The sequence below is a fragment of the Nostoc sp. genome (assembly GCF_036919495.1).
Lineage (GTDB): Bacteria > Cyanobacteriota > Cyanobacteriia > Cyanobacteriales > Nostocaceae > Nostoc.
The window spans coordinates 1-115,343 of record NZ_JBALBZ010000128.1; the positions used below are offsets into that span (position 1 = coordinate 1).

Below are 115,343 nucleotides of genomic sequence, written 5' to 3' on the forward strand. Positions count from 1 at the left end.
GTTGCCCGTTGAGCGTCCACAACCGCGCTGTGTTGTCATCTGATGCCGTGGCGATGGTTTTGCCGTCCGGGCTGAAACTCACACTATTGACACTGTCTTGATGCCCTTTGAATTCTTGGAGCAGTTGCCCGTTGAGCGTCCACAACCGTGCTGTCTTGTCAAATGATACCGTGGCGATGGTTTTGCCGTCCGGGCTGAAACTCACACTTAAGACACTGCCTTGATGCCCTTTGAATTCTTGGAGCAGTTGCCCGTTGAGCCTCCACAACCGCGCTGTCTTGTCCCAAGATGCCGTGGCGATGGTTTTGCCGTCCGGGCTGAAACTCACACTTAAGACACTGCCTTGATGCCCTTTGAATTCTTGTAGCAGTTGCCCGTTGAGCGTCCACAACCGCGTTGTCTTGTCATCTGATGCCGTGGCGATGGTTTTGCCGTCCGGGCTGAAACTCACACTTCTGACCCAATCTTGATGCCCTTTGAATTCTTGTAGCAGTTGCCCGTTGAGCGTCCACAACCGCGCTGTGTTGTCATCTGATGCCGTGGCGATGGTTTTGCCGTCCGGGCTGAAACTCACACTATTGACACTGTCTTGATGCCCTTTGAATTTTTGGAGCAGTTGCCCGTTGAGCCTCCACAACCGTGCTGTCTTGTCCCAAGATGCCGTGGCGATGGTTTTGCCGTCCGGGCTGAAACTCACACTCTTGACACTGCCTTGATGCCCTTTAAATTCTTGAAGCAGTTGCCCGTTGAGCCTCCACAACCGCGCTGTCTTGTCCCAAGATGCCGTGGCAATGGTTTTGCCGTCCGGGCTGAAACTCACACTATTGACACTGCCTTGATGCCCTTTGAATTCTTGGAGCAGTTGCCCGTTGAGCCTCCACAACCGCGCTGTCTTGTCATCTGATGCCGTGGCGATGGTTTTGCCGTCCGGGCTGAAACTCACACTCTTGACACTGCCTTGATGCCCTTTGAATTCTTGGAGCAGTTGCCCGTTGAGCCTCCACAAGCGCGCTGTCTTGTCCCAAGATGCCGTGGCAATGGTTTTGCCGTCCGGGCTGAAACTCACACTATTGACACTGCCTTGATGCCCTTTAAATTCTTGGAGCAGTTGCCCGTTGAGCCTCCACAACCGCGCTGTCTTGTCATCTGATGCCGTGACGATGGTTTTGCCGTCCGGGCTGAAACTCACACTCTTGACACTGCCTTGATGCCCTTTGAATTCTTGGAGCAGTTGCCCGTTGAGCCTCCACAACCGCGCTGTCTTGTCATCTGATGCCGTGACGATGGTTTTGCCGTCCGGGCTGAAACTCACACTCTTGACACTGCCTTGATGCCCTTTGAATTCTTGGAGCAGTTGCCCGTTGAGCCTCCACAACCGCGCTGTCTTGTCATCTGATGCCGTGACGATGGTTTTGCCGTCCGGGCTGAAACTCACACTATTGACACTGTCTTGATGCCCTTTGAATTCTTGTAGCAATTGCCCGTTGAGCGTCCATAACTGCGCTGTGTTGTCTAATGATGCCGTGGCGATGGTTTTGCCGTCCGGGCTGAAACTCACACTATTGACCCAGCCTTGATGCCCTTGCAACTGGTTGCGTTCTTTAATTTTATTGAGAATACTATCCAAAGCAAAAATAGGGCTAATAGCTGGATATTTTTCTAGAGGGCGACCATCTTTTACCAAAGATTTTAACTCTTTCCCACTCTGCACTGCTGACACCAGCGATTCTAACTCAGCATACTCAAACTGTCTTAAAGCATTAACACCTGCCCCTTCTAATTCCGTTCCCTTTTGTGCTTCTTTTTGTGCTGTCTCTGCTGCGCGTGTATCTTTATATGCTTTTGTCAGCGCTGCTTGTGCTTGATTCAAAATAGTTTGAGCCTCTTTAGTTTTAGATTTTGCTTCCTCTTGTTGTCTATTTGCCTGTTGTGCTTTCTCTTCAGCAGTTTTGACTTGTTCGTTAGCTGTTTTAATTTTTTCCTCTGCGTGAGAATTTTTATCTTGTAATTCTGCTGCTTGCTGCTTTACATTCCCTAAATCTGCTTGTGCTGCCTTAAATTTCGCATCTGCGGCTTGCTGATTTTTCTGCGCTGCTTGAAACTTCTGCTCTGCATCTTTCTTTTTAGTTTCTAATTCTTGCGCTTTATTCTGTATTTCTCTCTCTTGCTTTTGTGTAGCTTGCAAGCGTTGAGTTACTAACTTGTAGTTGGCTTCAGCCGTTTTAACTTTATTTTCTGCCCGTTGCTTTTTGTTACCAGCATCTTTAGCCACGTTAATTTGACTCAATGCATATAAAGATGATATACCTGCCAATAATAATAGACATACCGCTAAACCAGAACTCAGCGTCAACCGCATCCGCGCTTGGCGAATTTGTTGGTCAGCTTCTTGTTGAGCATTAACTAATATCTGCTTTGCATCTTGTTCAAGCTTCAGCTTCTCTTCTGCTTGCAAGCGTTGTTCTCGCTCTCTCGCTAGTTCTGCTAATATTTCATTACCCTGTTGTTGGCGAATAAACGACACAAGGTAATCATGCACCAATTGATAACGGTCAGCCGGAGATTCTGGTAATAGTAATACTAACCTTGATGCCACAAAAATCTCTAACACCAAATCTAGTTTATCGGCTTCTGCTGCCAAATCTGCGACTAATTCAGCACGAGTCTTGAGGGGACGAGTCCCATTTTCATCTGTGAGTAAATATAAAACCAGTCGTGCAACCTGTTCATTCTCTGCGCCACAATCATGGATGACTTCTTCTAAAAATCGCTCAACCAGTTTTTCTTTCGTACCAAATTGAAGATACTTATCTAAAGTTGTAATTTTCTCAGTTTGCAATTGCGTCCCCACAATTTGTAACTCAATTGGGCGAACCTCCCCCAATTCTCCTGCTAATTCCCGCACTAATTCATCAATCAATGCAGGTTCTAAGTAAAACTGAGAGCGTTCTGTTAAACTCTGCACAACTGCCTTCGCATGGGCTGGCGAAAAGTTACCCAAATAATAGCGAATATTTTTATCGAGAATATTATTATTAATTACACTTAAATCAAACAGACGGTCTAACTCTAATAAATAATGTAAATAATCTTCCCGCAAAGACAGAATTACCTTGACAAAAGGAATATTTAGACAAACTCGCAAAAAATCATAAAATGCTCGTCGTTGACCTTGGTCTGGATAAACAAAGAAAAACTCCTCAAACTGGTCAAACATTAAAACCGTCAACAAATTCCGGTCAGCATTTCTCCGTAATTGTTCTAAAATAGCGGCTGAAGAATCAAGATTAGCAAATAATTGATTCCATCTGACTTCATTAAAAGCCTTAGCCAAACTCTGCCCCAACATTCCTACCCAATCAGTATAAACTCGCAACAAAATAGGTAAAGCATCTCGCTCACCAATTGCTTCCTGTTGCAACGCCGGGATTAATCCACCCTGTAAAATTGAACTTTTACCCACTCCTGACTGACCATGAATTACAGTCAATTTATGCTCAGTCCCGCCAATTCTTTCTCGCAAACGTTTAACATCTTGTCCCCGACCAGAAGCAGCAATTTCTTGAGCAATAGTTTCAAAATTTTCTACTTGCAACTGTGCAGAATTAATTGCCTGTCGCTGTGGATTAAGATAAGATGCACCAACAAAGGCGCGAAAACCATACTGTTGTTCAATTTGTAATTGTTCTTGCTTAATATTAAAAGCTTTAAGATAATCACTTTGTTCAAAGTAAAGTGAGCGTAACCTTTCTAATATAGATATATATAATTGCGGGTTATATTGATGATTACTTTCAGACTTAGCCGCTTTTAAACTATTAATTGCTGCTTCAAATTGACCTAAACCCTGTTGAGATTTAGCTAAAATAAACCGATACAAACTAAATTCATTTGATTGTAAATTAGGTATCGCAGCTAATATTTGCAATGCTTGCCCTGCGTGTTTATGAGCTTCATCCCACTGTGACTGCTGTAAGGCTACCTCTGCTAAAAATCCATAATCTTGAGCCAACTGCAACGACGTGCCATAATTTTGATGTAGCGGCAGAGATTTTTCCACAAGACTTTGCAACTCTGGCCATGCTTCTAAACGTCGCAGCACTTCACCCAGTTTAGTAATATGTTTTGCAACTAAATCTGAACGTTGTATTTGTTCAAAAATCTCAACAGCTTGCTGAAAGCAAATTTTAGACTCTTGCCAATAGCGTTGATTTTCTGTCTGATTTTTTTCAGATTGGCGATTATAAGCTGAAGCAATATTAACGAGTAAGATACCTTGTCGTTCTAAATGATTACTTTGTCGCCAAAACCCCAAGCTTTGTTGATAATGTCCTAAAGCAGAATCTATCTCGTCATGTAGATAATCATTTAAACCAAGCAAAAACTCTAAACTTGCTTGAAGTGCTGCTTCTAATACTTCTCCTCGATTTTGCAAATCTTGACGGGCGGTTTCTAGTTCCCGGCAGATTTGGGAATTAGGCGTGACATCACCAGCAAAGATTTCATCACTTTTTTGCTGAAGGAAATTGACTAACTCATCGGTAGGGTTTTCAAACTCAATAATAGTTGCCCAATTCTCTAAATCAGTTGCTAATCGAATAAATTTTTGCAGAACTGAATCATTAACCCACAACAATATCGGAAACGGGAAATTCTTTCTAAACTCCTCCCGTACTTGGTTAGCTGAAGTCAGAACTGTATCAATATCTTTAACCGACTCCAAACCAAAAATCATCAATGTAAGTGGCTGTTCATCTCCCAGTTGTTCGCCTATATTTGTGTAAAGCGTTTTGACTGATGTAGGTAAAGTAATTTCGCCAATGTGTACAGGAGATAATTGGTGCAAGCGTTCTACCATGCGCTGACGTAAATCAGCATAGTTACAGCGCAGTAAAATCAGCGAAAATGTTTCCTGAGAAAGGGTAATTGTTCGCACCAGAGTTTTCAATGAACGCTCATTGTCAAAGGCTAAATTTTCTGGCTCTCGCTGATTACTCATAACATATAGAAAAATCGTATTTGATTTTTGAAATTATCTATGTGGGTGGGGAGTGGGGAGTAGAGAGTGGGGAATAAGGAATTAGGCTTTTCGGCCTGTACCGAGCTTTTGCAGAAATCAAATATTAGTCCTATAGCAGTTTTCTTTTGCATAAAGTACAAAGCTATGGGTTTTGAGGCAGGAGGCAGAAAGGACGATGGACAATTTATTTCTGCTAGTTGTAAAAAGCTGTAGTTGTGAAGATGACGACTGACACGGCTCCCGGACTTGCTGATATAGCTCCCGCACTTGTTGATGTAGCTCCCGCACTTGTTGATATAGCTCCCGGACTTGCTGATATAGCTCCCGGACTTGTTGATATAGCTCCCGCACTTGTTGATGTAGCTCCCGCACTTGCTGATGTAGCTCCCGGACTTGCTGATGTAGCTCCCGGACTTGCTGATGTAGCTCCCGGACTTGCTGATGTAGCTCCTGCACTTGCTGACACCGTTAATGTTGTGCTATTTTACAAAATACATAGATAGGTAAGGGTTTACAACTTTATGCCCCTACAGCCGATTTATAACCTAAATTCCTTCGCTTCTGCCAAAATCGGATTAATATCAAACCACGAACCATCCTCATTCCGGTATTCAAATACAAACATACTGCGAAGCAAAAGTTCGTACCTTTCATGACCTCTCAAGCTTTTCTCTTGCGCTACCTCACGCAGTAATTCCCATTCATCGGGCGTAATTGCCAAAGTTAGCTCATTGCGGCGTTGTTTAATCACTCTATTTACGCACTCTTGCGACAAAGGTGGGTCTTCTTGCTGAAGACAGCGAAACAATAACATCAACAAGTTACGCAAATGACCGCCGCTAACCTGGCAAAGTCGCTCTAAAGTATCAGGACTATCAAAAACCTCAGTAATTAAATGCTGGCTTTGTTCCCAACTGACACCAGGAAAAGCCCTCGCCATAACCATTTGTTGCAACAGCGTGATTCCTTGTGAGAATTGCGAACCATCTTGTAATTCCACAGGAACCATCGGCAAAACCTTGGGGTCTGCGCCAAAGCGATTTGTTAACCTTCCTAAAGCGTTAGAAAAAATCAACACTAGGGGAATAGTATAAACAACATGACAATTTAGCTGGTTTAACTGTTCACCGCGTTCAACAAAGAGATATTCTGGCTGGTAATAACCCGAAGGCTTCAAAGAATTATCCACTCGGTCGAGATTATCTATAATTACCACCAGTCCTTTTTTACCTTGCTGCTTCAGTTTTTCTCTAGCAGGCTTGAGCAATTCTTTGTTGATTGATTCTAAAATGCCATTGGTACGCGGTTCTAAATATTGGCGTAACTGAGAGCGAAGTTTAGGACTGTCTTTAGTTTTGGCGGTAATTTTGGCAATACCTACAGATAACTCTCCCCCAAGTTCTATCGGCGTTTGCAAAAATTCAGCAAGTTCAGTAAATAGAGTTTGAAAGTATCCTGGTTTCAGATTAATTTTTATTGCTTCCAGACTTTGACTCACCTCACGAGCTACTGCCAGTAAAATATCTGTAACATCAATATCAGCCATATCCAGGCTTTGGCTAGACTCAAAATAAACCACATGAAATTCCTGCTTCTCTAACTCTGCCTTTAGCCGCAGTAATTCAGTAGACTTGCCACAGCCGATATGTCCGGTAAATAATTGACAAGTAGGTTCTTCAGGTGAAAGGCGGGTGATAGTTCGCCCAAGTTCCTCAATAATCTTGGCACCACGCACTTTAGAGAAATCAATATAATATTGTCTATCCTCCGGTTTGCTCACAACCAGAGTCTTACTGGGGTTGCAAGCTTGAAAAAACCTGACTAAATCTAGTTTCATCACAAATCACCCGAAATTAGGCTGACACTCTTGCCCATTTCAGTGATTATACAGACGATAAAGCCGCTATTTCGGAAAGACCTTCTGCAAATTGACTGATTATATCTGCTCAATTAACCAGAATTAAGAGCAACCCCACCCCGCAAGCGAGGGTACAATGTACACACAAGTTGAAAAATTCTCTACCCCCATTTTTGTCAGAGTGAAACTGTCACGCAGACAGGCAATCCCGCCCAGAACTGAAGTTCAGGGCTGATAGCTAAAGTCTACTTGAGTGGACTTTAGCTATGAGACTCGGAATTCATTCCGAGTCGGGATAGAAACGCAGTGCCAAATTTATTAATAAACATATGGCTGCGGCAAAACTTGTGTGTACACCGTAGGCAAGCGAGGAGGGGAGCAAAAACGTAGCTTTGGCTCTTTGCTTTAAAATAAATGAAAAAATGTCCACCCCACAATAAATTCCTACAATTTCAACTTTTCACCCCGAATCGAATAATCTAACAACTCCATCGGGTGAATAACTGAAATCTTTTTACCTTGCAACTGCAAATGCTTTGTAATTTGCAAAGTACACCCCGGATTAGCAGAAGCAATTAACTCAGCACCAGTATTCAATAAATTCTGCACTTTTTGCCGACCCAATTCTTCAGAAACTTCTGGTTGCAGCATATTATAAACCCCGGCACTGCCACAACACAAAGCTGCATCTATTGGTTCTCTCAACTTCACCCCTGGAATTTGCCGCAATATCTGACGCGGTTGCACGCTAATCTTTTGACCATGCAATAAATGACAAGCATCTTGATAAACTAAACTCAAGGGTTTATCAGTCAGTGGCGATAACTTTGCTGTTAACCCAACAGTTGCCAAAAACTCTTGAGCATCTTTCACCTTAGCTGCAAAATCCTTTGCCTTTTCTCGATATTCTGGGTCACTTTCTAAAATGTGACCGTATTCTTTCAAAGTATGACCACAACCAGCAGCGTTGATAATTACGAAATCGACATCAGTGTTAGCAAAACTATCAATCATCTGCCTTGCTAAAGCTTTCGCCTGTTCTGTTTGTCCTTGGTGTTCGGGAAGCGCTGCACAACAACCTTGAGATTTCGGAATCACAACTTCACAACCATTAGCTGTTAAAACTCGCACGGTTGCTTCATTCACAGGAGAGAAAAACAGCCGTTGCACGCAACCCAAAATTACCCCAACTCGGTAGCGCTTCTCACCTTGGGCGCGAATAACAGTAGGCAAATTATCCTGAAAAGATTTGAGAGTAATTTCTGGCAGAATAGATTCCATCGCTGCCAAACGAGGCGATATTTTATTCAGTAAACCTGTAGCGCGAAAGAATCTAGCAAACCCCAACTTTTGATAAACCAACAACGGAACTAATAAAATCCGTAAAAGGTTGGGATAAGGAAACAAAGAAAATATCAATTGACGAAAAAATTTATCTGGCAAACTGCGAGGATAATTTCGTTCAACTTGATGACGAGTTGCAGAAATTAACTTGTCATACTGCACACCAGAAGGACAAGTACTCACACAAGCAAGACATCCCAAACAAGAATCAAAATGTTCTACCGTTGCCGTATTCAGGGCAATCTCACCCTCATTAATTGCATCCATTAAATAGATGCGTCCTCTAGGAGAATCCATCTCCTTACCAAGCACCCGATAACTCGGACAAGTTGAGAGACAAAATCCACAATGTACGCAACTATCAATCAACTTTGGGTCAGGCGGATGACTCTCATCAAACCCCTTCAAATTCTTTAAACTAGCCGTATTATTAACAGAATTTTCGGAAACTTGCATAATTAATTCTTTTCCCCTCTTCCTTTGCGTCCTTTGCGTCCTTGGCGGTTCGTTAAAATTAAATCCCACCCACAAACCGCCCAGGACTTAAAATATTCTTACTATCAAACTGTTCCTTAATACGGCGCATCAAAGGCAAAGCATTCCCCGTATAACCCCAAACATCTATTTGTTCTTTAACCGCCACTGGTGCTTCCAGAATTGTTAAAAAACCACTACTTGTTTGAGTGCCATCGCTTCTAGCGGAGCGTAGCTCATCGCGCACTTTCAAAACTTGATTTTTATCCTCTAATTGTAACAAACCCAAACCACTACTTATATGAATTAAACCCAACTCCACCTGAGTCAAAATCTCCACAGCAGCAGTAGGTAATACTCCTATTTTGCAAGTAATTACAGATTCTGTGGCAGTAGTATGGATTCGTTCTTGCAATCTCTGCCATAGATTAGCCTCATCACCCTCGGCAAAAATTGCCCCATCTAAACCTAACTTTTGCCCTACTTCCAAAACTCGGTTTGACTGTTCTTTAACACTCTCACTAATACTTTGAAAGCGGGCAATTAATCCCAGTCCTTGGCCCAAACCTAAGCTGGACACCAGTTTCGTTGATAGCAAATCAGCCTGAACTGGTGTTAACGCCGAACCTCGAAGGATATCAGCCGCTTGAGATACAGCCTCTGCACTACCTGTTAGTACCACCGTCCCCGATGCCTCTGGTAGAGGATACACGCGAAAAGTTAGTTGACTAATAAAAGCTAATGTGCCATAAGACCCAGTAAGCAACTTCATCAAGTCATATCCGGCAACATTTTTAACTACTCTTCCCCCAGCTTTAGCAATTTGGCCATCAGCACGCACAAAGGTAATACCTAGTAACTGGTCGCGCACACTACCATAACGTTGTCGCAGAGAACCTGTATCACCCGTGGCAACAATACCGCCAATGGTTGCTGACTCTGGTGCTGTGGGGTCAACTGCAAGAAATTGCCGCGATTTTGCTAAAAGTGCTTGTAAATCAGAGAACTTCATCCCAGGTTCTACTGTGACAGTCAAATCCCCAACAGCGTGTTCAATGAGTTTATTAATGCGTTCTGTACTAACTACAATATCAATGCCCTTAGCTAAACCGCCCCAGCTAAGTTTGCTGCAACTACCACAGGGGAGGATACGCCAGTTGTTAGTGTAAGCTGTAGCTATAACTGCGGCTAACTGTTGTTGGGTGCGGGGATAGACGATACAACTGGGAGAATTTCCAGAAGCGTAGACGCCTTGCAGGTTCTCGTTAGAGATGGCCTGTTGAATACGTTTTTGCTGACTTAGTTCTATATTTTCCCAAAGACAAACAGCATTTTCTTCGCCAACGATAGATGCAAAATCAGAAGCGCACACGCCTTGCGGCTTGTCGTTAGACATCGCTTTCATTTAGTTTATTTTTTTACGCCCTATATCTAAAATACTTGCTAACTTGACCAAAAAAGCGCATTGCCGTTAATGTACGGTGGCTTTATTTGGTTATTTCTTAGCTAATTTTAATCAGTTTATCAGGGATAATTCAGGGCGATCGCTGATTATAGTCATTAATGTAGGGAATTCCGTACTGGAGTTGATTGCCCAGTTAACCTCAAAATAGAAAATAATAGATATATGGACAAACGGTATTTTTTACAGGCTAGTGCAGTAATAGTCGGCACAGCATTGTTATCAAGGTATATCAATTGGGGGTCAGAAGCGATGACAACTTCTAATAGTGGATTTGAAATTACTAAACCTGAAGAAGAGTGGCGCACCATTTTAACGCCAGAACAGTTTAGTGTATTGCGTAAACATGGGACTGAACGTCCTCACACCAGTCCATTGGATAAGGAATACGACAGTGGTACTTATTATTGTGCTGCGTGTGAACTGCCACTTTTTACCTCTGATACCAAATTTAACAGTGGTACTGGCTGGCCTAGCTTCTTTAAACCGATTGAAGGTGCGATCGCTACTACTGTAGATCGGTCGTTGTTTATGACCAGAACTGAAGTGCATTGTAGTCGCTGTGGTAGCCATCTGGGTCATGTTTTTGATGACGGCCCTGCACCCACAGGCAAGCGCTATTGCATGAATGGGGTTTCCTTGAAGTTTACTCCTGCCTAATTTAGTTCCAATCGCACGCACTAACCTAAATTATGAAATTTTGAGGCTTGACCAAGGGTGAATAAATTGTTGACAATAACTTCTCCTACCCAATCCTACTGGACGAAGTATTGTCAATTTAAATAAATACAACTCTTGGTCTTCGCTAAAGCTATTTACCTAAATCTTTCTATTTATTTGAGTCGTTTTTCTCCTTTTTGTCTTTGGGATCTTTTTTAGGTTTTTTAACCTCTTTATTACTTTTTCTTTCCTTCGACATTAGCGTTCTCCAATTAGATTACTTAGTAAAAGCTTCCACATTCTGCCGTAAGTAAATCAGGAAATGACTTACCTGATATTTTTTAAGGCAAAAAAGAAAGTATCAAACATAAATGCTACTAACTACCATAATACGGTGTTGTTTGATTATCGGGGTTAATCTAAAATCCAAAATCTAAAACTCTTTGACTATTGTTCCAACAATTTTATCCGTTGCCACCAAAGATTTAGCGGATAATAAACCACAGGTGCCCACAGACTACTAAGAATGGCAGAAGCTAGGGCGACACGCTGGTAATATGTCCAAATATCTGTGACCTTGCGCTCATTCCCCATCAAAGTTAATTGCAAGCCAAAAATAGTTTCTGCCAAAACTGCCATAACAAAGACAATTACAGCAATCGAAATAAAATCTTCTTCGATAAAACGCTGCTTCTGGAGCAGAGCAGTTAAAATTCCCACTATACCTAAACTGAGGGCATGAGTAGGGTTAAGTGATGTCATTGAATCTTGAAGTAGTCCCAGAACTATACCTGCCAATGCTCCGGCAAACACCGTGCGCTTCACACTCCAAGCTACCACCCAAATTAACAGCCAGTTTGGGGCAATTCCCAATAATTCCATACCCGGTAAGCGGGTTGGCAATAATAGTAAACATAACAGTACAGAACTAGCCGTCACTATCCAACCCAACAACTGACGTACACCGGGATGCCAACGAGAAAGTGGCTGGATTCGGAATTTCGATTTTCGCTCTGACGATTTTCGCTTTTTCTGCCTGCTACCACCAAATGCAGGAATCTTCATTTTTCTATGGATTTTTTTGAAGAATTTACTTAGACTTTTGCGGCACTTGATTTACCGACTTTTGGGTTTCCGACTCTTGGTTTTCTGGCTTTGGATAAACAGCTACCCAATCGAGAGAGCGGATTGGTGGAAAAAGCTCAATTTTCGCTACTGATGCCGGAAGTTTCTTTAAATCCAGCGACTTGATTCGTCCTACTGCCAAACCAGAAGGAAATTTCTGACTATAAGTAGATGTGGAAACTAAATCTCCTACCTTGACATTTGGGACTTTTTCATAAAACTCCAGCACAGCTTCTGCGGAAGAATCTCCTCGCAAAACGCCTTTAGCTGCTGTGCGGCTAACTGATACACCCACTTGACTTTTAAGATCGCTGATTAACAATACGCGGCTAGTATTGGGAGTTACACTTTGCACCAAACCCACTAATCCGCCTTCTGCCTTGACTATAAAGCCTTCTTGAATCCCTGCATTCGCACCGCGATTCAGGGTAACTTGTTGCCACCATTGGTCAGCACTACGTCCTACTACCCGCGCTGGAATTGGCCGTGATGCCAATGGCTCTTTTTCCACATAGCCTAATAAATCTTGTAGCTTGGTCTTTTGACTTTCCAAATCTACTATACGGGTTTGCAATTCTAATATCCGCGCATCTCTAAGACGTTCTTCTGGAGTTGGCCCTGACTGCAACATCTCTAACGGACGGGTAATTGCCTGGTATGTTTCAAGCACCAGTTCACCTTGAGTTTGTCGCAATATCCAAGCACTACCAACTACTAAAGCTAACAACCCGATTTGTAACCCTTTATGATCCCACCAACGTCGTATTGTAACCATATATACCTCGTATACTTAAACAATTAAGTTCTACTTGGATTCTATTTATATAAAACCCAAATAGAACTCAAATAGAACTTAAGTCTGATATTTTTTTGCTACATATTGCGAGAGCTTTCAGTGACAACTCGTTCTAACTGTTTAAAGTTTTCTAACACACGACCTGTTCCCAGCACAACACAGCAAAGAGGGTCGGCGGCAATGTGAGTCACAATCCCCGTTTCATGGCTAATTAAGGTATCTATGCCTTTGAGCAAAGCACCACCACCAGCTAACATAATACCTCTGTCAATAATGTCTGCTGCCAGTTCTGGAGGTGTACGTTCCAGTGTCCGCTTCACAGCTTCTATAATTACTGATAGCGGTTCCAACATACTTTCACGGATTTCTGGGGCTTTGATTGTTACAGTACGCGGCAGACCAGAAAGTAGGTGTAAGCCTCGGATTTCCATCATGGCGTCATTGTCATCATTAGTAGGATAGGCAGAACCGAGCCGAATCTTAATATCCTCGGCAGTGCGTTCACCAATGACTAAGTTATGAACTTTCTTAATATACTGAAGGATGGCTTCAGTCAGTTCATCCCCAGCAATGCGTACTGATTCGCTAATCACTGTACCCTGAAGACTCAGCACTGCAACTTCTGTTGTCCCACCACCAATATCGATGATCATGTTGCCAGTGGGTTCAGCAACAGGTAGTCCTGCACCAATGGCCGCAGCTACAGGTTCATCGATTAAATAAACTTTTCTTGCTCCTGCTTGGTGAGCCGCATCCATCACAGCTCGCCTTTCTACTCCTGTGACACCACTGGGAATACCAATGACAATTCGGGGTAAAATTAGAGACCTGCCTTCATTTACACGCTGAATAAAGCTTTTGAGCATCAGCTCGGCTATATCGAAATCAGCGATTACACCATCGCGCAAAGGGCGGAGGGCAATCACATTTCCCGGTGTACGACCGAGCATTTTTTTGGCTTCTTCTCCTACTGCCAGTGCTACCTTTTCGTTGACATCGATAGCAACTACAGAAGGCTCTTGCAGTACAATACCTTTACCAGATACATAAACGAGGGTGTTAGCAGTACCGAGGTCGATACCCATATCCCATGATGTACGAAAGTTCCTAAAAATACCCACGCGTCTATAAGCCCCTTATGTGCGATACTTCTTGACTACAACGGTAGAGTTGATTTGATTATGTTTATATCCTGAGTTCAGTAAACTAGACTATATTTTTATATGATTCCCAGGAATATTTACGATGTCTCAGCTATGTATGTTTTGATATTCTCTGGTTAACTTAGTATACCCGTATAATTTTATGTGTTTCTCCAAGTAGTATGTATAATTTTTCAAGTCAACTATATTGTTAACTGTTTAACACATTATTTTCAAGTGTTTCACAATTCGCTATGATAAAAGTCTGAATTACTAAGTACACTTGTACTAAAAGGTAACGCACATGAGTATTAATATTGTCACCCTTGTTGGTCGTGTAGGTAGCGACCCTGATATAAAATATTTTGAATCTGGTAGTGTTAAGTGTAGATTGACGCTAGCTGTAAAAAGACGATCGCGCAACAGCGATGAACCTGACTGGTTCACTCTGGAATTATGGGATAAGACGGCTGAGGTAGCAGGTAATTATGTACGCAAGGGAAGCTTAATTGGGATAAAGGGTTCTTTGAAGTTTGACACATGGAGCGATCGCCAAACAGGAGCAAACCGTTCAACACCAATTATTAGAGTAGACCAACTAGATTTATTAGGCTCTAAGCGCGATGGAGAGGGTGGTTCAGGAGATATGTCTTCAGAACATTTTTAATTAGGCATTAGATATTGGGCATTGATAGTCCTTTGCCCTCACAAATGACAAAGCGCAAAGTCTGAGCGCCGGCTTCCGGCGATCAGAACTTTGTAAGAGGGACTAACGACAAATAACTAATAACTAATTTGCAGCGTCACCGATGCTTCTACTTGCTGTTCACCACCAACAACAGGGGTGGAAGCATCAGCTACTTTGGCAGCTTCAGCCCTTAAAAACATCGGTGGTGGTGGAGGCGCACTGGCATTATTAACTTGAATGCTCACCACTTCTTTGGATTTGAAACCCAAGGCACTAAAAACAGCATCAGCTTGCTGTTGGGCATCTTGGGTAGCTTCTTTTAATGCTTGCTTTTGAGCAGATGCGATCGCTTCATCATTAGCAACAAAACTAATACCGTTAATTTGTGTCGCACCCGCTTTCACTGCATTATCCAATAATGTCCCAGCTTTCTCAGTAGGAATGCGAAAACTTACTGTGTTATTGGCAGCATAGCCTGTAATCCTCTGCACATTATTGGTGTAACTGTAAACTGGATTAAGCTGGATACCAGTAGTTTGTAATTTTTCAACATTTTGGCTCTTGAGGAACGCAACTACAGCCGATGACCTCCGGGCGGCTTCTTGCTGTACCTCTTGGGCTGTTTTCCCCTGAATCTCCACTCCTAAATTGACTTGCGCCAAGGTTGTAGGAATTGTTTCTACTCCGCGACCACTCACACTAAGGGTTCGCCACAATTTCTCTTTTTCTTGTGCCAATGTAGGCAGTGTAAAAGTTACACATAAAAGCATTGCTAAAGGCAGTATTTTCCACAGCTTTCCATTGGTAAACTGAGAACCGGATAAAGCGGCTCTAGTCATAAGATTTGCACTCCTCAAAGTATCCACAGATGTTTTTAATAAACTATATAGCAATCTTCTGATGGCTGTTGAGAGTCAACAGTCACCACAAGTTTTTCACAACTCAAGTGCGATCGCTAGATACGATTTGTATGTTCTTACTTTGACACTGCCATAGTCAAAAGCTGGAATGGTTACATTTTTGGAAACTAAAAAAAATTACACCAGTACTTTCTTAATCTAGTAATGAAAAGTTTGTAGTAAGCACTTTAGTGCTTAGAAATAAAGACTTCAGTCCTTACTACGAACTGAGGACAAATTAATTTATTTAATCTGTCAATCACATTTCCATAGGATGTTTTTCAGAAACGCGTCAAAATCAAAGAGAAGGATTTTCAGAGAACCCATGCATTTGTTAGATCCAATCAACTTCTCTTTTCCTCTGCTGGCTACCGCAACACAAGCCGCAGACAGTTCAATGGTAGTAGCAGCAGTGTTACTAAGCTTAGTAATCGTTTATCTCGCCAGCAAAGTTGGTGGAGAGTTATCAAACCAAGTGGGTTTACCGCCTGTCTTAGGCGAACTGGTCGGTGGCGTGGTAGTTGGTATCTCTGTTTTCCACCTTTTAGTGTTTTCAGAAGGCGGCACAGACAGTTCTAACTCTTTGATCATGTCCTTCCTTCAAATCACTGCTGGTTTAACGCCTGAAGCCACTCCAGCCGTGTTTGCAGCGCAGTCTGAGGTCATTTCCGTTTTGGCAGAATTGGGTGTGATCATCCTACTGTTTGAAATCGGCTTAGAATCGAACTTAAAAGATTTAATGGCAGTTGGTATCCAAGCCACCGTCGTTGCAGTAGTGGGGGTAGTAGTACCCTTTGCTGCTGGTACTGTAGGACTGATGACTTTGTTTGGAATTGCTGCTGTACCCGCAATTTTTGCCGGGGCGGCTTTGACTGCCACTAGTATTGGTATGACTTCCAAGGTGCTGTCAGAGTTGGGGCGACTCAATTCTAAAGAAGGGCAGATTATTTTGGGTGCTGCCGTAATTGACGACGTTTTGGGAATCATCGTTTTAGCAGTAGTTGCCAGTTTAGCTAAAGATGGTGTGGTGGATGTCAGCAAAGTTATTTATTTGATTATCAGCGCCACTGGTTTTATTTTGGGAGCAATTCTACTAGGGAATGTTTTCAATAAGTCCTTTGTGGCGATCGCTGATAAACTCAAAACACGCGGCGGACTAGTAATACCAGCATTCATCTTCGCTTTTGCTATGGCATACCTTGCTGCCGTCATCCACTTAGAAGCAATTTTAGGAGCTTTTGCGGCGGGTTTAGTTCTAGAAGAGACAGATAAGCGCAAAGAACTGCAAACACAAGTCTGTCCTATTGCCGATATGTTAGTGCCAATTTTCTTTGTAACTGTTGGCGCAAAAACCGATTTGGGAGTTTTAAACCCAGCAATTCCCGATAATCGAGAAGGTTTAATTATGGCAACTTTCCTGATCGTAGTAGCCATTCTCGGTAAAGTAATCACAGGCTTAAGCGTGTTTGGTCAACCGGAAATCAACCGTTTAGCGATCGGTGTGGGGATGATTCCTAGAGGGGAAGTTGGATTAGTATTTGCTGGTGTCGGTGCAGCCAGTGGCGCTCTCTCGAAACCATTAGGGGCAGCAATTATTATGATGGTTATCTTGACAACCTTTTTAGCTCCTCCTTTGTTACGATTTGTATTTCCAGATCCAAAAACTGTGGATTCAGTCTCAGACCAACTGATTTTAGATGGTTCCTCTGGAACCTCGTTGGTAATTGAACCGCCTCAGTCAAGAGTACCAGCATCAAATGACAGTGGCAATTTAGAAGTAACCCCAGAATCTAGCGATCGCTAATCTTTGGGAATGGGGAATGGGGAATAGGGAAGAAACTTGTTCAATAACTCTCCCTCATCCCCTTGATCCCCCTCATCCCCAAATTATGCAGTGGAAACTTCTCTTCCTAAATTTCCGTCCCGTCTGATTGTAAAATAATCGTCTGTTTATAATTTCTACCACCATTCAGAATGTTATTTATTTCCAGTTTCCCTTGGCTTATAAGCCTTTATTTGAAAATCTTCCAGGTAATTGGGGAGTAACACCCATAAATTTTGCTAGATCCTCTCAAAGGAATGGGAATTATCTATTTAGTACATTGATGGCGAAAAACAAAAAACAGTTATCAGTGAACAGTTATCAGTTATTAGTTTTCTAGCTTCCTTGGGAGTCAGAATTCCTACCTCTAAAGGTGGAAAATTTCACATGGGGATTTACACCCAATATGAAACCTGGTAACTGATTTAAGCGCGTCTTTATACCATCTGAAAAAATCAGAAAAGGCATCAGAGGTCAAGTTTAGGTGGTGACAGTGTGATGATTTACCAATGAGTTGAGATATTGACGGCTCCCATGAACGTGAATTAGGAGAAAGGACTGTGAAATTACATTGGTTACTACCCAGCACTATTGGAACTATCTTCATGCTATCGTCGCCGGTAATGGCTGCGAGACTTGAATCTTGGCGCTTTGATGCCAATCAAAACAGGCTGGAAATTAATACTGTAGGAGCAGTTCAACCCCAGGCACAACTAATTTTCAATCCAACTCGGCTGGTAATTGATTTGCCAGGAACCACATTTGGGCGTCCGCAGCTAACCCAACAGGTGGGCGGTGGAATTCGCTCGATCCGGGTTGGGCAGTTTGATGGAGAAACAACCCGTATAGTTATCGAACTGACTCCTGGCTATACTTTAGACCCCAAACGAGTGCAATTTGTAGGTACAACTGGCGATCGCTGGAGGGTGCAATTACCGAGACCAGAAGTCGATCGAGTAGCCGCTTCTCCAAGAACTGCTTACACTGTTGTTACCCCAGACTCTGAGCCACAACCTGGTATTTCAAGGGTTGCGACTACTAGAAAAGGGACGACTCAAATTGAGAACTTACAAGTAACAGGTGATGGGTTGTTCATTCGCACCAGTGGTGGTAATCCTCCGATTCGGGTAATTCGCAGCCGCGATCGCGCTAGCATCTTCATGGATATCTCTGACGCATCTTTATCACCACGTCTGATGCAACAGAATAAGATCCCTGTTAATAGACATGGTGTTAGCCGCGTCGAATTCACCCAACTACAAGGACAACCTCCTGGTGTTCGCCTGACTTTGCGGGTAGATAAAAATAGCCCCAACTGGCAAGCAACTAATAGTAACAGTGGTGGATTAGTAGTTCTACCTAGTCGTGTTGTCAGATTGCCTGGAAATAATTATGACAATCAGGCACAACCACCCTCCTTTCCCATTAGACCATCTGCCGACAACTCGCCAGCTACAATTGAGTCTGTACAACTGGCTGATAATGGCAGACAACTGCTAATTAGAGGCGACCAAACTTTATCTGCCACTGGAACCTGGGATAGCTCCTTAGGTGTATTCCGCGTCACAATTACCAATGCCAAGTTGGCTAAGAGAGTTGCAGGCCCGACTTTTGCTCCCAATAGCCCCATTGTTCGAGTCCGTCTGCAACCCCAACAACCGAACACAGTTGTTGTTTTAGTTCAACCAGCAGCCGGAGTGCAACTTGGGCAACCCCAGCAAATTGGCGACCAGCTTTTGGTTCCAATACAAGTACAAGGTTCTCGGCGAGTTGTCGCCCTCCCCGGAAGACCCCGCTTTGCTTTACCTGGGCTACCACCACCAAACCGGGGGCCATTCCCAGACCCAAACAATCCCAATCCCCAGCCACTAACACAACCACTGCGCCGAGTTACCAATGGGCGAGTGGTAGTGATTATTGACCCCGGACATGGTGGCAAAGACTCTGGAGCGCTTGGCATTGGGGGGGCACGCGAAAAGGATGTTATCTTGCCTATTGGTAAGAGACTTGCTGAGATTTTGCAGCAACATGGCGTACAAGTTATTATGACCAGGGATTCTGACTATTTTGTTACCCTTCCAGGACGGGTGCAATTAGCAGAACGAGCTAATGCTGATGTGTTTGTTAGCATCCACGCTAATTCCGCAGGTGCGAGTCGTCCCGATGTTAATGGCTTGGAAGTATATTATTACGATAGCGGTCTGGATCTAGCTCGCATTGTCCGCAGTAGCATTCTTCAAAACATTAGTACTATCAAAGACAGGGGAGTGCGGCGAGCCAGATTTTATGTCCTCAGAAAAAGTTCTATGCCCTCCATTCTCGTGGAAACGGGTTACATGACTGGTCGAGAGGATATGGCTAGGCTCAGAACCTCAGCTTACCAAAATAAAATGGCAGAAGCGATCGCTCGTGGCGTTCTTCAGTATTTAAAGAGAAGATAAGTGATTTAGTCGAAATTATTGAGCAAATACATCTAATCTTTACCAATATTATCCAATTTAGTACTAAACAATTTAAGTATTTTTGCGGCGGGATAGGAGTAGCTTCTTTGTTATTGCCATCTGATGATTTGCAAGCCAAGCAATTTTGGATTTTGGACTTCGACTTCTCTGCGAGACGCACTCGCGTTCGCTCAGTCAAACGATTTTGGATTTTGGATTAACCCCAGCAATAAAGGGATGGGCTTGAGAATTTTAAATTTTCGATAATGGAATTATTTCACACCACAAGGAGTGTTAGTGTATCAAAGCGTTAGTCCGCCATGAACCAAAAATCAAAAAATCTAAAATTAGGAATCTAAAATCTAAAATTGACAGTCAAATTTATATAGGCTCATGGCATGGCAAAATCAGAGGAGCGTGCTATATTTTACGCCATTAGCTGTGTCTTAATAACAGCGCAAAACTCAAGTGTGCGCGGTGACGGTGTGAGGATTTGCCAATATGTTGAGATGTTGACGGCTTCCATGAATGTGAATTAGGAGAAAGGACTGTGAAATTACACTGGTTACTATCCAGTACTATTGGAACTATCTTCATGCTGTCGTCGCCGGCAATGGCCGCGAGACTCCAATCTTGGCGTTTTGATACCAACCAAAATCGTCTGGAAATTAATACTTCGGGGGATGTTCAACCCCAAGCACAATTAATTTTTAACCCGACTCGTTTGGTAATTGATTTGCCAGGAACCACATTTGGGCGTCCGCAGCTAACCCAACCGGTGGGCGGTACAATTCGCGCTATCCGGGTTGGGCAGTTTGACGAACAAACAACGCGCATAGTCGTTGAACTGACTCCTGGTTATACTCTTGACCCCAAGGGAGTACAATTTGTTGGCACAACTGGCGATCGCTGGATGGTACAATTACCTACACCAGTGGCTGAGAATGTCCCCTCAAATACTGGAGGGCAACAAGAACAAGCTATAGCAACAGAGACTTCACCGAGAACATTTCCACCAGTGTTCTCCCAAAGAAATATCTACAACGTGGTGACAGCAAACCCTGTCAATCCGCCTAAAAACAGAATGCTTGCCGCCAGGGTTACTCAAATTGAGAACTTACAAGTCACTGGGGATGGTTTTTTCATCCGTACCAATGGTGGTAATCCTCAGATTCAGGTAAATCGTAGCAACGATCAAAGGGCAGTTAACATCGATATTACTGGCGCTACTTTATCACCAAATCTAGGGCAGCGCGATTTGCCGATTAATCGCTATGGTGTCAATCGCATTCAGTTCAGCCAACTACAAACAAGCCCATCTGTTGTTCGGATAACTTTACAGGTGGACGAAAATAGTCAAAATTGGCGAGCAACCACTAGCAGTATTGGTGGTTTTGTAGTTCTACCCAGTCGTGGCGTTGCCCAGTTGTCTGAAGGTAATAGTCCACGCCCAATACCATCTAGTAACACCTCAACTGCTACCATTCAGTCTGTGCAATTGGCTGGTAATGGCACACAACTGCTGATTAGAGGCGACCAAGCTTTATCTGCTACAGGAGGCTGGGATAGAACTTCTGGTCTGTTCCGCATCACCATCAACAATGCTCGGTTAGCTCCCAGAGTTACAGGCCCGAATTTTAATGCTAATAGCCCTATCCTGCGGGTTCGTCTGCAACCACAAGAATCCAATACTGTCGTCGTCTTGGTTCAACCAGCAGCCGGAGTACAAATTGGGGAACTCAATCAGGTTGGCGACCAGCTTTTGGCTTTAGAATTACAACGCTCTGCTAGCGTCACACCTCCTATTGCTTTACCTCCTCTGCCATCTCCAAATCTAAGTCAATTCCCAAACCCCACAGATAATCCTCGTCCTATCTCCCGGCCACAGCCGCATCCCTCCGTTCCTAGAGGGAAATTACTAGTTGTGATTGACCCAGGACATGGTGGAAAAGACTCAGGTGCCCCAGGTCTAGGCGGACTTTTAGAAAAGGACGTAATTCTACCTATTGGTAAAAGGGTAGCAGCCATTTTAGAGCAAAATGGTGTACAGGCGGTACTCACACGGGATGCTGACTTTTTCGTAGAACTTCAGGGACGGGTAGAAATTGCCCAGCGAGTTAATGCAACTGCCTTTGTCAGCATTCACGCTAATTCGGTTGATAATCGTCCTGATGTTAATGGGTTAGAAGTATATTATTTCGATAGCGGTTATGCTCTGGCTGAAGTAGTTCGCAAAACCATCCTCCAGAACATCAGTACAATCAAAGACCGGGGAACCCGCAAAGCCAGATTCTACGTTCTCAGAAAAAACTCCATGCCCTCGATTTTAGTAGAAACAGGTTATATGACTGGTCGAGAAGACAATCCCAGATTAGGAACATCAGAGTATCAAAATCAGATGGCTGAAGCGATCGCTCGTGGCATCTTAAAATACTTACAGCGATAATATAGTACAAATTACTATTAAAAGGTGGTATTTAGACTTTTTTGGCATCCAGAATTTAGTAGTCAATTTGTAGATTGTCTGCTAAATTCTGTATTTTAAATCCCAAAACCTAAATTTATATTTGCCCGTGTATTCATCTTCGATCTTTGAAGCGAATCTTGACAATTTTTCTGATCAAGAACCCCAACGTGCCCCAATTGGCATCTTTGACAGTGGTGTGGGTGGGTTGACAGTACTGCGACAACTATATCGGCAACTCCCCAATGAATCAATTATTTACTTTGGGGATACAGCTCGACTCCCTTACGGAATTCGTTCCCAAGCAGAAATTTTACAATTCACGCGTGAAATTATTACCTGGCTACAACAGCAGCAGGTAAAAATGGTAATTATGGCTTGTAACACCAGTTCTGCCCTAGCCTTAGAAACCGTGCGTCAGGAATTCAACATCCCCATTTTAGGAGTAATCCTACCGGGTGCAAAAGCTGCGGTGCAACAAGGAAAGCGGATTGGTGTAATTGCCACTCCCGCTACAGCTAAAAGTAATGCTTATAAGCACGCAATAATCGAAATTGCTCCTGAAGTTCAAGTTTGGCAAGTTGGATGTCCAGAGTTTGTGCCACTCATCGAGCAAAACCGGATTCATGACCCCTACACTGCAGAAGTAGCACGAGCCTACCTAGAGCCTTTACTAAAGCAGGAAATTGACACCTTAGTTCACGGTTGTACTCATTATCCCCACCTTACACCAGTATTGCGATCGCTCCTCCCCTCCCATGTCCAACTGATTGACCCAGCTGTTCATGTCGTAGCAGCTTGTGCCCAAGAGTTAGACTTACTAGGCTTAAAAAATACCCACCTCCCAGTGCCAACTCGCTTCGCAGTTAGTGGTTGTCCGAAACAGTTTTCCCAGTCAGGAGTGCAGTGGTTAGGCTATACCCCAATGGTTGAAGAGGTTTGCTTCACTGATACCGCTATTTCCCAACTCCATTGAAGGGGGCAGGGAGCAAGGGGAATTTTTCCCCTCAGCAAGAATCAGCACCCCGCCCCTGGAGCCTTTTTTCAATGCCCCATGCCCAATCCCTACTGACTATTAACTGCTTCAGTCACCTTTGTCCTTACTGATATCTCCTGCTTGTGTTTTCCTTCGGTAGATGAAGGAAAACTTGTCGGAACAGTCTTTGTACCCGTTCGCTTTGCCAGTGCTAACAACAGGTAGACTGTGAACAAATATCCAGACGCTAAAATAAAAATCATCATAGGTATACTTCCGTGAATCATTGTTCTACTAGCACCTTTCTAAATAAATATAAAATTCCATAAAATTAGTAGAACCTCAGCCAAGCAAGTGCATCTTGATGGCTGTAGCTTCATAATGGTAAAATTACCTATAGAGATAAAATTCTCTACAGAGAAATAATTTATTCGCTAATACGACTTCTTGCAGACCATAGATCCCACAGCAGTTAGATTGCTTTTTAGCAATCTAAAACTATGATTCTTTGCGGTCTACTTGATCTGCTTTATTTTTGATCACATTGCTGTGAAAGGAGCAATGCTTGCGCTCAACGTGCGCTGAAGACGTGTAGCGGCTTCCCATAGGGATATCGCATAGCTCCAAACCAGGAGTTTCGCGGATCGTAGAAAAAATGAAAGGAATTATTTCCTTAATTTTAAACTACGACTAATTATTTTAGACCTACATCACCGAGTCAGTAAAATCAACTACTAGGTGATTTACTTTCGGGTGTGAATATCTGAAAAATTTAAAATTCCTATACTTTAGCGTAACACAACGACCTTAAATTTTGAGCCGATCCGACTGCTAAATTTGAAATTTTTTGAGTAGCTACACTTCAGTCCTGAATAAATTTAGTCTGACTCGTTGGTGACTTATTTAAATTGAATCCATTTTGTCAATAGGCAATATTGCTTAATTTATGTTTTGAACTGGGGCGGGAAAGGTGTACCGAGAAACTACTTGATATAATTTAAGCTGATATTTATTCCCATCTACTTATAACTCGTGTTTGAAGTTATTTTTAAACCTGAGTTATCAAAAATCAGGCATAATTGCTTATTGACAAATACACTATTAACCTTAAGTATCACCTATAGACTCATGAAAATGGGATTACCTTATGAAAACTTTGCGCTGGCACAGGGTTATCTTAAAATGAGTGTAGGATATGTAAACTTTCGTAACCTAAGTCAGAGTTCGCCCATCCATGACCCCAGCCACCTCCCTGTTTACCCCTGTGGAAGCAGACCTGCGACTACTAGCAGATAACCTAAAACAGCTAGTTGGAAATCGCCACCCCATTCTGTTTGCAGCAGCCGAACATTTATTCGGTGCTGGGGGAAAGCGTATCAGACCAGCAATTGTCCTGCTAATATCGCGGGCAACAATGTTAGAACAAGACATCACACCACGTCATCGCCGCCTAGCTGAGATTACAGAAATGATTCACACAGCTAGCTTAGTACATGACGATGTGGTAGATGAATCAGACGTGAGGCGAGGCGTTCCTACCGTTCATAGTTTGTTCGGTAATCGCATTGCCATATTAGCAGGGGATTTTCTTTTTGCCCAATCGTCCTGGTATTTAGCAAACTTGGACAATTTGGAGGTAGTAAAACTCCTCTCAGAAGTCATTATGGATCTGGCTACTGGGGAGATTCAGCAGGGACTAAATCGTTTTGATACTAGCATCTCTATTGAAACTTACCTCCAGAAGAGTTATTACAAAACAGCTTCGTTAATCGCCAACAGTTCTAAAGCTGCTGGGTTACTCAGTGAAGTTTCGCGAGAAACTGTTGAGCATCTATATAGCTACGGGCGTCATTTTGGTATAGCATTTCAAATTGTTGACGACATTCTAGATTTCACCAGTACAACAGATACCTTGGGTAAACCAGTGGGGTCGGATCTTAAAAGTGGTAATCTGACTGCACCCGTTTTATTTGCTTTAGCCCAAAAACCATCTTTGGAAGTGCTAATTGAGCGAGAGTTTGCTCAAGAGGGGGATTTAGAGCAAGCACTAGCACTAATTCAAGATAGTCAAGGCATACAGCAGGCGCGAGAGTTAGCTGCTCACCATGCGAAGCTAGCAATTGAACATCTTGCAGTTCTCCCACCTTCAGAATCCCACCAGGCATTGATTAACATAGCTGAGTACACACTGAGCCGCCTTTATTAAATCATTTACCAGTTAACAGGTATTTTAGGGGACTTGAGACCCTAAGCGAAACCTTTCACCTGTTCTTAGGTGGAGAAATTTTGCTTAATGGTCAGCTAAATTTAGAAAAATGTTCACTGATAACTGTTTGTTAAGCAATTTTAGATTAGACGAAAAATTAAACCGATCGCTTGCTTCTTTAAAGAACTAGAAGTTTAGTAAGTGGCATTAATTTATTTTTCATCAAAAACTTTTTCAAACAAATTTGAGATTTAAAATTTTGGATGTGGGATTGTATCTAAAAAATCCCACATCCAAGTTTTTTCTATGCAATATCAGGGGGTATCTGTTTAGGTGATCGCTGCTGTCGTAAGTGTTTCTGCATGAGTTTTTCTAGTTCAGTTCGTCGAATTTCAACGGTATGGGTGGTCTTACCCGGCGTCTCCAAAAAAACGATACTATCTACGGGTTCCAATGCCACCAATTGGAACAAAATATGGGTGACAGGGATAATTTTAGCTAGCATTTGAGGGTCAAGCCCAGCAGGGGAAATTAGAGAGACATCCTGTATGGTAGGAAAAGCGTAAACAACGCGCTTTTCCAGTCCTGGATTAGTAAGATTGCTCAATGTAGTTAAAACCCAGCTTTCCTCCGAATTTTGGAGAATATAGTACTGGGAGTGACGTAATTTTTGAGCGATCGTTCTAAGGGCAGGAGCAATTGCTGCAATCAAATTTGGTGTCATACCATCGCGGGGTGCATTGTCAATCAGCAATTGAATTTGTGCTTCTAAATCCATAATGACTTGTATACGGCTTCTGGGTAATGGTAATAACATCTATCAAAATGTGAACAATCCCATCGAAGTTGGGAATAATAAAATCAGCCATATTCTCAATATAGGATTGGTCTGCGTTTAGCTTATACGTAAAACCGAAAAAGCCAATACCCACAGTCGTACAGGTTGTATTTAAATACTTAGGGTCTTTTGAAAACCGAGACTATGAATTCAGCCGCAACCGCAACTATTCCATCTGCAAATATTCTGGGAGAAAATTCTAAAGGCGTGGAGGTGATCTTTCAACTCCTGTCCAGGGAGTTTCAACAATCAACCAAAGCTTCGGAACAGAATTGCCACGATGTAGCAAGACGTATTACCACCGAAGTCTATCGGATTTGCCAGGAAAGCAAACGTATCCAAGCTTCTGGATCTGTAGAAAGCTCGGCGATGACCCTAGCTCGGCATCGGCTACAACAGTGTCTTAGGTACTATCAGTTGGGTTCAAATCGGGGCAGGGTAGAATTACACAGTACATTGAGTGCAATTATTTATCGATACATTAACCCGCCTCAGAAGCAATTGAGTTATCAAGGGCGACTGACTATAATTGAAGATTTCTTACAGAGTTTTTATCTGGAGGCATTGAACGCTTTCCGGCGAGAAAATCAACTTGGTGCTACTTATCGCCCTCAGACGCTTCTAGAATTGTCCGAATACATGGCATTTACCGAGCGCTACGGCAAGCGACGCATTCCCTTACCAGGCCGTCAGCAACAGCTAATTATCTTACGGGCGCAAACTTTTTCTCAACAGCAGCCCCCAGAAACCAGTGTAGATATAGAACAAGCCGCAGAAGGCAGCAATAATGAAGGCGATGGTTGTTGGGAAGAACCAGCAGTGCATCAATTACGCTCGACAATGGCAACGCAAGCCGAACCCGAACCTGAAGAAGATACCTTGCGTTCGGTTGTAGTTACAGAATTAATGAATTATCTCGAAGAACGGCAACAATCTGACTGTGCTGATTACTTTTCTCTCCGCCTCCAGGATTTATCAGCACAGGAAATTGAGTCAATTTTAGGTTTAACCCCTCGTCAGAGAGATTACTTACAACAGCGCTTCAAGTACCATTTGATTCGGTTTGCCTTGTTACATCGTTGGGAATTAGTTCACGAGTGGCTAGAAGCTTCTTTACACACCAATTTGGGCTTAACTCCCCAACAATGGCAAGTATACACAGCACAACTGGACAATAAGCAACGATCTTTACTAGAGTTGAAGCAACAAGGACAAGCCGATGAAAAAATCGCAAAAACTTTAGGGCTGTCAATGGCACAACTTCAAAAACGATGGTTTAAGATTCTTGAGCAAGCTTGGGAAATTCGTAACTCATTAGTGTCCGGATCAGGTGCATCTACTCATGAATAGTGACTCAGAATCCTTACAATCTCAGTGTCTCGGTTGGTTATTGACAGATGATGTCAAAAATAACAACCAATCTGTGGAATGTCAGGAAAATGACGGGGTAAAAAACCTCCACAATGAAGCCACTGCTTCAAAAAGCAGTGAGCCAAAATTGGGAGGAACGCCCCAGACCTTTCAATTGGGAGAAATTCCTACTGTGCAAGATCGTTTCCAAGCTGTCCTTAAGCATCGCTTACAAATCCAAGCCCAAGACCACCCACCTTTATTTCCTTGGGAAACACAATTAATCGACTATCCCGATTGTGTTGATGAGCCGTCAATGACGCTCGTTCCTACCTGGGGATGGATGGTACAACAATCGAAGCTAAACCTACCGCGTCCTTTACCGGAGAGAGTTTTTCAGCAATTGCTGGAAAAATGTCAATCAATGGTGACATCTTCGGTGCCTCTGGGAGCAAAATTAGTTCAAGTGGTGGAGAACTTTTTTCCCAACGAGTCTCAAGCACTAAATGATATCGCGGGATTGGTGCTAAGAAGCACTTATAGGTCTGTAAGTACTTTGGATATGCCCAATATTCAGAGCGATTATTCAGATTTACAACCGCGTCAACAAATGGCTTTGTCGTTGCTGGCAGCTAAACAACTGCTGGAAAATCTGACTCTACCACTTTCAGCAGCTAGTCCAGTGGTGGAAAGACAATGGCTAACCACTGTCGGTAATTTGAATATCAAAGTAGAGTATCAGTCTGTAGGTAAACTTACGAAGTTACTTGTTGAGGCTGAGTTACCTGTTAAAGGAACTTTGACACTTCGCACAAGTGGAACTTTAGCAATGGCAACATCTTCAACTCCGGGATACTTAAGTGTAGAGTTAGGCTGCGAGCAACTTAACCCAACTTATACACTGGAAGTTGAGTTTCCAGAAGTAGACGAACAGTCGCTTTTGTTTGTGATTAATCCCACTGTGTAACCTTAATTGCCACCGCTAGTACGTAATGCTGAATATCTTAAGGTAACTATTGCCTAGCTGTTGCCTTGGGGCTTTTTCTGTCTCTAGATACTACTAGCAACAGGGTGCTTACTTATACTTAAAGCGTGGTTATAACTAACCAGGGGGAGTAGACTTACCTTCTACCCCATAAGTGATTTTTTGTGGGTACTCGTCAGTCCACTCTGTTATTAGCAAAGCCTGGGGAATGAGTTAGTTTCTTGTGTTGTGCTGATTTCAACTCGCCTGTATTTTGCCAAGCCACCAATTTTTCACAACGAATTTATTCGGTTGGGTTGTTTTTTTATACAAAATTATGTTCAGGCTTGGCGTTACAGTTCGCGGTAGCGTTAGATAGTAATGCGCTTGGGTTAAGTCTATTTTTTTGACGTAGACGCGGAGCGGCTTGCCGCAAGCTGCCGCAGAGGCGCAGAGAACGCAGAGAGAAGAAAGAAATACTTTAGGACTTACGCACTGTACAAATTAAGTAGAGACGCGAAATATTGCTTCTCTATCAAGCATTTTGGGCTAGTAGTCTGTCAAATTCATTTTGACGGTTAAAGAGACGCGATAAATCGCTGTCTCTACAGGAAATTTATCCATCAATTATTTATTGACAGACTACTAGTGCTTTAAATCTTTCTTTGTGAGAAATCCAAGATAGATGCTTAATGGGCTTCCAAATAAAAAATACTCAACTACTTCTTGTGGGGTGGGCGTCTCCTGCCCATAGGCAAACACATCACAAGATTAATTTATTTCTTGGAAGTCCCTATAGACAGGATAAGAAAGCTTCCTGTAACGGGAATACTTAAAGTAGGGCGAACAGTTTCGTCCTCAGCATTGTTTCCGTGGCATTTATACTTAGACTCGAAATGCTCAACTTATCCAGGATGAATCGGTTTTGGCGTGTCCCTGTAGGTAATTTCTGGGGGCAAAATCCGCAGCGATCGCCTTTAATAGAAGTAGAAGATTCAATTTCCTTGCGGGTGCTGGTGCTAGCGTTGGTTGTTTTGGGAATTGTGGCAACGGATATCGCCGCCGAAACTTCATTCAGTTTTTGGGCGTTACCCTTGAGTTTATTGGGTGCGATTTGGAGTTACTATCGTCGCCGCGATCGCAATATTGCAGTTAAGTTTTGTATCGCCATCGGAATGTTAGTGGCACTGGGTGCTTTCTTTGGGCGATTAGTGGGAGAGTTGAATGATACACGGTTGGGTTTGGCAGAGTTATTAATTCAACTCCAGGTGTTACATAGCTTTGATACACCCCGTCGGAAAAATTTGGGCTATTCGATTGTTATAGGACTGATTTTATTAGGTGTGGCGGCAACGTTAAGCCAGACTTTAGCATTTGCACCTGTGCTGCTGTTATTTTTAGCGATCGCTCTCCCAACTTTAGTATTAGATTATCGCTCCCGCTTGGGTTTACAGCCATTAAAAACTCAAAATGAAAAATTCAATCAGAAGAATTCCTCAACTCTTAATTTTAAATTTTTAATTCTAAATTTCTTCCTAATTGTCGGTCTGGGACTGGCAATTTTTGCTGTTTTACCCAGATTTCCTGGCTATCAGTTACGGAACTTTCCTGTAAGTTCTGCGATTCCAATAAAAGGTAATTTCACCGGACGTAGTATCATTAATCCCGGTTATGTCCGCCAAGGTAAAGGTGATAATCAAGGCAGTGGTACGGGACAAAATCAAAATGGTCAACCAGGCAAAGTAGATAATAACTTTTATTACGGTTTTAATAGCCAAATTAACCAAAATCTGCGGGGCGAGATGAAACCTCAAATTGTGATGCGGGTGCGATCGCAAGCTGAGGGTTTTTGGCGAGTTCTAGGATTTGACCGTTACACGGGTAAGGGATGGGAAGTTTCTCGTAATGAAGATGTTACAACCATCAAGCGATCGCCTTGGTCTTACCAAATTTTTCTGAATCGACCTCTAATTACTGGTAAAACCCAAGAGATAGTACAAACTTATACAGTGGTAGCGGATTTGCCTAACCTAATTCCGGCGATGGCTTATCCTAAAGAGATTTACTTTCCCACACCAATGATCGCTGTTGATAAGGAAGACGGATTGCGATCGCCTGTGGAATTATCAGAAGGACTCACCTACACAGTAGTGTCTGAAGTACCATACCGCGATCGCACTAAATTAGGTGAAGCTTCTACTAAATATCCACAAGATATTAAAAAGCATTATCTGCAAATTCCTCCCGAAATTGCCGAAAAAGTCCGGCAACGTACCGAAGAAATTCTCGCTAACTACAATCAAGAAGGGGTAACAAAGTCTTCTAAAAGCCTAAATTCAGCGTATGAAAAGGCTCTCTACTTAGCTCAATATTTAAAGCAACGTTACTCTCTTCCCCAAAATCCCTTAGATTTGCCTTATTTGGGAGAAAAAGATGACTTAGTAGAAGCTTTTTTATTCAAATATAAAGGCGGTTATCCAGACCACTTCTCAACAGTTCTGACGGTAATGTTGCGTTCCATTGGCATCCCAGCACGGTTGGTAGCAGGGTTTAGTGCAGGAGAATTTAATCCATTTACAGGGCTATATGTTGTCCGTAATACTGATGCTTATGCGATGACGGAAGTATATTTTCCTAAATATGGGTGGTTTGCCTTTGACCCGATTCCCAATCATCCCCTCATACCTCCATCAGTGGAAGATACTCAAACTTTTAGTGTGTTGCGTCAGTTGTGGCATTGGGTTGCTGGATGGTTGCCTTCTCCAGTGACAGGTTTGTTGAATAATGTATTTGAGACAATATTTAAGTGGGTGATTAGAGCGATCGCTTGGTTTTTAGCTTTATTCTCTCAAGGTTGGTTTGGCGTATTGACTGGCTTAATCTTGGCAACTACAGCAGCTTTCTTCGGTTGGCTGGGTTGGAGTCAGTGGCGAAAGTGGCGTAACCGTCGATGGTTAAACAAATTGCCAGCAATGGAGAGCCTTTATCAACAAATGCTGCAATGGACAACTCAAAAAGGTTTAGGCAAACATCCAGCCCAAACACCTTTAGAGTATGCCAAAGGATCATATCAGCATCATGCCCCAGCAACTGCTGAGGTAATAGATGAGATTAGCCAAGCCTATGTTAGTTGGCGTTATGGTGGTCATACTCCTAACTTGAAGCGACTGCGAGAAAGATGGCAAAAATTGAAAAAGACTGCTAAGGACTTGTAAAATCTTTCTTTCTCTCTTTGGTTCCTCTGCGTTTGGAGTGGTTAATAAGTAATTTATTGAACCGCAGAGGCACAGAGAACACAGAGATCAGATATTGGAGAGGAATTGGTTTTCGAGAGGTTAATCATTATTTTGGATTTCATCTAACTTGGCACGCACTGCCTGGATATCCTGCCACATCAACCATTTCGGCGCACCTCTTTCTTTAGAAGGATTACGCAGCAAGTAGGAAGGATGAAAAATTGGCATACATAAACGTCCTTCCCACTCTAGCCACTGTCCGCGAATTTTCGTAATTCCCCGCTTATCGCCTGTGATGCCTTTGACAGCAGTTGCACCTGTTAACAGGATTATTTTGGGGTCAACTAGGCGAATTTGTTCTAGTAAATAGGGTAGACAAGCCGCCACTTCTGTTGGAGTAGGAACTCTATTATCTGGTGGGCGACATTTATTGATATTGGCAATGTATACATCATCCTCAGTAGTCAGATTCACGGATGCGAGAATTTTCTCTAGCAACTGCCCTGATCTGCCTACAAATGGTAAACCGGTTTCGTCCTCATTTTGACCAGGCGCTTCCCCTATAACCATAATTGGGGCTTTGAGATTACCGCGTCCGACAACAGCATGAGTCCGAGTGTCTCCCAATGCACAACGGTGGCAGCTATTGCAATGCTGTGCCAACTCAGTTATGTCAGAATAAGTTCCCGGAGCGATCGCAATTTTAGCGTCTGTGGGAATCAGTTCTCGTTGGTTAAGGGTTGAGTCGTCGAAGAGGCTGAGTTGGGTTTCGCTGCTCATGAAAATTAGAATTTTGGCATCAGCACCATCTGTCTTATCTGAGTTAAATACTGCTCTGGTTTGAGATTTATCAGAATCAATAGACTTTTGCTGAATACTTAATTATTTATACAAATCTTATTGTATCAGTTAATTTGAGACAAAATTCAGTCATGATAAAAGCAGTACCGTCCTAAGATGTTGGGGGAAACCATGTCACATACCCCGCTTTTCGCCGATCGCACCGATGCAGGTGAGGAATTGGCGCGAGTGATTCATCATGTTTTGACTCAGCAAACTATTGATTCTGGGGTAAAGCCTGTACCAATTGTTTATGCTTTGCCAAGAGGGGGTGTACCAGTAGCGGCACCAATAGCACGTCTTTTGGATTGTCCGTTGACAATTGTTGTGGCGAAAAAGATTAGTCATCCAGAAAACCCAGAGTTAGCAATTGGTGCAGTGACTACTTTTGGAAATGTTCTTTGGACTGATAAAAAGCTATTTCACCTTAAACATGATGCGCGGTGGCGAGAAGTAGCTTTAAATAAAGCGATAAACCTTGCTAAGTCTCTTGAGGCTTTATTAATTCCTGCTTGTCCGCAGGTGAATGTAGAGAATGCTACGCTCATCTTAGTTGATGATGGCATTGCTACAGGTATGACAATAGCGGTAGCGGCAACTGCTCTCAAAACGCTTTCTCCAGCAGCAGTTTGGCTATGTACGCCAGTAGCGCCACAAACATTACTACCCTGGTTAGAACAGTGGGGCGATCGCACCATTATCTTGCAAACACCGGAACCCTTTTTGAGTGTAAGTAATTTTTACACCGAATTTCCCCAAGTAGATATATTAGAAGTTCTCGCGGATCTCCAGCAACAAAAGACAATGGGATAAATTGACCTATGCGAGTAATTTTATATTATTAACTCTTGATTATTTCTTTCCCTCTCCTGTTTTTTAACGATTTTTGGGCGTTTTTGTCAAGAGAGCTAGGCATTAACAGGTTTTATGGCTTTTTCTAAATCCCCATTACGAATTACGTAGCTTGCTCACCAAAGGCGAGTATTACAAATTATTTGAAGATGTTCCTTGCTGGTATTGCATAGCTTTGGCATAATCACCCAAGGCGTAGCAAGCAGCTTTCAGACGATCAAGAGCTTCTTCTTCACTGCGCCGATCTTTGATACTTCTAGCTAACAGCAAACGTTCTTCATAATACTTAATGGCTTTGTTATAGTCACCCAAAGCTTCACAAGCAACTCCTAAGTTACCTAAAGACTGTTCCTCGCTACGCTTGTCTTGAATTTCTCTAGCTAATTGCAACCGTTCTTCATAATACTTGATGGCTTTAGCATAATCACCTAAGGCATAACAAGCATTCCCTAAATTCTTTAGCACCTGAGAAGCACTGCGAACATGTTTTAAGGAGCGTGCTAGTATTACACACTGCTCATAATAGGCGATCGCTTTTGGGTAATTGTCCAAAGCATACCAAGCATTACCCAAATTCTTGAGTACCTGTTCTTCGCCCCAGTTATCTTTGAGTTCCCGGACAATTTCTAGGCTTTGCTGCTGATACTCAATTGCCTGCATAAAGTTACCGGAAGCTTTATATACCAATCCTAAATTATTCAGTGCTGCTACTTGACTACGTTTGTCTTGCAGGTGTTGCGTTATTTTTAAACACTTTTCCAAAAATTCAATAGCCTTGTTATAGTCATTTAGATGACGGTATGCATTCCCTAAATGGGAAAGTGCTTGCATTTGCACTACAAAATCTGAGGAGTTCTTGGCCAAAGATAAACACTGTTCGGAGTAAGAGATAGCACCTTTGTAGTCTCCAGCTGTGTAAGTTACCAATCCTAAAAAAGAAAGTGCCTGTGCCTGTTTTTGCAAATCCCCAACGGACTGAAACAGCGCCAAGGATTGTTGTAAGGACTTCAAAGCCCCTATTAATTCACCAGCTTGCTGTTGTTGAATTCCTTGCCTTAGTAGCTTGGATGCTTTCGATATGTCGTCACTTTCCTCTATAGGTAGTATTTCTGCTTGTGAACCAGAGTCAAATTCATGGGTAATTGTATTACGCTTCACTGATTTTAAGTATGTTATAGGTAATTGCAGGGGAACTGTATTTTTATAATTTGTTATTCCATTCGCCTTTAGACATCAGGCCTTTCCTGTTAACTCTGATGCTAAATTTAGTGTTCCCAAAACCACAAGGTATCTTTCATCAGGATGCATTTGTGGAGTATGTAAATTAATATAAAGTATAAATCAATACTTTTTATTATGATTAAGACTGCGATCGCTTATTAATAATAAATCCCCCCTTTCCTCATGAAAATGCGGGGCTATGTCCGCTCTTTCTAAGAGTACTTGGGAGGATATTCAAGAAATAAATGTCACTAATCTACAAGTATTAACTATCGACTCAATTTAAACACACCTGGTAAAAGTTAGGTATTGATTCAACCAACAGCTACAGGCATATTTGCCACAGAGCCATTATTTAGGATAGGCTGGCGGGTTTTCAAGTCAAATTTGAAGCCATGTGGCAAAATATGAAGCTTTGCCCCGCAAATCGCCAAAGACTCATCTTTCAAAATTTCGCTCATATTGTTGTATGTAGCCTCTGATTCATCAACGATCGTAACCGCACCTTGACCAATAATTTCAATTTGGTTATCTGTCACGACCATAGCGGTATTCTCGTCAATACCAAATCCCAAAACAGCAGGCTGTAGTATCAAAGCTGAAATTAAGCGTCCCAAGCGTCCACGCTGGGAAAAATGTTGGTCAATTACGACTCCTGGGAGAAAACCAAGACCGGGGCCCATTTCAACAGTTTCAATCCGAGGATGTGTTTCTGAGTCGCCTTCCACAATCATTACGTCTGGCATCACGGCAGCTCCGGCGCTTGTGCCTCCAACAACAACACCTTCAGAGAACCGTTGATGAATCGCCGTATCTATTTCGGTGTCCTTGAGGATACTGGTGATGCGAGCTTGATCTCCCCCAGTAAAAAATATCCCAGTTGCTTTATTAATTGCTTCCAATGCAGTAGATGAGGATGCATCTTCACGGCTTTCTGTATCAATAATGCGAGCATTTTCGGCTCCCAGTCGCTCAAATACTCTAATATAATTTTCTCCTACTTCTCTAGGTAATTCTGTCGCCGCCGTCATAATTACAATATACGCCTTTGTACCCCCAGCGCGTCGCACAAAGTCCCGGAGAATTTGGCAATCCCCTTCCTTGTCTTCGGCTCCCCCAATAATTACCAGTTGCCCTTTAAAATTAGTTTGTACCATGATGTCCCCTGATTTGAGTTAATAAATTTTACTAAACCATGACAATTCCAACTATCAAATCATCCCTTTGGTAGATCACCTGATAGAAGGTAGTATGGATATTCGCGTAGCGTCTCGTCGTAGAGAAGCCGCTTGTCCTTAGACATCGCAGCAAACCAAAAGCTTCTTGCCAAAAATTACATAAGAAAATAGCTATCCTGATTAACGTTCGTTGACTTAATAAAACCCACAGCAACAACTGCCTCTAGAGTGATTTTCTAGAGGCGTTGCTAATTGCCGATTGGAAATTTATCGTGCAATTTTAAAAAATTGGTATTAACTCTCGCTGGATGCAATTAGATATCTAAATGGTAAGTCTTAATGAATGCGACTTCTGTAAAGCAAGTTAGTTAAGAAAAAACGTGCTTGTTCTAATGGCAGATGCCTGGGTTTGCCTTGGTAGACAATTTGATACTCATTCATATCCGGGCCATCACCATGCCCAGAGATCAGCTTTTGGTGAAAAGCTTCCTCAGCAAGTTCTCGAATCTCGTCTCTTAGAGCAGCTTGTGTGCTATTCATACTTTGCTGTCTTTTGAATACCGCATATTTATTTATACAATTATTGGCTGGGTGTTGCACCTTTCAAAGGTTATATATTTGACTATTCATAAGGATGAATTGACTGTAATTTTTTCTTTGCTGAGGTAGGGGGATTTAATTATGCCTTGAGATAGTTGAAAATGCTTACTAATAGGTTTAGTGTAGGTTCTGATTAGATCAATGGCTATTGCCATCACTCTCAAAAATTAATGTGAATCAATTTACAATCAATTAAGTCTGAGTAACCAGAACTCAGCATTTAAATTTCAGGGTGTTTTAGCCAAAGGTTCGTAATCAATGGTTCTACAAAAAAGCAGTGATTTAGTCCGCATTAATGCTAGAAGAACGGATGTATTCGATATTTTCAACTTCAAGCATTATCTTGGGCCGAACCCCTATTTAGATATAGGGGCGTTAGTATTTGACTTCGCTCTAGTTGACTCTAGAGAGCCTTTGCCCATTGAAGATTATATTGCAAAGATTAGCGATCGCTATCCCCATCTGGGCAGCCAAAGCTACGAATCTTATGCTCATCTATTTGGCCAAGTTGTGTCCGAAGTCGGAAAATTGGATATGGATTTGCACCTTAACCGTTGGAGTGTCAAACCATATCCAGATTTTGTGCGGATTAGCGTTCAATCACTACATGAACGCACAACTAGAGAGGTAGCTTATTTTGTTTGGGATTGGTTTGAAGCTATTACCCAAGATGAAGACTTTACCTTTGATGAACAGTTGGTAAGGCTGCAAAATAAATTCCGCGCCTCTGTCTATGGTGGCCCCACAGTTTACGCCCTATTGCGAACAGCCTACGAAAAAGGTATTCCCGCCTTTTATTTGTGGGAAGAAGGATTAATGCAATACGGCTTAGGAAAAAAACATGTCCGGGGGGTAGCAACTACATTTAATTGTGATAGTCATCTAGATTCGGAGTTTACCACCCGCAAAGACGACTGTAAAGCATTTTTAAAAACATTGGGTTTCCCAGTGCCTGAAGGCGATATCGTCTTTTCTGAAAAGGAAGCCTTAGCGGCGGCAAGACAAATTGGCTACCCAGTCGCAGTTAAGCCAGTGGTAGGCCACAAAGGAATTGGCGTTACGGCTGACGTGCAGGACTCAAAAGAGTTGGAAGCTGCTTATAATAGGGCACTGGCAGCGATTCCCGAAGATCAGCTAACTCGGATAATTGTTGAGAAAAGTATTTCCGGATCAGATTTTCGCTTGTTGTGTGTCAATGGCAGGTTTGTCGCCGCCACAGAACGCCGTCCAGCATCGGTTGTTGGTGATGGCTATTTAACGCTTGCAGAATTAATCCGCCTAGAGAACCGGAAACCTGCACGTTTAGACACGCCTACCTCGCCGATGAGTAAAATTCAGATAGATGACGCGATGGAACTCTACCTAGAGGAACAGCGTTTATCATTGGACAGCGTAATTGAGAAGGGGCGTACTGTTTACCTACGTAAAGTTGCTAATCTTTCAGCCGGCGGTATGAGCATTGATGCAACCAAGACAGTTCATGATGACAATATTATCTTGGCGCAAGATATTGCCCAACACTTCCAGTTGACTTGCCTTGGTATTGATGTCATTACGAAAAGTCTCTCAGAATCTTGGAAATCGAGTAACTTTGCTATCTTGGAAATCAACGCTGCACCAGGTGTTTTGATGCATCTTAAACCTTCTGAAGGTGAAAGCGTTGATGTGCCTTCTCATATCTTAGAAACCTTTTTTGAGTCGGGTACAGATGCCAGGATACCAATTATTACCTTTAATAAAATCTCAGTTGAAGAACTGCAAGCAACAATTGACCATATCCTTTTGCAAAACCCCAACTGGACAATAGGTGCTGTTTGTCGTGATGCAGTTTTTGTAAATCGCTCGAAAAAAGTATTAAGCAAAAATTACAACAGCAACGTCCAAACTTTGCTGCGTCATCCAAAAGTTGATTTGCTCATTGCCGAATATGCGGAAGATATTCTAGATGAAGAGGGTATGTTTTACCGCAGTAGTAATATGGTAGTTTTGGATAATCCCACCGAAACTGAAATGATGTTGGTACGGGATGTGTTTGATGGTTCGACTGTAGTAATTAGAAAAGGCAACGACATTTCTATCCGTCGCAAAGGATTGATTGAAGATTATACTTTGGGTGAAGATGAACCATTTACGCGGGTTTATTTGAAAGAGACTGGAGCAATTTTTTAGTGTAATTTATTACTAGCCTTGGCGATTATCAATCGCCGCTACACATTAAACCCAAATAACCCCACCCCGCCAAAGCTACGCTTTGTCTCCCCTCCCCGCAATCGGGGAGGGAATTAAGGGTTGGGGTGCAATCACTATGGGAATCATAATTAATTATGCGGACATGATAATACTAAAATTTGCTACTTATCCAAAATTATCGATTTTCTAGAAGTTTAAAATATCTAATGATTCTTCTATTTCTAAATCTAATATTATTTCTCGTGTATCTTTGAGCGATTCTAGCTTACCTTCTTGACGATACATGTCTGCCGCTTTTTGAAAATCTTCAATTGCTCCCTGTTTATCTTCTATTTTTAAGCGGATATTGCCACGGTTGTAATAAGCATCTGCATAATTGGAATGAATCTGGATTGCTTGAGTATAATCTTCAATTGCTCTTTCAAAATCTCCTAAATCTGAACGAGCATTACCACGGTTGTAATAAGCATCTGCATAATTAGGATTAATCTGTATTGCCTGAGTATAATCTTCAATTGCTCCTTCAAAATCTCCTAAATCTGAACGAGCATTACCACGTTTTTTATAAGCTATAGCATCTTTAGGATTAATTTTAATTGCTTGGGGAAATCCTGGTTGAGAGCCTAATAAATAACGAGCAATCCCACGGTTTTTATAAGCATCAGCATAATTGGGGTTAATTTTAATAGCCTGAGTATAATCTTCAATTGCTCCTTGATTATCTCCAACATGAGAACGAGCTTCAGCCCGGTTTTTATAAGCTACGGCAACATTAGGATTAATTCTGATAGCCTGAGTATAATCATTAATTGCTTCTTCTAACCGCCCCAGTTGAGACAGAGCTAAACCTCGCTTATTGTAAGATTTAGCATCATGAAGATTTATCTGAATCGCTTGAGAATAATCTGCGATCGCAGCTTCATAATCTCCTATTTGATAGTGAGCTAAACCTCGTTTATAATATAAATCAACATCACTAGATTTAACTTGTAAGGCTTGATTATAGTTAGCGATCGCATTTGAATATTCTCCTTTCTCAAAAGATTCATCACCTAATCTTACATAAAGTATATTTAAATTTTCATCACTATATTCTGGTTTAAAATAAGATTTACTTAACTGATTAATAGTTGGCTTAGATACAATTTCTTGCTTTGGCAGATATTTGTAAATTGGTAGTTGTTGCCTAGAATAATTATTTATAGAAGATTGTAACTGTTCTAGATAACACCATAAACCACCACCATACAGTAATTGTTCAATCCCAAATGATATTTTACCAGTCTTCAACTTGATCATCCGGGTTGGGAGAAAGCCAGCCAAAAAAAGGTGATATTCAGATTGTGCTTCACTTACATCTTCTTGAATCAAAATGCAAACTACAACTGCATTTTTTTCAACCTCTTCAGAACTAATTGACCATCTAACTCTATCAATACTACCGTGACGAGATTTCACTTCGATACCAATAGATGGGTCAGAAGTCAAGGTAAAATCTATATTGCCATCGCCGCCGAATCGCTTTTCATAATCGACTTCGGTAATAAAATCAGCTAAACGTTCTTTGACAACTTCCTCACCCAACTTCCCTTTAAGATAGCTAAGAAAAACATCACGGACTGGCGAAACACGCTTATATTTCTCAGCCATCAGCCAGCAAAATTCCCGTAGTGCCTTTAATCTCTCTCCAGAGATTATAGTTAATTCACTATATTGACCTTCTGTTTCACAATGAAGCAGAGAACCAGATGTTAACCTTTTAATAAAATCAGACTGTAGCGATCGCAGTAGTGTAATCCAGTCCATTTATGTTTCTGCGAATCTTTTGATGAGATTATTCTATTAAAATATCCAGTTGGCGTAAACCTTTAAATTAGCTTTTTAGGCGCAGCCATGTCTGATTATGCCAGAGTTTTGAAGAGTTGGGAGAGTGCGATCGCTCTTAATAATACATGAAATATTAATTAGCTAACCACCAAAATCGCAAATGACCGAAAATCACAACCCCAATCCAAAGTCTCTCACCGACTCCAATCCACCCTCATCGCTTGCGGGGAGGGGGTTAGGGGGTGGGGTTCCGGGATACCCTTGGCAAACCCCCACACGAACTTTGGAAAAAACTTAAGCCATTAGTGCGACAGATGCGTTGTGAACCAACTCTAGCAGAAAAGCTACTTTGGCAGAAGTTGAGACACAAGCAACTTTTGGGTTTCAAGTTCCGCCGTCAGCAAACAATTGACCGTTTCATAGTCGATTTTTACTGTAATGAAGCGCGGTTAGTGGTGGAAGTGGATGGCGAAATTCACGACTAAGCTAAAAATCTTTTAATTTGCATCCTCAAAAAAATGAATCTCTTGTGGGGTGGGCATCTTGCCCGCCCTAGTTGTGCAAATTAAATGCGCGACAGCTTACACGCAAAAAGAAGATGCGATACGTCAAGAATTTTTAGAAAGTTTGGGGTTGCAAGTTGTGCGATTTAGAAATGAGGATGTTCTGGAGAGGATGGAGGGGGTGTTGCAGGATATTAGTGCTTGGTTGCAGAGATAGAATCCCACCCCCAACCCCCTCCCCGCAAACGAGGAGGGGGCTAACTATGTGGTTTTTGATGAGGAGGTGCGATTGCAGTAGTGTAATCCAGTCCATTTATATTTCTGCAAATCTTTTGATGAGATTATTCCATTAAAATATCTATTCAGCGTAAACCTTTTAATTAGCTTGGGCGATATTCCCAAAAGTTGCGTTACATTTTGTAATTAATCTAAAACTTAACTTAATATTTCATTAATTTTTTTAATCTGATTATGCTCTTTATTATTTGGTACTTGTCTTCATCACCTTTTTGCTTACAAAGTTCTCTAGCTTTACCTGAACCCTTTCTCTCACAACAGTGAATCCACGCAAGCTGCATCAGCTTCTGACAATGCTGGTACTACCTTTTTGCTATAATCTACCACCAAATCATAGCCGTAAATCTCATATACCTTATTTAACAATGTCTGCAAATCTATAACTGGTTCCATATCTCCAAAACACAAAGGTATGGGAAAAAGTGGAATTACATCTGGTAAATTAAAAGCATATAAGTCAGCATAAGGACGGCGATCGCTACAACAAACTAAAATTCGATTTGACTGATAAAAATCAGTTAAGCTGATAGCCAGCATAGATTTTTACCAGTTTTTATCTAATACATTACCTCATATCGTAGCCAAATAAATTTGGGTCTACTTCTCCTAACTGCAACTCTGCCAAACCATACTCTGCCCATCGCCTCTCTACCATCGCCGCCACATCTGGATCCGATTCCAAAGGCGAACCCCATTCATGGTCTGTTTCCGGGGGAATCTTTGTAGTCGCATCAATTCCCATGCGTCCACCTAAGCCAATCTTTTCACTGGCAAAATCCAACGTATCAAAAGGTGTATTCGGCAGAATAAACACATCCCGCACTGGGTCAACTTTAGAACTAATCGCCCACACAACTTGACGCGGATCGCGAATATTTATGTCTTTATCTACAACAATTACAAATTTTGTATATGTAAATTGTGGTAAAGCACTCCAAAACGCTAAAGCTGCCCGTCGTGCTTGTCCCGGATATGCTTTATCTATGGAAATAATCGCCGCTTTGTAACTCAAAGCTTCCATTGGGAGGAAGAAATCAACAATTTCTGATACTTGTTGCCGCAGAATGGGAGTATAAATGCGATTAAGTGCGATCGCCATCATCGCTTCTTCTTTAGGTGGACGACCGCTAAATGTTGTTAAGTAAATCGGATTTTTCCGGTGCGTCATACACTCAAAGCGGATTAACGGCGAATCTTCTACACCGCCGTAATAACCCATGTGGTCGCCAAAAGGCCCATCTGGTAAAACTTCTCCTGGTGTAATTGTCCCTTCCAAAACAAATTCTGAATCTGCGGGAACTTCTAAATCTACAGTTTTACACTTCGCCAACTGCACGCCAGAACCGCCGTACAGTCCAGCAAACAGCCATTCTGATAAATCTACAGGGATGGGTGTAGCTGCTGCCATGATAATTAGAGGATCTACACCAAGTGCGATCGCAACTTCTAATTTTTTCCCACGTTCGGCCGCTTTTCGCAAATGCCTCGCCCCACCCCGCACCGATAACCAGTGAACCGTCATCGTATTCTGAGATTGCAGTTGCAAACGATACACACCTACATTTGGTGTACCCGTCTCACAATCTTTGGTAATTACCAGCCCTAGCGTGATAATCTTGCCAGCATCACCATTATAAGGACGTATCAAAGGTAACTTATTTAAATTTAAATCATTACCTTGAAGCACAACTTGCTGACAAGCAGGAAAAAAATCACGTCCTGGTTTCGCCTTCACCACATCAAACAGCACTTTGCCAAAATCTATCGCTTGGGAAATCTTCTTCGGCGGTTTTGGCTGTTGCAGCATACTTAGTTTTTTCCCCAGAGTTTCCAACTCCTCTGGATGCTGCATATTCATCGCCCAGCAAATCCTTTCTACAGTTCCCATCAAATTCACCGCCACAGGGAAGGAAGCGCCTTTGACGTTTTCAAACAACAACCCTGGCCCACCTTTTTGCAGCATCCGGTTGGAAATCTCAGCAATTTCTAAATCTGGGTCAACTAAAGCTGAAATTCGCCGTAATTGCCCCTTATCTTCTAAAATTTTAATGAATCCCCGCAAGTCTCTCGCCATTGTTCTAATAAAGCTGATTATTTAAGAAGTGTGAAGCGCTTTCTTATATTATGGGGCATTGGGCATTGGAAAGAGGCAAAGGGGCAGGGAGGAGGGAGCAGAGGTAGAAACGAGGTAATTTTTTATTCTCCTCCTTGTTGCTTTCTGCCCCCTGCTCACTCATCTTCCCATTTGGGAAATTGTTGGTTTTAAGCTGTTACGTATATAACTTGCATTATCAGGGCGGGCAGGATGCCCACCCCACAATCATCTTGAAAAAATATTAGTGCAAATTAAAGGCGCAACAGCTTAATTAGAAATTAACCTAATTAGTAACTTTTCTTAACTGTGTTTTCCAAAGTATTTAGTTATTGTATCTAGGGATATGCAATTATTTTTTATAAATAAGCGCTAACCTAATCAAACATGGCCAGAATATACTATACCTTCCTGGCGGGCGGCCTTGTTATATGGCCCCTGCCGGATTTATTTGTTACAAGCTGCGATTGTGCCTTGCTTTTAGATTTTTCTAAATTTTTATGAGTTTGCGTTAGCGTAGACCAACTCAGGCATCGCCGCCCCTATTAAGTAACAGGTATTTCGTTAAATAGTATAAGAAATATTTTTTTAAGTTGAGCAATGAATTTGATTAAATTTTAAGACTATCAATAGGTAATAATATTTTGCAACATAATTAACATAAGAATACTATGCCTAAAAAGTATGAGATTTTCAAGTAATAATGTTGACTTTACCAGTGTCAATATCGTAACAAGCGCCAACAATTTTTAGTTTCCCTTCACCGATCAATTTAGCTAAGATTGTTGAGCTTTCCTGCAATTTTTCAGCCTGATATTGAATATTAGCTATAACTGCATTCTGCATACTATCACCCGTTCTTAACTTTACCCTTTCTACAGATGGTTTGATACCTTCAATAATCAAACCAATTCTGCCAGGAAGTGGTTCGTTTTTGATTGCTTCTGCTACTGCACCGCATCTTTTATGACCCAAGATTACAATCAGCTGCGAACCTAAAATTGTTGTAGAATATTCCAGACTACCTATAACCGTGTCACTGACGACATTACCAGCAACTCGCACGACAAATAAATCTCCAAGTCCTTGATCGAAGACGATTTCCGCAGGGACTCTAGAATCTGCACAACCTAATATAGCAGCAAAGGGATACTGAGCTTTAGCAACTAATTGCAGATGTTTTAGCGATTGATCGGGATATTTACGTTTTTGTTGGATAAATCGTTGATTACCATCCAGTAAACGTCTGATAGCTTCATTAGGACTAACTGGATTAAGGTTGTCTGGATGAATATCAGCAATAGCTGTTTGCTCTGTATTCCAAAAACTATCACCAAAAGCAGTAGCTGCAATACCTACTAAACTGGCAAATTTTAAGAAATCACGTCGCCCTACAAATCCATTAATTCGACTCATCAATCTACCAGAAAACAAAGCTGTTCTCAGAAAGATATCAGACTTAAGCAAGATGCAATAGTACCTTTTTACACGATTTAAGAGTCATTTAATCTTCAGATAGCATCGTAATTTAGCACTTAAGTATATAGGCATAACCAAACATATAAGAAAATCCTAGTTCGTAGTGAGCAATTCATCGCTCATAGCAAGTTTTATTAGGGCTAAAGTATTTACTACAAAACTTTAATTCTTCACCCCTATGTATATATTTTCTGTGTCCTTTGGGAATACTTAACACAGTATTGGCTATATTTATGGCTTTTTTAAACAAAATCAACTGGAATTTTCTACGTAAAAATTCTCAAAATAGTTCTGGGATAGATCCATCTGCCCCTATCCAACAATCTACAACGCCATTAACCCCCAAAAACCTAGCTAAATTAGAGCATGAAATGGAGCTAGAGAGGCAGGCTCTGAAAAAATCCTCTCAGCAAGTGCATAACAAAGCCAAGCGGGGTATAGGTAGTAGACTTATTTGGATAACAATACTTATCGGTATTCCCGTTGGTGTGATTTGGGTGGCAAACCAGCCTTACCAGGTGATTCGCCGTCCGGTAATGGTTCATGCACCTTTTTTGTTGCTACCCAGCTACATAAGTATGGATAATCACTATCGACAGGCGTTGGTATCAGTTGAGCAAGCTGAACAATTGATTGAAAAAGCTACCAGTCCAGCAGATTTGGCTTTGGGAGAAGAGAAACTACACGAAGCACAAAAACATTTAGATCGGTTACCAACTTCCTTTGCCAACGATTGGTCTGAATACAGATATTGGTGGTACGATTCGCGCTTTAGCATCTACGGTTTTAATGCATTTCGGAGTCAAGTTGGACAACTAGAAGCTAAAGTTTTTCAAGAAAAGAATGCTCAGTCCTTGCTTACCAATAATATGCAGACTTTATTAAATGCCAAACAGCAATATGAACACGCGGCAACAGCAACTGATAAACAGACTGCAACAACTGCTTGGCAGACGGCGCTTAATCAATTAGAGCAGATTCCTGGTCAAACTCTGGCAGGAAAAACTGTACAAAATCAACTAGATAATTATAAGCGGGAGTTTCAGGAAGCTGTTGGATTGGCCACTGGAAACGATCGCATCAGTGCCTTAATTACCGCAGCACGGCAATTTTCCTGGCAAGCTGCCAAAGCTGGTCAAAATCCACCGCATAGCGTAACTGAATGGCGACAGATAGAAAATTTGTGGATAGAAGCAATTGAGCGGCTTAAAGAGATTCCTTCAAAAGACGTGGCTGGTTATACCGAGGCACAGAAATTATTAGCAATTTATGAGGCTAATTTAGGTCAAGTTCAGGTAAGGCGGCAAGCTGAGTCAGATGCTGTGGAGGCTTTAAAAGCAGCACAACGAGAAATTGAAAGCTTATTAGCTTCAATTCCTGCTGATGCTCATGATGTGCAGCATAATCGGGTATTGAGCCAATTGCAAAGTATTATTAATCAGTTAGAAAAAGTGCAAAATGGTACTACAGCCTATCTTAAAGCTCAAGCGTTACTACTGTCGGCAAATAATAAACTCAGGCAGCTACAGATTAAATAAATGGATAAATGGTAGCGATCGCTTTAGTATGTTAATAGCTCCGCCAAAAATTTTTGCAATATTATAATGAATTAGCTGTAGGAGCGTACAGCTATACACTCCTACCTATATATCAGATATTTCGTGAAATGATATTAGTCCATTTGTACTATGTGTTTTCTGTTTGATTTCTAGCCAGTTGTAGTGAAGCGGTGACGCTCGCTCTGCTTGTTTACTGCATCTAACCCTAAAAGGGTAGTTCACAGAGCGATTGTCAACAACTGGCCATTGGGTGGGATTTTTGAGACGGGAATCGATCCCTTGTAGAATTTTCTCAATGTCCCAGTAACCCTGTTGATATTTCAATTAAAACTGCAATAGAAAAATTTTGGATGCCAAATTGCCAAAAGCACTCAATCAATTTTGATTGGGTAAACATAGGCGTTTTTATACCATTAGAAAACGCCCCAGGTTCACTCTGGAGCGGCTTTACAGGATTTATTGCGACTCAGCAGTATATTAAAAACTGATGCAGAACTTTATATATAGGAAGTTCAGTAAGCCTTCCTGTTGAATTGGGGTTCTGCCCAATCCAGTTAATTTGCATTTTGGTCATTTTTTCCTGAATGAATGTCCTGTTTTACCTTTTTACTCCCTGTAGATGTGATTAGAAACGCAAGGATTATTGGGGAGAATTCTTTGAGCATCGAAAACGACGGTCGCGGCAGTGGCAGGAATTGTTATAGCTTTTGTATTAGTTTATAGATAGCGTAGGCGCACCCCGCCTTAGACATCGCTATCGCCTGGTGAAGTTTCCTTATTAAAGTGGTTTTATGTTGAATGGGGGCAAGAGTGAAAAATCCGGATTAATGTCTTTTACCTGCTCCCAGATATAGCTCACCCACTTTAGGATCATTCAACAGTTCTTGACCTAGCCCTGAGATAGCATCGCGTCCTGACTCAAGTACATAGCCGCGATTAGCCATCTCTAAAGCCTTACGGGCATTTTGTTCCACTAATACGATCGCAGTACCCGCCTGATTAATTTGTTTAATCTGCTCAAACACTTGTGTCACCAAAATCGGGGACAAAGCAGCAGATGGTTCATCCAAAATCAGCAAACTAGGTTCCAACATCAAAGCTTTGCCCATCGCTAGCATCTGGCGTTCTCCCCCAGAGAGAGTACCAGCGCGTTGACGACGGCGATCGCTTAGTCTGGGGAACATAGCAAATATTTTATCTTTAATTGGTTTCAGAGGAACGTTAAGCACAAAAGCACCCATCTCCAAGTTCTCTTCAACACTAAGGGAGGGGAAAACATTGGCGATTTGCGGTACGTAGCACATTCCTCGCTGAACTATTTCATTGGACTTTAGCCTCACGAGATTTTCACCTTTGAAGGTAATTGTCCCTGTGTGGGGGATCAAAAGTCCAAAAATTGCTTTTGCTAAAGTAGATTTACCAGCGCCGTTGGGGCCAATCACAGTTACCAATTCACCTGGTGCAACGCAGAAATTTACACCTTGCAGGATATCTACATCTTTGATGTATCCAGCGTGGACATTTTGAACATCTAGTAAATAGTCATTTGTCATTTGTCATTTGTCGTTTGTCATTGGTCAACAGTCAAGTTAAAAATAGCTATTGACTGTTGACTATGGACTATTAAGGAGTTTTTTGCAACTCTGGTCGTTCTTCTGCAAGAATTGCCCCTTCTACTGGGCAAACTTGGAGACATATACCACAATCGATGCAAGTGGCAAAGTCAATCCAGTACCAATCAGTTCCCTTGGCATTTTTGCCTGGGCCATCATGAATACAAGCTACTGGACAGGCATCTACGCAGTCAGCGACGCCTTCACAGACTTCTGTAACAATTGTGTGCGGCATGTTCTCGATTCCCTCTTTTCTGTATCGGCTATTTCTAGCCTAGCAGGGGAGTGGGAGTGGAGAGTTGGGGAGGCAGGGGAGCAGGGGAAGAATAACTATTGATTTTTTTTACCGAAGAAGCGGAGGGGCAGGGCGCTCAAAGCTTGGGGAGCAAGCCCTGACCTGGAGGCGTGGAGCGGAGTGGAACATGGGTATGAAGCCCCGCCATAAAGGGCGCTCTTCCTGGGGCGGAGTACAAGCTCGTCTGGTGTTTTCCCCCTTGCTCCCTGTCCCCTGCTCCCCTGCCTCTTTTGACCCATGCCCATGTGCAATGCCCCATGCCCAATTCCCAATTCCCAATTCCCACTAACGCAATGGTTCAATTTTTGAGGAGCCATCAGCTTTCATCCAAACAATTTGGGCAATGCCGCGATCGCTTGCATATTGACGAATAGCGTCTGCATCCCTTCCCCCTAAATCAATTTCTACGCGCACCAAATCAGTAGAATCTCTGAGTTTTTGCGCGTAGGCAAAGGCAAAGGCGTTAGCGTTAGCCGTCTCTGGTACTACCAACCAGTCACTCGTTGGAGTTGCCTGTGGTAATTGCTGAGTAGACAACAGAACTTGGTATAAATCTTCGATACTTAGTCCAAAACCAATACCGGGAATGTTTTCTCCTTGGGGATGATATAGCCCCAAAAGCTGGTCGTAGCGACCACCTCGCCCTAAAACTCTAGCTTGATCGGTATCGTTGACAACTTCAAAGACGATACCAGTGTAGTAATCTATGGTCTGGATGAGGCTGAGGTCGAGGATTAAAGGAAATTTTTTCTCTGATTCCAGTAATTCTACTAGGGATTTGAGGTTATTTACTGCCTCTCGCTGTTCTTCGTCTAGCTCCAAACTACTAACTTTTTGCAACACGTCTGCACTGGGGCCACGCAAATCTAGCATGGTTCGGGCGCGATCGCGTAGTTTGTCACTTAGGGGTAAAGTATCTATAGTAATGCGGTCAAGATGAGCGATCGCACTGCGAACTTTATCCTGTAAATTAGCAGGAAACGCACTCAGGAGCGATCGGGTAATTCCCGCTTCACCTAAAATTAAATGCCATTCCCGCAACCCTAGTGCTGCTAAACAATCTGCTACTAACAGTATTACTTCCGCATTCGCCAATAATCCGCCAGCACCTAATAATTCCACTCCAGCTTGATAAAACTCTTGCTGGCGATTATGTCTACTTTCCCAAGTGCGGCGAAACACATTAGCGTTGTAGTACAACCGTTGCGGATAAGTTGCATTTGCCATGCGAGTGACAACTGTGCGAGCAATAGATGCTGTTAATTCTGGACGTAGCCCTAATTCATCATCTTCGCCATTTTGTAGTTGAATCACCATCTGGCGCTGGATTGCTTCCCCCGCCATCAGAGTATCCATGCGTTCTAAAGTCGAGGTGATAATCCTGTGATATCCCCAACGGTGAAACACCTGCTGTAATCTATCTTCAATCCAGCGTTTTTTCTCCACATCCAAGGGCAATAAATCCCTGGCTCCTGCTGCTGGTTGATACACCATTATTTTTTCTTCCCACCAAACAAACCACCGAACAAACCACCACTACCAGATTTATCTGGTTGCTTATCTCCATTATTGGCGGATGAAGTCACCTTATGATCACTAGGTTGTTGTCCTATAGCTTTATCTATTTTAGGTTTCCATTGCAGAGCCGCTTCGTCATTGGGGTCTAATTTAAGAGCATTGTCGAAGTGGATTTTTGCCATTTTTAGCTGATTTTGCTTCAAATACACTATTGCAATTAAGCTATGGCAATGACTATTTTTAGGTTCTAGCTTCAGGGCATCCTGCAACTCTACTTTGGCTTGGGCAAATTGGTTTTTATCAATCAAAGATTGAGCGCGACGAATATACTGTTCTACAATCGAGTCTTCTTTTGGTGGTGCTGGTGGTGTATTTGACTGAGGCGTAACTGATTCGACTTTGGGTTGAGCAGGTGGCCGCGGCGCTGCGGATGATTTGCTTGCACTCCGCATTAAATACACTAAATTCAACTCACTAACTTGGGTAATCACTTGCAGTACTTGCTCTAAAGAATCATATTGGGTTTCGCCGATTTTAGCGATCGCACTTTTATAGAAATGCTCGAGATTAGGTGTCTGGGCTAACTGTTTAGCCAACTCGGTGTTGAGAGTCACTGAAGTAGATTCTTGTAGCAGGCGTTTGCCAATTTGCGACAAAATTAAAATATATTCCGTGCGAGTGCGATCGCCACACAGTTTTTCGTAAGCTGGATTAACCAGCTTTGATAAAAATTCGTTACCTAACTCTTTTTGTTCATCAGTTTTAGTAAAACTACTATCCGGGTGCAAACGGCGGGCAATTTTGAGATAGCGTTTGCGAATCTCTTTGACATCTGCATCCACTGGAACGCATAAAACTGCGTGATGATCTATGAAATCATATTTAAATAGTCCACGATCTATTTTGAAAGACATATAGAGGTTTTGCACCAAAGCAGCAATTAGATTCTTTTTAGTTTACCCAAACTCAGGGGGAAAGCTCCCACCGGCTAAACCCATGCTGACAGTGGTGGAACTTGTAATAGTTCGTTACTGAGAGAATTATGAATATAACTATTTGTAGCAAGAATTCTACCTGACTCAATTTTGACAGGTGTCCCATCGTAGGCGGTAACTTTGCCCCCAGCCTCTTGTAACAAAATTATCCCGGCGGCAATATCCCAAGGAGAAAGCCCTCGTTCCCAGTAACCATCGACACGTCCACAGGCAACATACGCTAAATCTAGCGATGCGGAACCGCTTCGTCTGACTCCTTGAGTAAGATGAGTCAGGTGACTAAATTCTGCGTAATTGTTATCAGAGGTTTCGCGGCGATCGTAAGCAAATCCTGTCACTAGTAAGCTTTTATTAAGTTCCGATGTTACCGAAACCTTAATGGGGCGACGATTACGCGTTGCTCCTAAGCCAGCAGCAGCACGGAATAGCTCATTATGGAAAGGGTCATAAATTACACCAAGTTGCGGAACGCCATTAATTAACAGTCCAATAGAAACAGCAAAAAATGGGTATTGATGAGCGTAGTTGGTTGTCCCATCTAGGGGATCTATTGCCCAAAGGTATTCATTTTCTTGATTACCTAATTTTCCTGATTCTTCAGCAAGGATAGAGTGATCGGGAAAGTGGCGGCGTAAAAGTTCTAAAATCACCTCTTCTGAGGCTTTATCAGCAGCAGTTACTAAATCACCAGGGCGACCTTTTTCAATAATTGCGTCTTCTAATTTACCTAAATAACCTTGCAAAACGACACCAGCAGCTAAGGCAGCTTCAGTAGCAATATCTAGAAAAATTTGTAGATTTGTCATTAGTTATTAGTTATTAGTCATTTGTCATTTGTCGTTCTTCTCCCCCTGCTCCCTGCCCTCTGCCTCCCCACTCCCCACTCTTCAAAGATTTTGACGGCGAAACTCAGCAGGAGTGAGGTGCATAGGTTTTTCTGGGTTCCAGATTCCTTGGCCCATGAGTCTAGCCCATTGTTGGGCACGTTCTAAACGCTGATCATATTTGTGGTTAGGCGATCGCTCAACAAACATTGCATTCCCTTGTTTCACTAATTCCTCATTCAACAACACCTTATTTTTCCACACATAAGCTAGAGTTCGTCCGATTTTGTCTTTTGTTTCTAAATCAAACTCCAGGGTTACCGATTGTTCTGCACCTCCAATTAGATTTTCTAACTGTTCTTTTGCTGCGTCCCCCCAAGGTCGCTGTCGCAAATCTGGTGCATCAATGCCAACTAACCGCACTTGGGAAATTAAATTTGGTTGTTCAGCCATGCCTAACACTTCCAAACTTTGCCCACTAACTATCCGCGCTACTTTTACCTGAGCCTCATTGTTTGGCAGTTGGTTTTTACCTTGGCAACTTACCAAGAGCAACAAGCAAGCCAAAATCGCTATTTTTCGCACCCAATCACCAAGACGCATAGGCATTAAAATTTCGCCTATGGTCGCCATTGCACGATGGGTGATTTTCAACAGAAGAGGCAGGAGGAATAATGTCTTTTGCCTCGTACTGCGCTCAGAAGTAACTTGGGTTTGAATCCCCAACTTCTTCAAGTGACTTTCGCTCAGGTGTGGTTGATGAGCAAAACCTCCTGCCTGATTCAATTGTTTATTCCTCATCTAACGGTAAACCCGCTTTTACTTTCCCCCTAGCAAAATACCGGCCAAACTGGAGTTCGTAAACTTCATCTTCGTCTTGTGTCTCCACTTCTAAGTCAGAACGGGGGTAACTCACACATAACAAGGCGTAACCTTGCCGACGTAAATCTGGCGACAATCCGATCGCCTCCGGTTGGTAAATTTCTCCCGATAAAACTCTCACCGCACAAGTGGTACAAGCCCCGTTACGGCAAGAAAACGGCAGTTCTACCCCTTGTTTTTCGCCAGAGTGCAAAATGTAGCGGTCTTCTGGGACTTCTAGGGTGTGGGTTTGACCAGTGGCGCGATCGCGAACTCTAATTGTGTATGTACGGGACATCTGGATTTGCGTTTTGGAATTGGGACTTTCAGATTCAATCTAAAATATCTTTCTTTATCTTTGCATTCTCTGGGATTCTATAGTATGATCGTAACTTGTGGCACCTGGAGAGGTGGCCGAGTGGTTTAAGGCGCAGACCTGGAAAGTCTGTTTAGGGAAACTTAACGGGGGTTCGAATCCCCCCCTCTCCGTTCTCAAAGCTAGTTTAAATATATAGTTTGAACCAGATTTCTACAAATAGTCAGGTTAAATAAACATCAGGATATTGCCAAATATATTCTTAAAATTGCTTTGAAGTGGGTTAGCGTTCCGCAGGAAAGGTATCGTAAAAACCAATATGGTTTAGATTGAGGCTAAAAACTGAAAGTGGCGTTGGTTGGAGAGCCACTATGTCCATGCGGTTTTCCCAACTTGTTCGCGGCTAGTTCCAAGGAAGAAGTAAGTGACGTTTGAAGAAAAAAATTAACATTTTATACTGATAAGCTTTATACCCGCAACTAAAGTTTTCATTAATACTTCTTTTCTCCTGCCCTCGGACTGCTTTTGTAACATTTGTTTATTTTTTACTCATAATTGAGCCATTTTGTAAAGTGGCCAAACTCCTACTTCACTATGGCGACAGCCTGATGAACGGATCAGGTAAATTAAGATAAGTAAAGAAAACGCTTTGAACTAAATGGCAGCTCTAAGCTTACAAGAAATTTCTACTCAGTTAGAAAGTCCGAATTTACGCGATCGCATGGTAGCCCTAGCCAATCTGCGTCATGCGTCCCCTGAGGATGCAGTTCCTTTGATTAAAAAGGTACTAGACGACGAATCTTTGCAACTGCGATCGATGGCAATTTTTGCCCTTGGAATCAAGCCGACACCAGAGTGTTATTCAATTTTGGTCAGAATTCTCGAAAATGACCCCGATTATGGAATACGCGCTGATGCTGCTGGTGCTTTAGGATATTTAGGTGATGCCAGAGCCTTTGAGGTACTTTCACGGGCATTTTATGAAGATACTGATTGGCTAGTACGCTTTAGTGCAGCCGTTTCTCTTGGTAACATTAAAGATCCTCGTGCCCATCAAATACTTATTCAGGCATTGGATAGCAAAGAAGTAGTGTTGCAACAAGCTGCAATCTCTGCACTGGGAGAAATTCAAGACATTGAGTCAGTCGATCAAATCCTGCGCTTCGCTCAATCAGATGATTGGTTAGTAAGGCAGCGTTTGGCAGAAGCTTTGGGTAATCTTCCTACTCCCAAGAGTGTTTCAGCTTTAAAATACCTAGAAAAAGATAATCATTTCAACGTTGCTGAGGCAGCCAGAATTGGACTCAAGAAACTTGAGGAAATGGGCAGTCAAGCTTAATATTAAAGTTTCCTGCTAGCTTTTAATAATAATTAAGTGGGAAATTTAGCATTTTGATGCAGGGTAATTTTATTCATGAATATTGAAGAGTTTTTTCAGTTAAGTACTGGTAAATGGTTTTCTCATCGTACTAGTCAACATTTGGCTTTTAAGCAATTTGAAGAGAGTAAGTCAGACATCATTATAGAGACGCTGGCACTAGATAATCCACAAGTGATCAAACTGTGTCAACAGTACGAAATTAATTCTAGTTCTGCCTCTTGTGCTGCCAAAATTAGCTGGAACGGCACAATGGAAAAAGATCAAGTAAAACACAGTGGTTCAACTGTCTTAGTTTCTGTAACTGATGCAGATAATCCAGTTGAAGGCAAGTTACTGCGGGAAATAGTTGATACCGATAAAACTCCAGTTGCCGGACACTATAAATTTGACAGTGATGGTGCTTTAATCTTAACTATAGAGGATGAAACCATGTCGTTAGAGGAGCGTCTGTGGTTTGCTAGCCCCAATTTACGAATGCGGGTAAATGTCCTCAAGAGTTTTGATGGATTTAGTATCGCTTCCTTTACTTCTGAGATTCGCATGGGTGGTTTTCCACCAGCTGCGAAGGCTTCCGAGGCGGCTAATTCAGTATCGAGTTAGTTTTTGTAAGGTGTGTTATGCCGCTCTCTTACGCACCATCCTAAATTTTTAATGCGTTTTTCAGTGCGTTAGGACTAATGTCTATAACGCACATTTTTATATTAGAAGAAATCCAAATAACAAAATGCCAAGCTGTGGTTGATTCCACAGTTGGGAGAAAGTTTAGATATATTTCTCTTGGCGTTGAAACTTTTTAAATTTGCAAAAAGTTAGCGATCGCCTGCGGTAGTGGCAAAATAATTACAATCAACAACGCCATTGCCAGTAATCCCCAAACGTCACGTTGGTTATCCAATTCAGTGACATCATTCAGTGCAGGCTCATCAATCAATGGCATAAATAATAAGATAATTGCCCACACCAAAAATTCTTCTCTTACTAAAGCCAGTAATAGCAATAACACGCGAGCAATTTGACCAATTACCATCGCAGTTCGTTGTCCAAACATCGCATGGACAATGTGACCTCCATCTAACTGTCCCACAGGCATTAAATTTAAGGCTGTGACAATTAGTCCCAAAAAACCAGCTACTGCAACTGGATGTAAATCAAGGGCTGATTTTGCCGTTAACTGACTACCCAAGGCTAACTTCGAGAGTAGTGCTAGTAAAATGGAATACTTGGGATTAAGGGCATCAGGATTTAAAAGTCGGGTTTTTTCAGTGATGGAAACCACATCAGAATGAGCCAAGCCCCATATTAGTAATGGCACAGTCACCACAAAGCCTGCAATTGGCCCAGCGATACTAATGTCAAATAAAGCTTTGCGGTTAGGAATGGGACTACGCATCTGAATAAATGCACCAAAAGTTCCCAAGAAGAAGGGTATGGGAATAAAGTAAGGCAACGTCGAGCGAATCTTGTAGAATTTAGCTGTTAAATAATGCCCAAGTTCGTGAATGCCCAAAATAGTCATTAACCCTAAAGCATAGGGCAATCCCTTGAATAGAACATCTGGGTTAGATAGAACTTTGAACAAAGAGCCAATTTGCCATATAGGCGGAAGAGAAACACCAGCAATTTCCACTCCCACCAAGGTAGTAGTTACCAAAGTAGCTGCTAGCAGTAGAAGTGCTAATCCTGGACGAGTTAAGCGTTCCTGTTCGCGTCGTGGTGTTGTATTATTTCTCTCTTTAGCAGCTTGAGTGTTAGGAACCAATACAAAGAAAGGTTTATCATTTAAACCTTCTTGAAAGATCAGCAAGAAGCGATCGCCAAATTGTGCTTCAATATTAGTCTTAATCTGCTGGTAGGCGTTGCTAGCTTTAGTTCGCAACTGACCACGGCAAATCACGGCTTGTGGTCGATATTCAATATTTTGAACGTAGTATACAGACCAAGGAAAACAATTTCGTAGTTGAGTTTCTTCCGTTGGCTCAATGGGACGCACTATTGGTTCTGCGATAGGTTGGATAGTCGGCTGTGATTCTGAGGCTTGGGGTTGGGTTTGGGACTGTGTATCTCTTGGCGATCGACGTCCCCATTGAAACAACGTCCAGTACAACACTGTGGAGACAAATATCGACCAAAGAATCAGCGCTGGCGGCGGAGGCTGTTTCGGCCCATACACCAGCGTCCATCCACTTAAGAGTAATGCTGGTGCCATTAAAACCAGCCACAACAACCATACTGGCGTCCGGGTGATCTGAGCGACGCTGTGCTGCACCATTAGATAAGTAGCTAGCCCCAGTAGGAGGATAAATAGAAACCAAAATGCCATGTTATCTTCAGTAATTTTGACAAAACGCCCCACCAGTAGCTTCAGCACCATAGCATTAACTACAAGGCAGACCTCAAATCCCAGTTTTTTTCACAACGGTTAACAGTGCTGGTTAACGCCCAAGTTTCAATTCTTTAGAATTTCCACACTGTAACCAGATTGTCTACAACTCCTCAGTTTCGGTTCTTTGATTATGTGCCCTCTACCTCAAGTGCCAAGTCATACAACTAAGCCACCACGGGCTGTTTTCCTTAACGAAGTTCCTAGCGCAGGTTCTCTGCAATCGAACTTCACACAAGAGAGCATTTTTGCTTTTCCACCCAATCGGGACACATTAGGGGGAACCTCTTATCTTATTGTAAGAAATGAAGGCAATATCCTCATAGACTGCCCTGCCCTAGACCAAATAAATCAAGATTTTTTGCGATCGCATGGAGGCGTGCGTTGGTTATTTATCACCCATCGAGGCGCGATTGGCAAGACTGCTGAATTTCAGCAAATCTTTAGCTGCGAGGTGTTGATTCAAGAGCAAGAGGCTTATTTGTTACCAGGCTTAACCTTAACTACCTTTAGGCAAGAATTTACACTTGATAGCGCAGCCCAAGCGATTTGGACACCAGGTCATTCTCCTGGTTCATCTTGCTTTTACTACAGTGAACTTGGAGGTATATTGTTTTCTGGTCGTCATTTACTCCCTAACCAGCACGGTGAAGCAGTACCATTACGGACAGCTAAAACCTTTCACTGGCCCAGGCAAATCCAGAGCCTTCGATTCTTGTTAGAAAATTTTACACCAGAAACTCTTAAATACATTTGTCCTGGTGCTAATACAGGCTTTCTCAGAGGTAAGCGTTTTATCGATCAAGCTTATCAACACCTCGCCTCTCTGGATTTATCAGCTTTGCTGCGGATACAGCCTTTTTGAGATATGGGGCATGGATAGTTAAAACTTAAATGTTGATCTTCTGAAGCTCAATGTCTAAGTTTTAACTCCCTCTCTCCTGCCCAATGACAAATGACAAATGCAAGTTTTGTAACGTTTGTTAACCAAGATATTCTCCTGGGAATTCTAACTTTAGTACACAGGAATTCCCGTAAAAATTTATGAGCGCAAAAGCTGATGGAACTTTAAGGATCGCTGGATACCAAATCATAGAGCAACTTTATTCAGGTTCTCGTACCCAAGTGTATCGGGCAGTACAAGAATGCGATACCTTCGGTGGGCTTCGCCAACGCCTACCAGTTGTCATCAAGCTCTTAAAACGAGAATACCCAACTTTTAGCGAATTAGTACAGTTTCGCAACCAATATGCGATCGCCAAAAACTTAGATATTTCTGGCATTATAAAACCCTACAGCCTGGAAGCCTATCACAATGGCTATGCCCTGGTAATGGAGGACTTTGGTGGTATTTCCTTGCGGCAATTTACTCAAGGAAAAACACTGACTTTAGAGCAATTCTTACCCATTGTTCTGCAACTGCTAGACACGCTACACCAGTTACATCAACAACGCATCATTCACAAAGACATTAAGCCAGCTAACATCTTAATTCACCCTGGCACCAAACAAATTAAGCTGATTGATTTCAGTATTGCGTCGCTTCTACCACGAGAAACCCAGGAGATCCAAAGTCCTAACGGGCTGGAGGGAACGCTAGCTTATCTGTCGCCAGAGCAAACTGGGCGGATGAACAGGGGTATTGACTACCGCAGCGATTTTTATTCATTAGGTGTGACTTTCTTTGAACTACTAAGTGGACAACTGCCCTTTGAATCCCAGGAGCCAATGGAGTTGGTGCATTGCCACATTGCCAAACTTCCACCCTTAGCCTGCGATTTCAATCCCGATTTGCCCTTGATGCTGGGTGAAATTATCCGCAAACTGATGGCGAAGAACGCGGAAGACCGTTATCAGAGTGTGCTGGGGCTTAAACATGATCTCGTTACTTGCCTAGAACAATGGCGAGAAACAGGCAAACATACCTGGTTTGAGTTGGGACAGCAAGATATTAGCGATCGCTTTCTCATCAGAGAAAAACTCTACGGACGCGAATCGGATGTACAAACGTTACTGAAAGCATTTGGTCATGTTGCCAATGGTGGCTCTCAACTGATGCTGGTGGCAGGTTTTTCTGGTATTGGTAAAACCGCAGTTGTCAATGAAGTGCATAAGCCGATTGTGCGGTGGAACGGCTACTTCATCAAGGGCAAATATGACCAGTTCAACCGCAACATTCCTCTGTCTGCTTTTGTGCAAGCCTTTCGTGATTTGATGGGACAGTTGCTTAGTGAAAGCGATACCCAACTCAAGCAATGGCAGAGTAAGATTTTAGCGGCAGTTGGAGAGAACGGGCAAGTCCTGATCGAAGTGATTCCTGAACTGGAGCAGATGATCGGCAAACAGCCTGCATCCCCTGAATTATCGGGCAGTGCAGCACAGAACCGTTTCAATCTGCTGTTCCAAAAGTTTATTAAAGTCTTCACCACACCAGAGCATCCATTGGTGATGTTTCTCGATGATTTGCAGTGGGCAGATTCGGCATCGCTCAATTTACTGAAGCTGTTGATGTCCCAGAGCGATCGCGGTTATCTATTCATTATTGGCGCATACCGCGATAACGAGGTGTTTGCAGCTCATCCCCTCATGTTGACACTAGATGAAATCAAAAAGGAATCTTCTGGCGTCAACACTCTAACTCTATTTCCCTTGAGTCAAGCAGATGTGAACCATTTAATCGCCGATTCCCTCAGTTGTGCAACGGGCCAAGTATTACCATTGACAGAGTTGGTTTATCAAAAAGCCAAAGGCAACCCTTTTTTTACAACTCAGTTTTTAAAAGCGCTGCATGAGGATGGGCTGATTAGATTTGACCCGCTTCAGTCTCCCCTTGCTAAGGGGGGAAGTCAAGGGGGGTGGCAGTATGATGTAACACAAGTGCGTAGACGCGTAGCGGCTTGTCGTCAGACATCGCTTGCTCTCACCGATGATGTGGTGGAATTTATGGCACAACAGCTTCAGAAATTACCCGACATCACTCAAAATGTTTTGAAACTGGCAGCCTGTATCGGCAATCAGTTTGATTTGGCGACTTTGGCGATCGTTTCGGAAAAATCGCAAACAGAAATCGCCGTGGACTTGTGGAAAGCATTACAAGAAGGATTGGTGATTCCAACCAACGAGGTTTACAAGTTTTACCAAGATTCCTCATTGGTAATTAGTCATTTGCAAATGACAAATGACAAAGGACAAATAACAGTTTACAAATTCTTGCACGATCGCGTTCAGCAAGCCGCCTATTCTTTGATTCCTGACGAGCAAAAACAGGCAACTCATTTGAAAATTGGACAACTGTTGTTGCAGAAAACTTCGCTCAATGATCAAGGCGAAAAATTATTTGATATCGTCAATCATCTCAATGTCGGACAATCTCTGATTACTCAACCATCTCAACGCCATGAACTCGCCCAGTTAAATCTTGTTGCCGGACGCAAAGCCAGAGCAGCAACGGCTTACAGTGCTGCTCTGGCTTATTTGATTACGGGCATTGACCTGCTTCCTGGCGATCGCTGGCAATATCAGTATGAATTGACTCTGAATCTATATGTTACGGCTGCCGAAGTTGCTTATTTGAATGGTGACTTTAAGGGCATGGAACAGCAAGCCGCATTGATATTACAACAGGCACAGACAATTTTCGACAAAGTTAAAATCTACAAAATTCAAATCGCTGCCCAAACAGCTCGCAGCCAAATGTTAGAGGCGATCGCGGTAGGAAGAGAGGCTCTGAGTCAATTAGGGGTGGATCTTGCTGCAACTGATGAAGCGCAAATCAGCAAAGCGCTACAAGACATTGCAAGCCTTTTCCAGAGCAGGGATATTGCCGAGCTGATTGACCTGCCTGTAATGAGCGATCGCACTGCAATTGCTGCGATGCAATTGTTAGGAGTGTTGTTTCCACCAGTGATCCAGGGAATGCCAGGGTTACTCCCCCTGTTGAGCGCGACAATGGTGCAGTTGTCCCTCCAATTTGGCAATGCCCCTGCCTCGACGGTAGGATATGCAATTCATGGCATGGTGCTGTGTGCCTTTTTGGGTGAAGTCGAAACAGGCTATGGGTTTGGTAGAATAGCGCTCTCATTGCTGGAACGTTTGAATGCTCAGGAAACAAAGTCCATCACTCTAAACCTGTTTGGTGCTTTCATCCAACATCACCAAGAAGCGCTCTTGGCAACTATATCGACGCTGAAAGATAGCTACACGACTGGCATGGAAACTGGCGATTTTCTCAACGCTGGCTACAGCATAATATCTTACATGAATGTTGCGCTTTTAGCAGGTGTAGATATGAATACTTTAGAACCCGAATTCGCCGCTTATAGTGCTGCCCTGGCTAAGGTGAAACAAGATTCGGCGCATATTCATTCAGACATCACGCGGCAAACGGTGCAGCATTTGCGAGAAACGGTGAACCAACCCGATCGTTTAATCGGCACTCTCTACAATGAAACGGTGATGCTGCCGAAGCAAGAGCAGGATAATGATTTCACTACGATCGCCGTTGTCTACATCTACAAACTGCTGCTTGCCTACTGCTTTGGCAATTGTCAGGCTGCCTTTAACTACATCACCACAGTCAAGCCCTATTTGATGGCAGTATCGGGATTGGTTTTTATTCCTGTTTTCCATTTTTATGCCGCACTAACGCACCTGGCACTGTTCCCCTCCCAGTCAGAAGCAGAGCAAGCCGAAATGCTTGCTGTTGCTGTCACCCATCAAACTATTTTGCACCAGTGGGCGCACAATGCCCCAATGAATTATTTGCATAAATGGTATTTAGTAGAGGCTGAACGTTATCGGGTTTTGGGTGAAAAAATCGCAGCTATTGAGTGTTATGACCAAGCAATTACTCTTGCTAAAGAACATCAGTTCATTAACGAACAAGCTCTCGCCAATGAACTAGCTGCAAAATTTTACCTCAACTGGGGCAAAGAACGGATTGCCCAGGAATACATGATCGAAGCCTACTATGACTATGCTCATTGGGGCGCTAAAGCCAAAGTCGCCGACTTGGAACGACGCTATCCCCAACTCCTCGCTCCCATCCTTGAGCAAACCCGTTCTTCCCTCTCCACTCACGAAACTATCTTCACATTGAGGAGTGTCACATCCACTAGTTTTGCCACTTCCAGCAGTAGCAGCGTCTCTGTTGCTTTAGATTTAGCTGCCATTCTCAAAGCTTATCAAACTATCTCAGGGGAAATCGAACTCGAAAAATTGCTAAAAGCATTACTGCATATCATCATTGAAAATGCGGGAGCCGATAAGTGTGTGTTCATGCTTTTAGAGTCAGATCGTTTGCTAATTCAGGCGTTAGCACAGCTTTCCTTGAGTGGTGGACAGAAACAGGCTGCAAAAGTCGATTTTTACTCAATGTTGCTCAACCCACAGTCTGTTGAAGACTCTGTTGATGTGTCAGTTGGTTTAATTAATACCGTCAAACGCAGCTTACAACCAGCAGTGATTATTGATGCTAGGGTGCATCCGCAATTAATTAATGATCCGTATATTCAACGACAGCAGCCTAAAAGTATCTTGTGCTGCCCGATTTTGCATCAGGGTAAGTTGTTGGGCATATTGTATCTAGAAAACAATTTAGCAACCGGAGCCTTTACAAGCGATCGCGTCGAACTACTGAACTTACTTTGCGCTCAAGCTGCAATTTCTTTGGAAAATGCCCGACTTTATCGAAATTCCCAAAACTATGCTCAACAGCTAACACAATCTCTAGCAAAATTGCAGGCTAGTGAAACCCGCTTCCAAAATTTGGCAAATAATATTCCTGGTATGGTGTACCAATTCCGTTTGGAGGCTGACGGTTCAACTTCAACACCCTATGTTAGCTCTGGCTGTTTCGACTTATATGGGTTAGAGCCAGAGTTGGTGATGGCAGGGACGCATAGCCTTTACACTATGAATCATCCTGACGATCAACTAGCTATTGCAGAAGCGATCGCCTACTCTGCCCAAAATCTCACACCCTTTGAGCAAGAATGGCGGATTATCCTGCTTTCAGGAACCGTGAAATGGATTCAATCTGTTGCTCGGCCAGAGCAACAAGCCGATGGCTCAATCATCTGGGATGGAGTGGTGATTGATATTAGCAATGGCAAACAGGCCGAAGCATCTCTAGCCAAAGAACGAGAGTTCTTGAATGCCATTATTCACAATATTACCGATGGGATTGTTGTTTGCGATGCTACTGGTAAATTGACTCTATTTAACAAAGCAACTAGTGAGTTTCATGGCTTACCAGTAGAATCATTACCAGCAGAAGAATGGACAGAACACTTCAATCTCTATCAACCTGATGGGCAGACACCCCTATCAACCACGGAAATCCCTCTGTTTCGCGCCTTGCAAGGAGAAATCGTCGAAAATGCCGAAATGGTCATTGCACCAAAGCATGGTTCTAAAAGAATTTTATTAGCAAGCGGACAAGCAATTGTTGATTCTTCGGGTAACAAACTCGGTGCAGTAGTTGTGATGCGAGATGTTAGCGATGTCCACGACGAGCTTCGCTTACGCAAACAATCAGAACTTGCCTTGCAGCAAAAATCGCTTGATTTGCAACAAGCACTAATCGATCTACAAAATGCCCAATTACAAATAGTCCAAAGTGAAAAAATGTCAGCACTGGGTAATTTAGTTGCTGGCGTAGCTCACGAAATGAATAATCCTCTGGGTTTCATTGCCGCCAGCCTCAAACAAGCTAAACCGACTATTACTGATATTTTTGAACATCTCAGACTTTATCAAGAAACTTTACCCAGCAAAAGTGAAAAAATTCTTGAACATGCCGAAGAAATTGACTTGAATTACAGCCTAGAAGACTTGCCCAAGATGATTGATTCTATGTCTATGGCATGTGAAAGATTAAAAAATATTAGCACTAGTCTCCGCACTTTCTCCCGTGCTGATAGAGATTATAAAGTACCATTTTATATCCACCAAGGCATTGATAGCACGATTTTAATTTTGAAACATCGTCTGAAGGCGAACGAACAGCATCCCGCAATTGAGGTAGTCACAAACTATGGAAATCTACCTCAAATTGAATGTTTTCCTGGTCAATTAAATCAGGTATTTATGAATATTTTAGCTAATGCTATTGATGCTTTGGAAGAATCGAATAATGGACACAGTTTTGAGGATATTCAGCTTAAGGGTAATCGAATTATAATTACAACTTCCGTAGAAGAAGACTGGATAAAAATTATCATTGCTGATAATGGTAAGGGAATGACCGAAGAAGTAAAACAAAAGATTTTTGACCATTTATTTACGACTAAAGCTGTCGGTAAAGGGACAGGATTAGGACTTGCGATCGCTCATCAAATTGTCGAAGAAACCCACAGTGGCAAACTTATCTGCACCTCTGTACTGGGGCAAGTAACAGAATTTATCATTAAATTACCAGTTAAAACAGTGGCAGGACTTTTGGATTCTTGAAGAATTCAGTGCGTTGCATAAATGCTGATGAATAGGCGGTTGAAACCATTGAAAACTCGTTCCAAAGTGAGCGAAATCATCCCATGATTCAGCAACAGCAAAAAAGCTTAATCCAAGCGTAATAAAAAATTAAGATATCTGGGAATAATAAATCTGTAAATTTTCAAGATTTGGCGGAATTATAAAATGTCTTATTGGCAAAACTTTCGCTCTCAATGGCAGCGAGTTCGATATTGTCTAATTTTTTTTGCCGCCCTCTGGTTGAGTTTAGGGATTCCAGGTTGCAGTTTCTCTCCACCCAACTCTCAAATCTCTGTAGCACCCCAGCCCACCCAGATCAAGGAAACTGCACAACGCTTTGACGGTGTAACAATTAACATAATCACTCAGGATGAAACCGTTCGTACAGGTACTAAAAGACGGATTGCTGGGTTTGAAGCTTTGACTGGAGCGAAGGTCAATCTGACGGGCGTTCCTTTTCAAAAATTATACAACACACTGCAAAAGGACTGGTCTAGCAGTGCTTCAAAGTACGATATGGCAATTATTTTGCCTTCATGGCAGATTGACTTTATCGATGCTGGCTTTGTGGAAGATTTAACGGCGCGAGTCAAGTCTGATGCAGCCATCCAGTGGGAAGATATTGCACCTATCTTTCGGAATTTTAGTGCGACTTATAAAGGACGCATCTACAGTATTCCGTTGGATGGGGACTTTCACATGGTTTATTACCGCACTGATTTGTTAAAGCAAGCGGGGTTAACGCCTCCGACAAAGTGGGATGAGTATCTAGCCATCGCCAAAGGGTTTCACGGTAAAGACTTGAATGGTGACGGTACACCAGACTATGGCTCTTGTATGTCCAAGGGTGCTGCTGATAATAACACAAGCCTGTTGATATCCATTGCCACTCCTTTTTTGCAATCTCAGGGAACCGCACAAGGGACATTTTTTGACCCAGACACAATGAAGCCTTTGGTGAACAATCCTGCCTTTGCCAAAGCACTGGATATTTATAAACAAGCGATGGACTATGGAATTCCTCAGGATAAGAATCTAGGTAATGTCAAAGCTAGAGAATTATTTATTACTGGCAGGTGCGCCCTGACCATTGATTGGGGCGATGTTGGCCCTTTAGCCATCGATCAATCTGTGTCTAAAGTGATGGATAAAGTAGGGGCTGTCATCACTCCAGGCGCTACTCAAGTCCTCGATCGCAAGACTAACAAACTGGTTGCCTGCGATAAATTTACCTGTCCTTACGCCATTGATGGTGTCAATCATGCACCTTATGCCGCCAATATCGGTTGGACAAGTGTAATTCATGCCAAGGCAGCACCAAAAGTGAAGGATGCCGCATACTCGTTTTTCTCTTACATGAGTCAGCCTGCTCAATCTAACGTGGATGTGACGATTGGAGCAACGGGCTTCAACCCCTACCGAATTTCGCAATTTAAAAACTCAGATCCCTGGATTAAATCTGGGATGTCGTCTGAAGCAGCCAACAACTATCTCGCAGCGCTCGGCATCAGCTTGAATAGTCCCAATATGGTTTTGAGTTTGACCATTCCCCATAATCAACAATATCAATTTGAAGTTCTTGATGAGGTTGTATCTAAGTTCTTAGGGAACAAAATTACAACCGAGCAGGCAATGCAGCAGATTGAACAAAGATGGGAACAAATTACTAACAAAATAGGGCTGGAGTCTCAACGCGCCGCTTACCGCGCCACCCTTGGGCTAAACCCGTGAAGAGCAGGGGAAGCGAGGGGAGATGAGGGAGTGAGAAAGAAGAATTAATAACTAATGACAAATGCCTAAAACTGTTCATTTGAAAGGTGAAGTGGGCATCTTAGAAATAATTGGGCAAAAACAACATTGAGAGTGACTAACAATGCACTGCCCATCTCAGTAGTTTGGGGCTGTAAAAGGAGCCACAGAGCGTGCGAAATTGGAACCTCAGCACAAAAATTATTGCTTCTTATTCAGTGCTAATCGCGGTGATGGCAGGGACAATTGCTTCGGGAATGTACTGGCAGTTGTACTCTAGTCAACGGCAGGCAATGCGTAATCGTCTTTTGGCGATTGTCAGTCTGGCAGTTCCACAAATAGATAGCGACTATCACGGATTGATTGTTAAACCAAGCGATGTCAACGACGGGCTACGCCTACGCACTTCAGCCTTTTACAAAATCAATCAAGATAGGCTTGTAGCTATTCAAGCAACTAGTAAAGATATTGTACGTATCTATACGGTACGTGAACAACCAAATAAGAAGTTTGTCTATGTCTTAAACTATGACCCTGCCGACCGAGACAAAACTGTATTGACTGGCATAAATTACACAAAGTCATTAGATGATTTGTATATAGCCGTTGCTCAAAATACACCGTTTGTCGATCGGGAATTTCACAAAACTGCAAATGGCGAAACCATTCTTTCCGGTTATGCCCCAATTACCAATCTCCAGGGTCGGGTAAATGGATTCTTGGTGGTTGAATTGGATGCAAGTTCTGTAGTTCGCCAAGAATATTCAGTAGCGGTATTTGCTCTAGTAAATTTTTTCGCTTTGTTGTTATTGACTGTAGCTTTAGTGCGTTGGCTATCGCGATCGCTGGTTGTGCTACCAATTTTACAACTCAATAGCGCCGCCAAGCAATTAGAAACAGGGAATTGGAATGCGATTCTACCGAGCAATCGCACCGATGAACTTGGAGAACTCTCCGCATCTTTTAATAGCATGGTCAAACAGTTGCAAAGCTCCTTTGCAACCTTAGAACAAAAGGTAGAAGAACGGACACTACAACTAGCAGAAGCAAAAGAGAAAGCTGATACTGCGAACCTTGCCAAAAGCGAGTTTCTGGCTAACATGAGCCATGAACTGCGAACACCACTCAATGGCATCCTGGGCTATGCCCAAATTCTCCAAAACGGCGAACCCTTAACAGAACGAGCTAAAAAAGGTATAGATATTATCTATCAGTGCGGCAATCATTTGCTCAATCTGATTAACGATATCCTTGACCTCGCCAAAATCGAAGCCCGCAAATTGGAATTGTATCCTAGCGATGCGTATTTCCCAGCGCTTATCGAAGGCATTGCGGAGATGATGCGCGTGCGTGCTGGTCAAAAAGGAATTCCCTTCACCTATCAACCTGATTCTGATTTACCCATAGGCATTAGAGTCGATGAAAAACGCCTACGCCAAGTGTTGATTAACTTATTAGGGAATGCCATTAAGTTTACTGACGAAGGCGGAGTTACGTTACGCGTTAAAACTCACAAACTGGAAACTGCAACCTATCAAATCCGCTTTGAGGTCGAAGATACAGGGGTCGGCATATCCCCAACTGGACTCAAGAAAATCTTCCAACCCTTTGAACAAGTGGGTGATGTGAAAAAACAAGGAGAAGGTACTGGGCTAGGACTAGCAATCAGTCAGCAAATTGTTTCCCTGATGGGTAGCACCCTAAATGTAGATAGCCAGTTGGGAAAAGGTAGCACCTTTTGGTTTGAGGTCGAACTTCCCGAAGCTGAAGAATGGAAAGCAAGTGTGCGAACAACTAAGCAAGGCAAGATTGTCGGATTTGAAGGCAGTAAGCGCCAGGTGCTGGTAGTCGATGACCGTTGGGAGAATCGCTCGGTTTTAGTTAGTTTATTGGAACCTTTGGGTTTTGCAGTGATTGATGTCAGCAATGGTCGAGAAGGATTGGAAAAGGCGCAGGAGATTCATCCTGACCTGATTATTACAGACTTGATGATGCCAGAAATGGATGGCTACGAGATGCTGCGACAGTTGCGACAGATTCCTGAGTTGAAGGATGTTCCGGCGATCGCTTCTTCGGCTAGTGTGTTTGAGAGTAATCAAAATGAGAGTATCACAGCCGGAGCTAATACTTTTTTGCCCAAGCCTGTAGAAGCCTCAGCTTTGTTGAAGTTGTTAGAAAAATACCTGAATTTGACATGGATCTATGAGCATCAATCTATACCTGAACCATTGAATTTGCCAGAAACATCCTCATCAACTTCAAACGAGATCATTCCCCCACCCGATGAGGTTTTGTCGCAGCTATACACATTGGGCTTACAGGGACGCTTGATGGCAATCGAGCAACAACTAAAAACTTTAGAAAAAGCTGATCGGCAGTACCAGCCATTTGTCAAAGCAATACGTCAGTATGCAGATAATTTTCAGACTGAAAAGATCCGAACATTTATTGAACAGTATCTTCCTAGTGCTAAAAGTTGATCCATTCAATTCTACTGTGATAAATCCTTTGTCATCTCATTACCATTTTTGCCATGACAGCATTCTCTGGAAATTTCATTACATCTAATAATTCTGTTACAAACCCGTTTGAGAATTGCATTATCTTGATTGTTGATGATGTACCAAATAATTTGAAGGTGCTTTCAGATACCTTAGCCGATGCTGGTTTTGAAGTTGCGATCGCGACCAGTGGTGAAAGTGCGCTACAACAACTGGAACATACTCCAGTATCTTTGATTTTACTAGATGTAATGATGCCGGGGATGAATGGCTTTGAAACCTGTGAGTGCATCAAAGCTAATGCTAAAACCCAAAATATTCCGATTATCTTTATCACCGCCCTATCTGAATCGGTAAACAAAGTCACAGGATTTGAACTTGGAGCCGTTGATTACATTACCAAACCGTTTCAACAAAGTGAAGTTTTAGCAAGGGTGCGATCGCACTTAAAAATTAGCCAATTGAGCCAGTCTCTGGAAGCCAGAAATACAGAACTGCAACAACTCACCCAGCAACTAGAGCAACGAGTTGCAGAACGAACTCAGGAACTATTTGCATCGATTGAAACCGTGAAGCAAACTCAACAATTGATGCGCTTAGTGTTTGATACTATTCCCCACTGGGTAGGCTGGAAAGATATCAATTCAGTTTATTTGGGCTGTAATCAAAGTTTTGCTGATGTCCTAAACTTAAATTCTCCTGATGAGATTGTGGGTAAAAGCGACTATGACTTAGTGTTCAGCAAAGAAGAATCTGATTTGTTTATGATGTACGATCGCCACGTCATGGAGTCTGGTCGAGCAGAATTTCATATAATTGATCAATTGCAACGGCCAGATGGTCAAAAAGTTTGGTTGGATACGAGCAAAATGCCTCTACGCGATGCCAAGGGGAATATATTCGGTATTTTATCCGTGACAGAAGATATTACCGAGCGTCGCCAAGCTGAAGACCAACTCAAACAACAAAAACAAAATCTAGAACAAGCACTAGCAGAACTTCAAGGTACTCAAGTGCAATTAGTGCAAAGTGAAAAAATGTCGGCGCTGGGAAACCTTGTAGCGGGGGTGGCACATGAAATTAATAACCCTGTCGGCTTCCTGGGTGGTAATATTCAACCTGCTTTAGATTACATCAAAGATATATTTGGTTTACTGGATTTGTATCAACAGGAATATTCTACTCCCAGTGGAATAATTCTAGATGAAATCGAAGCAATTGACCTAAATTACATCCGCGAAGATTTACCCAAGTTAGTCGGTTCAATGCGAGAAGGCGTGAAGCGAATTCGAGATATTAGCACTTCCTTACGAACTTTCTCTCGTGCTGATAGCGATCGCCCAATTGCTTGCAACATTCATGATGGTATTGAAAGCACTATTCTGATTCTCAAACATCGCCTGAAAGCTTCAGAAACTCGCCCAGAAATTCAAGTTATCAAAGAATATGGTCAGCTACCCCTTGTAGAATGCTTTGCTGGACAGTTGAATCAGGTGTTTATGAACATTCTGGCGAATGCTATTGATGCTTTGGAAGAGTCAAATATTGGACGTAGTTTTGAAGATATTAAAGAAAATATCAATTATATCACAATTATTACCAAAATTAGCGATAATAAGCAACAATTAATTATTAATATTAAAGATAATGGTCAAGGAATAACTGAAGAAGTCCAACAAAAGATTTTTGACCATTTATTTACTACAAAACCTGTCGGACAAGGGACTGGATTAGGACTCGCGATTGCCCGTCAAATCGTTGAAGAAACCCACCGTGGAAAATTAAGTTTTAACTCTGTTAAGGGTGAAGGGACAGAATTTATCATTGAAATTCCGTTATAAATTTTTCCTGTTGTTGATAAATAACTTCTGAAGAGATACAAAAGATATTTGACCATTTTTTCTGACGAAAGCTGCCAGTAATAGTACGGAATCAGGAGCCGCGATCGCCTGTCAAATTATTGTAGAAAAACATGCAGGTCAAATCAGCGTCGAGTCGAAAGTTGGCAAAGGTACAAAATTCGCACTGACAGACGCGATTAATCGCGTCTCCTAACTCTTGTACAGACGCGATTAATCGCGTCTCTTTTTACACCTTCCCCGCCACAACCGAGTTTTTCTTCAAAAGTTCCACTGCTGCTTGATATTGCAGATCCGCTTCCGTGCCAATCTGGTCACGGTTAATTGGATCTTGGGAAATCACTTTATCTGGCTTAATACCTAGTTTATTGATATCCCGGTGTTGAGGAGTTTCATACTTAGCAATTGTGACTGCCAAGCCCGAACCATCTGATAATTCAAATAAAGATTGAATTAAGCCCTTTCCAAAAGTAGTTTCGCCAACCAATTGGGCGCGACCATTATCTTGGAGTGCGCCAGCAAGAATTTCACTAGCACTGGCAGTTCCTTGATTCACCAAAATCACCAGAGGATCGGTCGTCAGAGGTGGCCCAAAGGCTTCAAAACTACCTTGAATACCTTGTCGGTTCACAGTGTAGACGATAGTACCAGAGTCTAACCACAGACGGGCGATTTCAATTCCTGATTGTAATAACCCCCCAGGATTATTTCGTAAATCTAGAATGTAGGCACCAGCGCCTTTTTTTTCTAGACTAGAAATAGCGTGTGCCAATTCCGTTGAGGCGTTGGCATTGAATTGAGTAAGACGAAGGTAGCCAATGGGCGTACCCTCAGGAGAAACACGCAAATCTGAAACCACAGGGTTAAGAGCAATGCGATCGCGTGTCAGTCTAATTTCTGTTTCTGCCTCTCCGTCGCGTTCGATCAAGAGAGTAACAAGGCTGCCACTGGGGCCGCGCATTTTAGTCGCAGCTTCATCTAGGGTAAGATTTTCTGTGGAAACGCCTTCAATTTTGAGAATGCGATCGCGTGGTCTAATTCCCGCTTTATCTGCTGGTGAACCTGCTATCGGAGCCACTACTTCCAACTTTCCAGTGTCAGGATTTAGAGCAATTTGTAATCCTACTCCAGTCAGTTCCCCAGAAGTATTAACCTGTAAGCTGCGGTACTGTTCTGGGTCTAAAAAGCGGGTAAAAGGATCGTCGAGGCTCTTAAGCATCTTCCCAATTGCCGCATAACTGGCATTTGAGCCTGTCAGTGGCTTCCCCAGAACCTTTTGCCGCACAGCTGCCCAGTTTTGATGATTAAACGTCTCATCTAGATAAGTGCGATTAACAATTCGCCAAACTTCCGAAACCAGCTTTTGTTCCGTCGTCAAAGCCATCGCCGGCTGGGTGAGCGTACCCAAAGCCACCCAAAACGCCATTAACAATGAAAATCCAACCCGAAAGACTTGTTTGTTCATGAACCCCATTATCAATTCCACCTCAACCCAAATTGCCTAGAAATGCCTACTTGCTCTGTTGTTGATGAAATCTATCTCTCGATTATGTTACTTTTTTTATAGAAGTGGTGCATTCCTCTCATCAAGTTGTTCAGTCAACTGATGCGTTGTATCCACTCATCAAAGGATAAAATCTACTTTGTGTCCACCATTTTCTGTGCAGGGGCGTAAAGAGATCGCAATATATTCCTTCTTTACAGAGTGTAAAGTTTCTGAAGACTCTTAGCACGCTGAAAGCTGACAAGTAAACAAAACTCGCCTTTACTAAAATCCCAAAATTGCTAATTGGGAGAGAAGTCTGAGCGGCGGCTTATGAGAAGTCCGTAGACAATTCTGCTGCTACCCTAGCCTGTGGCAACCCCTTTCCTTTATCGAACGGGAAAACCTAAAGGCAAACTCACAGGATGCCGAGGCTTGAAATCATCAGAATTTTGGTCGCCGATTTAGAACTTCGGGATTTATCAACCGCAACCGACTTTTAGGAACTTGAGATTGTATGGCCAACGTTTCCGACTGGTTTGAGGAACGCCTAGAGATTCAGGCACTCGCCGAAGACGTAACTAGTAAGTACGTCCCTCCCCACGTCAACATCTTCTACTGTTTGGGTGGAATTACCCTGGTTTGCTTTCTCATCCAGTTTGCCACTGGATTTGCGATGACGTTCTACTACAGACCAACAGTTACTGAAGCTTTCTCCTCTGTGGAGTACATCATGAATGAAGTAAGCTTCGGTTGGCTAATTCGCTCCATCCATCGCTGGTCTGCCAGCATGATGGTATTGATGATGATTTTGCACACCTTCCGGGTTTATCTGACTGGTGGTTTTAAAAAGCCCCGCGAACTGACCTGGATAAGTGGTGTCATCTTGGCTGTGATTACAGTTTCCTTTGGAGTCACAGGCTATTCCTTACCTTGGGATCAAATTGGCTACTGGGCTGTGAAAATCGTTAGCGGCGTACCAGAAGCAATTCCCGTAGTTGGCGTTCTGATTTCCGACCTGCTGCGCGGCGGTTCAAGTGTTGGTCAAGCAACACTAACTCGTTACTATAGCGCACACACTTTTGTACTGCCTTGGTTGATTGCAGTCTTCATGCTGTTTCACTTCTTGATGATCCGCAAACAAGGCATTTCCGGGCCTTTGTAATCTCAGCTATTAGCCCTTGGCAACATTTATCAGTTCCCAGATGAAGTTGTTTGTTTTAAACTTATGAAACACAAGAAATTAACTGTACATAAGTTCAAAAAACAAACACTTGTATCTGAAGGCTAAAGCTGTAGACACCCTCCAGGCGGCTGGCCGGAAATAAACAAATACTGTTTGCCGCCTGCTAGGGTTGCCTAGTAGCTGATAGCTTTCATAAATGCTTTAATTTAAGTTAAGCAGGAGAGCACATTTCAAAATGGCAACACAAAAAAAACCTGACCTGAGCGATCCTCAGTTAAGAGCCAAACTAGCTAAAGGCATGGGTCACAACTACTATGGTGAACCCGCTTGGCCTAATGACCTACTTTATGTCTTTCCAATCGTGATCATGGGTTCCTTCGCTGCGATTGTGGCTCTAGCTGTGCTAGATCCCGCTATGACCGGTGAACCAGCAAATCCTTTCGCCACACCATTGGAAATTTTGCCAGAGTGGTACTTATATCCAGTCTTCCAGATTTTGCGATCGCTTCCTAACAAACTTTTAGGAGTGTTAGCAATGGGTTCCGTACCAGTGGGGCTAATCCTCGTTCCCTTTATTGAGAACGTTAACAAGTTCCAAAACCCCTTCCGTCGTCCAGTTGCAACCACAGTGTTCCTCTTTGGTACCCTTGTCACCTTGTGGCTGGGTATTGGTGCTGCCTTGCCATTGGATAAATCTTTAACCTTGGGACTATTCTAAATTAGTCACCACAAAGTGCTTTGACGCCTGTGAGTTTCAAGAGCAGATGCAGATGTGCTTTTGAAAAAAATTTACAGGCGTCAATTTTAATAATTCAGATTGCATTTGGGGTCTGAAGTTTTGGATGGAAAAGCTATTCCAAAAGTTAAAATCACCAAAATTCATCAAATACAAACATTTTTCACTTACTTAACGTAAGTTGCTAGTTACAATTCTCGAAATGCCAAAATCCTTCATGTTTTGTCTTTTGGGACATAGAGTATCTCAATTTAAATTTTTCTATATCAAAGAAATTTTGCGAATAGTGCAAAATTTAATAACTAGCAACTTGGGTTTACTTATATTTAAGTCACAGTTAATGTTTAGCATAGTGCAGCAAGACCATCTGACGGTTAAGAGCGAACTCAGTCTCCTAAACCAGGTACAAGAATGGTTCGAGCAATTTTGTCTGCAACATTTGTCTCAACTTGGCTGGTCAAAAACCCAACTTGATCGCCTAAATTTAGCATTAGCAGAAGGCTTTACTAACGCTGTTCGTCACGCTCATCATGCTTTACCCCCGGAAACAACCATTGAGATTAACATTTATCTATGGATTGACCGACTAGAAATCAGAATTTGGGATTATGGAAAACCTTTTAATCCTGATGCGATCGCAGAGCCAGAACCAGGTACACTGCAAGTAGGCGGTTATGGATGGTTTCTCCTGCGCCGATTGGCTGATCGGGTTGTATACGAACGTGGTGCAGATGGTAGAAATTGCCTCCTCATCGTCAAATACTCTCAAGAAGCACAAAAGTAAGAATACTTCTGATGCCAATTTTGGGTTTTGAGCAAAGGCGTAACGTAGAGAAGTAGTGCCACTCACATCAAAACAGAAGCACGAGCGGCAGGAGTCCTCAGCCAAACAAATAGTTATTTGATTGATAAGAGTATACTGCTTTCTCAATATTATCTGGATTGGGATAATATGTTTTTTATGTAAAAATGCTCATAATAAATGAGTATTTTGTAAAGCCTCAAAAAATATTGTTGTATAAAAAGAATTAAGGAATACAGTAAAGATAACATTCGAGTTATGCTAGCTCTCTTGTTAATATTTGTCAGCAGTGTTGAGAGTCTTATTTTTGTTCTCCAACAAGTGCCATTTTGTGCTTAAAGAGATAGAGGAAATAGGGGAGAAAATATGATTAAGACAGCCCTAATTACAGGAATAACTGGTCAAGATGGCTACTATCTCAGCCATTTGCTCCTCAACCGTGGTTACCGAGTTGTAGGATTAGTACCCCCACATCGACAACCTAATTTGACCAAACTGGGAACACTGGCAAATCAGGTAGAAATTTTTACGGTTGACTTGAGGGATAATACGGCGCTGTTGACCGCAGTTGAACAGTTGCGTCCCCAAGAAATTTACAATTTGGCGGCTCCCAGTTTTGTACCCGATTCATGGAATGACCCATTGGGAACCCTGGATTTAATAACTGGTACGGCTACCAGGCTTTTGGAAGCAGTACGACAGGTTGGTTTATCCACCAGATTTTATCAAGCCAGTAGCTCAGAAATGTTTGGCGATGTATTTATTTCGCCTCAAGATGAAGAAACGCCTTTTCGCCCCAAAAATCCCTATGCTGCGGCCAAGATGCACGCTCATTGGACTATGGTGCATCACAGACAGCGCTATGGACTATTTGCCTGTAGTGGAATTTTATATAACCATGAGTCTCCTTTACGCGCACCTCAGTTTGTTACACGCAAAGTTTCTTTGGCAGCTGCATCGATTAAATTGGGTTTAACTGACACCTTAGAAATGGGTAATTTAGATGCCAAACGCGATTGGGGATTTGCGGGTGATTACGTAGAAGCTATGTGGTTAATGTTGCAAGTCGATGAACCAGAAGAATATGTGATAGGCACTGGTAAACTGCACAGTGTTAGAGAGTTAGTTGCCGCAGCCTTTGAGTCTGTCGGATTGGATTGGACGCAGCATATAGTTTTAAATACTAGCTTATTGCGACAAGATGAGCATTTTGAACTAGTAGCTAACCCCAGTAAAGCTAAAATAAACCTTGGTTGGGAACCCCAAGTGAGCTTTGAAGAACTTTTAGAAAAAATGGTAAAAACAGATTTAGAGCGGTTAAAAAGCGGTGCGTTGGATGAAGTCCTTGCCGCAGGCATCGCCCCCTTACCGCGAGTGTAAATAACCTAACATGTATATCACTACAGTGACAGAAAACCTCAAGTTAGGTGATAAAATTAACAAAAAAACTAATCATGTCTTCGTGTTTTTAGAAATTTTTGCCCACGAAGGCGGTATTCAATCATATATAAAAGATATTTTTCGCGCCTATCTGGGATTGAGCCAAGTGTACAAAGCGGAAGTCTTTTTGCTGCGAGATAGTCCTGAGAGCTTAAATCCGTTTAAAGACAAGAACTTAAAATTTCATTACTTTAAAAATCAGTCTCCCTATTTGGGGAGATTGCAAATGGCAGCAGCTTTACTTAAATGTCTATTGCAAAATCGTCCAGAACAAGTTTTCTGCGGTCATATTAACTTAGGAATATTAGTACAAACTCTTTGCCAGCCTTTGGGGATTCCTTACACAGTGCTAACTTACGGCAAAGAAGTCTGGGAACCGCTCAAAAATCAAGAACGTCGCGCCCTGACATCAGCAGCTGGAATTTGGACAATTAGTCGTTACAGCCGCGATCGCGCTTGTGCTGCCAATAATCTAAACCCGAAAATTGTACAGATGATGCCTTGTGCAATTGACGGCGATAAATTTACTCCTGGTTCCAAACAGCCAGAATTAGAAAAGAAGTATCGCTTAACTGATGCTAAGGTGTTAATGACAGTAGCGCGGTTATGGTCAGGGGATATTTACAAGGGTGTAGATGTAACAATTCGGGCATTACCACAAATCGCTCAAGTTTTCCCAGAAGTGAAATATTTGGTAATTGGTCGCGGAGATGATCAACCGCGATTAGCTAAACTTGCAAAAGATTTAGGTGTGAGCGATCGCGTCGTATTTGCTGGTTTTGTTGCCACAGAAGAATTAATAGAACATTACCGCCTTGCTGATGCCTATATTATGCCTTCGCAAGAAGGCTTTGGCATAGTTTATTTGGAAGCAATGGCTTGTGGAGTGCCTGTGTTATCCGGTGACGACGATGGTTCAGCTGATCCTTTGCAAGATGGTAAACTGGGATGGCGAGTCCCGCACCGCAGTCCTGATGCGGTAGCAACAGCTTGTATAGAAATGCTTCAAGGGAATGACCAGCGATGTAATGGAGAATGGCTACGAGAACAAGCGATCGGTCTGTTTGGCATAGATGCCTTTCAACAGCACTTACAAAAAATTCTTCTATCCTCAGTAATGAAGTCCATTTAAGTCCAAATGACAAATGACAAATGACCAATGACCAATGACTAAAATCGCTATCCTAGAAGGAGAGCAGGACGACATTTAAAAAATGAGCTTTAAGTCATTTCAATTGAATCTTTTAAATCTCCGCCCTTGGCTTACCCTGCTGGCAGTTATTTGGTTGCTGGCATCACTGGGCTTGGGTTGGTTGGTTAATTCGTTACTAATTATTGTCGGGTTGCTGTTTTTAGCACCCATTGTGGCTTTTTTTGGCTTTCGTTGGTGGCTGCAACGTAACTTGATTGCTGACCAGTGTCCCGTCTGTAGATATGAATTTACAGGTTTAAATAACAGTCAATTGCAGTGTCCTAACTGTGGAGAGTCACTGTTAGTACAAAATAGTCATTTTCAACGCTTCACACCAGAAGGCACAATTGATGTCAAAGCTGTCGAAATCCCAGGTAAATCGCTGGAAGATTAGTCATTAATCACTGGTCATTGGTCATTAGCAAAGGACAAATGACTATTTCTTTGTTTCTTGCGAGATTGAGAGGGTGTAGTTAAAGTTTGGCTTTCCTTGGGATTGTTCGCCCACAAACAGCGAGTATGTTCCTGCTTGCCAGAAACCAGAAAGTTCTGGCTTGCCTCCAGAATATTTATCTGCCATTACACAAAAACGCCCCCCAGGCCCATCGATCAATAGCGTTGGCTTTCCTTCACTCTCTACTGTTAATCGCAAATAAGGTAGTGATTCTGTAACCCGGATAACGTGATTAGGTTCAGTGGTAATATTGCCACAATTACTTTTGACAGTTCCCCCAGACTTTCCCTTCAAAATCAGTGGATCTGCTTGGAGATTCCGATTAATTTGGATTGTTGGTGTCTGTGCCAAATTAGTCTGGGCGAAAACCAAACTCATCGCCAAAGCTGTGGGAACAATTGTAAGTAGCCTAAGCGTTTTCATTTTAATTAATGCTCCAATTTTTTTTAGAGCAATATTGTTATATCGTCTGATTTAATAGACGGTAGCAATCTATCTTGGTTCCAAAATCTGCCGTATAAAGCAATACCATTTATTTAAGGATTTTTTGTGAAGATACGATGGTATAAAGACCATTAACTATGCAAATTATCTATGTGTGGTGGCGCTTTTCCACCAAAATTTTCTACTATACATTTTACACTTCAATCCGTAATACGTTAAAATTCCAAAAATCATCATAATTTTTACTGCCCAGAAAGGTATTGCATACACAGACATTAGCTAAAATCACTAAGACAACCACCAAAAATATAATTTGGTTGGTCTGTTATGGAATAAGTGACCTAGCTGAGGTAGAAAAGATTGATGAATCCTCAAAGAGAAGAAGACTTACAGCGTCGCCTCAATAAGCTAGAGGCAGAGATTAATTCTTCGCCGGAAGTGGTTCCCCAACCACAAGAACAAAAACAGACTGAGGCATCTGTTTTTGCCAAATTTAATTTGCAACTGGAGCGATTTCAGATTTGGTTCAACAGCTTATCTGGAACAAAAAAGCTGGTAGTTTCGGGTGTGACGGTGCTAGTAGGCTTGGCAATGCTGCAAGCAGTGTTTAAACTGGTTGCATCTGTAATTAGTCTGGCACTTTTGGCAGTGTTAGTGTATGTTGGATACAAAATTTTTGTGTCTAGTAGCTTTCAACGTAAGTAATAAGCTGATATGCATTTACTTTGCATACCTGTAGTTATGAAAGTCAGGAGCCATGATACAAAAGGCTCCTGACTTATGACTGCATTCTATTTCAATATGCTTTTCTTTTTGCCGATTAGCTTAGTCTATTTTAACTTTGCCGATCGCGGCGTATAGATAATGTCAAAGGAAATTATGCGATGACGACACCAATTGTTAAAAGAAGTAATCAATCTGGTCAATCCAAACAACCAGAAAGAGCCAATTCGCTGCTACTAGCAAGCAGGAGGTTTGCAGCTTGGGCGGCTGAAATTACACTAGTGGTTACAAGTGGGTTGATTCCCTTCGGCATTGGTGTCTATGCCGATTCTAGAAGCGATTTTAATCGAGTCCCCCTTAACCCCGTACTGGTAGTTACAGAAAGAGCGATCGCTAGACCCCTGGCTCTACCTGTGAGCTATGGTATCCGTAACGTAGCATGGCCGACTAATATTTTGTGGACAATCGCCCTGTTAGCACCTGTAACTCTCTCATGGTGGCAATTGTATTTACTGGCTAAGACTGGTAGCACAATTCCTAAACGTTGGTTAAAAGTGCGGGTTGTCAACGAACAAGGAAGACCACCTGGTTTAGGAGCAGTGGTGATTAGAGAAGGAGTTGGGCGTTGGACTGTACCCGTTTCCATCGCCTATCTGCTGTGGCGCTACAGCTTTGCTTTTCCTAATTTAGGATTATTTACATTTTTATCTTTGTTAATGATTGTGGGTGAAGGGATAGGCTTACCGTCGCGCCGGGGTCGTCGCGCATTGCACGATCAACTTGCAGGCACTTATACAATAGATGCGACTCGCCCCTTACCATCCTCACTCTTAGCTAACAACAAACAAGCTCAGTCTGCTGATGGTAATGATGAAGCAGAAGAATGGCAGGAGGGAGAAGAATTAGCGGCAGCCCAAACCAATCAGTCGCCCAATATCTGGCGACGGATACAGCAAAATCCTAATCTGACTTTGTTTGGGGTAGGGCTTACGAGTATGACTGCTGTATTGGCAACTTTAATCGGTACTCAAGTTTATATCCAAATTCAACAATCCCAGCGAGCAACCGAGAAAATCAACAGCCAACAGTTCCTCGAACTTGTCAAACAACTAGCTCCCAACTCTGGGGCGAACAATGAGCAACGCCAAAGTGCAATTTTGGCTATAGGTGGTCTTAATGACCCAGAGTCCATCAAATTTCTGGCGAATCTCTTGGTTAGCGAAACTAACCCCACCCTTCTGGATACGATTCAACAAGCTTTAACAACTGTCGGACCCAAAGCCATCCCGGAACTAAAAAATAAGAATCAGTTTTTGGTTAGCGAACTAGAGGCTGTGGGTAGTACTGCAACCCAAGAACGGGAATTACGGCAAGGGCGGTTACAAAGAAACCAGCGAACGCTCAATAAGATTCTCTCTGTTTATAGCGGGAAAATCGAGGGCGTTGACCTTAGTAGCACCCAACTAGGTCAAAGCGGGACTCCAGGAAGTTCCTTCTTCAACTTGGTACTAGACAACCTTGATTTGTCAGGAGTTAAGTTTAAATCTGCAAATCTTAACCAAGCCAGCTTTAAGGGTAGCCGCTTTCGAGACGTGGGTGAAGATGGACGCTGGGATACCTATGATGATGTGATGGCTGATTTAAGCCAAGCTCAGTTACAGCAAGCCAATCTTACTGATGCTAATCTCAGTCGCGTCTTGATGAACCGTACCGATTTGAGCCGCGCCACTCTCAACAGAGCCAACTTATCCAATGCACGTCTATATGAGGCTAAACTCAACAGCGCCCAACTAGTAGGAGCCGATCTGCGAAACGCACTTTTGGAAAAAGCCAGCTTGACTGGAGCAGATTTAGGTGACGCTAAATTGAACGAAGCCAATCTGTACGCTGCCCGTTTAGGTCGCGCTACTGCCATAGGAACACAATTATCCTTTGCCAACTTAACGAACACTGATTGGCAAGGGGCAGATTTATCAGGAGCCTATTTGGATCGTGCTAATCTCAGCAATGCTAACCTCCGAGCCACTCGTCTAGCTGGTGCTGTCTTGCGTTCTGCCCAGATGGAAAACGCTAACTTGCAAAATGCCGACCTGAGTCTTGCAGATTTACGGGGGGCAAATGTTGCCGGCGCAGATTTTAAAGGGGCAATTCTCGCCCCTACTAAACAAGATCCAGCCGATCAATTTGTAGAAACCCCAGATTTAGGCTCAGTATCTGCCGTAGTCCAAGGGGTTGATTTTTCTCAAGCCAAAAATTTAGATCCTAAGCAAATAGCATACATTTGTACTCAAGGAGGCATTCATTCTAGTTGCCCGTAGAATGAGAGGGGGAGCAGAGGGGCAGGGGAGGATGAGGGAGGATGAGGGAGCAGGGGAAGATGAGGAAGACAAGGCGAATAACCAATGCCCCATGCCCAATGCCCAATGACAAATGACTAATTGGTGTGAGGATTTCGGTTATGAAATATATTCCATATTTGGTTTCAGTTTTAGGGGCTGGCTTGGTCTTGAGTCTGGCAAGTGCTAAACCAGCACAAGCTCAAGTAGCCTATGGCAGTTATATCGGTATAGGCCCCACTCTTGGTTTTACTGATGGTATCCAATTGGGGGGAGTTATAGCCGGTCGCTACAAGCTTTTGGAAGCGCCACTTTCGCTGCGTGCCCAAGTGTTAATTGGTAATAATACGGCAATTGTACCAACGGTTTCCTACGATTTACCCCTTAACTGGCAAGCTGATGCTTACCTGGGTGCTGGGTTAGTGTTGGCTGGTGGTGGTGGTTCTTCTCCTGTCGGCGACAAAATTAGTTTTGCTTTACAACCGGGTATTGATTATATGATCCCAAATAGCAATACTGTGCTTTTTGGCAACGCTATTATTGCTTTTGATGCCTACCGTGATAGCGGTGGTACAGCTATCTCTGTACAAGGTGGCGTTGGTTTGAGATTTTAATGGGCATTGGAAAGAGTCACCAAAACATTGCCGAGCAAAGAGTAACGAGTTCTGAATGGAAATTCTTACTTATTGTTTTCCTAGCATTATCAAGGTGTTTGAAATGGTGACTATGGTTCAAAAAATAACTAACCTCCAGTAGTCGTACTGGGGGTTTTGTTTTGGGCGATCGCTCGACATTGCGGATTTGCTCAAGAGAAGCGATCGCTTTTGTGATCTGAAGCTAAGTCAAGCCAGCGCAACCTCGTTGAGCGATCTTTAACCGCTTAAAGCAATTCCGTCGGATTGCACCACGTTACGATAAAAATGCTCAAAACTACCTTACAATGCTGGCTTTAACTTCTATCCTCTGTGGTTATAGGTTTAAAACACGCCTTAAAAAGCGTTAAACTTCATTGCAAATTAAGAAGTTAGTCTAAACAACGTGATAGTTTTTGGTCATGAAGAGAGACAGCATAGGATTAACACAGGAGAACACAGTGGCAATGGAATCAAATTTATTAACGAATGCAAGCGCAGATGAAATGAATCAAGATTTCAGTGAATATGTCGCCAACCTGCAACTTCACATGACTCTGCAAGCTCGCAATCTTGTTCCAACCCTGAAGCAAACACTGGTAGATAGTCGCCAGCAACTACTCCATCAAACCCAAGCCCACTTTGAAAAGCTAGTTTCTCGACAAGGGCTATAAAAATATACAAATTTTAATCAAAATTCCAATAAAATATAAGGCAGATGTTGTTGGGTTAATACCAATGGTGTTCTCACAAGGTCTGTTTTTTCTGCTTTTTTAAGTATTGAGTTACTAAAATCACCCTTTTGGCGCAATAGTCAAGGGGTAAAAAGCAGTTAATATTATTTTATTGCAGCAGTTCCTTTGAAGAGCAGTTAGTTAAGGCTAAATAGCGGCTCGAATAAAAATGACTTCATTACTTCCCAGAAACCTCAGCGTTGTTATCCGACCAGTCCAATACCGGGATCTGGACAGAATCGAGCGCATAACTCAAGAGTCATTCTCAGCCCTCACTCCCAAGGGAGCAGGTTTTGCCATCAGCCAGATGCTCATGCTGCGTCGCTGGTATGGATTACTCAAATTTTTGAGTTGGTTTCCTAACCCGCTACAGTATCGTCTCTGTGCCTACATAGCAGAGCAAGGACGGATGCTTCTAGGGATGATTCAAGTGTCACCCTTTAACCGGACACGCAGCACTTGGCGCATTGATCAAGTGCTGTTAGAGCGTGGTGTCGATAAACAAGGAACTGGCTCACAACTTTTGCGTCATTGCTTTGAATCGATTCTGGAAGCTCGGACTTGGTTACTGGAAGTTAATATCAATGACATAGAGGCGCTGGCACTATATCGGCAAAATGGATTCCAGCGTCTGGCAGAAATGACGTACTGGGAAATTGGGCCAGAATTACTAGCTGAATTAGCACAAGCAGAGCCAGACTTACCAAACCTTTTGCCAGTAAGTAATGCTGATGCCCAGTTGCTATATCAACTAGATACGGCATCTATGCCACCTTTGGTACGTCAGGTTTTTGACCGTAATACCCGCGACTTTAAAACCAGTTTGTTTGGTGCTTTAACTGATGCAGTAATGCAATGGGTGAGCAAAACAGAAGTAGTGAGTGGTTACGTATTTGAACCGCAACGCAAAGCTGCGATCGGCTATTTTCAGGTGCAACTTGACCGTAAGGGGGAAGTTCCCCACGTTGCAACGCTGACAGTCCATCCTGCTTATACTTGGCTGTATCCAGAATTACTATCTCAACTGGCTCGTATTGCCCAAGATTTTCCTGAGCAAGGGTTACAACTCGCTTCTTCAGACTATCAGGCAGAGCGAGAAGAATATTTGGAGCGAATTGGGGCAAAACGTATAGAGCATACATTAGTTATGTCTCGCTCTGTATGGCACAAGCTACGAGAGTCTAAATTCGTCTCTTTAGAAGGAATCCAGTGGACTGACATGCTGCAAGGTTTACAACCGGCACGTAAACCTATACCAGGTGGGATGTCATGGATACAACCAGGAAAACTGCCATCCTCAGATAAACCACTGCAAAGCTTGTCAGAACCGATAAACTTTTCGGTAAAAAATCCTAGCATGGAAGCATCACCGATTTCAGAATCAGCAGATGCACAGCAGGAGAATTAATAGTGATATCCCCAGAGCAACCAAAACCTTTTATTTCAGCGTTGGGACTAGATTTTGGTCGCAAGCGCATTGGTGTGGCTGGGTGCGATCGCACGGGTTTAATTGCGACAGGGATTACCACAATTGAGCGCACATCTTTTGAGCAGGATGTCGAGCAAATCCGGCAAATAGTTAATGAACGCGAGGTGCAAATCCTGGTGATGGGCTTACCTTATTCAATGGATGGCTCAGTAGGATTTCAAGCGCGTCAAGTTCAAAAATTTACTATAAGACTTGCTAAAGCACTGAAGCTGCCTGTGGAATATGTGGATGAGCGATTAACTTCATTTCAGGCAGAACAACTGCTGATAGCTGAGAACCGCTCCCCGTCACGCCATAAAGGTTTGATTGACCGTAAGGCAGCCGCTTTGATTTTACAACAATGGTTGGATGTTAAGCGTGCTAGTTCCCACACTTCAGTTGCGGCTATTGAATATTGATACCTTTTAACATGATATTCTGAAAACGATTAGCCAGCAGTTGTATCTACGTATAAAGCTATTTAGTTAACATAATATGTCATTAAATAGTTAAACAATTTTTCAAGTTGCTGGTATTTATTAAATTTCTTTCTACATTTCGGCTATGTTTTCCTCTCCATTTCCTGAAGAAAATGATAACGCTCATGCGGGTTCCATCACTTTAACTGATGATAAAGGGCGATCGCTCGAATGTTACATTGAGCATTCCCTCGAAGTCGATGAACAAGAATACGTTTTACTTCTTCCTGTAGACTCCCCTGTAGAAATTTTTTCTTGGGAAGGTGACGGTGAGGAAGAAGAAGCGGTTCTGGTAGAAGATGACACCATTATTGAGCAAATTTTTGCCACTGCCCAAGCTGTACTATCTGAGCAGAACCTGATATTGAAAAATACAGCTTATGCTTTAACTGTTGCAGGTGATTTACCGCCCGTTGAAGAATCAGAACTTTTCACCTTAGAAATCGAAGACGAAGAGGCGGATTTAGATCCGGAACAATTACAGCTACTCGCTAGCTTCTATGATGAAGATCAGGAGTATGCAATTTATACACCCCTCGATCCCCTATTATTTTTTGCACGGATAACTAAAACGGGTGAACCTGAATTACTCTCTCCAGAGGAGTTTCGTAAAGTGCAACCTCTGTTAGAGGAACATCTTTTTAATGAAGTGGAATAAGATTAAAAATTCAAAATGAAAATGTTGCATTTTGAATTTTTTAATTAGTAATTTTGATTGTTATCAAAATCTACTTAAACCTTTTACCAGATTCTGGAAAAGCATTTTGGTAGGGATTTTTAATTCCATATCCCAAATCCCAAATTAGTATGAGATGCTGAAAATGGCTTATAGCGACTTTACATTAAGTAAATTTAAAAAGTCATTCAGCATCCACATTCATGAAGAGACTGATTTATATACCCACATAGAAGCTTTACAGCCAAGCCAGAAACTCATAAATTCTTTAGAAGAAACGACAGAACTGGCTTTAGCAATTAATACTGAAAAAGCTCGTTCAGAAATGATTATCACTCCAATTTTATTGGAGGTAAGACGCAGGGCTAATTATCCAATTAGTTTATTTTCGGGAACAGATTTTAATGTAAATGTAGAAAAAGGTCTGAATGGCTATTGTGATTTTATCATCAGTCGTGCTAAAGAGCAATTAACAATTAATGTGCCTGTGGTGATTATTAGTGAAGCGAAAAATGAAAATATTAAAGGTGGATTAGGTCAATGTGCGGCGGCAATGTTGGCAGCACAATTGTTTAATCAACAAGAAGGAAATGAAATTAGGAAAATTTATGGCGCGGTAACAACGGGTGATATTTGGAAGTTTTTGAAGTTAGAAGAAAACGATATATTTATTGATTTGAGTAATTATTACATCAAAGAGATCGATAAGATTTTAGGGATTTTATCTCAAAGTGTTCAGGGAGAGATACCAGGATCGAGTTCGACTAACTAAACTATATTGGGTTATGCTCATTTGTCTGAGCTATTTAAATTTCACTGTTGACTATGGCCTGGAACAATCTTTTACAGCCTGACTTGATTTTACAAGGTTCAGTGTTGAATCTAACACCGGATATTATCCAACAATACGGGCTTAAGGGGCTGGTATTGGATGTAGATGAAACCTTAGTACCCTTTAGAGTAGGTGTGGCTTCCCCAGAACTACAAGATTGGGTGGAGCAAATTCGCAGATGTACCGCATTGTGCTTGGTAAGTAACAACCTGAGTGAAGCGCGAATAGGTGGAATTGCGCGATCGCTCAACCTACCTTACTATTTGGGTGCAGCCAAGCCCTCTCGACGCAAAATTAGAGCAGCACTTAGGGGAATGGATCTACCAGTGCATCAAGTGGGGATGGTAGGCGATCGCTTATTTACTGATGTCATCGCAGGTAATCGCTTGGGGATGTTTACCATTCTAGTTGAACCGATTGTCCATGCAGACGCAGCCCTGCGTTCTCATCCTGTTCGCAACTTTGAAGTTTGGATATCTGAAATTCTGGGAGCCTCTATTACCCCCAAGAAAAGAAAGATTCACAAAAGTTAATAAATCGTCAGGAAAGTAAATCTAAAGAAATAATTAAATAATTTTACTGGAATCAAAAAATCTGGGATCATAAGTATTAATAACATAGGGTCAGCCAAAAAAGACCCTACAGCATACAAAATAAATATAAACCCGTAAAGCGTCAGCCTTCACTATAGAGGGATTGGCGCTTTACAAATTTAGTTAGGAGTTAGAAGTTATGAGTTATGAATTAAATTCAACTCCTAACTCCTCACTCTTAACTCCTCACTTTTTAGATGTCATTAACAATTGTTGTCAAAATTGGTACTTCTAGCCTAACCCAACCAGAAACGGGACAATTAGCACTTTCCACCATCGCTACCTTGGCGGAAACACTCTGTCATTTAAGACGCCAGGGACACCGGGTAATTTTGGTTTCTTCTGGGGCTGTGGGAGTAGGTTGTGCGCGGTTGGGCTTAACTGAACGTCCCAAAGCGATCGCACTAAAACAGGCTGTAGCAGCAGTTGGACAAGGCAGGTTAATTCGGATATACGATGATTTATTTACTACCTTGCAACAGGCGATCGCTCAAGTATTATTGACTCGCAGCGACTTGGTACAGCGCAGCCGTTATCTCAACGTCTACAACACTTTTCAGGAACTATTAAGACTGGGAGTGATCCCTATTATCAATGAAAATGATACCGTGGCAATAGACGAACTAAAATTTGGTGATAATGACACCCTTTCGGCATTAGTTGCCAGCCTAGTAGAAGCAGATTGGCTATTTTTGCTTACCGATGTGGATAGACTATACTCAGCCGATCCGCGTTCCGTACCAGATGCGCGGCCGATCGCTTTAGTCAGTAGCATTAAAGAATTAGCTCAATTACAAATACAAACAGGTTCCCAAGGTTCTCAGTGGGGTACTGGCGGTATGGTGACAAAAATTTCGGCTGCGAGAATTGCGATCGCTGCTGGAGTTCGTACCGTAATTACTCAAGGGCGATTTCCCCAGAATATAGAAAAAATTATCCAGGGTGAACTGATTGGGACACATTTTGAACCGCAACCGGAACCAACTTCGGCGCGTAAACGTTGGATAGCTTATGGACTTTTACCTGCGGGTAAATTGTATTTAGATGAAGGTGCGATCGCGGCAATTTCTCTGGCGGGAAAATCGTTATTAGCAGCTGGAATTAAGGTAGTAGAAGGAGAGTTTCGCACACAGGACGCAGTGCAATTGTGTGATGGCAACGGTAACGAAATTGCTAGAGGACTTGTGAATTACAACAGCGATGAATTGCAAAAAATTCGCGGCTGTCATTCGCGGGAAATTTCTGCAATTTTAGGCTATGCGGGTGTGGAAACGGTGATTCATCGAGATAATTTGGTTTTGATTTAGGATAAAAATAAGATAAATTTCGTGACTACTAATCGCGAGAGTAAACAATTTATGCGTCTAGCATAATAGAAGCGATCGCCACCGCCCCCCACAAGGGCGCATCATCACCCAGCACCGCAGGGATAATTTCAAAATCAACTTCTGGTAAAGCCGTCTCCCGCGCCACCTGACGCACCACTTGCCAAAAATCTGCCCCCGCTTTCGTCACACCGCCCCCCAACACAAAGCGTTGCGGATTCATCAAATTCGCTACATTTCCAATACCTACACCCAGCGCCCAAGCAGCCTTGTGCAATACTTCCTTCGCCAAATCATCTCCAGCCGCCGCCGCCTCACTTACCAACTGCCCCGTCAGCAACGTTAAATTATCCCCTACCAAACCCCTTAACACATCTCCTCCTTGGCGACTTGGCGGTACCCTTCGGGAAGCCGCTGGCGCGTCTACGTTTTCCAAAATTTCCCTAACATTTTGCGCCATATAAGGCCCCGACGCCAAACGTTCCACACATCCCCGCTTCCCACACAAACAAACTGGCCCAGCAGGATCTACAACGATATGTCCAATTTCCCCAGCCATCCCACCAGCACCCCGCCAAGGCTGCCCGTTGAGTATCCAACCACCACCCACGCCAGTGCTGATAGTTATATAAAACAGGCTATCGTACCCCTGCCCCGCACCAAAACGATGTTCTCCCAAAGCAGCAATATTAGCATCATTATCTACACCAACAGGAACGCCAAACTCCTCCTCCAACAAACTTTTGAGAGGAATATTTTCCCATCCAGCCACATGATGAGATAGTCGCACCGTCCCCGTAGAAGCATCTACAGGGCCGCCAAAGCTGACACCGATCGCAGCAGGTTTCGTGTCTTCTAACAGAGAGTAAATGAGCGATCGCATAATTTCCAAGTCAGTACTAGCATTTGCATTCGCTGGCGAGAGACGACGTTCATAACGCAACCACTTTCTAGAACCGACATTTACCGTTGCTGCCGCCAATTTAGTTCCGCCAAAATCGAGAGCTAAAATTAATGTCATAGTTTTTTATTTTTTATAATAGGTGGTTTATTTCTCAAGAAAGATGTTGACAAGCAAAATAAATTCAACACTAAAGAAGACTGTATAATTTAGCAACTCATGACTTCCGATCAACCCAATCCACTTATCGATTTCTCTCACGCCAAAGAACCTCCTGACTCTCTTGATATCGATAAAGCTCAAGAGACAGATCCCATTGAACCTGAAGAAGTAACTGGAGAGAGTAAGCAAAACCCCACTCCTGATGATTTAAATAAAGAAGATGAAGATCCTAGAATTGGGGGTAGTCAAATAATTAGTGCCAATATTTCAGGTAGCTAAATATTGTCATTACTAAGTTACTCACCTCTTTGTGAGTTGAGTACTTTGTCAATAAACTGTTGCAATCGTTCATAATGTGAACCTTTCCAATAAATGCGATCGCAGTCTTGGCAACGCTGGAATATATCAACCTGCGATCGCACTGTTTCTGGTAGCTTGTCAACGATGGATTGCTTATTTACAGGTTCTAGTAATCCATTGCAACGCAAACACCGTTTAAATGGTGAGATTAATTTAAACAAGTCGTAGCGTTGTAGGACTTCCAAGATTTGTTGTTGAGGGTTAGTATTTCTAACGTAATACCCATACGTTACCAAACTACGCATTAATAAACCTTTATCACGAGTCAAGAGAATTCGCCCCTGGCTGTAGGATATCTCGGCTAATTTCTCATCCTCGTAGTCATTGCGGTATAAAGTATCAAAACCTAAAAGTCGTAGAGATGTCGCAAGCTTCCCCAAATGGATATCTAAAACAAAGCGGATAATACTAAGCAGTTCTGGCATAACAGAAACCTTTGCTATAATAGTACCCCTAGCAGAAATTGGATAAACATTGATAGTATCTCCATCCGCAACTATGTAAGAAAAATTTACATATTCATCATTGACATTTATAAAATCAACTTCTGGATGAGGGACGCCCAAGGACTCAATCATGTCCTTAATTGAAGCTCTTTCCTCAAAAAAATGGGAGATTTTCACCTGCTTATGATGCCGTGGTAAAAAATGATTCAATTCTCCATGAAAAAAGAAATATGCGATCGCCATACTTAAAAATCTTGGAATTAATAGGGGCACACAAATGTACCCTTACCGTCAACAATTTGTCACACTTGCAAAACTTTACCTATTGTATTGAAAGAATCAATGCTTGTTCAAGTCAGCTATCTCCACTATTAAATAACCATTAACCTTGATTTAAGCAACCTTCTAGAGGCGACAAACGGTAAGAGAATTAGAAAGGTTCTCAAATACTTGCATTTATTATTGAGTTCAGTTACAGTCAAGGCAGAGGCATATAATCAAACCCTGACATGAGCTTCAGGAAGTTAGATTAGGTAAAAGGGTAAATATACCAGGTTCGTTAATGTTGATTTTAGTGACGCTGCTAATAATTAGTCACTAGTTTTGACGTTTAACTTATTTCGCATGAAGTACGGGGCACAAAGCATTTACCCCTAATTTAATTGTCTTTATTTTTTCTAAGCTAATTGAGAATTATTTGCAATATGATGGATAAATACATTAAAAGCAGAGAAAAAGTTTTAAAACAGTATTGGGTTACCAAACTATCACCTGTTTATCAGGTGTTCTCGCATCTACTTTTAGGAATATGATTAAACAAAAACAATATAAAATTATATCTTTATGTGTAAAAACAACGATTGTAACTAGCTATGTAAAAAAATTCAGCAAAACTTTAAATAATTATGTTGCTACAAGCAATATTTTTGATTGTAATATCAGTTACATCCATATTGTAAGCAAGCTGATTGCCTGTTACACTCTAAGCGATGTCTGACGACAAGCTACTTTGCATCTACGCAAAAGATTGAACATATTTGATTTTGCGAAAAAAACCAAGTTCAGAAAAGCCGAGCTTCAGCAAGTGAAAATTTCCAAGATACCAAATAACAATAAAACTATATACAAAACTAACGCCGCGCATACGGAAAAATCTATTTTGATGCTATTTATCTCTATTGTGGAGACTTTATTAACCGGAAAGACCTCGATCAGTAATGATGTTATAAAGTGGATACCTAGTTTTAACTGGGAAATGAATATTGTTCTTTTTTATCTCCTTTAGCCAAGGATATTGTAACTAGGAACACAATTGTATTTTGTAATACCCTTCGTCCATAAAATACGCTAATGAGTACAGCGAGATGAATACTTTTTTTTGTTCTGACGATTCACAGCAAATAGGAGAAGATGTTATTGGTAGCGCCACCAATTATCAAACTTATATTTTAGTTGAGTGTCCTTTACCTTGGACATCAGAAGCTTTTAATTCCAAATGGGTACCCCAGAATTTGAGGGTTTTGGTAGAGGAAGTGAAGCGTGCTAAACTACCGATTAGATTCCTCTTGATTGCTAACGATCAATCACACAAAGTAAACCATACTACGCTCTTGATTTATCAAAAAGAAGAGGGGTTAAGTAATGGATACCATAAAAAAGAGTTTAAGCTAGCAAATATTGAGCAAGTAGCAGCAATTGTCCAAAAATGGTTATGGGGTATCAATTCTAATTCTGAGATAGAAACCAGCGAAACTAAAGATATTTTAGTTTGTACCCACGGTAGCCATGATAAATGTTGTGCCAGATATGGCGCTCCTTTTTATTTTAATGTAACATCAACGAATGCTGATTTGTGCTTGGATAATGTGCGAATTTGGAAATCATCACACTTCGGTGGACATCGGTTTGCACCAACAATTATAGACTTGCCAGAAGGAAGATATTACGGTCGTATAGATATAGATTCATTTAGATCGATTTTGACTCGTACTGGTGATATTCAATGCTTAAATAAAGTCTATAGAGGCTGGGGAATTCTGCCTGCTGCACTTCAGGTTTTGGAAAGAGAACTAATGCTTTGTAATGGATGGGATTGGTTTAATTACAAAGTTGCAGGCAAAATTTTGGAGCAAAGTTTAGATAATAATACTATTCTGGGTGAGCTAAGTTTTGAACAACCTTCTGGTTCTCTCTACACGTACCAGGCTAAACTTGTGAAAGATGAAACTAAGACTCAACAACTGAAGAGTTCATGCAATGCTACACGAGAGTTGGTAGTTACTAAATATGCTGTCGGTAGTCTTTGGGTTACTTCTAGTAAGGTGATGAGTTATAGTACTTAAAAGAGGAGAGTTTTTCAACGCAGAGGAACGCAAAGGGAAGCGCAGAGGTGTGCGGAGTCGTGCTGTGCTTAGTATACAGCGCTTCCGGCTATTGTGCAATATACTTTTCTCCTAGCCCCTCTCCTATCATCGCTTTCAGCTTTTAGGATGTACCTCATAGCTGCCGTAAGTGCTGTAACGCTGCAAAAATTGGTAACAAAATCTCTGCGTACCTTTGCGTTTCCCTCTGCGTTGAAATTCCAAAATAAAGATTAAGTCATATTTAAGACTTTTCTTAAAAGTACTTGGTCTTCTAATTTGGCTTTTAAACGGCCATTTTCGATATCTCGAATCCAGCTTTGGCTTTTACCTGTAAGCTTTGCCAATTCTCTTTGGGAGAGATTCAAATTTTTTCGCGCTTGCAAAATCTGTTCACCCAGCAAATCGTTTGTAGCTTTAGGCTTCCTTTTGGCTTTAGCAGTTCTTGTTTTCTTTTTTTCCGATTCTGAGATTTGCTGTTCCCATTCTGGTGGAAGTTCAAAAGCCAAAATCCGCGCATTCATTAAGAGATTCCATTTACCACGGGGGCCTGTGTCTGTGAGGCGGGTTTCAGCACCACCGTCATTAGTCCAAAATTCTAATGCTTCATCTGGATCTTCAGGAAGATCAACTAACTTTGCCCATAAAGGTTGAATTTCTGGCGGGTAGGTAACTGGATCGAAAAGTGGTTTCATTCCATAGTGATTGAGAATTTCTAAATCGCTTTCAAAAGTTCGCAGCAAACGTTTGCGTTCTTCCCGTTGTCTGGATGCAAGGGCGACTTTTTCTTCTCCGTAAGCAATACGCAGCAAGGTAGGAATAGTAATGCGTTGTTCTTTGCCCATTTTGGTTTTAAACAGCAACCACAGCATTAATCGGACTGCGCCTTCATGTTGCTGCCAAATGCTCATGACTGTGGTTAGCAATGTTTTGGGAAGACTGCCATATTGATAGAATGCGGTTCGCTCTTTACATGCTTGTTTGTTTAAGAAATATTGTGCCCATAAGCCTGCTTTTACTTTAAAAGTTAGACCAATAAGATATTTGCATCCAAGATTGTCTTCTTGAAAGTGGTGCTGAATATCTAGTAAGTGCCATAAGCGGCTACCTGTAATAGAGAATCCGTTAATTCGACCTTGTTGAGGCCAGTCAATGGAGATAACCAGGGAGCAAGCTTGTTGGACAAGATTTTTCATTAAAGCTAGTTTGGCAGCTTTGCTTAAATCTTTGCGTTTCTCCATCCCCAAATATTTCTCAATTTGTCGCTCATCGATCGCAAATTCTTGCTCCCAAGGTTGATCTAAAGCTGTAGCATAAGCTGCAAAAATTAGATGTATGCAAGCGGCTCTGATGTCAAGCCCCTCAATTGCTGCTGAATCTGTGGCCTTGTCGTTAACTTTGAATGGATCTTGGATGTGAAAAGCGATCGCACCTCGTCCCTGGTTGATTTGTCGGCTGTAACTTATGTAGCCTTCTTCATCGGTTTCCCAATGTAGCGATGTACGTTGTGCTAGTACATTACAAGCTTCCCAAATAGCGATCGCTGAAGCAAATGGATTATTCTTGCCGTTAGAAAACAAGTCTAAACTACTGGCATCTCTCGGTTCTATTTTGCATCTCCCTTTTTTCGATTGCCAAGGAATCGGAGAATTTGTTGGACAAGCTATTACACATTGCGGTTCTGAATAATAGCCCTCACAATTATTACAAAGACCAGGATCAATCCAGTATTCATTGTCCTCTATTCTGATTGCACCCGTAGGACATTGGGGGCGGCAGTTGTCACATCCAACGCAACTGTTGTTAGGAATTGTATAAGGCATTTGGCTCTTTTCCCACTCTAATCGTTGAGATGTCAGGCTCAGGTCTCCCCTGGATGAGTCCTGCTTATTCATGACTCGCTACCACATATCTTTATGGCGAGAATAATCTTTTCTCACCACACTCACTTCCCACATCCATATTTTTAGTTTGCATCCAATTGGAATCTATTTAAGGCTTTAAAACCGAGCCGGATAAAACTTATTTATTAACTATACATTTCATAAAAATAATGATTAATTTGTTCGTGTCGAGCTAAAAAAAATATTAATATTTATTGAAAATCTACCTCAATGAACATTTTACTTTAACCATAAAGTGCTTTTAGAAAACATTTAAGCCTGTTGTAATTGCATTTCATCTAATTTATTAATGATTTTAATATTTAATGCACGATCATATTCTGCTACCAAGTTTACAGTTCCTTCATAATTAACTTTACTTTCTTGATGTAAAAGAATAATCTCTTTTGTCATCATTTATCTAAATAAATTAATTAAAGGAAAATCAGAATTTGTTGGCTTTTAAAATACATATTGCATATATAAAAATGTAACTCACAAACATTTATTTTTGTATCAATCACTACTATTTGCCTATATTTATCTAACTAATCAAAAAAATACTTGAAAAAGAATATCATCACTCGTATAGAGATATTTGTATCTGGTGGAAATAATAATTATCCATACACAGTAGCAAGTAGCTACTTTAGCCTCCTACAACCAGACAATTATTATCAATAATTTCTATCTATAATTTGAAATTAAAAACAATGTGATTTTGTGTTCAAAGTCATCGGAATTTGATGACTGAAAAGTAATTTTTGAATATAAACGAATAAAAGATTAGGATAATATGATGATTAATGCACAAACAGATTGAAAGGCAAAATTGCCGAAGGATTATTCATGGCACAGCTAACAGGTTTGACATTTGGCGGTAATGCTTGGACACCAAAGTTCGCTCAAGAAATTGACAAGGATAAATGTATCGGTTGTGGCAGATGCGTTAAAGTATGCGGTTACAATGTGCTGGGTTTGAAAGCACTCAATGAAGAAGGGGAATTTGTAGAAGATGAAGATGATGAAGAAATTGAACGGAAAGTAATGGCAGTTACTTCTCCAGAGAACTGTATTGGTTGTGAAGCTTGTTCACGGATTTGCCCCAAGAATTGCTACACGCATGTCGCATTAAACAACTAAGGTTTTTGAAGTTAGTCAAAATTGTTGTTCATTCAAGGAGGCACTGTTTGTATAAAGCGCCAATGTGCTAGGCAAGGTAACTTGAGGGGAATATTAAATATTTACTGTAACTAATAAAAAGTTCACAGTAAACAAATCCGTAAATCGCAAAATGTCAGTTATTAACAAATTTAAACTTGCTGCTAATATAGCCTAATCAATATTAGGTCTAACAGTGCCCTCTTGGAACAACTAGCTTTTCTGGGAGCAGGGGGCTACCTTTTTCATAGGAGTTGAAATATAATTTGTAAGTTTATGGGGGAAAGATATGGAAAAAATCTGGAAGTTTCCCCCATTTTTTATGGCTGCACGTTAGAAAGTTAATAAGTGAAAAGAGAATGGGGATGGTGGGGCCCCCTCTGGGGATAAGGGGTAATGGGGAATAGATAATAATGCCCAGTGCCTAAATACCTAATACCAGAAAATCGTACCTTTAAAGACTGTTTACACAGGTAGCATGTATGCAACAAGTTCCTGTTTCACTATGGACTCTGGTTGCTGGGATAGTAGTTACAGCAATCAGTATTTGGATTGGTCAGAATCACACTTTGATGCCGGTGCAAGCATCGCTCCAAGCGCCTTTGGTAGACGGTTTTTTTAACGTCATGTTTACCATTGCGATCGCACTCTTCTTAGTGGTAGAAGGAACAATTGTACTTTTTTTGATTCAGTTTCGTCGCCGTCGCGGTGATGATACCGATGGTGTGCGAGTAGAAGGCAACGTTCCTTTAGAAATCTTTTGGACAGCAATTCCAACAGTGATTGTCCTCCTCTTGGGCATCTACAGTGTAGATGTTTTTAACCGAATGGGCGGCTTTGAACCTGCGGGTCATCCTCATTCAGCAGCGCATGTTGCTCATCTACCGGGGAGTGCTATTGCAGCCACATTAAGCGATACTGAAGCAACAAATGCCTCAACAATTGCCCCAACAAATGCCTCAACAATTGCCCCAACAATTGGTATCGGCGCATCTCCTCAAACTCTAAACAAACCAGCCGATTTAGTTGTTGATGTCAAAGGCATACAGTACGCCTGGATATTTAATTACCCTGATAGTGGCATTACCTCTGGGGAATTGCACATACCCGTCGGTGCTGATGTCCAACTCAACCTTTCAGCACAAGATGTAATTCATTCATTCTGGGTGCCAAACTTCCGCTTGAAGCAAGATGCACTTCCCGGTATTCCTACCGAACTACGATTTGTCGCCACCAAACCAGGTACATATCCCGTAGTTTGTGCTGAATTGTGCGGTGGTTATCACGGTTCAATGCGGACACAGGTAATTGTCCACACACCAGAAGAATATGATAGCTGGCGGACAGAAAACCAAATTGCTCAACAGCAAAATTTAAATCAAGTCGTTGCTGTTAATCCGGCCGACTTATCAACATCAGAGTTTCTCGCACCCCACACCCATGATATGGGAATCAGTGCAGCAACTCTAGAGTCAGTAGTCATTGGTCATTAGTCATTGGTCATTGGTCATTGGTCATTAGTCATTAGTAACGGACAAATGACAACGGACAAATGACAACGGACAAAAAGACAAAAGACAAATGACAAATGACAAACGACAAAGGACAAAAATATATGACACAGGTAGAATTTCCCCGGAATACTCCACCAGAAGAAAAGAAACCGGAAATGGTGGCTGGCCACACCTCCCATCCGAAGGCGTGGAAATGGCAGGACTATTTTACATTTAATGTTGACCACAAGGTTATTGGTATCCAATACTTAGTGACAGCGTTTGTGTTCTATCTCATCGGCGGACTGATGGCTGTTGCTCTGCGTGTCGAATTAGCAACACCAGAATCAGACGTACTCGACCCCAATCTGTATAACGCTTTCATGACCAATCACGGGACGATTATGATCTTCCTGTGGATTGTTCCTAGCGCCATTGGGGGATTTGGTAACTATTTGGTGCCGTTGATGGTCGGTGCTAGGGATATGGCTTTCCCGAAGCTGAACGCGATCGCTTTTTGGTTAAATCCACCAGCAGGTGCGCTCATTTTAGGTAGTTTCATTTTTGGCGGTTCGCAATCTGGTTGGACAGCTTACCCACCTTTGAGTTTGGTAACAGCACCAATCGCTCAAACTATGTGGATACTTGCGATCGTTTTGGTAGGAACTTCTTCAATTTTGGGTTCACTGAACTTTGTGATCACCATTTTGATGATGAAGGTTCCTAGCATGAAATGGGATCAAGTGCCCCTATTTTGCTGGGCAATCTTGGCAACCTCCCTGCTGGCACTTCTCTCCACACCTGTATTAGCAGCCGGTTTAGTTCTGCTGTTGTTTGACCTCAACTTTGGCACTTCCTTCTTTAAACCAGATGCAGGCGGTAACATTGTAATTTATCAACACTTATTCTGGTTTTATTCTCACCCGGCAGTATATTTAATGATTCTGCCCATCTTCGGCATCATGTCGGAGGTAATTCCAGTTCACTCCCGCAAGCCAATCTTTGGTTATAAAGCGATCGCTTATTCTAGTGTAGCAATCTGCGTTGTCGGTTTGTTCGTCTGGGTACACCACATGTTCACCAGTGGCACACCCGGCTGGATGCGGATGTTCTTCACTATCTCCACTCTTATAGTTGCAGTTCCCACTGGCGTGAAGATTTTTGCCTGGGTTGCTACCCTTTGGGGTGGTAAAATCCGCTTCACAGGTGCAATGCTTTTCGCCATTGGCTTGTTGTCCATGTTTGTCATGGGCGGCTTAAGTGGTGTGACGATGGGAACAGCCCCCTTTGATGTTCACGTCCACGACACATATTATGTTGTAGGACATTTCCATTACGTTCTATTTGGCGGTTCCGTGTTTGGCATCTATGCCGGCATTTATCACTGGTTCCCCAAAATGACCGGACGAATGTTGAATGAAAGCTTGGCACGCATTCACTTTGCCCTTACCTTCATCGGTACTAATCTGACCTTTTTACCCATGCACGAGTTGGGTTTAAAAGGAATGCCGCGAAGAGTGGCAATGTATGACCCCCAATTTATCGACCTCAATCAAATTTGTACCTTTGGTTCATTTGTTTTGGCGATATCGGTAATTCCTTTCACCATCAACATGATCTACAGTTGGCTGAAAGGGCCTTTGGCTGGTGATAATCCTTGGCAAGCTTTGACTTTAGAATGGACAACTAGCTCACCACCTGCAATTGAAAACTGGGAAGTGTTGCCGGTTGTGACTCATGGCCCTTATGACTACGGTCATGATAACACTCTTGAAATACAGCCATCTGCAACGCCGTCAGCTAATGCTTAGGTAGTAAAGTGAGTAATGCGATCGCTCTTAAGCTGACTACAATTTCTAGTAATTTGATTTGAGAACTCGGAACTTCAACCTCAGAACTTGAAAGGCCGAGTTCTGAACTCGAAACTCGGAATTTTGAGAATTCCTGAACAAGTGAAGAGTTGAGTTAAACAAGGATTTTGGATGAAGAATGAAAATTTTGGCGCTTCAGACTTCATTCTTCATTCAAGCTTCCACAACAGACGCAGCAGATAATATTGTCAAAAAATCTATGACTATAGCTACAACCACAAGCGAAGATCACAGTGCAGGACACGAAGAACATCCAGATTTAAGAGTTTGGGGATTGTTGACGTTCCTCGCTTCTGAATCCCTAATGTTTGGGGGATTTTTTGCCACTTATTTATTTTTCCGGGGTACTACAGCAGTTTGGCCTCCAGAAGGAAGCGAAGTAGAACTACTTGTGCCGACAATTAACACCATTATCCTGGTATCTAGTAGTTTCGTCATTCACTTCGGTGATACGGCGATTAAAAAGAATAACGTCAAGGGAATGCAACTGTGGTACGCAATTACCGCAATCATGGGGGCAATTTTCTTAGGTGGTCAGGTTTATGAGTATTCAACATTAGGATACGGTCTGACTACCAACGTCTTCGCAAACTGCTTTTATATCATGACTGGGTTCCACGGTTTGCACGTTTTTGTGGGACTGTTATTGATATTACGTGCATTGTGGCGATCGCGTCTTCCCGGTGAATATTCTGCAACCAATCATACTTTCATCGAAATGACAGAAATTTACTGGCACTTCGTAGACATTATCTGGATTGTTTTATTCACCTTGGTGTACGTTCTTACTTTGTTTTAAATTGGGCATTGGGCAAAGACGCGATAAATCGCCGTCTCTACAATAATCAATCTTTCGTCTTGATGGCGATTTGATTTATCGCGTCTCTTGCCTTAATCGAGCCGTATTGCCTCATATCCCTGATCCTCCTTATCTTCAATCAAAAGTTCATTATGCAAATTGATACAAACCAATTCTCATGGTTCCAGGTTCCAGAAGACATCAAAAATTTATTAATTTTAGCTGCACAAACCTGGGAAAATACATCAGAATCAGAAAAATATATTCAACAAGCTTTAGCCCAAACTGGTGATAATACAGATGTCTTGGTAGCAGCGTATAGATTTTTCTATTATAAAAATAATTATTCTCTTGCATTACAAACAACAGTTAGATTATTAGATAAAATTAAAGAAATAGAAAACTTGCCTGATGACTGGGAGCAACTTAAGCCTATATTAGTCAATCGCAAAGAAGACCCACAAATTCGATTGTACTTAAATGCTTATGCTGCTTCTGGATTAGTACTAGCAAACTTGGGAGCAATTGAGCAAGCAAAAGAAATCAGCGCCAAAGTCAAAGAGATAGACGAAAAGCATGATTTTGGAGCCGGAATTCTCCTGGATATTTTGACACGTCCAGCAGAAGAAGATGATTAATTAGTCAATGCACATCTCGACAAGACGATGTGCGTTGTAGAGACGCGATTCATCGCGTCTGTAAGGAGTGGGGAGATAAGGGAGACAAGGACACAAGGAGAATAACCCATACCCCATTCCTAATGCCCCATGCCCAATCCGCAAAGCCCAATTCCCTTTTAGTGAACAATCATGAACAATTGGTTATCTACCACATCATATTCCTCTTACTCCTTATTAGGAGCAGCTACTGATAGCAACTCTATCATTCCTCCGATCACCATACCTACTAAAGTTCCTGGAGGTAATAATATTCCTAATGTCTCTCCGATCATCATCATCCAATCTTCTCAGCTATCAATTTAAAACTTATGAAAGGTAAGGATTGGCTGCTAACGGGGGACGGTCAGTATCAAGCCTGTAAAGCTGTGAGAGCATGGGATTTATTGAGAGAAAATTATCGCCTTTATCGGTTTTTAACTGAGATCGAAGATGTTCTCAATAGTGGGAATGATGAAACCAATCGTCTACCAGAAATCCGAATGCTTGTAAGGCGCTTAATAGTAAATTCCTACTGGGTACGAAGTCAATATTTAGAGCCTTCGCCCAAAACGGGAACCTCTGTTTTACTCCTATACGATGAATTGGGTTTTCCTTTGACTGTGCAAACAGTAACTTTTGCACCAGGAACCAGATCAACCATTCATAATCATGGGACATGGGGAGTAGTGGCGGTGTTAAAAGGTCAGGAAAAAAATACTTTTTGGCAACGCACTCATAGCCCAGAATTTCCGGACAAAATTGAATCGACGGGAGAAATAACTCTATTTCCAGGGGATATTATTAGCTTCACTCCCGATGCAATTCACAGTGTAGAAGCAATGGGTGATGAACCAACTGTGACTTTTAACATTTACGGCGAAACTGATCCGAATGAGAGATTTGAGTTTGACCCGGTTAAGTGTAGTGCTAAAAACTTTTAGCATCAGGCGGTAGGAGCGCACATTTGTGCGCCCTTAAAAACGAATAGTATTTTACAGCGAGGTAGTTAAATGGCAAGAGTAATTTTTTATAGCAAACCAGGCTGTAAAGGTGGTACTAAGCAAAAAGTTTTGCTTACAGCTGCTGGTCATGAGGTGATACCATACAATCTGCTAACAGAAGCTTGGACAGTTGAGCGGTTGCGTTCATTTTTTGGCGATCGCCCCGTAGCCGAATGGTTTAATCCTTCCGCTCCAAAGATAAAATCTGGTGAGGTGGTTCCTGAAAAAGTAGATGAACAAACCGCTTTGGCGCTGATGCTGAAAGAGCCGTTGTTGATTCGCCGTCCTTTGTTAGAAGTGGGCGAACAGCGCGAGGTAGGATTTGATGTACAAAAGATTGATGCTTGGATTGGCTTACAAGCTGTGGATGAATCCTTGCAACAAATCAGCGACAATCTCATGAAGGAGAATTTGCAAGGCTGTTCCCACGGTCACGATCATGGTCATCATCACCATAATCAGCAGGGTGAACAGCATCAAAAGCAAGGCAAGTGTAGTCATTAGATTTCTTGCAATATAATCCCTAATACCCTACCCCCAACCCCTCCCGAAAAGCGGGGAGGGGTTGGGGGTGGGGTTTTTACTGACAATGCAATTGTTTCGGCTTGCAAAAATTAACACACCCTTTCTTTACGGTGGTTCTTTAAGTAAATAAACCATGGGTTAAGACCACGGCAATGCCTTAAATGGTGTTAAACCTGGTAACAGGAGTATTAAGCTTATAATTTTATTATGGGGACAAGATTAATAGTCTTTCACAAATACCGATGCTATTAGCAAAGCTAAGAAGCACAAACATCGAATGAAGTCCTAGAGTCAAATGCGAAGGACAGAGAGATTCGTTACTCTCTTGTCCCCCTTATTTCATTAACGAACGTTAGCAGTTTCTAAGGATAAGTCTTGAAACATGGGTGTGCTGAGGTAACGTTCACCAAAGGAAGGCTGAATCATCACAATTAAACGTCCGGCATTTTCTGGACGTTTACCTACTTGGATTGCAGCACACAAAGCTGCACCAGAGGATATCCCAGACAATAAGCCTTCTTCTTTTGCCAAACGGCGTCCATAAGCGATCGCTTGTTCATCGCTGACTCTAATTACTTCATCAACTAATTCTAGGCGGAGAACATCAGGGATAAATCCCGCACCAATACCTTGAATTTTGTGTGGCCCGGCTTCACCACCGGAGAGAACTGGGCTGTTGCTGGGTTCAACTGCGATCGCTTTAAAAGTCTTCTTACGCTGTTTAAGTACTTCTGCAATCCCAGTAATCGTCCCACCAGTACCTACCCCAGCAATGACAATATCAATTTCTCCGTCTGTATCTGCCCAAATTTCTTCTGCGGTGGTTTCCTGGTGAACTTTAGGATTAGCAGGGTTGCGGAACTGTTGCAGCATAAAAGCATCGTTTGTATTAGCCACAATTTCTTCGGCTTTGCGAATAGCTCCCCGCATTCCCTCAACGCCTGGTGTCAACTCCAAAGAAGCACCATAAGCCCTAAGCATAGCCCGTCGTTCTTGGCTCATCGTCTCTGGCATTGTCAAAATCAAACGGTAGCCACGCGCTGCTGCTACCATCGCTAGAGCAATTCCTGTATTACCAGAGGTTGGCTCAACTAAAATCGTCTTTCCAGGGGAAATTGAGCCAGCAGCTTCTGCTGAGAGTACCATACTTAACCCAATGCGGTCTTTCACCGAAGCTGCTGGGTTCATCCCTTCTAATTTGACAACTATCCTTGCTACTACTCCCTCAGCTTGAGGAATCTTGTTCAGTTGAACTAAAGGAGTTCGTCCAATCAGTTCTGTTATGTCTTGAGCAATCCGCATTATTTAACTCCTAAAATCCTAAATCTTAGTACAGAGTATTTACTTATCACAATAAGCTTTTCTATATTTAATTTGCAGTTTAGTGCCAATGAGTTGCATATACTATGTATTCTAACTAAACCACAAAATATGAAAGTTTAGGAAGAACCTTTATCAGATGTTATCCTTCATTTTCACTTCAGCAGAGGGCTAGTAACGCAAGGCAGAAGTCAAAAGTCAAAAGTTACACATGCTTTAATTTTAGGCTTTATAACTGTAATTAAATGCTAGGTTTATTTCCGCCAGACTGAACTAGTTTGCCATACTTATATTTTACCATTTAGAATTGCTGACTATTGCTTTTTGGACTAAAAATCTGTATATATGCATAATTTTTTACCATTATTTTACATATTTCTTATATGTTATGGAAATATAATTTACTTTCACAACATTTAATTGTTTTTCCTAATTTATTAGTCTATCTTTATCAAAAGACATTGATATTTTCTTTTGAGTACAGTTTTTGTCTTCTAAAAAATGCATCAGAAACAGTTCTTAATCATTGCCTACACTGCTTTGAGGTTGAGTGCAGAAATACCAGCGCCCCACCTCGTAAACACTAGAACCCCATCCTAAAAACACTAGCACCCATACCCCAATGAATTTTTATAAGACTTATCAGACAAAGATTACAGGCTTTGAGTACTCTTATAATGAATTTAATAATCTTAACGGGGCTAGGGTAAACTGTTTTATGGAGAGCGGCTGATATAAATCATATAGGATTTACGCAGAGATTCCCCTCTACCCCCCAACATTCCTGAGCGAAAGCTTAGTGAACTAGGGGGGACTTCTTAATCTCTCTTTTGAGAAGAGGATGAAATCACATTCTCTGAATCTGAGTGCGTTATTTTTGACTGATTAATCCTACGTTTTGTGAAAAGGTTGGTAACTTTTTAGTGGTCAGTAGTCAGTGGTAATTATAAAAAGGACTGACAACTAACGATTGTAAAACTACCATTTACACGTATTCTAATATCAAACCTGTTTGAAAAGTAGAAATATATAGCTACTTAAGAAAAACAGCAAAAGATATTTTCTTGCTGAGTGCATACTACCTAGCAAGGGAGAGCCAAGATGAAAGCCAAACTTTTAAATCTTCTCACAGTTTGCGTAGTTACCTTAGTAGTGCTTTCTCCAGGAGTAGTAGTATTTGGCATAGTTTGGGAGCGACATTTGGAGTTAGTAAAATCCCAAATTTTAGCCTGCGAAGTTAACAAGACTAGTAGAGATGCTCCTATCTTGGCTCCCCAGACAGAGGGTACACATTCCCCTCAGACTAGCATCCAATCCTCTGACCGTAATGTGATTCATCAAATGCTGACTGTTGCTGAACAATATAAATTTGCCACAATCCTACAATGGTTCTTCTTGCTAACCCCTATTTGTGTTGGGTTAGGGATTCTTTTTTACGACAGATATCTTGTTCATCGTGCAGCTGTTTTAAAAGAACAAGTTGAAATGTTGGAAAGGCTGTGGCAGCACAGTATAGAACAGTAACCAATTCACAATTAACTCACTAAAATCAAGAAGCTTACTATGTCAGAACAACGCCAACAACTGTATTTCAATCTGATTGATGAGCTACTGAAATGCTCTAATGGTCAAGAACCAGAAGTTTTGGAAAGTAAGCCAGAATTGATTGATTCTGGTTTTGTAGAGACAATGCTACAAGTAGCAACTATGTTTGCCCATGAAGGCAATCAAGATGGTGCTAAATTCTTATTTTTTGTGGCGCGTGAGCTAGCTAAAGAACTGGGTTTATACCCGGAAGTTTCCAATCCTGAAGTTGCAAACACTGAAATTGCAAATAAGGAGTAAAAATGCTATTGACTTCAACGGATGCGGGACAAATAGCTTTAGAACTGCTCATGGCAGATTGGAATATTTCAGAAGAAAATCGGGAGTGGTTTACAATCTTTAACTCTCGTCTGATTGGCGAGAGTTGGTACACTGTGGAATTAGGTGTAGAAGGATTTCCCGATAGATGGTTTATTCAAGTATATGACAATGGAGTGTGCGATCCAAACTATACATTTATATCACCAGCCCGTGGTTATGAAGGATTTACAGACTTTGTAAATGTGCCGGATATTGTAGCAGAAGTCTTAGTTTGTGAACGTAATGATCGATAATAATTAAAAAGACAAAATTTAGAATTCAATATTAAAATATGCTATTTAAATGCATTTTATTTGAATTCATAATTTTCGATATTAGAGTATTTAGGTGCATCTTACCTTGGCAAATATCCGTGCCGATAAAATCTTTGTTTGGTGTTGCTTTCTCGCCCTGTAATAAATTGATTGTTCATAGCTAAAGTGCGTTGAAATACACTTAACTTGAAAAAAATAAAATTGATTTGGACTGATGAGTTAGATTCTCTATTAATTCGCCAACAGTCTCATTCTATTCGTCAAGGCTAGGGGTATTAAAACCAATACTTTGATGACGTCAGGCTAATTAAGGGACTTCCAAGAAATAAATTATTCCAAGAAACGAACCACAGAGACAAGGCAGCGCGGTCTTGGGGGTTTCCCCCATGAGCGACTGCCGCGCAGAGAACGCAGAGAGAAGAAATAGAGAGAGTTTTTGCCTCAGTTTTGGAACATTTTTTTATTTGGAAGTCCCTAAAACCACATCCCTTGCGATGATCCTGAGCAAGCCCTTGGCTGGGCGTGGTTTCTTTTAGACTAATGACTAATGACTCTGGAGTTGCGGTTTAATATTTAAATATAAAGATGCTTTACGCAAATCTGAGGTAATACTAAACAATGTATGCCTCTTTTTTTTGTAATATTTAATATTTTATTTAAGCCTATTAGGCTATTTTGTCATATTTAATTGATAAAATTATGTTATATTAAATAGCGTGATGGACGCTACAGAAATATCAGTTCCAATGATTGCTGAAGATATCTTAGCCAAAGAATTCACAAGAGTCCTCAATGACTACTACCCAAAAGTTGGAGAGTTACTAGACGGGTGTTATGTGAAAGTCATCACCTGTTTTTGGGGACGACGTGCTAGACGCTTGCAATATATAGGAATTTATTGCTCTGACGAAATGATTTCCTGTGTGCAAGCCCACAAAGAAATACTCAGAGAAGTAGCAGACAACATGGGTCTAGTACAAGTAGTCTGCATGAATGCCAAACGATTATTGCGCGACCCGATGTCGAACATCAAACATAACAACCCACGTCTATGGTTGGAGTTGCAGTGGGTTGCAAATTAGTCTTTGATCGCATTAATTGAGAGGAGTAAAGGTGTTTGTAGTGAAAACTTTAGTCCTCAAATATTTAAGCACTAAAGTGCTTACTACGAACCTATCGACCACTAGAATAGCCAGCACAAAGTATTAACGCAAGTAATGAAAACTGGAATTTTCTGCAATTACGATAATCATCACCAAGATGCTCATCGTGCCATCTTTGAGCAAGTCACGCTGATAAAACAGGCAGAAAGTTTAGGTTTTGAGTCAGCCTGGGTGAGTGAGCATCATTTTAGTGAATCCAATCTCAGCCCCTCTATGTTGCTGTTAATGGCACACTTGGCGGGGCTGACTTCAACTATCCAATTAGGCACTGCGGCGGTGTTACTGCCATTCCATAACCCGATTCGGGTAGCGGAAGATATTGCCACTTTGGATAACCTGTGCAATGGACGATTATTATTTGGAGTTGCTAAAGGCGGCCCCTTTCCCCAACAAAATAAGCATTTTGCGACACTCCCAAGTGAATCCCGTCCGAAGATGCTAGAGGCGATCGCACTGATTCACAAGCTGTTATATGAAACTGATGTATCATTTAATGGCGAGTATTTTCAATGCGATCGCTTAACAATTTACCCAAAACCATTGCAGAGTCAAATACCTGTGTATGTTGCCACTGGTGGTGATGAGGGTATCGAGTTTGCTGCTAAACATTCCTTCAGCTTGATGGGTGGGCCGCCATTCTCCCTAGAGAGATTGAAGGATACTGTTGCTAAATATCGAGCCTTCAATTCTAGTGGTGCGGAAAATTTCGTGCTGGCACGCTTTTTTTATGTTGGTAAAACATTTGATGAGGCAGTGAGTGAGGCATTACCTTTCATCCGCCAATTTAGCAAGAAAATGAAAGCTAATTCGGCTGAATTATTGCAAAATAGTGCGAATCCCAACCAAAAACCATTTGATCGCACAAACATTTGTTTCGACGAAGATTATTTGATTGAGAATTCAATTATCGGTGATGTGGAGACTTGTCGAGACAAAATCAAGAAATTTCAGGACGAATTAAATTTAGGTACCCTAGCACTCAAACCCTCGTCTTCAGATATGCAAAAAAACTTGGAAAGTTTGACGCGCTACAACCAGGAGGTGCGAAATTATGTCTTCTAAACTATATCTACTTCCTCCCGATGATTTACCTCCATCTGAGGTAACAAAAGAGGATGGAATGCTGCAAATGGAGCTAGAACAGTCTACAGGTAGATGCTTTTTTTTAGCCTGCGATCGCATTACGCGAGTCCTGTTATCTAATTGCCAGTGGTATCTCACAACAAATACTAGCATCCTAACATTAATTGTTGACTGCCCTGACTTAGTATCTTACTGGCATATCGTCAGCAATATAGCCCAGTTAGGTAATAGGTTAGAGCGGTTTGCTAGCAACGGTAAAATTCGCGTTTATCCGCCATTTGGCAAGGGGATGCCGTTTGAAATCAGCGTAAATGAAATATCAGCTTATCGAGATTGGCTTTGAGGTAAATAGAAACTGGGAATCACACAAAATATAGCTGTCTTACACCCTGTACTCCTAAGTGCAGGGTGTTGCAATTTTAGAAGAGTTACAATATTGTCTGTATTTTCTTGTTATTTCAGATAACTCAGAGTGTATGCACTGGCAACCTATAGATAATTTACCGCATGATTGGCAAAAATTGGCTAGCTCAGAGTTACCACCATTAGTTACTGTCTGGAATGAACAAGCTGACCGCCTTCGTAACTCTGGTGCATTCAAGATTTTTATGGAAAAGATGCGCCGGGAAATAGCAATTGAAACCGGAATTATAGAGCGACTGTATACAATTGACCGAGGTATTACCCAATTACTTATTGAGCAGGGTATAAATGAGGCACTAATTCCACATGGAGTTACAGACCGACCTATTAAGCAAGTTGTAGCTTTGATTCAAGATCAAGAAATGGCTATTGAGGGATTACTTGATTTTGTGGGTGGTCAACGTTCTCTTACAAGGTTTTATGTTAAAGAACTGCATCAGTTGCTTACTAAAAATCAGACTCATACAGAAGGGTTAGATCAATCCACAGGAAAAATTACTAGTGTTCCTCTAATCCGAGGTGATTGGAAGAAGTGGCCTAATAATCCATTGAGAACAGATGGTTCCATTGATGAGTACTGTCCACCAGAACAGGTAGCATCTGAGATGGATAATCTCATTCAATGGCATCATCAACATCAAGAAAATCAAGTTGCGCCAGAAGTTGAAGCTGCATGGCTACACCATCGATTTACTCAAATTCATCCATTTCAAGATGGAAATGGGCGAGTTGCTCGCTGTCTTGCTAGCCTAGTTTTTATACAGGCTAGATGGTTTCCTCTTGTACTTACTCGTGATGATCGTTCAGCTTATATTGCATCTTTAGAACAAGCAGATCAAGGTGAACTTTCTGGTTTGATTCACTTGTTTGCTAAAAGTCAGAAACAGTCATTTATCCGCAGTCTTGGCTTATCAGAACAAATCCTGTCAGAAACAAGGCAGACTCGTACTATCCTCGCATCTATTACTGATAAACTTAAACAGCGTCAGTTCTCGTCCATTCCAGAACGATGTCAAAAAGCTGAGAGATTTGCCGAAAATTTGTTTAACATAGCATCCAATCAGTTGCAAAATCTTTCTGAAGAAATCAAGCTATCTGTACAAAATTTAGTAGAAGATCCTCAAGTTTTTACAGTATCGGCTTCAGCCAGGGACGAGCGTTCGTATTATCATCGTTATCAAATTGTGGAGACAGCAAAACAGCAAGGTTACTTCGCTAATCTCCAAAGCTATCACAGTTGGGTGCAATTGGTTATTATAATAGAAAAAATACCGACAGTGATATTGTTGTCATTTCATGTTCTGGGACGGGAATATTTAGGTTTACTGGTATGTTCTGTATGTGCTTATCACAGGGATGAGACAGAAGAAGGCGATCGCAATATTAGTGATATTCAACCATTAACTGAGTCACCATTTCAATTTTCTTATGCAGATGAAGAAGATAACTTGGTGAAGCGTTTCAATGAGTGGCTAGAAGAAGCTACTATTACAGGGCTTGAATACTGGAATAGTAGCCTATAATTCAATGGGCCCAAGCATTCTGGTAAAAGTTTATAAATTTAAACTAGGCTTTTACCAAAGCTTTGTCCAAATGCTGGTGTTTGCTTACACCAAAATCGCCATTCCTGAAGGAGGCAAATCAATTCGCACAGTTGCGCGAAGGTCATTATGATGTTGTACAGCTAGAGTGTGTCCGCGCGGTGGGTAGCGTAAATATGAATCACTCCAATCACTCTTGTATAAAAAGGTCATAGTCGAGTCTGGAAGATGCATGTAAGTATCTACTGTCACTTCTGCACCGCGATTTTCTAAGCCGTTGGTATTCAGCACCATCAATACTTCTGTGTCAAATAGCACTTGTGACCAAGCAACTAATTCGCCTTGTCCGGGAATGGAGAAGGGGGAGTCATAAAAGGATGTTTCGCGCAGGTAGTGATGTCCACGGCGCAATGCTTTACCAATTTTATCGTGACTGTTACGGATACGTGCGATCGCAGCTATCCGCAAATAGGTAGGATGGTCGGTATCGAAGAAATGACAGTTTGCTGTTTGAAATGCGCCAAAAGCACCGCCAAACATTGCTTCTTTGATATATCTATCTTCGGCAAAGCTTCCACCTTCTATGCTGTTATCGTGATAACCTTCATTACCATCAAAAGCCTGTTCTGTTCCATAATAAATAGCAGGAATTCCTGGCGTAGTTAATTGCACTCCGACAGCATGAGCAACTTGTTCACAAAGATTAGGTACATTACTGTTTGCCGCAAATCGCTGCTTATGAGTACGGAATGACATCTCATCATCATCCAGAATAGAGACATGATATGTCCCAATTTGGCGGTATTCTCCAGCGAGGTTGTTTTCGCTATATAAATCAAAAAATTGCTTTGGATGTACTAACCCTTTTGCAAATGCAGTCAATTCATTAGGGGCGTGTACGCTGTCTAATACAGCACTCAGGTTGCGACCAATAATATCTATGTAAGCACCAGCCATACTACCGGAAGTCATTTCCCCAGTCAGTAAAAAGTTTTCTTTACCGATAGATTCGGCGTATTCATGAATTGCTGTACAGAATTTGCGGGAATCTTCTGGAGAAACGTGCTTGAGGCTATTTACCCTAAAGCCATCGCAGTCAGAAAGAGCAATCCAATATTGATAAACTCTTGCTAAGGCTGCGATCGCATCATTTTTGTAAAACCAATTATCAGCGTTCTGGTTGTATACTACATCGAGGATGACATACATCCTGCGATCGTGGGCAGCATCAATTAAATCTCTTAAATCTTGACGGGTTCCAAAGTGGGGGTCAATACTTAAAAAGTCTTGGATGCGATCGCTGTGGTAAGCTTCTAACTCAGAAGGTTGTCGCCAAGGTGGATTAATCCACAGCGTTGTTACTCCCAATCGCTGCAAGTAATCCAATTTACTCTTAATTCCCCTAAGAGTACCACCAACAAACTTTGTCCCTGCCGCCATCCAGTCGGCTTTGTCTTTAACTTGGAATTTTGAAGGGTTAGTGCGGTCAAAAAGTTCCCTTTGATTTTCATTATCGTCACTGAATCTATCTAATATCAATTGGTACAAAAACTGGTCGCGCCAATTGATAGGACTCGGATAAACTCTCCCTCGTGGTTTCAGGTTTGTTTCAGAGAGTTGCTGGGGTGTCAATTCTTCAACTTTAGCCATGAGGATTTACGCACAGATAGGAAAATGGCAGTATGCATCTCATATCTTGCAAAAATACTTCCAGTTTTCATTAACCCACAGAGGGATTTTGTAATTCAGTGGCTTATTTTTGTGATAATAGGTTTTTAAAATTATCTTTCTCTTCCTTCTCTTCCTTTGCGTACTTTGTGTCCTTCTCTGACGAGACGCTGCGCGAATGCGGTAGCCTGCGGCAAGCCGCTTTGCGGCCACGTTAAAAAAATTACGTATCCTTCAAGCGAGAAGAAATTAGTGCAGACAAGTTCGTTAAGCTGTTACGTATATAACTTGCATTATCAGGGCGGGCAGGATGCCCACCCCACAATCATCTTGAAAAAATATTAGTGCAAATTAAAAGCGCAACAGCTTACCTTTTCAGTTACCCATTTATACCAATTTTCTAAGCCAGCACCAGTAGTTGCGGAAACCTGAAAAATCTGAATTTGGGGATTCACCTGTATAGCATATTCGATGCATTTTTGCACATCAAAATCTACATAAGGCAATAAATCAATTTTAGTGATAATCATTACATCACTAGCACGGAACATGTGTGGGTATTTTATCGGCTTATCTTCTCCCTCTGTGACGGAGAGAATCACAACTTTTGCCTGTTCTCCTAAATCAAATAAAGCTGGACAAACTAAATTTCCGACATTTTCAATCATCACAACTGAATTTAGTGGCGGATTCAGTTGTTGTAAACCTCTGTCTATCATTGATGCATCTAAATGACAGCCTGTTCCGGTATTGATTTGGATAACTTTAGAACCAGTTTCTTTAATTTTTTTGGCATCATTAGCAGTTTCTTGGTCGCCTTCAATGACACTAATAGATAATTGCTGCTTCAAATCACTAATAGTGCGAGTTAAAAGAGTTGTTTTACCTGCACCGGGAGAACTCATTAAATTTAAGGCGAGAATATTTCGACCTTTAAACCATCCGCGATTTTGGGCAGCTAGTAGGTTATTTTTTGCTAATATATCCTGTTCTAAAGATATGGTTGTGTTGTGGATTTTGGCATGAATTTTAGGTGCTTCTATATGAGTGTTATCACTATGGGAATGAGTAATAACAGTTCCATCTGGTAAAGTGTGAGTATGATGATGTTCAGCTTCATCTGTTTCTAAATTTGTAATTTTTATTTCGCCATCATCAGAACAACCACAGGTTACACACATAATTCCTCAATTTCTATTTCTTTAATTTTAAGTTCTTCACCAGTAATTAAATCTAATCGCACGCTACCGCAATTACAAATTCCAAATGGTTTATCTAAATAAACTTCTGTACCACATTGGCGACATCGCCCTAATCCAGGAATTTCCAAAATTTCTAACGTCGCCCCTTCTAAAACTGTGCCTTGAGTGCAAATATCAAAACAAAATCGAATAGCGTCCGGCATAATGGCTGAAAGTTTGCCAATTTCTAATGAAACTCGTTGCACTTTTGCGCCTTTGGCATTTTCAGTCACAATTGCCACAATATTTTGGGTAATTCCAAATTCGTGCATATTATAAAATCTATTAAAAATTAACAAATTCGTGGCAATTGGTCGCCTACTAGCATATCAACAATTCTTTCAGCACCAAAAGCTGTTTTTAACAATACGATACCTGGGGGTGAAGAAATAACTTCGCCAATAATACAAGCATCTTTGCCTACTGGGTGTAATTTCATAGCTGATAAAACGTTTTCAGCATTCTTTTTTGGAACCACTACAACTAACTTACCTTCATTAGCCAAATACAACGGGTCTAAACCGAGAATTTCGCAAACTCCGTTGACTTCTTCCCGCACTGGAATAGATTCTTCGTACAGACGAATTCCCACATTTGAACTGAGGGCAAATTCATTTAATACTGTCGCTAAACCACCGCGTGTAGCATCTCGCATAGCATGAACTTGGGGACATACATGCAGAATATTTTCTACTAAACTATGCAACGGCTGACAATCACTTTCAATATTAGTGTCTAAAGCTAATTCTCCACGAGCAATTAAAATTGCTGTGCCATGATTGCCTATTTCACCATTAATTATTATTGCATCTCCAGGTTTAATATTGTGGGCAGAAATACTAATTCCTCGCGGGATGATACCAATACCAGCAGTATTAATAAAAAGTTTATCGGCAGCACCTCGATGTACAACTTTTGTGTCACCAGTAACAATTTGAATACCCGCTTTCTCTGCGGCTGCTTTCATGCTGGCTGCGACACGACGTAAGGTTTCTACAGGTAATCCTTCTTCTAAAATTACGCTACAAGTTAGATATAAAGGTTTAGCACCACTGACAGCTAAATCATTAACTGTACCGTTTATAGCTAATTCTCCTATATCACTTCCAGGGAAAAATAACGGGTCTACAACATAAGAATCTGTTGTAAATGCGAGTCTGTCTCCTTGTTGGATGAGAGGGGCTAAGTTGAAGCTGGCTTGGTCTTCTAGTTGTGAGAGAATTGGGTTATCAAAATTGCTGATAAAGATTTCGTCTATTAAATCACGCATGGCTTTACCACCGCTACCATGTGCGAGAGTTATATGAGTGTCCTGCACTTTAGCTTGGCGACGGCGGACTTGTTCTATTTTTTGGAATAGGGGATTTTGGATTGGGTTTGTGGGGGAAATATTCATATTAAAGTTTTTTTTAAACGCAAAGGGACGCAGAGTGAAGCGCAGAGGTACCCGGAGTATTATTAGTCTGAGGAGAAGCCGCAGGCGGGGAGAGGTTCTTGAGTTATTTTTGGTTTTTGGGTGATTGTTCTTTTGGCAATGGTGGAGAGTCGTCCATATTTGTAATAGGCTGCACAAGCGCCTTCGGAAGATACCATGCAAGTACCGATTGGTGTTTCTGGTGTGCAAGCTGTACCGAATACTTTACATTCCCAAGGCTTTAAGACTCCTTTGAGAATTTCTCCACATTTACAAGCTTTATGGTCGGCTACTTTGAGGTTAGGAATGGTAAATTTAAGTTCGGCATCAAATTGGGCATATTCAGGTTGAATTTTTAATCCTGAATAAGGAATATCACCTAAGCCGCGCCAATCAAAACTATCTCGCACTGCGAAAACTTTATTTATGGCTTGCAGGGCTACTATGTTTCCGTTTTTTTGGACAATTCGGTTATATTGATTTTCGACTTCGCAACGATTTTCTACTAGCTGTTGCAATAGCATCCAAATTGATTGGAGAATATCTAAGGGTTCAAATCCTGAGACGACTATTGGCTTATTATATTCTTGGGAAATAAATTGATATGGGTCACTGCCAATTACCATGCTGACATGGCCAGGCCCAACAAATCCATCTAGTTGTAAGTCGGGATTATCTAATAGTGCTTTGAGGGCGGGAATCACGAGGACGTGATTGGAAAACATACTAAAGTTATGAATTTTTTCGGCTGCTGCTTGCAGGATTGTGAAGGCAGTGCTGGGGGCTGTGGTTTCAAAGCCTAATGCGAAGAAGACTACTTCTTTGTCGGGGTTATCTTTGGCAATTTGCAGACTATCTAAGGGAGAGTACACCATACGGATGTCTGCACCTTGTGCCCTGGCTTGCAATAAAGTGGTTTTGGAACCGGGAACTCGCATTGCGTCGCCAAAGGTGGCAAAAATGACGTTATGATTTTGGGAGATTGCGATCGCATCATCTAATCTGCCTTTTGGCATAACGCATACTGGACAACCAGGCCCATGAATTAGTTCGATGGTTTGGGGTAATATTTCTTCGATACCATATTTAAAAATGGAATGGGTATGTCCACCGCATACTTCCATGATTTTGATGGGTTTTTCTAGGCGGTTACATAATTTGGCGATTTCGCAGCATAAGGCTTCAGCTTTTTCAGGTTCGCGGAATTCGTCAACATATTTCATAAGGATTTGGGAATAGTAAGCTTTATGTCAATACAGTTGAGTTAAGTATTTCTTTCTACTCTCTGTGCCCTCTGCGCCTCTGCGGTTCGTTAAGTTAAGTACTAATCCCTGCTTGGGCTGCTGCTAATTCTTGAAAAAGTTGTAATGTTTCTGCTGCTTCTTGTTCGTTAATTCGATTCATAGCAAAGCCAACATGTACTAGCACCCAATCGCCAATACAAGCTTCGGGAGGATGTTGTTCATCTACGATGCAGGCAATATTTACTTCGCGCTTAACACCACCAATGTTAACTAGGGCTAGTTTATGGTTAACATTGGTAATTTCTATAATTTGTCCGGGGATTCCTAAGCACATTTTTTTATTTTGAAGATAAACTAACCGCAGAGGCGCAGAGAGCGCAGAGAAAGTTATTTCTGAGAACAAGTTGTCAAATATCAAGACTCATGTATGAATTGTGCGGCTGTAATAACTGCTTGTCCTAAAGATAATCCGCCGTCATTAGCTGGAACTAAACTGTGAGTAAGTACTTTTATCCCTAATGTTTGTAATCCTTTGGTAACTTGGTCTAACAATATACAATTTTGAAATACTCCTCCTGTTAAGGCTACCTGAGAAATCAGATTTTCTTGAGAAAGATATTTAACCATCTCCACAATGGCATTAGCTAAACCTTTGTGAAATTTGGCAGCCATAACTGGTTGTGGAATCTGCTGCTGTAAGTCATGGAGCAATGCTTGCCACATTGGACGCGGGTCTATATAA

At 41.9% G+C, this 115,343-nt stretch carries 94 protein-coding genes, 1 tRNA gene and 1 pseudogene (1 of these 96 running past the window's edge); 56 read left to right on the forward strand and 40 right to left on the reverse strand.

Translation table 11 applies throughout. From position 1 onward, the window contains the following. Positions 1-4,999 (reverse strand): nSTAND1 domain-containing NTPase (locus V7K25_RS17255; protein WP_335159762.1); only part of this gene is annotated, 4,999 nt, incomplete at its 3' end. Positions 5,000-5,241: 242 nt separating this feature from the next. Between V7K25_RS17255 and V7K25_RS17260 the strand changes: the two genes are divergently transcribed. Further along, on the forward strand, positions 5,242-5,523 hold the full coding sequence (locus V7K25_RS17260) for a hypothetical protein (protein WP_335159763.1): 282 nt from the start codon (positions 5,242-5,244) through the stop codon (positions 5,521-5,523). Between the two features lie 35 nt (positions 5,524-5,558). On the opposite strand, the gene V7K25_RS17265 is transcribed toward V7K25_RS17260, so the two are convergent. The 3 genes from V7K25_RS17265 to V7K25_RS17275 form a co-directional block, all read right to left on the reverse strand. Continuing rightward, entirely contained in the window at positions 5,559-6,857 is a 1,299-nt protein-coding gene (locus V7K25_RS17265) for a P-loop NTPase fold protein (protein ID WP_335159764.1), read from the reverse strand. 465 nt (positions 6,858-7,322) lie between these two features. Beyond that, positions 7,323-8,678, reverse strand: coding sequence for a (Fe-S)-binding protein (locus V7K25_RS17270; RefSeq protein ID WP_335159765.1), 1,356 nt, complete (start codon positions 8,676-8,678; stop codon positions 7,323-7,325). Positions 8,679-8,736: 58 nt separating this feature from the next. Further along, on the reverse strand, positions 8,737-10,101 hold the full coding sequence (locus tag V7K25_RS17275) for an FAD-binding oxidoreductase (RefSeq protein ID WP_335159766.1): 1,365 nt from the start codon (positions 10,099-10,101) through the stop codon (positions 8,737-8,739). A gap of 222 nt (positions 10,102-10,323) precedes the next feature. Between V7K25_RS17275 and msrB the strand changes: the two genes are divergently transcribed. Next, positions 10,324-10,818 carry a peptide-methionine (R)-S-oxide reductase MsrB gene (gene msrB / locus V7K25_RS17280; protein ID WP_335159767.1) on the forward strand — a complete coding sequence of 165 codons (495 nt, stop codon included), beginning with the start codon at positions 10,324-10,326 and terminating at the stop codon, positions 10,816-10,818. Positions 10,819-11,265: 447 nt separating this feature from the next. Here the strand turns inward: msrB and mreD are convergent, their stop codons facing one another. The 3 genes from mreD to V7K25_RS17295 all read right to left on the reverse strand — a co-directional run bounded on the left by mreD (position 11,266) and on the right by V7K25_RS17295 (position 13,824). Further along, positions 11,266-11,883: a rod shape-determining protein MreD gene (mreD, locus tag V7K25_RS17285; RefSeq protein ID WP_335159768.1), complete on the reverse strand. Its 618-nt coding sequence runs from the start codon at positions 11,881-11,883 to the stop codon at positions 11,266-11,268. 25 nt (positions 11,884-11,908) lie between these two features. Then, positions 11,909-12,718 (reverse strand): rod shape-determining protein MreC, encoded by an 810-nt coding sequence (gene mreC, locus V7K25_RS17290; protein ID WP_335159769.1) that lies wholly within the window; start codon positions 12,716-12,718, stop codon positions 11,909-11,911. 98 nt (positions 12,719-12,816) lie between these two features. Next, positions 12,817-13,824, reverse strand: coding sequence for a rod shape-determining protein (locus V7K25_RS17295; RefSeq protein WP_335159770.1), 1,008 nt, complete (start codon positions 13,822-13,824; stop codon positions 12,817-12,819). Positions 13,825-14,185: 361 nt separating this feature from the next. Here V7K25_RS17295 and V7K25_RS17300 point away from each other — a divergent pair, with 361 nt between their 5' ends. Further along, the gene (locus tag V7K25_RS17300) at positions 14,186-14,548 is read left to right on the forward strand and encodes a single-stranded DNA-binding protein (protein ID WP_324978357.1); all 363 of its coding nucleotides are present in this window, start codon (positions 14,186-14,188) and stop codon (positions 14,546-14,548) included. 116 nt (positions 14,549-14,664) lie between these two features. On the opposite strand, the gene V7K25_RS17305 is transcribed toward V7K25_RS17300, so the two are convergent. Then, complete coding sequence (locus V7K25_RS17305; protein ID WP_335159771.1) at positions 14,665-15,408, reverse strand: SIMPL domain-containing protein; 744 nt, start codon at positions 15,406-15,408, stop codon at positions 14,665-14,667. 385 nt (positions 15,409-15,793) lie between these two features. Between V7K25_RS17305 and V7K25_RS17310 the strand changes: the two genes are divergently transcribed. From V7K25_RS17310 to murI, 4 genes are all read left to right on the forward strand, one after another. Continuing rightward, complete coding sequence (locus V7K25_RS17310; protein WP_335159772.1) at positions 15,794-17,272, forward strand: cation:proton antiporter; 1,479 nt, start codon at positions 15,794-15,796, stop codon at positions 17,270-17,272. Between the two features lie 578 nt (positions 17,273-17,850). After that, positions 17,851-19,731 carry an N-acetylmuramoyl-L-alanine amidase gene (locus tag V7K25_RS17315; RefSeq protein WP_335159773.1) on the forward strand — a complete coding sequence of 627 codons (1,881 nt, stop codon included), beginning with the start codon at positions 17,851-17,853 and terminating at the stop codon, positions 19,729-19,731. A 550-nt stretch (positions 19,732-20,281) separates the two neighbouring features. Continuing rightward, on the forward strand, positions 20,282-22,177 hold the full coding sequence (locus V7K25_RS17320) for an N-acetylmuramoyl-L-alanine amidase (RefSeq protein WP_335159774.1): 1,896 nt from the start codon (positions 20,282-20,284) through the stop codon (positions 22,175-22,177). Between the two features lie 127 nt (positions 22,178-22,304). Beyond that, positions 22,305-23,171, forward strand: a complete 867-nt coding sequence (gene murI, locus V7K25_RS17325) for a glutamate racemase (protein ID WP_335159775.1) — start codon at positions 22,305-22,307, stop codon at positions 23,169-23,171. A gap of 89 nt (positions 23,172-23,260) precedes the next feature. Here the strand turns inward: murI and V7K25_RS17330 are convergent, their stop codons facing one another. Further along, entirely contained in the window at positions 23,261-23,458 is a 198-nt protein-coding gene (locus V7K25_RS17330; RefSeq protein WP_335159776.1) for a hypothetical protein, read from the reverse strand. Positions 23,459-24,405: 947 nt separating this feature from the next. Between V7K25_RS17330 and sds the strand changes: the two genes are divergently transcribed. After that, entirely contained in the window at positions 24,406-25,377 is a 972-nt protein-coding gene (gene sds, locus V7K25_RS17335; protein ID WP_152588303.1) for a solanesyl diphosphate synthase, read from the forward strand. Positions 25,378-25,681: 304 nt separating this feature from the next. Here sds and V7K25_RS17340 read toward each other — a convergent pair whose 3' ends face one another. Further along, positions 25,682-26,155: a hypothetical protein gene (locus V7K25_RS17340; RefSeq protein ID WP_335159843.1), complete on the reverse strand. Its 474-nt coding sequence runs from the start codon at positions 26,153-26,155 to the stop codon at positions 25,682-25,684. A gap of 204 nt (positions 26,156-26,359) precedes the next feature. Between V7K25_RS17340 and hetZ the strand changes: the two genes are divergently transcribed. The 3 genes from hetZ to V7K25_RS17355 all read left to right on the forward strand — a co-directional run bounded on the left by hetZ (position 26,360) and on the right by V7K25_RS17355 (position 31,744). Further along, entirely contained in the window at positions 26,360-27,565 is a 1,206-nt protein-coding gene (gene hetZ / locus V7K25_RS17345) for a heterocyst differentiation protein HetZ (RefSeq protein WP_229554061.1), read from the forward strand. Beyond that, the gene (locus tag V7K25_RS17350; protein ID WP_335159777.1) at positions 27,558-28,532 is read left to right on the forward strand and encodes a PatU; all 975 of its coding nucleotides are present in this window, start codon (positions 27,558-27,560) and stop codon (positions 28,530-28,532) included. The genes hetZ and V7K25_RS17350 overlap by 8 nt, the downstream gene beginning before the upstream one ends. Positions 28,533-29,443: 911 nt before the next feature. Continuing rightward, on the forward strand, positions 29,444-31,744 hold the full coding sequence (locus V7K25_RS17355) for a transglutaminase TgpA family protein (RefSeq protein WP_335159844.1): 2,301 nt from the start codon (positions 29,444-29,446) through the stop codon (positions 31,742-31,744). A 120-nt stretch (positions 31,745-31,864) separates the two neighbouring features. On the opposite strand, the gene V7K25_RS17360 is transcribed toward V7K25_RS17355, so the two are convergent. Beyond that, positions 31,865-32,545: a uracil-DNA glycosylase gene (locus tag V7K25_RS17360; RefSeq protein WP_335159778.1), complete on the reverse strand. Its 681-nt coding sequence runs from the start codon at positions 32,543-32,545 to the stop codon at positions 31,865-31,867. A 192-nt stretch (positions 32,546-32,737) separates the two neighbouring features. Between V7K25_RS17360 and V7K25_RS17365 the strand changes: the two genes are divergently transcribed. Further along, the gene (locus V7K25_RS17365; protein ID WP_335159779.1) at positions 32,738-33,418 is read left to right on the forward strand and encodes a phosphoribosyltransferase; all 681 of its coding nucleotides are present in this window, start codon (positions 32,738-32,740) and stop codon (positions 33,416-33,418) included. A 171-nt stretch (positions 33,419-33,589) separates the two neighbouring features. Here V7K25_RS17365 and V7K25_RS17370 read toward each other — a convergent pair. From V7K25_RS17370 to V7K25_RS17380, 3 genes and pseudogenes are all read right to left on the reverse strand, one after another. Then, positions 33,590-34,691, reverse strand: a pseudogene (locus V7K25_RS17370) (tetratricopeptide repeat protein). Between the two features lie 301 nt (positions 34,692-34,992). Then, complete coding sequence (locus V7K25_RS17375) at positions 34,993-35,835, reverse strand: cyanophycinase (protein ID WP_335159781.1); 843 nt, start codon at positions 35,833-35,835, stop codon at positions 34,993-34,995. 357 nt (positions 35,836-36,192) lie between these two features. After that, positions 36,193-36,396, reverse strand: coding sequence for a hypothetical protein (locus tag V7K25_RS17380; protein ID WP_229483945.1), 204 nt, complete (start codon positions 36,394-36,396; stop codon positions 36,193-36,195). Between the two features lie 318 nt (positions 36,397-36,714). Here V7K25_RS17380 and V7K25_RS17385 point away from each other — a divergent pair, with 318 nt between their 5' ends. Then, positions 36,715-38,625 carry an acetate--CoA ligase family protein gene (locus V7K25_RS17385; protein ID WP_335159782.1) on the forward strand — a complete coding sequence of 637 codons (1,911 nt, stop codon included), beginning with the start codon at positions 36,715-36,717 and terminating at the stop codon, positions 38,623-38,625. 207 nt (positions 38,626-38,832) lie between these two features. Here the strand turns inward: V7K25_RS17385 and V7K25_RS17390 are convergent, their stop codons facing one another. Beyond that, the gene (locus V7K25_RS17390; protein WP_335159783.1) at positions 38,833-40,452 is read right to left on the reverse strand and encodes a tetratricopeptide repeat protein; all 1,620 of its coding nucleotides are present in this window, start codon (positions 40,450-40,452) and stop codon (positions 38,833-38,835) included. Positions 40,453-40,715: 263 nt separating this feature from the next. On the opposite strand from V7K25_RS17390, the gene V7K25_RS17395 reads away from it, so the two are divergent. Continuing rightward, positions 40,716-40,958: an endonuclease domain-containing protein gene (locus V7K25_RS17395; RefSeq protein WP_335159784.1), complete on the forward strand. Its 243-nt coding sequence runs from the start codon at positions 40,716-40,718 to the stop codon at positions 40,956-40,958. A 58-nt stretch (positions 40,959-41,016) separates the two neighbouring features. Continuing rightward, the gene (locus V7K25_RS17400) at positions 41,017-41,193 is read left to right on the forward strand and encodes a DUF559 domain-containing protein (protein ID WP_335159785.1); all 177 of its coding nucleotides are present in this window, start codon (positions 41,017-41,019) and stop codon (positions 41,191-41,193) included. Positions 41,194-41,525: 332 nt separating this feature from the next. On the opposite strand, the gene V7K25_RS17405 is transcribed toward V7K25_RS17400, so the two are convergent. The 3 genes from V7K25_RS17405 to V7K25_RS17415 form a co-directional block, all read right to left on the reverse strand. Beyond that, positions 41,526-41,810 carry a DUF4058 family protein gene (locus tag V7K25_RS17405; protein ID WP_335159786.1) on the reverse strand — a complete coding sequence of 95 codons (285 nt, stop codon included), beginning with the start codon at positions 41,808-41,810 and terminating at the stop codon, positions 41,526-41,528. Positions 41,811-41,838: 28 nt separating this feature from the next. Further along, positions 41,839-43,347 (reverse strand): UbiD family decarboxylase, encoded by a 1,509-nt coding sequence (locus V7K25_RS17410; protein WP_335159787.1) that lies wholly within the window; start codon positions 43,345-43,347, stop codon positions 41,839-41,841. A gap of 711 nt (positions 43,348-44,058) precedes the next feature. After that, positions 44,059-44,781: a carbonic anhydrase gene (locus V7K25_RS17415; RefSeq protein WP_335159845.1), complete on the reverse strand. Its 723-nt coding sequence runs from the start codon at positions 44,779-44,781 to the stop codon at positions 44,059-44,061. A 296-nt stretch (positions 44,782-45,077) separates the two neighbouring features. Here V7K25_RS17415 and V7K25_RS17420 point away from each other — a divergent pair, with 296 nt between their 5' ends. After that, the gene (locus V7K25_RS17420; protein WP_335159788.1) at positions 45,078-46,382 is read left to right on the forward strand and encodes a hypothetical protein; all 1,305 of its coding nucleotides are present in this window, start codon (positions 45,078-45,080) and stop codon (positions 46,380-46,382) included. An 845-nt stretch (positions 46,383-47,227) separates the two neighbouring features. On the opposite strand, the gene V7K25_RS17425 is transcribed toward V7K25_RS17420, so the two are convergent. From V7K25_RS17425 to V7K25_RS17455, 7 genes are all read right to left on the reverse strand, one after another. Then, positions 47,228-47,956: an ABC transporter ATP-binding protein gene (locus V7K25_RS17425; protein WP_335159789.1), complete on the reverse strand. Its 729-nt coding sequence runs from the start codon at positions 47,954-47,956 to the stop codon at positions 47,228-47,230. Positions 47,957-48,026: 70 nt separating this feature from the next. Continuing rightward, positions 48,027-48,251 carry an indolepyruvate ferredoxin oxidoreductase subunit alpha gene (locus tag V7K25_RS17430; protein ID WP_012407913.1) on the reverse strand — a complete coding sequence of 75 codons (225 nt, stop codon included), beginning with the start codon at positions 48,249-48,251 and terminating at the stop codon, positions 48,027-48,029. Between the two features lie 345 nt (positions 48,252-48,596). Then, the gene (locus V7K25_RS17435; protein ID WP_335159790.1) at positions 48,597-49,805 is read right to left on the reverse strand and encodes an ATP phosphoribosyltransferase regulatory subunit; all 1,209 of its coding nucleotides are present in this window, start codon (positions 49,803-49,805) and stop codon (positions 48,597-48,599) included. After that, the gene (locus tag V7K25_RS17440) at positions 49,805-50,743 is read right to left on the reverse strand and encodes a J domain-containing protein (protein ID WP_335159791.1); all 939 of its coding nucleotides are present in this window, start codon (positions 50,741-50,743) and stop codon (positions 49,805-49,807) included. Before V7K25_RS17440 ends, V7K25_RS17435 begins: the two co-directional genes overlap by 1 nt. Positions 50,744-50,817: 74 nt before the next feature. After that, complete coding sequence (locus V7K25_RS17445; RefSeq protein ID WP_335159792.1) at positions 50,818-51,630, reverse strand: inositol monophosphatase family protein; 813 nt, start codon at positions 51,628-51,630, stop codon at positions 50,818-50,820. Between the two features lie 81 nt (positions 51,631-51,711). Beyond that, complete coding sequence (locus V7K25_RS17450) at positions 51,712-52,281, reverse strand: thermonuclease family protein (RefSeq protein WP_335159846.1); 570 nt, start codon at positions 52,279-52,281, stop codon at positions 51,712-51,714. Between the two features lie 157 nt (positions 52,282-52,438). Next, positions 52,439-52,807 (reverse strand): 2Fe-2S iron-sulfur cluster-binding protein, encoded by a 369-nt coding sequence (locus V7K25_RS17455; protein WP_334994160.1) that lies wholly within the window; start codon positions 52,805-52,807, stop codon positions 52,439-52,441. Between the two features lie 106 nt (positions 52,808-52,913). Here V7K25_RS17455 and V7K25_RS17460 point away from each other — a divergent pair. The 3 genes from V7K25_RS17460 to V7K25_RS17470 all read left to right on the forward strand — a co-directional run bounded on the left by V7K25_RS17460 (position 52,914) and on the right by V7K25_RS17470 (position 54,806). Continuing rightward, a tRNA-Ser gene (locus V7K25_RS17460) sits at positions 52,914-52,998 on the forward strand. A gap of 485 nt (positions 52,999-53,483) precedes the next feature. Further along, positions 53,484-54,164, forward strand: coding sequence for a HEAT repeat domain-containing protein (locus V7K25_RS17465; RefSeq protein WP_335159793.1), 681 nt, complete (start codon positions 53,484-53,486; stop codon positions 54,162-54,164). A gap of 75 nt (positions 54,165-54,239) precedes the next feature. Further along, entirely contained in the window at positions 54,240-54,806 is a 567-nt protein-coding gene (locus V7K25_RS17470; RefSeq protein ID WP_335159794.1) for a phycobiliprotein lyase, read from the forward strand. Positions 54,807-54,999: 193 nt separating this feature from the next. On the opposite strand, the gene V7K25_RS17475 is transcribed toward V7K25_RS17470, so the two are convergent. Then, entirely contained in the window at positions 55,000-56,526 is a 1,527-nt protein-coding gene (locus V7K25_RS17475; RefSeq protein WP_335159847.1) for a site-2 protease family protein, read from the reverse strand. Between the two features lie 193 nt (positions 56,527-56,719). Between V7K25_RS17475 and V7K25_RS17480 the strand changes: the two genes are divergently transcribed. From V7K25_RS17480 to V7K25_RS17500, 5 genes are all read left to right on the forward strand, one after another. Then, positions 56,720-57,451 (forward strand): MBL fold metallo-hydrolase, encoded by a 732-nt coding sequence (locus V7K25_RS17480; RefSeq protein WP_335159795.1) that lies wholly within the window; start codon positions 56,720-56,722, stop codon positions 57,449-57,451. Between the two features lie 179 nt (positions 57,452-57,630). Beyond that, the gene (locus tag V7K25_RS17485; RefSeq protein WP_335159796.1) at positions 57,631-64,038 is read left to right on the forward strand and encodes an ATP-binding sensor histidine kinase; all 6,408 of its coding nucleotides are present in this window, start codon (positions 57,631-57,633) and stop codon (positions 64,036-64,038) included. A gap of 186 nt (positions 64,039-64,224) precedes the next feature. After that, positions 64,225-65,790, forward strand: coding sequence for an extracellular solute-binding protein (locus V7K25_RS17490; protein WP_335159797.1), 1,566 nt, complete (start codon positions 64,225-64,227; stop codon positions 65,788-65,790). Between the two features lie 191 nt (positions 65,791-65,981). Then, positions 65,982-68,288, forward strand: a complete 2,307-nt coding sequence (locus tag V7K25_RS17495; RefSeq protein ID WP_335159798.1) for an ATP-binding protein — start codon at positions 65,982-65,984, stop codon at positions 68,286-68,288. Between the two features lie 53 nt (positions 68,289-68,341). After that, positions 68,342-70,150 carry a hybrid sensor histidine kinase/response regulator gene (locus V7K25_RS17500; RefSeq protein ID WP_335159799.1) on the forward strand — a complete coding sequence of 603 codons (1,809 nt, stop codon included), beginning with the start codon at positions 68,342-68,344 and terminating at the stop codon, positions 70,148-70,150. A gap of 247 nt (positions 70,151-70,397) precedes the next feature. Here the strand turns inward: V7K25_RS17500 and ctpA are convergent, their stop codons facing one another. Then, complete coding sequence (gene ctpA, locus V7K25_RS17505; RefSeq protein ID WP_335159800.1) at positions 70,398-71,642, reverse strand: carboxyl-terminal processing protease CtpA; 1,245 nt, start codon at positions 71,640-71,642, stop codon at positions 70,398-70,400. Between the two features lie 526 nt (positions 71,643-72,168). Between ctpA and petB the strand changes: the two genes are divergently transcribed. From petB to V7K25_RS17535, 6 genes are all read left to right on the forward strand, one after another. Then, a complete protein-coding gene (gene petB, locus V7K25_RS17510) occupies positions 72,169-72,816 on the forward strand; it encodes a cytochrome b6 (RefSeq protein ID WP_100900603.1) in 648 nt (215 codons plus the stop codon). Between the two features lie 256 nt (positions 72,817-73,072). Beyond that, positions 73,073-73,555 (forward strand): cytochrome b6-f complex subunit IV, encoded by a 483-nt coding sequence (gene petD, locus V7K25_RS17515; RefSeq protein ID WP_334708485.1) that lies wholly within the window; start codon positions 73,073-73,075, stop codon positions 73,553-73,555. 358 nt (positions 73,556-73,913) lie between these two features. After that, positions 73,914-74,357: an ATP-binding protein gene (locus V7K25_RS17520; protein WP_109012771.1), complete on the forward strand. Its 444-nt coding sequence runs from the start codon at positions 73,914-73,916 to the stop codon at positions 74,355-74,357. A 384-nt stretch (positions 74,358-74,741) separates the two neighbouring features. After that, the gene (locus V7K25_RS17525) at positions 74,742-75,755 is read left to right on the forward strand and encodes a GDP-mannose 4,6-dehydratase (protein ID WP_335159801.1); all 1,014 of its coding nucleotides are present in this window, start codon (positions 74,742-74,744) and stop codon (positions 75,753-75,755) included. A 10-nt stretch (positions 75,756-75,765) separates the two neighbouring features. Continuing rightward, positions 75,766-76,947 (forward strand): glycosyltransferase, encoded by a 1,182-nt coding sequence (locus V7K25_RS17530; RefSeq protein ID WP_335159802.1) that lies wholly within the window; start codon positions 75,766-75,768, stop codon positions 76,945-76,947. A gap of 82 nt (positions 76,948-77,029) precedes the next feature. Beyond that, positions 77,030-77,401, forward strand: coding sequence for a hypothetical protein (locus V7K25_RS17535; protein WP_335159803.1), 372 nt, complete (start codon positions 77,030-77,032; stop codon positions 77,399-77,401). 42 nt (positions 77,402-77,443) lie between these two features. Here the strand turns inward: V7K25_RS17535 and V7K25_RS17540 are convergent, their stop codons facing one another. After that, on the reverse strand, positions 77,444-77,884 hold the full coding sequence (locus tag V7K25_RS17540) for a hypothetical protein (RefSeq protein WP_335159804.1): 441 nt from the start codon (positions 77,882-77,884) through the stop codon (positions 77,444-77,446). A gap of 384 nt (positions 77,885-78,268) precedes the next feature. Here V7K25_RS17540 and V7K25_RS17545 point away from each other — a divergent pair, with 384 nt between their 5' ends. From V7K25_RS17545 to proB, 10 genes are all read left to right on the forward strand, one after another. Continuing rightward, positions 78,269-78,610 carry a hypothetical protein gene (locus V7K25_RS17545; protein WP_229468360.1) on the forward strand — a complete coding sequence of 114 codons (342 nt, stop codon included), beginning with the start codon at positions 78,269-78,271 and terminating at the stop codon, positions 78,608-78,610. A gap of 179 nt (positions 78,611-78,789) precedes the next feature. Continuing rightward, entirely contained in the window at positions 78,790-80,946 is a 2,157-nt protein-coding gene (locus V7K25_RS17550; RefSeq protein ID WP_335159805.1) for a pentapeptide repeat-containing protein, read from the forward strand. Between the two features lie 140 nt (positions 80,947-81,086). Further along, complete coding sequence (locus V7K25_RS17555; protein WP_335159806.1) at positions 81,087-81,578, forward strand: hypothetical protein; 492 nt, start codon at positions 81,087-81,089, stop codon at positions 81,576-81,578. Between the two features lie 485 nt (positions 81,579-82,063). After that, positions 82,064-82,270 (forward strand): hypothetical protein, encoded by a 207-nt coding sequence (locus V7K25_RS17560; RefSeq protein WP_229457894.1) that lies wholly within the window; start codon positions 82,064-82,066, stop codon positions 82,268-82,270. Between the two features lie 229 nt (positions 82,271-82,499). Beyond that, positions 82,500-83,738, forward strand: coding sequence for a GNAT family N-acetyltransferase (locus V7K25_RS17565; RefSeq protein WP_335159807.1), 1,239 nt, complete (start codon positions 82,500-82,502; stop codon positions 83,736-83,738). Positions 83,739-83,740: 2 nt separating this feature from the next. After that, complete coding sequence (ruvX, locus tag V7K25_RS17570) at positions 83,741-84,217, forward strand: Holliday junction resolvase RuvX (protein WP_335159808.1); 477 nt, start codon at positions 83,741-83,743, stop codon at positions 84,215-84,217. Between the two features lie 145 nt (positions 84,218-84,362). Next, positions 84,363-84,935, forward strand: coding sequence for a DUF3727 domain-containing protein (locus V7K25_RS17575; protein ID WP_322646767.1), 573 nt, complete (start codon positions 84,363-84,365; stop codon positions 84,933-84,935). Between the two features lie 163 nt (positions 84,936-85,098). Then, positions 85,099-85,725, forward strand: a complete 627-nt coding sequence (locus tag V7K25_RS17580) for a hypothetical protein (RefSeq protein ID WP_335159809.1) — start codon at positions 85,099-85,101, stop codon at positions 85,723-85,725. A 53-nt stretch (positions 85,726-85,778) separates the two neighbouring features. After that, positions 85,779-86,318, forward strand: a complete 540-nt coding sequence (locus V7K25_RS17585; protein ID WP_335159810.1) for a YqeG family HAD IIIA-type phosphatase — start codon at positions 85,779-85,781, stop codon at positions 86,316-86,318. A gap of 257 nt (positions 86,319-86,575) precedes the next feature. After that, the gene (gene proB / locus V7K25_RS17590; protein WP_335159811.1) at positions 86,576-87,685 is read left to right on the forward strand and encodes a glutamate 5-kinase; all 1,110 of its coding nucleotides are present in this window, start codon (positions 86,576-86,578) and stop codon (positions 87,683-87,685) included. Between the two features lie 49 nt (positions 87,686-87,734). Here proB and V7K25_RS17595 read toward each other — a convergent pair whose 3' ends face one another. Continuing rightward, the gene (locus V7K25_RS17595) at positions 87,735-88,724 is read right to left on the reverse strand and encodes an ROK family protein (RefSeq protein ID WP_335159812.1); all 990 of its coding nucleotides are present in this window, start codon (positions 88,722-88,724) and stop codon (positions 87,735-87,737) included. Between the two features lie 99 nt (positions 88,725-88,823). On the opposite strand from V7K25_RS17595, the gene V7K25_RS17600 reads away from it, so the two are divergent. Then, entirely contained in the window at positions 88,824-89,045 is a 222-nt protein-coding gene (locus V7K25_RS17600; protein ID WP_335159813.1) for a hypothetical protein, read from the forward strand. A gap of 17 nt (positions 89,046-89,062) precedes the next feature. On the opposite strand, the gene V7K25_RS17605 is transcribed toward V7K25_RS17600, so the two are convergent. Continuing rightward, positions 89,063-89,815, reverse strand: coding sequence for a Mut7-C RNAse domain-containing protein (locus V7K25_RS17605; protein WP_335159848.1), 753 nt, complete (start codon positions 89,813-89,815; stop codon positions 89,063-89,065). A 1,121-nt stretch (positions 89,816-90,936) separates the two neighbouring features. Here V7K25_RS17605 and V7K25_RS17610 point away from each other — a divergent pair. After that, positions 90,937-91,914: a sucrase ferredoxin gene (locus V7K25_RS17610; protein WP_335159814.1), complete on the forward strand. Its 978-nt coding sequence runs from the start codon at positions 90,937-90,939 to the stop codon at positions 91,912-91,914. A 251-nt stretch (positions 91,915-92,165) separates the two neighbouring features. Here the strand turns inward: V7K25_RS17610 and V7K25_RS17615 are convergent, their stop codons facing one another. Together V7K25_RS17615 and V7K25_RS17620 are read right to left on the reverse strand one after the other, a co-directional pair. Continuing rightward, on the reverse strand, positions 92,166-93,755 hold the full coding sequence (locus V7K25_RS17615; protein WP_335159849.1) for a helix-turn-helix domain-containing protein: 1,590 nt from the start codon (positions 93,753-93,755) through the stop codon (positions 92,166-92,168). A 333-nt stretch (positions 93,756-94,088) separates the two neighbouring features. Then, positions 94,089-94,232, reverse strand: coding sequence for a hypothetical protein (locus tag V7K25_RS17620; protein WP_335159815.1), 144 nt, complete (start codon positions 94,230-94,232; stop codon positions 94,089-94,091). A 432-nt stretch (positions 94,233-94,664) separates the two neighbouring features. Here V7K25_RS17620 and fdxB point away from each other — a divergent pair, with 432 nt between their 5' ends. The 7 genes from fdxB to V7K25_RS17655 all read left to right on the forward strand — a co-directional run bounded on the left by fdxB (position 94,665) and on the right by V7K25_RS17655 (position 101,303). Beyond that, positions 94,665-94,958 (forward strand): ferredoxin III, nif-specific, encoded by a 294-nt coding sequence (gene fdxB, locus V7K25_RS17625; RefSeq protein ID WP_335037009.1) that lies wholly within the window; start codon positions 94,665-94,667, stop codon positions 94,956-94,958. A gap of 500 nt (positions 94,959-95,458) precedes the next feature. Next, positions 95,459-96,469: a cytochrome c oxidase subunit II gene (locus V7K25_RS17630; RefSeq protein ID WP_335159816.1), complete on the forward strand. Its 1,011-nt coding sequence runs from the start codon at positions 95,459-95,461 to the stop codon at positions 96,467-96,469. 122 nt (positions 96,470-96,591) lie between these two features. Further along, entirely contained in the window at positions 96,592-98,280 is a 1,689-nt protein-coding gene (gene ctaD / locus V7K25_RS17635) for a cytochrome c oxidase subunit I (RefSeq protein ID WP_335159850.1), read from the forward strand. A gap of 259 nt (positions 98,281-98,539) precedes the next feature. Next, the gene (locus tag V7K25_RS17640) at positions 98,540-99,139 is read left to right on the forward strand and encodes a cytochrome c oxidase subunit 3 (RefSeq protein WP_229468424.1); all 600 of its coding nucleotides are present in this window, start codon (positions 98,540-98,542) and stop codon (positions 99,137-99,139) included. A 152-nt stretch (positions 99,140-99,291) separates the two neighbouring features. Beyond that, complete coding sequence (locus tag V7K25_RS17645; RefSeq protein WP_335159817.1) at positions 99,292-99,777, forward strand: hypothetical protein; 486 nt, start codon at positions 99,292-99,294, stop codon at positions 99,775-99,777. Positions 99,778-100,127: 350 nt separating this feature from the next. Then, positions 100,128-100,739, forward strand: coding sequence for a cupin (locus V7K25_RS17650; RefSeq protein WP_335159818.1), 612 nt, complete (start codon positions 100,128-100,130; stop codon positions 100,737-100,739). Positions 100,740-100,808: 69 nt separating this feature from the next. Continuing rightward, the gene (locus V7K25_RS17655; protein WP_335159819.1) at positions 100,809-101,303 is read left to right on the forward strand and encodes an ArsC/Spx/MgsR family protein; all 495 of its coding nucleotides are present in this window, start codon (positions 100,809-100,811) and stop codon (positions 101,301-101,303) included. A 363-nt stretch (positions 101,304-101,666) separates the two neighbouring features. Here the strand turns inward: V7K25_RS17655 and cysK are convergent, their stop codons facing one another. Further along, on the reverse strand, positions 101,667-102,626 hold the full coding sequence (gene cysK / locus V7K25_RS17660; RefSeq protein WP_335159820.1) for a cysteine synthase A: 960 nt from the start codon (positions 102,624-102,626) through the stop codon (positions 101,667-101,669). Between the two features lie 1,119 nt (positions 102,627-103,745). Between cysK and V7K25_RS17665 the strand changes: the two genes are divergently transcribed. The 7 genes from V7K25_RS17665 (at position 103,746) to V7K25_RS17695 (ending at position 109,016) form a co-directional block, all read left to right on the forward strand. Continuing rightward, positions 103,746-104,168 carry a hypothetical protein gene (locus V7K25_RS17665; protein ID WP_335159821.1) on the forward strand — a complete coding sequence of 141 codons (423 nt, stop codon included), beginning with the start codon at positions 103,746-103,748 and terminating at the stop codon, positions 104,166-104,168. A gap of 39 nt (positions 104,169-104,207) precedes the next feature. Beyond that, entirely contained in the window at positions 104,208-104,489 is a 282-nt protein-coding gene (locus V7K25_RS17670) for a hypothetical protein (RefSeq protein ID WP_335159822.1), read from the forward strand. A 2-nt stretch (positions 104,490-104,491) separates the two neighbouring features. Further along, complete coding sequence (locus tag V7K25_RS17675) at positions 104,492-104,803, forward strand: hypothetical protein (RefSeq protein WP_335159823.1); 312 nt, start codon at positions 104,492-104,494, stop codon at positions 104,801-104,803. A 740-nt stretch (positions 104,804-105,543) separates the two neighbouring features. Beyond that, positions 105,544-105,906 carry a hypothetical protein gene (locus V7K25_RS17680; protein WP_335159824.1) on the forward strand — a complete coding sequence of 121 codons (363 nt, stop codon included), beginning with the start codon at positions 105,544-105,546 and terminating at the stop codon, positions 105,904-105,906. A 135-nt stretch (positions 105,907-106,041) separates the two neighbouring features. Then, positions 106,042-107,049 carry an LLM class flavin-dependent oxidoreductase gene (locus tag V7K25_RS17685; protein WP_335159825.1) on the forward strand — a complete coding sequence of 336 codons (1,008 nt, stop codon included), beginning with the start codon at positions 106,042-106,044 and terminating at the stop codon, positions 107,047-107,049. Then, positions 107,039-107,413: a hypothetical protein gene (locus V7K25_RS17690; RefSeq protein WP_335159826.1), complete on the forward strand. Its 375-nt coding sequence runs from the start codon at positions 107,039-107,041 to the stop codon at positions 107,411-107,413. The genes V7K25_RS17685 and V7K25_RS17690 overlap by 11 nt, the downstream gene beginning before the upstream one ends. Positions 107,414-107,546: 133 nt before the next feature. Then, positions 107,547-109,016 (forward strand): Fic family protein, encoded by a 1,470-nt coding sequence (locus V7K25_RS17695; protein WP_335159827.1) that lies wholly within the window; start codon positions 107,547-107,549, stop codon positions 109,014-109,016. Positions 109,017-109,100: 84 nt separating this feature from the next. On the opposite strand, the gene V7K25_RS17700 is transcribed toward V7K25_RS17695, so the two are convergent. The 7 genes from V7K25_RS17700 to hypF form a co-directional block, all read right to left on the reverse strand. After that, positions 109,101-110,684, reverse strand: a complete 1,584-nt coding sequence (locus tag V7K25_RS17700; protein ID WP_335159828.1) for an alpha-amylase family glycosyl hydrolase — start codon at positions 110,682-110,684, stop codon at positions 109,101-109,103. Between the two features lie 359 nt (positions 110,685-111,043). Then, positions 111,044-111,883 (reverse strand): hydrogenase nickel incorporation protein HypB, encoded by an 840-nt coding sequence (hypB, locus tag V7K25_RS17705; RefSeq protein WP_335159829.1) that lies wholly within the window; start codon positions 111,881-111,883, stop codon positions 111,044-111,046. Further along, positions 111,874-112,215, reverse strand: coding sequence for a hydrogenase maturation nickel metallochaperone HypA (hypA, locus tag V7K25_RS17710; protein ID WP_335159830.1), 342 nt, complete (start codon positions 112,213-112,215; stop codon positions 111,874-111,876). The genes hypB and hypA overlap by 10 nt, the downstream gene beginning before the upstream one ends. 20 nt (positions 112,216-112,235) lie before the next feature. Further along, a complete protein-coding gene (gene hypE / locus V7K25_RS17715; RefSeq protein WP_335159831.1) occupies positions 112,236-113,339 on the reverse strand; it encodes a hydrogenase expression/formation protein HypE in 1,104 nt (367 codons plus the stop codon). 62 nt (positions 113,340-113,401) lie between these two features. Beyond that, complete coding sequence (hypD, locus tag V7K25_RS17720) at positions 113,402-114,580, reverse strand: hydrogenase formation protein HypD (RefSeq protein WP_335159832.1); 1,179 nt, start codon at positions 114,578-114,580, stop codon at positions 113,402-113,404. 94 nt (positions 114,581-114,674) lie between these two features. Next, entirely contained in the window at positions 114,675-114,935 is a 261-nt protein-coding gene (locus tag V7K25_RS17725) for a HypC/HybG/HupF family hydrogenase formation chaperone (protein ID WP_190940095.1), read from the reverse strand. A gap of 80 nt (positions 114,936-115,015) precedes the next feature. Then, positions 115,016-115,343, reverse strand: partial view of a carbamoyltransferase HypF gene (hypF, locus tag V7K25_RS17730; RefSeq protein ID WP_335159833.1) — the end only. It continues 2,021 nt past the right edge of the window; only the last 328 of its 2,349 coding nucleotides appear in the window; its start codon lies beyond the right edge, outside the window — the gene reads right to left on this strand; it ends in the stop codon at positions 115,016-115,018.

Bases quoted from the DNA above. Each gene is read 5' to 3' on its own strand.
- fdxB (WP_335037009.1), top strand. From the start codon at position 94,665: ATGGCACAGCTAACAGGTTTGACATTTGGCGGTAATGCTTGGACACCA.
- V7K25_RS17605 (WP_335159848.1), bottom strand. From the start codon at position 89,815: ATGGCGATCGCATATTTCTTTTTTCATGGAGAATTGAATCATTTTTTA.
- msrB (WP_335159767.1), top strand. From the start codon at position 10,324: ATGGACAAACGGTATTTTTTACAGGCTAGTGCAGTAATAGTCGGCACA.
- V7K25_RS17655 (WP_335159819.1), top strand. From the start codon at position 100,809: ATGGCAAGAGTAATTTTTTATAGCAAACCAGGCTGTAAAGGTGGTACT.
- V7K25_RS17260 (WP_335159763.1), top strand. From the start codon at position 5,242: ATGACGACTGACACGGCTCCCGGACTTGCTGATATAGCTCCCGCACTT.
- hypA (WP_335159830.1), bottom strand. From the start codon at position 112,215: ATGCACGAATTTGGAATTACCCAAAATATTGTGGCAATTGTGACTGAA.
- hypE (WP_335159831.1), bottom strand. From the start codon at position 113,339: ATGAATATTTCCCCCACAAACCCAATCCAAAATCCCCTATTCCAAAAA.
- V7K25_RS17630 (WP_335159816.1), top strand. From the start codon at position 95,459: ATGCAACAAGTTCCTGTTTCACTATGGACTCTGGTTGCTGGGATAGTA.
- V7K25_RS17500 (WP_335159799.1), top strand. From the start codon at position 68,342: ATGACAGCATTCTCTGGAAATTTCATTACATCTAATAATTCTGTTACA.
- V7K25_RS17585 (WP_335159810.1), top strand. From the start codon at position 85,779: ATGGCCTGGAACAATCTTTTACAGCCTGACTTGATTTTACAAGGTTCA.
- V7K25_RS17490 (WP_335159797.1), top strand. From the start codon at position 64,225: ATGTCTTATTGGCAAAACTTTCGCTCTCAATGGCAGCGAGTTCGATAT.
- petB (WP_100900603.1), top strand. From the start codon at position 72,169: ATGGCCAACGTTTCCGACTGGTTTGAGGAACGCCTAGAGATTCAGGCA.
- V7K25_RS17595 (WP_335159812.1), bottom strand. From the start codon at position 88,724: ATGACATTAATTTTAGCTCTCGATTTTGGCGGAACTAAATTGGCGGCA.
- V7K25_RS17480 (WP_335159795.1), top strand. From the start codon at position 56,720: ATGTGCCCTCTACCTCAAGTGCCAAGTCATACAACTAAGCCACCACGG.
- sds (WP_152588303.1), top strand. From the start codon at position 24,406: ATGACCCCAGCCACCTCCCTGTTTACCCCTGTGGAAGCAGACCTGCGA.
- V7K25_RS17355 (WP_335159844.1), top strand. From the start codon at position 29,444: ATGAATCGGTTTTGGCGTGTCCCTGTAGGTAATTTCTGGGGGCAAAAT.
- V7K25_RS17350 (WP_335159777.1), top strand. From the start codon at position 27,558: ATGAATAGTGACTCAGAATCCTTACAATCTCAGTGTCTCGGTTGGTTA.
- V7K25_RS17675 (WP_335159823.1), top strand. From the start codon at position 104,492: ATGCTATTGACTTCAACGGATGCGGGACAAATAGCTTTAGAACTGCTC.
- V7K25_RS17410 (WP_335159787.1), bottom strand. From the start codon at position 43,347: ATGGCGAGAGACTTGCGGGGATTCATTAAAATTTTAGAAGATAAGGGG.
- V7K25_RS17680 (WP_335159824.1), top strand. From the start codon at position 105,544: ATGGACGCTACAGAAATATCAGTTCCAATGATTGCTGAAGATATCTTA.
- V7K25_RS17375 (WP_335159781.1), bottom strand. From the start codon at position 35,835: ATGGTACAAACTAATTTTAAAGGGCAACTGGTAATTATTGGGGGAGCC.
- V7K25_RS17380 (WP_229483945.1), bottom strand. From the start codon at position 36,396: ATGAATAGCACACAAGCTGCTCTAAGAGACGAGATTCGAGAACTTGCT.
- proB (WP_335159811.1), top strand. From the start codon at position 86,576: ATGTCATTAACAATTGTTGTCAAAATTGGTACTTCTAGCCTAACCCAA.
- V7K25_RS17520 (WP_109012771.1), top strand. From the start codon at position 73,914: ATGTTTAGCATAGTGCAGCAAGACCATCTGACGGTTAAGAGCGAACTC.
- V7K25_RS17430 (WP_012407913.1), bottom strand. From the start codon at position 48,251: ATGCCGCACACAATTGTTACAGAAGTCTGTGAAGGCGTCGCTGACTGC.
- V7K25_RS17440 (WP_335159791.1), bottom strand. From the start codon at position 50,743: ATGTCTTTCAAAATAGATCGTGGACTATTTAAATATGATTTCATAGAT.
- V7K25_RS17695 (WP_335159827.1), top strand. From the start codon at position 107,547: ATGCACTGGCAACCTATAGATAATTTACCGCATGATTGGCAAAAATTG.
- V7K25_RS17645 (WP_335159817.1), top strand. From the start codon at position 99,292: ATGCAAATTGATACAAACCAATTCTCATGGTTCCAGGTTCCAGAAGAC.
- V7K25_RS17330 (WP_335159776.1), bottom strand. From the start codon at position 23,458: ATGATTCACGGAAGTATACCTATGATGATTTTTATTTTAGCGTCTGGA.
- hypD (WP_335159832.1), bottom strand. From the start codon at position 114,580: ATGAAATATGTTGACGAATTCCGCGAACCTGAAAAAGCTGAAGCCTTA.
- V7K25_RS17310 (WP_335159772.1), top strand. From the start codon at position 15,794: ATGCATTTGTTAGATCCAATCAACTTCTCTTTTCCTCTGCTGGCTACC.
- V7K25_RS17445 (WP_335159792.1), bottom strand. From the start codon at position 51,630: ATGACAAATCTACAAATTTTTCTAGATATTGCTACTGAAGCTGCCTTA.
- V7K25_RS17475 (WP_335159847.1), bottom strand. From the start codon at position 56,526: ATGGCATTTTGGTTTCTATTTATCCTCCTACTGGGGCTAGCTACTTAT.
- V7K25_RS17565 (WP_335159807.1), top strand. From the start codon at position 82,500: ATGACTTCATTACTTCCCAGAAACCTCAGCGTTGTTATCCGACCAGTC.
- V7K25_RS17670 (WP_335159822.1), top strand. From the start codon at position 104,208: ATGTCAGAACAACGCCAACAACTGTATTTCAATCTGATTGATGAGCTA.
- V7K25_RS17640 (WP_229468424.1), top strand. From the start codon at position 98,540: ATGACTATAGCTACAACCACAAGCGAAGATCACAGTGCAGGACACGAA.
- mreC (WP_335159769.1), bottom strand. From the start codon at position 12,718: ATGGTTACAATACGACGTTGGTGGGATCATAAAGGGTTACAAATCGGG.
- V7K25_RS17530 (WP_335159802.1), top strand. From the start codon at position 75,766: ATGTATATCACTACAGTGACAGAAAACCTCAAGTTAGGTGATAAAATT.
- V7K25_RS17435 (WP_335159790.1), bottom strand. From the start codon at position 49,805: ATGGTGTATCAACCAGCAGCAGGAGCCAGGGATTTATTGCCCTTGGAT.
- V7K25_RS17615 (WP_335159849.1), bottom strand. From the start codon at position 93,755: ATGCCTTATACAATTCCTAACAACAGTTGCGTTGGATGTGACAACTGC.
- V7K25_RS17550 (WP_335159805.1), top strand. From the start codon at position 78,790: ATGACGACACCAATTGTTAAAAGAAGTAATCAATCTGGTCAATCCAAA.
- ctaD (WP_335159850.1), top strand. From the start codon at position 96,592: ATGACACAGGTAGAATTTCCCCGGAATACTCCACCAGAAGAAAAGAAA.
- V7K25_RS17545 (WP_229468360.1), top strand. From the start codon at position 78,269: ATGAATCCTCAAAGAGAAGAAGACTTACAGCGTCGCCTCAATAAGCTA.
- V7K25_RS17700 (WP_335159828.1), bottom strand. From the start codon at position 110,684: ATGGCTAAAGTTGAAGAATTGACACCCCAGCAACTCTCTGAAACAAAC.
- V7K25_RS17360 (WP_335159778.1), bottom strand. From the start codon at position 32,545: ATGAGCAGCGAAACCCAACTCAGCCTCTTCGACGACTCAACCCTTAAC.
- V7K25_RS17415 (WP_335159845.1), bottom strand. From the start codon at position 44,781: ATGAGTCGAATTAATGGATTTGTAGGGCGACGTGATTTCTTAAAATTT.
- V7K25_RS17535 (WP_335159803.1), top strand. From the start codon at position 77,030: ATGAGCTTTAAGTCATTTCAATTGAATCTTTTAAATCTCCGCCCTTGG.
- V7K25_RS17265 (WP_335159764.1), bottom strand. From the start codon at position 6,857: ATGAAACTAGATTTAGTCAGGTTTTTTCAAGCTTGCAACCCCAGTAAG.
- V7K25_RS17685 (WP_335159825.1), top strand. From the start codon at position 106,042: ATGAAAACTGGAATTTTCTGCAATTACGATAATCATCACCAAGATGCT.
- V7K25_RS17295 (WP_335159770.1), bottom strand. From the start codon at position 13,824: ATGGGTATCGACCTCGGTACTGCTAACACCCTCGTTTATGTATCTGGT.
- V7K25_RS17465 (WP_335159793.1), top strand. From the start codon at position 53,484: ATGGCAGCTCTAAGCTTACAAGAAATTTCTACTCAGTTAGAAAGTCCG.
- V7K25_RS17485 (WP_335159796.1), top strand. From the start codon at position 57,631: ATGAGCGCAAAAGCTGATGGAACTTTAAGGATCGCTGGATACCAAATC.
- V7K25_RS17365 (WP_335159779.1), top strand. From the start codon at position 32,738: ATGTCACATACCCCGCTTTTCGCCGATCGCACCGATGCAGGTGAGGAA.
- V7K25_RS17300 (WP_324978357.1), top strand. From the start codon at position 14,186: ATGAGTATTAATATTGTCACCCTTGTTGGTCGTGTAGGTAGCGACCCT.
- V7K25_RS17455 (WP_334994160.1), bottom strand. From the start codon at position 52,807: ATGTCCCGTACATACACAATTAGAGTTCGCGATCGCGCCACTGGTCAA.
- petD (WP_334708485.1), top strand. From the start codon at position 73,073: ATGGCAACACAAAAAAAACCTGACCTGAGCGATCCTCAGTTAAGAGCC.
- V7K25_RS17420 (WP_335159788.1), top strand. From the start codon at position 45,078: ATGGCTTTTTTAAACAAAATCAACTGGAATTTTCTACGTAAAAATTCT.
- V7K25_RS17725 (WP_190940095.1), bottom strand. From the start codon at position 114,935: ATGTGCTTAGGAATCCCCGGACAAATTATAGAAATTACCAATGTTAAC.
- cysK (WP_335159820.1), bottom strand. From the start codon at position 102,626: ATGCGGATTGCTCAAGACATAACAGAACTGATTGGACGAACTCCTTTA.
- V7K25_RS17555 (WP_335159806.1), top strand. From the start codon at position 81,087: ATGAAATATATTCCATATTTGGTTTCAGTTTTAGGGGCTGGCTTGGTC.
- V7K25_RS17470 (WP_335159794.1), top strand. From the start codon at position 54,240: ATGAATATTGAAGAGTTTTTTCAGTTAAGTACTGGTAAATGGTTTTCT.
- V7K25_RS17690 (WP_335159826.1), top strand. From the start codon at position 107,039: ATGTCTTCTAAACTATATCTACTTCCTCCCGATGATTTACCTCCATCT.
- V7K25_RS17275 (WP_335159766.1), bottom strand. From the start codon at position 10,101: ATGAAAGCGATGTCTAACGACAAGCCGCAAGGCGTGTGCGCTTCTGAT.
- V7K25_RS17580 (WP_335159809.1), top strand. From the start codon at position 85,099: ATGGCTTATAGCGACTTTACATTAAGTAAATTTAAAAAGTCATTCAGC.
- V7K25_RS17560 (WP_229457894.1), top strand. From the start codon at position 82,064: ATGGAATCAAATTTATTAACGAATGCAAGCGCAGATGAAATGAATCAA.
- mreD (WP_335159768.1), bottom strand. From the start codon at position 11,883: ATGAAGATTCCTGCATTTGGTGGTAGCAGGCAGAAAAAGCGAAAATCG.
- V7K25_RS17610 (WP_335159814.1), top strand. From the start codon at position 90,937: ATGAATACTTTTTTTTGTTCTGACGATTCACAGCAAATAGGAGAAGAT.
- V7K25_RS17305 (WP_335159771.1), bottom strand. From the start codon at position 15,408: ATGACTAGAGCCGCTTTATCCGGTTCTCAGTTTACCAATGGAAAGCTG.
- V7K25_RS17525 (WP_335159801.1), top strand. From the start codon at position 74,742: ATGATTAAGACAGCCCTAATTACAGGAATAACTGGTCAAGATGGCTAC.
- V7K25_RS17425 (WP_335159789.1), bottom strand. From the start codon at position 47,956: ATGACAAATGACTATTTACTAGATGTTCAAAATGTCCACGCTGGATAC.
- V7K25_RS17650 (WP_335159818.1), top strand. From the start codon at position 100,128: ATGAAAGGTAAGGATTGGCTGCTAACGGGGGACGGTCAGTATCAAGCC.
- V7K25_RS17270 (WP_335159765.1), bottom strand. From the start codon at position 8,678: ATGCAAGTTTCCGAAAATTCTGTTAATAATACGGCTAGTTTAAAGAAT.
- V7K25_RS17620 (WP_335159815.1), bottom strand. From the start codon at position 94,232: ATGATGACAAAAGAGATTATTCTTTTACATCAAGAAAGTAAAGTTAAT.
- V7K25_RS17405 (WP_335159786.1), bottom strand. From the start codon at position 41,810: ATGCTGGCTATCAGCTTAACTGATTTTTATCAGTCAAATCGAATTTTA.
- V7K25_RS17540 (WP_335159804.1), bottom strand. From the start codon at position 77,884: ATGAAAACGCTTAGGCTACTTACAATTGTTCCCACAGCTTTGGCGATG.
- V7K25_RS17385 (WP_335159782.1), top strand. From the start codon at position 36,715: ATGGTTCTACAAAAAAGCAGTGATTTAGTCCGCATTAATGCTAGAAGA.
- V7K25_RS17665 (WP_335159821.1), top strand. From the start codon at position 103,746: ATGAAAGCCAAACTTTTAAATCTTCTCACAGTTTGCGTAGTTACCTTA.
- hypB (WP_335159829.1), bottom strand. From the start codon at position 111,883: ATGTGTGTAACCTGTGGTTGTTCTGATGATGGCGAAATAAAAATTACA.
- V7K25_RS17340 (WP_335159843.1), bottom strand. From the start codon at position 26,155: ATGGATTTAGAAGCACAAATTCAATTGCTGATTGACAATGCACCCCGC.
- V7K25_RS17600 (WP_335159813.1), top strand. From the start codon at position 88,824: ATGACTTCCGATCAACCCAATCCACTTATCGATTTCTCTCACGCCAAA.
- V7K25_RS17575 (WP_322646767.1), top strand. From the start codon at position 84,363: ATGTTTTCCTCTCCATTTCCTGAAGAAAATGATAACGCTCATGCGGGT.
- ctpA (WP_335159800.1), bottom strand. From the start codon at position 71,642: ATGGGGTTCATGAACAAACAAGTCTTTCGGGTTGGATTTTCATTGTTA.
- V7K25_RS17390 (WP_335159783.1), bottom strand. From the start codon at position 40,452: ATGGACTGGATTACACTACTGCGATCGCTACAGTCTGATTTTATTAAA.
- hetZ (WP_229554061.1), top strand. From the start codon at position 26,360: ATGAATTCAGCCGCAACCGCAACTATTCCATCTGCAAATATTCTGGGA.
- V7K25_RS17450 (WP_335159846.1), bottom strand. From the start codon at position 52,281: ATGGCGACCATAGGCGAAATTTTAATGCCTATGCGTCTTGGTGATTGG.